At 65.2% G+C, this 111,529-nt stretch carries 112 protein-coding genes (2 of these 112 running past the window's edge); 54 read left to right on the top strand and 58 right to left on the bottom strand.

Annotation, left to right across the window (positions count from 1 at the left end):
• The 3 genes in view from DC366_RS01595 to DC366_RS01585 are tightly spaced (at most 1 nt apart) and all read right to left on the bottom strand, a layout consistent with a single transcriptional unit that may run on beyond the window.
• Positions 1–870, bottom strand: partial view of a xanthine dehydrogenase family protein molybdopterin-binding subunit gene (locus tag DC366_RS01595; RefSeq protein WP_108690425.1) — the start only. Its footprint begins 1,374 nt before the window's first position; the window shows 870 of its 2,244 coding nt (coding positions 1–870); it begins with the start codon at positions 868–870; its stop codon lies beyond the left edge, outside the window.
• 1 nt (position 871) lies between these two features.
• Positions 872–1,348 carry a (2Fe-2S)-binding protein gene (locus DC366_RS01590; RefSeq protein ID WP_108690424.1) on the bottom strand — a complete coding sequence of 159 codons (477 nt, stop codon included), beginning with the start codon at positions 1,346–1,348 and terminating at the stop codon, positions 872–874.
• On the bottom strand, positions 1,345–2,208 hold the full coding sequence (locus tag DC366_RS01585; RefSeq protein ID WP_108690423.1) for an FAD binding domain-containing protein: 864 nt from the start codon (positions 2,206–2,208) through the stop codon (positions 1,345–1,347). The genes DC366_RS01590 and DC366_RS01585 overlap by 4 nt, the downstream gene beginning before the upstream one ends.
• 256 nt (positions 2,209–2,464) lie before the next feature.
• Here DC366_RS01585 and DC366_RS01580 point away from each other — a divergent pair, with 256 nt between their 5' ends.
• The 3 genes from DC366_RS01580 to DC366_RS01570 are packed head-to-tail and all read left to right on the top strand — an operon-like array spanning position 2,465 to position 4,741.
• Positions 2,465–3,169, top strand: coding sequence for an ABC transporter permease (locus DC366_RS01580; RefSeq protein ID WP_108690422.1), 705 nt, complete (start codon positions 2,465–2,467; stop codon positions 3,167–3,169).
• Entirely contained in the window at positions 3,166–3,879 is a 714-nt protein-coding gene (locus DC366_RS01575) for an ATP-binding cassette domain-containing protein (protein ID WP_439331643.1), read from the top strand. Before DC366_RS01580 ends, DC366_RS01575 begins: the two co-directional genes overlap by 4 nt.
• Positions 3,880–3,916: 37 nt before the next feature.
• Positions 3,917–4,741: an ABC transporter substrate-binding protein gene (locus DC366_RS01570; protein ID WP_108690420.1), complete on the top strand. Its 825-nt coding sequence runs from the start codon at positions 3,917–3,919 to the stop codon at positions 4,739–4,741.
• A 60-nt stretch (positions 4,742–4,801) separates the two neighbouring features.
• Here the strand turns inward: DC366_RS01570 and DC366_RS01565 are convergent, their stop codons facing one another.
• The 5 genes from DC366_RS01565 to DC366_RS01545 form a co-directional block, all read right to left on the bottom strand.
• On the bottom strand, positions 4,802–5,734 hold the full coding sequence (locus DC366_RS01565; RefSeq protein WP_108690419.1) for a 3-hydroxyacyl-CoA dehydrogenase NAD-binding domain-containing protein: 933 nt from the start codon (positions 5,732–5,734) through the stop codon (positions 4,802–4,804).
• Positions 5,734–6,474, bottom strand: a complete 741-nt coding sequence (locus DC366_RS01560; protein WP_108690418.1) for an SDR family NAD(P)-dependent oxidoreductase — start codon at positions 6,472–6,474, stop codon at positions 5,734–5,736. The genes DC366_RS01565 and DC366_RS01560 overlap by 1 nt, the downstream gene beginning before the upstream one ends.
• The gene (locus DC366_RS01555) at positions 6,471–7,262 is read right to left on the bottom strand and encodes an SDR family NAD(P)-dependent oxidoreductase (protein WP_108690417.1); all 792 of its coding nucleotides are present in this window, start codon (positions 7,260–7,262) and stop codon (positions 6,471–6,473) included. Before DC366_RS01555 ends, DC366_RS01560 begins: the two co-directional genes overlap by 4 nt.
• Entirely contained in the window at positions 7,259–8,407 is a 1,149-nt protein-coding gene (locus DC366_RS01550) for an aromatic ring-hydroxylating oxygenase subunit alpha (protein WP_108690807.1), read from the bottom strand. The genes DC366_RS01555 and DC366_RS01550 overlap by 4 nt, the downstream gene beginning before the upstream one ends.
• Positions 8,408–8,553: 146 nt before the next feature.
• On the bottom strand, positions 8,554–9,192 hold the full coding sequence (locus DC366_RS01545; protein WP_108690416.1) for a sulfotransferase family protein: 639 nt from the start codon (positions 9,190–9,192) through the stop codon (positions 8,554–8,556).
• A gap of 181 nt (positions 9,193–9,373) precedes the next feature.
• Between DC366_RS01545 and recA the strand changes: the two genes are divergently transcribed.
• The 3 genes from recA to DC366_RS01530 all read left to right on the top strand — a co-directional run bounded on the left by recA (position 9,374) and on the right by DC366_RS01530 (position 13,544).
• Positions 9,374–10,450, top strand: coding sequence for a recombinase RecA (gene recA / locus DC366_RS01540; protein WP_108690415.1), 1,077 nt, complete (start codon positions 9,374–9,376; stop codon positions 10,448–10,450).
• Between the two features lie 139 nt (positions 10,451–10,589).
• Positions 10,590–13,253: an alanine--tRNA ligase gene (gene alaS / locus DC366_RS01535; protein WP_108690414.1), complete on the top strand. Its 2,664-nt coding sequence runs from the start codon at positions 10,590–10,592 to the stop codon at positions 13,251–13,253.
• 3 nt (positions 13,254–13,256) lie between these two features.
• On the top strand, positions 13,257–13,544 hold the full coding sequence (locus DC366_RS01530; protein WP_108690413.1) for a DUF1330 domain-containing protein: 288 nt from the start codon (positions 13,257–13,259) through the stop codon (positions 13,542–13,544).
• A 132-nt stretch (positions 13,545–13,676) separates the two neighbouring features.
• Here DC366_RS01530 and typA read toward each other — a convergent pair whose 3' ends face one another.
• From typA to DC366_RS01515, 3 genes are all read right to left on the bottom strand, one after another.
• Positions 13,677–15,494: a translational GTPase TypA gene (gene typA / locus DC366_RS01525; protein ID WP_108690412.1), complete on the bottom strand. Its 1,818-nt coding sequence runs from the start codon at positions 15,492–15,494 to the stop codon at positions 13,677–13,679.
• Positions 15,495–15,613: 119 nt separating this feature from the next.
• The gene (locus tag DC366_RS01520) at positions 15,614–16,492 is read right to left on the bottom strand and encodes a GNAT family N-acetyltransferase (protein ID WP_108690411.1); all 879 of its coding nucleotides are present in this window, start codon (positions 16,490–16,492) and stop codon (positions 15,614–15,616) included.
• A 59-nt stretch (positions 16,493–16,551) separates the two neighbouring features.
• Positions 16,552–17,067: a single-stranded DNA-binding protein gene (locus DC366_RS01515; RefSeq protein ID WP_108690410.1), complete on the bottom strand. Its 516-nt coding sequence runs from the start codon at positions 17,065–17,067 to the stop codon at positions 16,552–16,554.
• Positions 17,068–17,268: 201 nt separating this feature from the next.
• Here DC366_RS01515 and DC366_RS01510 point away from each other — a divergent pair, with 201 nt between their 5' ends.
• A complete protein-coding gene (locus tag DC366_RS01510; protein ID WP_108690409.1) occupies positions 17,269–17,862 on the top strand; it encodes a lytic transglycosylase domain-containing protein in 594 nt (197 codons plus the stop codon).
• 6 nt (positions 17,863–17,868) lie between these two features.
• Here DC366_RS01510 and DC366_RS01505 read toward each other — a convergent pair whose 3' ends face one another.
• Both DC366_RS01505 and miaA read right to left on the bottom strand, forming a co-directional pair.
• The gene (locus DC366_RS01505) at positions 17,869–18,678 is read right to left on the bottom strand and encodes an AraC family transcriptional regulator (RefSeq protein ID WP_243405001.1); all 810 of its coding nucleotides are present in this window, start codon (positions 18,676–18,678) and stop codon (positions 17,869–17,871) included.
• Between the two features lie 96 nt (positions 18,679–18,774).
• On the bottom strand, positions 18,775–19,659 hold the full coding sequence (gene miaA, locus DC366_RS01500) for a tRNA (adenosine(37)-N6)-dimethylallyltransferase MiaA (RefSeq protein WP_108690408.1): 885 nt from the start codon (positions 19,657–19,659) through the stop codon (positions 18,775–18,777).
• 151 nt (positions 19,660–19,810) lie between these two features.
• On the opposite strand from miaA, the gene pyrH reads away from it, so the two are divergent.
• From pyrH to lpxB, 13 genes are all read left to right on the top strand, one after another.
• Positions 19,811–20,542: a UMP kinase gene (gene pyrH, locus DC366_RS01495; protein ID WP_108690407.1), complete on the top strand. Its 732-nt coding sequence runs from the start codon at positions 19,811–19,813 to the stop codon at positions 20,540–20,542.
• Positions 20,543–20,592: 50 nt separating this feature from the next.
• Complete coding sequence (gene frr / locus DC366_RS01490) at positions 20,593–21,156, top strand: ribosome recycling factor (protein ID WP_108690406.1); 564 nt, start codon at positions 20,593–20,595, stop codon at positions 21,154–21,156.
• Positions 21,157–21,235: 79 nt separating this feature from the next.
• Positions 21,236–21,922 carry a polyprenyl diphosphate synthase gene (gene uppS / locus DC366_RS01485; protein WP_279305748.1) on the top strand — a complete coding sequence of 229 codons (687 nt, stop codon included), beginning with the start codon at positions 21,236–21,238 and terminating at the stop codon, positions 21,920–21,922.
• The gene (locus DC366_RS01480) at positions 21,919–22,701 is read left to right on the top strand and encodes a phosphatidate cytidylyltransferase (RefSeq protein ID WP_108690405.1); all 783 of its coding nucleotides are present in this window, start codon (positions 21,919–21,921) and stop codon (positions 22,699–22,701) included. Before uppS ends, DC366_RS01480 begins: the two co-directional genes overlap by 4 nt.
• On the top strand, positions 22,698–23,867 hold the full coding sequence (gene dxr / locus DC366_RS01475) for a 1-deoxy-D-xylulose-5-phosphate reductoisomerase (protein WP_108690404.1): 1,170 nt from the start codon (positions 22,698–22,700) through the stop codon (positions 23,865–23,867). Before DC366_RS01480 ends, dxr begins: the two co-directional genes overlap by 4 nt.
• Before the next feature lie 40 nt (positions 23,868–23,907).
• Positions 23,908–25,254 (top strand): RIP metalloprotease RseP, encoded by a 1,347-nt coding sequence (rseP, locus tag DC366_RS01470; protein WP_108690403.1) that lies wholly within the window; start codon positions 23,908–23,910, stop codon positions 25,252–25,254.
• 198 nt (positions 25,255–25,452) lie between these two features.
• Positions 25,453–25,578 carry a hypothetical protein gene (locus tag DC366_RS20435; RefSeq protein ID WP_279305747.1) on the top strand — a complete coding sequence of 42 codons (126 nt, stop codon included), beginning with the start codon at positions 25,453–25,455 and terminating at the stop codon, positions 25,576–25,578.
• 123 nt (positions 25,579–25,701) lie between these two features.
• A complete protein-coding gene (gene bamA / locus DC366_RS01465; RefSeq protein WP_243405000.1) occupies positions 25,702–28,041 on the top strand; it encodes an outer membrane protein assembly factor BamA in 2,340 nt (779 codons plus the stop codon).
• A gap of 8 nt (positions 28,042–28,049) precedes the next feature.
• A complete protein-coding gene (locus DC366_RS01460; RefSeq protein ID WP_165802823.1) occupies positions 28,050–28,700 on the top strand; it encodes an OmpH/Skp family outer membrane protein in 651 nt (216 codons plus the stop codon).
• 112 nt (positions 28,701–28,812) lie between these two features.
• Positions 28,813–29,286: a 3-hydroxyacyl-ACP dehydratase FabZ gene (fabZ, locus tag DC366_RS01455; protein ID WP_108690401.1), complete on the top strand. Its 474-nt coding sequence runs from the start codon at positions 28,813–28,815 to the stop codon at positions 29,284–29,286.
• Entirely contained in the window at positions 29,283–30,077 is a 795-nt protein-coding gene (gene lpxA, locus DC366_RS01450; RefSeq protein ID WP_108690400.1) for an acyl-ACP--UDP-N-acetylglucosamine O-acyltransferase, read from the top strand. The genes fabZ and lpxA overlap by 4 nt, the downstream gene beginning before the upstream one ends.
• Positions 30,078–30,080: 3 nt before the next feature.
• Positions 30,081–30,890, top strand: a complete 810-nt coding sequence (locus DC366_RS01445; protein WP_108690399.1) for an LpxI family protein — start codon at positions 30,081–30,083, stop codon at positions 30,888–30,890.
• Positions 30,887–32,041, top strand: coding sequence for a lipid-A-disaccharide synthase (gene lpxB / locus DC366_RS01440; protein WP_108690398.1), 1,155 nt, complete (start codon positions 30,887–30,889; stop codon positions 32,039–32,041). Before DC366_RS01445 ends, lpxB begins: the two co-directional genes overlap by 4 nt.
• Before the next feature lie 24 nt (positions 32,042–32,065).
• Here the strand turns inward: lpxB and mnmA are convergent, their stop codons facing one another.
• Positions 32,066–33,211, bottom strand: a complete 1,146-nt coding sequence (gene mnmA, locus DC366_RS01435; protein WP_108690397.1) for a tRNA 2-thiouridine(34) synthase MnmA — start codon at positions 33,209–33,211, stop codon at positions 32,066–32,068.
• Positions 33,212–33,480: 269 nt separating this feature from the next.
• On the opposite strand from mnmA, the gene sciP reads away from it, so the two are divergent.
• From sciP to DC366_RS20430, 5 genes are all read left to right on the top strand, one after another.
• The gene (gene sciP / locus DC366_RS01430; RefSeq protein WP_108690803.1) at positions 33,481–33,759 is read left to right on the top strand and encodes a CtrA inhibitor SciP; all 279 of its coding nucleotides are present in this window, start codon (positions 33,481–33,483) and stop codon (positions 33,757–33,759) included.
• A 93-nt stretch (positions 33,760–33,852) separates the two neighbouring features.
• Complete coding sequence (gene ctrA, locus DC366_RS01425; RefSeq protein WP_108690396.1) at positions 33,853–34,581, top strand: response regulator transcription factor CtrA; 729 nt, start codon at positions 33,853–33,855, stop codon at positions 34,579–34,581.
• 188 nt (positions 34,582–34,769) lie between these two features.
• Positions 34,770–37,019, top strand: a complete 2,250-nt coding sequence (gene ligA, locus DC366_RS01420) for an NAD-dependent DNA ligase LigA (RefSeq protein ID WP_108690802.1) — start codon at positions 34,770–34,772, stop codon at positions 37,017–37,019.
• A complete protein-coding gene (recG, locus tag DC366_RS01415) occupies positions 37,016–39,118 on the top strand; it encodes an ATP-dependent DNA helicase RecG (protein ID WP_108690395.1) in 2,103 nt (700 codons plus the stop codon). The genes ligA and recG overlap by 4 nt, the downstream gene beginning before the upstream one ends.
• Positions 39,119–39,217: 99 nt before the next feature.
• On the top strand, positions 39,218–39,352 hold the full coding sequence (locus DC366_RS20430) for a hypothetical protein (RefSeq protein WP_279305751.1): 135 nt from the start codon (positions 39,218–39,220) through the stop codon (positions 39,350–39,352).
• 207 nt (positions 39,353–39,559) lie between these two features.
• Here DC366_RS20430 and DC366_RS01410 read toward each other — a convergent pair whose 3' ends face one another.
• Positions 39,560–39,997: an iron-sulfur cluster assembly scaffold protein gene (locus tag DC366_RS01410; RefSeq protein WP_108690394.1), complete on the bottom strand. Its 438-nt coding sequence runs from the start codon at positions 39,995–39,997 to the stop codon at positions 39,560–39,562.
• Between the two features lie 66 nt (positions 39,998–40,063).
• On the opposite strand from DC366_RS01410, the gene hisI reads away from it, so the two are divergent.
• Positions 40,064–40,423: a phosphoribosyl-AMP cyclohydrolase gene (gene hisI, locus DC366_RS01405; protein ID WP_108690801.1), complete on the top strand. Its 360-nt coding sequence runs from the start codon at positions 40,064–40,066 to the stop codon at positions 40,421–40,423.
• Between the two features lie 12 nt (positions 40,424–40,435).
• Here the strand turns inward: hisI and gluQRS are convergent, their stop codons facing one another.
• From gluQRS to DC366_RS01390, 3 genes are all read right to left on the bottom strand, one after another.
• Positions 40,436–41,314, bottom strand: coding sequence for a tRNA glutamyl-Q(34) synthetase GluQRS (gene gluQRS, locus DC366_RS01400; protein WP_108690393.1), 879 nt, complete (start codon positions 41,312–41,314; stop codon positions 40,436–40,438).
• Between the two features lie 72 nt (positions 41,315–41,386).
• Positions 41,387–42,742: a methylenetetrahydrofolate--tRNA-(uracil(54)-C(5))-methyltransferase (FADH(2)-oxidizing) TrmFO gene (gene trmFO, locus DC366_RS01395; protein WP_108690392.1), complete on the bottom strand. Its 1,356-nt coding sequence runs from the start codon at positions 42,740–42,742 to the stop codon at positions 41,387–41,389.
• Between the two features lie 364 nt (positions 42,743–43,106).
• Positions 43,107–43,892, bottom strand: coding sequence for an enoyl-CoA hydratase (locus tag DC366_RS01390; RefSeq protein ID WP_108690391.1), 786 nt, complete (start codon positions 43,890–43,892; stop codon positions 43,107–43,109).
• A gap of 58 nt (positions 43,893–43,950) precedes the next feature.
• Between DC366_RS01390 and DC366_RS01385 the strand changes: the two genes are divergently transcribed.
• From DC366_RS01385 to DC366_RS01365, 5 genes are all read left to right on the top strand, one after another.
• Entirely contained in the window at positions 43,951–44,379 is a 429-nt protein-coding gene (locus DC366_RS01385) for a PaaI family thioesterase (protein WP_108690390.1), read from the top strand.
• A 192-nt stretch (positions 44,380–44,571) separates the two neighbouring features.
• The gene (gene rplM, locus DC366_RS01380) at positions 44,572–45,036 is read left to right on the top strand and encodes a 50S ribosomal protein L13 (RefSeq protein ID WP_108690389.1); all 465 of its coding nucleotides are present in this window, start codon (positions 44,572–44,574) and stop codon (positions 45,034–45,036) included.
• The gene (gene rpsI, locus DC366_RS01375; protein WP_108690388.1) at positions 45,036–45,518 is read left to right on the top strand and encodes a 30S ribosomal protein S9; all 483 of its coding nucleotides are present in this window, start codon (positions 45,036–45,038) and stop codon (positions 45,516–45,518) included. The genes rplM and rpsI overlap by 1 nt, the downstream gene beginning before the upstream one ends.
• A 101-nt stretch (positions 45,519–45,619) precedes the next feature.
• Positions 45,620–46,039 carry an acyltransferase family protein gene (locus DC366_RS01370; RefSeq protein WP_108690387.1) on the top strand — a complete coding sequence of 140 codons (420 nt, stop codon included), beginning with the start codon at positions 45,620–45,622 and terminating at the stop codon, positions 46,037–46,039.
• Positions 46,040–46,051: 12 nt separating this feature from the next.
• Positions 46,052–47,614, top strand: coding sequence for an acyltransferase family protein (locus tag DC366_RS01365; RefSeq protein WP_108690386.1), 1,563 nt, complete (start codon positions 46,052–46,054; stop codon positions 47,612–47,614).
• On the opposite strand, the gene DC366_RS01360 is transcribed toward DC366_RS01365, so the two are convergent.
• The 8 genes from DC366_RS01360 to DC366_RS01325 form a co-directional block, all read right to left on the bottom strand.
• Positions 47,615–48,229, bottom strand: coding sequence for a TetR/AcrR family transcriptional regulator (locus DC366_RS01360; RefSeq protein WP_108690385.1), 615 nt, complete (start codon positions 48,227–48,229; stop codon positions 47,615–47,617).
• Entirely contained in the window at positions 48,222–49,109 is an 888-nt protein-coding gene (gene ppk2, locus DC366_RS01355; RefSeq protein ID WP_108690800.1) for a polyphosphate kinase 2, read from the bottom strand. Before ppk2 ends, DC366_RS01360 begins: the two co-directional genes overlap by 8 nt.
• 60 nt (positions 49,110–49,169) lie before the next feature.
• Positions 49,170–50,114 carry an alpha/beta fold hydrolase gene (locus DC366_RS01350; protein WP_108690384.1) on the bottom strand — a complete coding sequence of 315 codons (945 nt, stop codon included), beginning with the start codon at positions 50,112–50,114 and terminating at the stop codon, positions 49,170–49,172.
• 4 nt (positions 50,115–50,118) lie between these two features.
• Positions 50,119–51,054, bottom strand: coding sequence for a homoserine O-acetyltransferase MetA (gene metA / locus DC366_RS01345; protein ID WP_108690799.1), 936 nt, complete (start codon positions 51,052–51,054; stop codon positions 50,119–50,121).
• Positions 51,055–51,084: 30 nt separating this feature from the next.
• On the bottom strand, positions 51,085–51,957 hold the full coding sequence (locus DC366_RS01340; protein WP_108690383.1) for an ATPase: 873 nt from the start codon (positions 51,955–51,957) through the stop codon (positions 51,085–51,087).
• 120 nt (positions 51,958–52,077) lie between these two features.
• Positions 52,078–53,214, bottom strand: a complete 1,137-nt coding sequence (locus DC366_RS01335) for an outer membrane protein transport protein (protein ID WP_108690382.1) — start codon at positions 53,212–53,214, stop codon at positions 52,078–52,080.
• 121 nt (positions 53,215–53,335) lie between these two features.
• Positions 53,336–54,898 carry a glutamine-hydrolyzing GMP synthase gene (gene guaA / locus DC366_RS01330; RefSeq protein WP_108690381.1) on the bottom strand — a complete coding sequence of 521 codons (1,563 nt, stop codon included), beginning with the start codon at positions 54,896–54,898 and terminating at the stop codon, positions 53,336–53,338.
• A gap of 42 nt (positions 54,899–54,940) precedes the next feature.
• A complete protein-coding gene (locus DC366_RS01325) occupies positions 54,941–56,122 on the bottom strand; it encodes a Hint domain-containing protein (protein WP_108690380.1) in 1,182 nt (393 codons plus the stop codon).
• A 205-nt stretch (positions 56,123–56,327) separates the two neighbouring features.
• Between DC366_RS01325 and DC366_RS01320 the strand changes: the two genes are divergently transcribed.
• Complete coding sequence (locus DC366_RS01320; RefSeq protein WP_108690379.1) at positions 56,328–57,872, top strand: trimethylamine methyltransferase family protein; 1,545 nt, start codon at positions 56,328–56,330, stop codon at positions 57,870–57,872.
• A 68-nt stretch (positions 57,873–57,940) separates the two neighbouring features.
• Here DC366_RS01320 and DC366_RS01315 read toward each other — a convergent pair whose 3' ends face one another.
• Entirely contained in the window at positions 57,941–58,231 is a 291-nt protein-coding gene (locus tag DC366_RS01315) for a DUF6477 family protein (protein ID WP_108690378.1), read from the bottom strand.
• 264 nt (positions 58,232–58,495) lie between these two features.
• On the opposite strand from DC366_RS01315, the gene DC366_RS01310 reads away from it, so the two are divergent.
• Complete coding sequence (locus DC366_RS01310) at positions 58,496–59,602, top strand: DUF6456 domain-containing protein (protein ID WP_108690377.1); 1,107 nt, start codon at positions 58,496–58,498, stop codon at positions 59,600–59,602.
• A gap of 11 nt (positions 59,603–59,613) precedes the next feature.
• Here the strand turns inward: DC366_RS01310 and DC366_RS01305 are convergent, their stop codons facing one another.
• Positions 59,614–60,339, bottom strand: coding sequence for a VIT1/CCC1 transporter family protein (locus DC366_RS01305; protein ID WP_108690376.1), 726 nt, complete (start codon positions 60,337–60,339; stop codon positions 59,614–59,616).
• A 354-nt stretch (positions 60,340–60,693) separates the two neighbouring features.
• Positions 60,694–61,245 carry a peroxiredoxin gene (locus tag DC366_RS01300; RefSeq protein WP_108690375.1) on the bottom strand — a complete coding sequence of 184 codons (552 nt, stop codon included), beginning with the start codon at positions 61,243–61,245 and terminating at the stop codon, positions 60,694–60,696.
• 334 nt (positions 61,246–61,579) lie between these two features.
• Between DC366_RS01300 and lipA the strand changes: the two genes are divergently transcribed.
• Positions 61,580–62,533 carry a lipoyl synthase gene (lipA, locus tag DC366_RS01295; RefSeq protein ID WP_108690374.1) on the top strand — a complete coding sequence of 318 codons (954 nt, stop codon included), beginning with the start codon at positions 61,580–61,582 and terminating at the stop codon, positions 62,531–62,533.
• Between the two features lie 4 nt (positions 62,534–62,537).
• On the opposite strand, the gene DC366_RS01290 is transcribed toward lipA, so the two are convergent.
• The gene (locus DC366_RS01290; protein ID WP_108690373.1) at positions 62,538–63,128 is read right to left on the bottom strand and encodes a TetR family transcriptional regulator C-terminal domain-containing protein; all 591 of its coding nucleotides are present in this window, start codon (positions 63,126–63,128) and stop codon (positions 62,538–62,540) included.
• A gap of 134 nt (positions 63,129–63,262) precedes the next feature.
• Between DC366_RS01290 and DC366_RS01285 the strand changes: the two genes are divergently transcribed.
• Positions 63,263–65,332, top strand: a complete 2,070-nt coding sequence (locus DC366_RS01285; protein WP_108690372.1) for an FAD-dependent oxidoreductase — start codon at positions 63,263–63,265, stop codon at positions 65,330–65,332.
• A gap of 11 nt (positions 65,333–65,343) precedes the next feature.
• Positions 65,344–66,531: an aromatic ring-hydroxylating oxygenase subunit alpha gene (locus DC366_RS01280; protein WP_108690371.1), complete on the top strand. Its 1,188-nt coding sequence runs from the start codon at positions 65,344–65,346 to the stop codon at positions 66,529–66,531.
• Here the strand turns inward: DC366_RS01280 and DC366_RS01275 are convergent.
• Complete coding sequence (locus DC366_RS01275; RefSeq protein WP_243404999.1) at positions 66,518–67,228, bottom strand: TetR family transcriptional regulator C-terminal domain-containing protein; 711 nt, start codon at positions 67,226–67,228, stop codon at positions 66,518–66,520. The genes DC366_RS01280 and DC366_RS01275 overlap by 14 nt on opposite strands.
• Positions 67,229–67,361: 133 nt before the next feature.
• Here DC366_RS01275 and DC366_RS01270 point away from each other — a divergent pair, with 133 nt between their 5' ends.
• Positions 67,362–68,738 carry an aminotransferase gene (locus DC366_RS01270; protein ID WP_108690370.1) on the top strand — a complete coding sequence of 459 codons (1,377 nt, stop codon included), beginning with the start codon at positions 67,362–67,364 and terminating at the stop codon, positions 68,736–68,738.
• Between the two features lie 43 nt (positions 68,739–68,781).
• Here DC366_RS01270 and DC366_RS01265 read toward each other — a convergent pair whose 3' ends face one another.
• Positions 68,782–69,102, bottom strand: a complete 321-nt coding sequence (locus DC366_RS01265) for a DMT family transporter (RefSeq protein ID WP_108690369.1) — start codon at positions 69,100–69,102, stop codon at positions 68,782–68,784.
• Positions 69,103–69,363: 261 nt separating this feature from the next.
• Between DC366_RS01265 and DC366_RS01260 the strand changes: the two genes are divergently transcribed.
• A complete protein-coding gene (locus DC366_RS01260) occupies positions 69,364–70,461 on the top strand; it encodes an extracellular solute-binding protein (RefSeq protein WP_108690368.1) in 1,098 nt (365 codons plus the stop codon).
• Between the two features lie 70 nt (positions 70,462–70,531).
• On the opposite strand, the gene DC366_RS01255 is transcribed toward DC366_RS01260, so the two are convergent.
• The 11 genes from DC366_RS01255 to DC366_RS01205 all read right to left on the bottom strand — a co-directional run bounded on the left by DC366_RS01255 (position 70,532) and on the right by DC366_RS01205 (position 81,018).
• On the bottom strand, positions 70,532–71,476 hold the full coding sequence (locus DC366_RS01255) for a DMT family transporter (protein ID WP_243404998.1): 945 nt from the start codon (positions 71,474–71,476) through the stop codon (positions 70,532–70,534).
• 206 nt (positions 71,477–71,682) lie between these two features.
• Positions 71,683–72,786, bottom strand: coding sequence for an ABC transporter ATP-binding protein (locus tag DC366_RS01250; RefSeq protein WP_108690367.1), 1,104 nt, complete (start codon positions 72,784–72,786; stop codon positions 71,683–71,685).
• Between the two features lie 2 nt (positions 72,787–72,788).
• Positions 72,789–73,622, bottom strand: a complete 834-nt coding sequence (locus tag DC366_RS01245) for an ABC transporter permease (protein WP_108690366.1) — start codon at positions 73,620–73,622, stop codon at positions 72,789–72,791.
• Positions 73,622–74,485 carry an ABC transporter permease gene (locus DC366_RS01240; RefSeq protein WP_341476679.1) on the bottom strand — a complete coding sequence of 288 codons (864 nt, stop codon included), beginning with the start codon at positions 74,483–74,485 and terminating at the stop codon, positions 73,622–73,624. The genes DC366_RS01245 and DC366_RS01240 overlap by 1 nt, the downstream gene beginning before the upstream one ends.
• 76 nt (positions 74,486–74,561) lie before the next feature.
• Positions 74,562–75,770: an aromatic ring-hydroxylating oxygenase subunit alpha gene (locus DC366_RS01235; RefSeq protein ID WP_108690365.1), complete on the bottom strand. Its 1,209-nt coding sequence runs from the start codon at positions 75,768–75,770 to the stop codon at positions 74,562–74,564.
• 174 nt (positions 75,771–75,944) lie between these two features.
• A complete protein-coding gene (locus tag DC366_RS01230; RefSeq protein ID WP_108690364.1) occupies positions 75,945–76,808 on the bottom strand; it encodes a ferredoxin--NADP reductase in 864 nt (287 codons plus the stop codon).
• A 56-nt stretch (positions 76,809–76,864) separates the two neighbouring features.
• Complete coding sequence (locus DC366_RS01225; RefSeq protein WP_108690363.1) at positions 76,865–77,284, bottom strand: DUF934 domain-containing protein; 420 nt, start codon at positions 77,282–77,284, stop codon at positions 76,865–76,867.
• On the bottom strand, positions 77,281–78,039 hold the full coding sequence (locus DC366_RS01220) for a phosphoadenylyl-sulfate reductase (protein ID WP_108690362.1): 759 nt from the start codon (positions 78,037–78,039) through the stop codon (positions 77,281–77,283). Before DC366_RS01220 ends, DC366_RS01225 begins: the two co-directional genes overlap by 4 nt.
• Positions 78,026–79,723: a nitrite/sulfite reductase gene (locus DC366_RS01215; RefSeq protein ID WP_108690361.1), complete on the bottom strand. Its 1,698-nt coding sequence runs from the start codon at positions 79,721–79,723 to the stop codon at positions 78,026–78,028. Before DC366_RS01215 ends, DC366_RS01220 begins: the two co-directional genes overlap by 14 nt.
• Positions 79,723–80,025: a DUF2849 domain-containing protein gene (locus DC366_RS01210; RefSeq protein WP_108690360.1), complete on the bottom strand. Its 303-nt coding sequence runs from the start codon at positions 80,023–80,025 to the stop codon at positions 79,723–79,725. Before DC366_RS01210 ends, DC366_RS01215 begins: the two co-directional genes overlap by 1 nt.
• 12 nt (positions 80,026–80,037) lie before the next feature.
• The gene (locus DC366_RS01205; RefSeq protein WP_108690359.1) at positions 80,038–81,018 is read right to left on the bottom strand and encodes a precorrin-2 dehydrogenase/sirohydrochlorin ferrochelatase family protein; all 981 of its coding nucleotides are present in this window, start codon (positions 81,016–81,018) and stop codon (positions 80,038–80,040) included.
• 142 nt (positions 81,019–81,160) lie between these two features.
• On the opposite strand from DC366_RS01205, the gene DC366_RS01200 reads away from it, so the two are divergent.
• Positions 81,161–81,622: an Lrp/AsnC family transcriptional regulator gene (locus DC366_RS01200; RefSeq protein WP_108690358.1), complete on the top strand. Its 462-nt coding sequence runs from the start codon at positions 81,161–81,163 to the stop codon at positions 81,620–81,622.
• On the opposite strand, the gene tpiA is transcribed toward DC366_RS01200, so the two are convergent.
• From tpiA to DC366_RS01160, 8 genes are all read right to left on the bottom strand, one after another.
• Complete coding sequence (gene tpiA, locus DC366_RS01195) at positions 81,617–82,378, bottom strand: triose-phosphate isomerase (RefSeq protein ID WP_108690357.1); 762 nt, start codon at positions 82,376–82,378, stop codon at positions 81,617–81,619. The two genes, DC366_RS01200 and tpiA, sit on opposite strands and share 6 nt — an antisense overlap.
• A gap of 97 nt (positions 82,379–82,475) precedes the next feature.
• Entirely contained in the window at positions 82,476–82,826 is a 351-nt protein-coding gene (locus DC366_RS01190; protein WP_108690356.1) for a HesB/IscA family protein, read from the bottom strand.
• Between the two features lie 30 nt (positions 82,827–82,856).
• A complete protein-coding gene (locus tag DC366_RS01185) occupies positions 82,857–83,576 on the bottom strand; it encodes a DUF3307 domain-containing protein (RefSeq protein ID WP_108690355.1) in 720 nt (239 codons plus the stop codon).
• 61 nt (positions 83,577–83,637) lie between these two features.
• Entirely contained in the window at positions 83,638–84,294 is a 657-nt protein-coding gene (locus DC366_RS01180; RefSeq protein WP_108690354.1) for a hypothetical protein, read from the bottom strand.
• A gap of 50 nt (positions 84,295–84,344) precedes the next feature.
• On the bottom strand, positions 84,345–84,707 hold the full coding sequence (locus DC366_RS01175; RefSeq protein ID WP_108690353.1) for an SUF system Fe-S cluster assembly protein: 363 nt from the start codon (positions 84,705–84,707) through the stop codon (positions 84,345–84,347).
• A gap of 95 nt (positions 84,708–84,802) precedes the next feature.
• Entirely contained in the window at positions 84,803–86,203 is a 1,401-nt protein-coding gene (gene rimK / locus DC366_RS01170) for a 30S ribosomal protein S6--L-glutamate ligase (protein WP_108690352.1), read from the bottom strand.
• A 126-nt stretch (positions 86,204–86,329) separates the two neighbouring features.
• Positions 86,330–86,626 carry an NfeD family protein gene (locus DC366_RS01165; RefSeq protein WP_108690351.1) on the bottom strand — a complete coding sequence of 99 codons (297 nt, stop codon included), beginning with the start codon at positions 86,624–86,626 and terminating at the stop codon, positions 86,330–86,332.
• Complete coding sequence (locus DC366_RS01160; RefSeq protein WP_108690795.1) at positions 86,623–87,513, bottom strand: SPFH domain-containing protein; 891 nt, start codon at positions 87,511–87,513, stop codon at positions 86,623–86,625. The genes DC366_RS01165 and DC366_RS01160 overlap by 4 nt, the downstream gene beginning before the upstream one ends.
• Before the next feature lie 103 nt (positions 87,514–87,616).
• On the opposite strand from DC366_RS01160, the gene tgt reads away from it, so the two are divergent.
• Both tgt and lon read left to right on the top strand, forming a co-directional pair.
• Entirely contained in the window at positions 87,617–88,747 is a 1,131-nt protein-coding gene (gene tgt, locus DC366_RS01155) for a tRNA guanosine(34) transglycosylase Tgt (protein ID WP_108690794.1), read from the top strand.
• 278 nt (positions 88,748–89,025) lie between these two features.
• Positions 89,026–91,437 carry an endopeptidase La gene (gene lon / locus DC366_RS01150; protein ID WP_108690350.1) on the top strand — a complete coding sequence of 804 codons (2,412 nt, stop codon included), beginning with the start codon at positions 89,026–89,028 and terminating at the stop codon, positions 91,435–91,437.
• 246 nt (positions 91,438–91,683) lie between these two features.
• On the opposite strand, the gene DC366_RS01145 is transcribed toward lon, so the two are convergent.
• Positions 91,684–91,884, bottom strand: a complete 201-nt coding sequence (locus DC366_RS01145; RefSeq protein ID WP_108690349.1) for a hypothetical protein — start codon at positions 91,882–91,884, stop codon at positions 91,684–91,686.
• A 151-nt stretch (positions 91,885–92,035) separates the two neighbouring features.
• Complete coding sequence (locus DC366_RS01140) at positions 92,036–93,016, bottom strand: phosphotransferase (protein ID WP_108690348.1); 981 nt, start codon at positions 93,014–93,016, stop codon at positions 92,036–92,038.
• A 135-nt stretch (positions 93,017–93,151) separates the two neighbouring features.
• Here DC366_RS01140 and DC366_RS01135 point away from each other — a divergent pair, with 135 nt between their 5' ends.
• Genes DC366_RS01135 through DC366_RS01120 form a run of 4 tightly spaced genes read left to right on the top strand, consistent with a single transcriptional unit; the run spans position 93,152 to position 97,386 of the window.
• Positions 93,152–93,394 (top strand): exodeoxyribonuclease VII small subunit, encoded by a 243-nt coding sequence (locus DC366_RS01135; RefSeq protein ID WP_108690347.1) that lies wholly within the window; start codon positions 93,152–93,154, stop codon positions 93,392–93,394.
• 6 nt (positions 93,395–93,400) lie between these two features.
• Positions 93,401–94,261, top strand: a complete 861-nt coding sequence (locus DC366_RS01130) for a polyprenyl synthetase family protein (RefSeq protein WP_439331642.1) — start codon at positions 93,401–93,403, stop codon at positions 94,259–94,261.
• 27 nt (positions 94,262–94,288) lie between these two features.
• Positions 94,289–96,241: a 1-deoxy-D-xylulose-5-phosphate synthase gene (dxs, locus tag DC366_RS01125; protein WP_108690346.1), complete on the top strand. Its 1,953-nt coding sequence runs from the start codon at positions 94,289–94,291 to the stop codon at positions 96,239–96,241.
• A gap of 53 nt (positions 96,242–96,294) precedes the next feature.
• On the top strand, positions 96,295–97,386 hold the full coding sequence (locus DC366_RS01120; RefSeq protein ID WP_108690345.1) for a PQQ-dependent sugar dehydrogenase: 1,092 nt from the start codon (positions 96,295–96,297) through the stop codon (positions 97,384–97,386).
• A 4-nt stretch (positions 97,387–97,390) separates the two neighbouring features.
• Here DC366_RS01120 and DC366_RS01115 read toward each other — a convergent pair whose 3' ends face one another.
• On the bottom strand, positions 97,391–98,392 hold the full coding sequence (locus tag DC366_RS01115) for a GlxA family transcriptional regulator (RefSeq protein WP_108690344.1): 1,002 nt from the start codon (positions 98,390–98,392) through the stop codon (positions 97,391–97,393).
• 185 nt (positions 98,393–98,577) lie between these two features.
• On the opposite strand from DC366_RS01115, the gene DC366_RS01110 reads away from it, so the two are divergent.
• Entirely contained in the window at positions 98,578–99,945 is a 1,368-nt protein-coding gene (locus DC366_RS01110; RefSeq protein ID WP_108690343.1) for a class II 3-deoxy-7-phosphoheptulonate synthase, read from the top strand.
• 81 nt (positions 99,946–100,026) lie between these two features.
• Here the strand turns inward: DC366_RS01110 and DC366_RS01105 are convergent, their stop codons facing one another.
• Positions 100,027–100,707: a PAS domain-containing protein gene (locus DC366_RS01105; RefSeq protein ID WP_108690342.1), complete on the bottom strand. Its 681-nt coding sequence runs from the start codon at positions 100,705–100,707 to the stop codon at positions 100,027–100,029.
• Between the two features lie 292 nt (positions 100,708–100,999).
• On the opposite strand from DC366_RS01105, the gene DC366_RS01100 reads away from it, so the two are divergent.
• From DC366_RS01100 to DC366_RS01090, 3 genes are read left to right on the top strand one after another with little or no spacing between them, the layout of a single operon-like run.
• Entirely contained in the window at positions 101,000–101,905 is a 906-nt protein-coding gene (locus DC366_RS01100; protein WP_243404997.1) for a YicC/YloC family endoribonuclease, read from the top strand.
• 3 nt (positions 101,906–101,908) lie between these two features.
• On the top strand, positions 101,909–102,550 hold the full coding sequence (gene gmk, locus DC366_RS01095; protein ID WP_108690341.1) for a guanylate kinase: 642 nt from the start codon (positions 101,909–101,911) through the stop codon (positions 102,548–102,550).
• Positions 102,547–103,077: a gamma carbonic anhydrase family protein gene (locus tag DC366_RS01090; RefSeq protein ID WP_108690340.1), complete on the top strand. Its 531-nt coding sequence runs from the start codon at positions 102,547–102,549 to the stop codon at positions 103,075–103,077. Before gmk ends, DC366_RS01090 begins: the two co-directional genes overlap by 4 nt.
• Positions 103,078–103,086: 9 nt before the next feature.
• On the opposite strand, the gene DC366_RS01085 is transcribed toward DC366_RS01090, so the two are convergent.
• The gene (locus DC366_RS01085) at positions 103,087–103,995 is read right to left on the bottom strand and encodes a LysR substrate-binding domain-containing protein (protein ID WP_108690339.1); all 909 of its coding nucleotides are present in this window, start codon (positions 103,993–103,995) and stop codon (positions 103,087–103,089) included.
• A gap of 107 nt (positions 103,996–104,102) precedes the next feature.
• On the opposite strand from DC366_RS01085, the gene DC366_RS01080 reads away from it, so the two are divergent.
• The 3 genes from DC366_RS01080 to DC366_RS01070 all read left to right on the top strand — a co-directional run bounded on the left by DC366_RS01080 (position 104,103) and on the right by DC366_RS01070 (position 106,974).
• Entirely contained in the window at positions 104,103–105,326 is a 1,224-nt protein-coding gene (locus tag DC366_RS01080) for an acyl-CoA dehydrogenase (RefSeq protein ID WP_108690338.1), read from the top strand.
• 156 nt (positions 105,327–105,482) lie between these two features.
• Positions 105,483–106,592 carry an NAD(P)/FAD-dependent oxidoreductase gene (locus DC366_RS01075; protein WP_108690337.1) on the top strand — a complete coding sequence of 370 codons (1,110 nt, stop codon included), beginning with the start codon at positions 105,483–105,485 and terminating at the stop codon, positions 106,590–106,592.
• 31 nt (positions 106,593–106,623) lie between these two features.
• Positions 106,624–106,974 carry a RidA family protein gene (locus DC366_RS01070; RefSeq protein ID WP_108690336.1) on the top strand — a complete coding sequence of 117 codons (351 nt, stop codon included), beginning with the start codon at positions 106,624–106,626 and terminating at the stop codon, positions 106,972–106,974.
• Between the two features lie 108 nt (positions 106,975–107,082).
• Here the strand turns inward: DC366_RS01070 and DC366_RS01065 are convergent, their stop codons facing one another.
• Together DC366_RS01065 and DC366_RS01060 are read right to left on the bottom strand one after the other, a co-directional pair.
• Positions 107,083–108,036 carry a dihydrodipicolinate synthase family protein gene (locus DC366_RS01065; protein ID WP_108690335.1) on the bottom strand — a complete coding sequence of 318 codons (954 nt, stop codon included), beginning with the start codon at positions 108,034–108,036 and terminating at the stop codon, positions 107,083–107,085.
• Positions 108,033–110,129: a xanthine dehydrogenase family protein molybdopterin-binding subunit gene (locus DC366_RS01060; protein WP_108690334.1), complete on the bottom strand. Its 2,097-nt coding sequence runs from the start codon at positions 110,127–110,129 to the stop codon at positions 108,033–108,035. Before DC366_RS01060 ends, DC366_RS01065 begins: the two co-directional genes overlap by 4 nt.
• Before the next feature lie 155 nt (positions 110,130–110,284).
• Here DC366_RS01060 and DC366_RS01055 point away from each other — a divergent pair, with 155 nt between their 5' ends.
• Both DC366_RS01055 and DC366_RS01050 read left to right on the top strand, forming a co-directional pair.
• Positions 110,285–111,073 carry an aspartate dehydrogenase gene (locus tag DC366_RS01055; protein ID WP_108690333.1) on the top strand — a complete coding sequence of 263 codons (789 nt, stop codon included), beginning with the start codon at positions 110,285–110,287 and terminating at the stop codon, positions 111,071–111,073.
• Positions 111,074–111,076: 3 nt separating this feature from the next.
• On the top strand, positions 111,077–111,529 hold the beginning of the coding sequence (locus DC366_RS01050; protein WP_108690332.1) for a LysR family transcriptional regulator. It continues 510 nt past the right edge of the window; 453 of the gene's 963 nt are visible here — the first part of the coding sequence; it begins with the start codon at positions 111,077–111,079; the stop codon falls past the right edge of the window.

The raw sequence follows: 111,529 nt of genomic DNA, 5'->3' as shown, positions 1-111,529 counted from the left end.
GCGAAAGACGTCGACGCGGCTCATCACGATCTTGACGGGACGGCCCGCCTTGCGGCTGAGCGCGAGCGCGACAGGCTCGATGAACACGGTGGTCTTGCCGCCGAATCCGCCGCCGATCTCGGACGGGGTGACGCGCAGCTGGCTGCCTTCCATGCCCATGATCCCGGCGCACAGATCGCGCACCAGATACTGGCCTTGCGTGGTGCACCAAAGATCCGCCTTGCCGTCATTGCCGTAGGAGGCAACGCAGGCATGCGGCTCGATATAGCCCTGATGGGTCGCGGCGGTGGTAAAGCTGCGTTCGATGACGGTGTCCGCCTTGGCAAAGCCGGCGTCCAGATCTCCATGTCCGAATTCGCAGTAATGCGTGACGTTCGGGCCGCTCCCCTCGGGCACGCTCTCATCGGCGCGGGCCTCCTGCACCACTGGCGCATCCGGCTTCATTGCCTCGTCCACGTCGGTGACATGGGGCAAGGGCGTGTAATCGACGCGGATCAGCTTGAGCGCCGCCCTGGCGGTGACCATGTCCTTGGCCGCAACCGCCGCCACCGCGTGCCCGTCATACAGCACCTTGCCGCGCGCAAGGCAGTTGTCCTGCACGTCGCGCAGCCCTTCATCCTCGGGCACGCCCCAATCGGCGGAGGTGACGACGGCCTTGACGCCGGGCAGGGCCAGCGCCTCGGACGTGTCGATATTGTCGATGCGCGCATGGGCGTGCGGGCTGCGCAGGATCAGCCCCACCTGGCAGCCGGGAACGTTGAAATCCGCGCCATAAAGCGCGCGTCCCGTCACCTTGTCGACGCCATCGGGGCGCGCGACACGCGTGCCGACGACCTTGAAATCCTGCTTGCTACTGGACTGGAAGTTCATGTCATGCGCCTCTCATGTCGGCGGCTGCGATCTGAACAGCCTTGATGATCTTGTCATAGCCGGTGCAGCGGCAAAGGTTCCCGGCCAGCCAATACCTGACCTCGGTATCGGTGGGGTCTGGATTGCGCTCCAGCAGGGTCTTGGCGGCCACCAGAATGCCGGGCGTGCAGATCCCGCATTGCAGCGCGGCATGGTCGATGAAGGCCTGCTGCAAGGGGTGCAGCCCCTCGCCGACGGCCATGCCCTCGACCGTCTTGATCTCGGCGCCCTCGGCCTCGGCGCCCAGCACGAGGCAGGAACAAACGAGCCGTCCGTCCATCTCGACGGTGCAGGCGCCGCAATCGCCGGTGCCGCAGCCTTCCTTGGCGCCGGTCATGCCCAGACGGCCCCGCAGCGCGTCAAGCAACGTTTCCTCGGGCGCGCAGACGAATTCGGTCTCGTCGCCATTAAGAACGGTGGATACATGTATGTTTTTCATTGATTTTCTCCCGCGCGGGTCATTGCGATGCGTGCGGCGCGCTTGGCGAGCACGCCGACGACGGTGGTGCGGAATTCGGCGGTGCCGCGTTTGTCATCGATGGGGCTGCTGGCGGCCTCGCAGGCGCGCACCAGCGCAGCGATGGCCGGATCCTCCAGCTTGGAGCCGATTATCGCATCCGCTGCATCCGGCACCAGAATCACCCGCGGGCCGACCGCGCCGATGGCGACGCGCGCGGATTTGATCGTACCGTCATCGGCCAGCTCGATATTGACGCCCGCCGAAGCGACCGCGATGTCCATTTCGGTGCGCGGGATGAAGCGCAGATAGGCGTCCGACGCGGCCTTGGGCCGCGCAGGCAGGAAGACGGAACTGACGAACTCGCCCTTGCCCAGCACCGTCTTGCCGGGGCCGGTCACGAAATCCTCGGCCGGGCAATCGCGCGGGCCGTCCGGCCCCTCGATCCGCACGACGGCGGCGGCGGCGATCATGGCGGGCACGGAATCGGCCGCGGGGCCGCCGTTGCAGAGGTTTCCGACCATGGTGCAGCGCCCCTGGATCTGGGTCGAGCCGATCAGCTCGCACGCCTCTACCACGCCGGGCCAGAGCGCCTTGGCGCCCTCGTGCTCGCCCAGGCGCTGGCCGGACACGGCGGCGCCGATGCGCAGCCCGCCGTCCTCGGACGTGATGTCGCGGATACCGTCCAGATGCTTGATGTCGACGATCGTTTCGGGCTCGATCATGCCGGATCGCATTTGCACCAGCAGATCGGTGCCACCACCGAGGATGCGCGCCGCGCCCTCGCTGCGCGCCAGGATATCGGACACCTCGGCGGCAGTTTGCGGTTTCATGTATTGCATTTGTCGCTCCATGGGCTTGCGTGCGGACGGCGTCCGGCGCGTGGCGACCGGACCCGCCGGGATGCGGGCTGTTCGGGGCGAGTAAACCTCAAACGGCGCCCGCCCGCAATCCGCCTGCGCAGGTTTGTGAACGCGGCGGCCACTATCGCGTCGGCCGCGCGGCGCATTTCACGGGTTGCAGCGGCGTGCCCCCGCGGGCACCTTGGCCGCGATCCGCATTGGACATGCCCTGCGCCGGAATGAGTGACTGATTGCGATGAACGATCTTTGGGAAGGGCTTTGGCAGGCGGCCCGGCTGGTGCTCAGCCTGGATGCGGATCTCTATGAGATTGCCGCGCGCAGCCTGCGCGTGACGCTGAGCGCGCTGGTCATCGCCTGTGCCATCGCGTTGCCGCTGGCGGCGTTTCTGGCGGTGCAGCGGTTCCGCTGGCGCCGCGCGACGATTGCCATCCTGAACGCGCTGATGGGGCTGCCGCCGGTGGTGGTGGGGCTGGTCGTCTACGTGATGCTGTCGCGCAGCGGCCCCTTGGGGGTGCTTGGCCTGCTCTTCACGCCGACGGCGATGGTTGTGGCGCAGGTCATCATCATCGTGCCGCTGATCGCCTCTATCGCGCATCAATCCCTGCGCGAGCTGTGGGCGGAATATCACGATCTGCTGATCTCGATGAACGCGGGGCGCATGCAGCGGATCGCGACGCTGCTCTGGGACGGGCGGCGCGCGCTTCTGACCGCCGCGCTGGCGGGATTCGGGCGCGGCGTGGGCGAGGTGGGAGCGATCATGATCGTCGGCGGCAACATCGACCATCTGACGCGGGTGATGACGACCGCCATCGCGCTGGAAACGGGCAAGGGCAACTTCGCGCTGGCGCTGGGGCTGGGATTCGTGCTGATCGCGCTTTCGGTCATGGTGAACCTTGCGATCCACTGGCTCAGCCGGACCGAGACGGGGGGCCGGTGGTGAGCGCGCTCTTGCCCATGCGCGCCACCGGCGCCTGCGTGCACCGGCGTGGCAAACGCCTGATCGGGCCGGTCGATTTGGTGCTGGAGGGCGCGGGCCTGACGGCGCTGATCGGGCCGAACGGCGCGGGCAAATCGACGCTGCTCAAGGCGATGCACGGGCTGGAACGGCTGAGCATGGGACGCATCAAATGGGCCTGCGGGGCAGCGCAGGCGCAAAGGGCGCAGGCGTTCGTGTTCCAGACGCCCGTGATGCTGCGCCGCTCGGTTCTGGACAATCTGGCCTATCCCTTACGCCTGCACGGCACTCCCCGCGAGGCCGCGCGCGCGGCGGGCGTCGAATGGTGCGAGCGGATCGGCCTTGCCGGCATGGAGGGGCGCCAGGCGACCGTCCTGTCGGGCGGCGAGAAGCAAAAGCTGGCGCTGGCCCGCGCGCTGATCTGCGCGCCCCAGCTGCTGTTTCTGGACGAGCCATCGGCGTCGCTGGACGGGCGCGCCACCCGCGAGATCGAGGCGCTTTTGAGGCTTGCAACCCAGGCTGGAACACGTATCGTCATGGCAACGCACGACATGGGGCAGGCCCGGCGTCTTGCGCGCGAGGTCGTGTTCCTGCGCAGCGGCAAGGTGCACGAACACGCCCCCGCCGCCGAATTTTTCGATGCCCCCTCGACGGACGCGGCTGCCGCGTTCCTGGCCGGGGACATCGTGGACTGAAATCCACAAGAGACTGTAATAAAAAGGAGCTATTGCAATGCGTATACTCAAACTTGCCCTCGCTTTCGCCCTTACCGGCGCGGCCGCGCAGGCCGAAGAGATGAAGATGGCCGTCACCACCAGCTTTCACAATTCGGGGCTGGCCGAGGTGCTGCTGCCGGAAATCAAGAAAGACACCAATATCGACGTGCAGCTTCTGGTCGTCGGCACCGGACAGGCGATCAAGCTGGGCGAGGCGGGCGACGTCGATGCGGTTCTGGTGCACTCCAAGGCCGCCGAAGAGAAATTCGTCGCCGAGGGTCACGCCGATCATCGCCGCGAGATCATGTATAATGATTTCGTCATCATCGGCCCCAAGGAAGACCCCGCCGGCATACGCGATGCAGGCAGCGCCGCCGAAGCGCTGAGCGCCATTGCCGAGGCCGAGGCGCCTTTCGTCAGCCGCGGCGATGACAGCGGCACCCATAAAAAGGAACTGAGCCTGTGGAGCGCCGCGGGCTTCGGCGTCGGCGCGCAGGGCGATTGGTACAACGCCGTTGGCGCCGGCATGGGCGCCGCGCTGAACACCGCCGCCGGGATCGACGCCTATATCATGTCCGATCGCGCCAGCTGGCTGAATTTCGGCAACAAGGCCAATCTGGAGCTGCTTTATGCGGGCGATCCGCTGCTGTTCAATCAATACGCCTATCTGCCGGTGAACCCCGCCAAGGGCGACCACATCAAGAGCGATCTGGCCGAGGAGCTGGAGGTCTGGCTCACCAGCGCGCGCGCCAAGGAGCTGATCGACGGCTACCGGATCGCGGGCGAGCAGCTGTTCACCTTCAACGCCGAGATGACGGATATGTCGAAGGCGGCTGAATAAACCACGGCTGACATTGGAAAAAATGCGCGGCGCGTCTGTCAGGGTGCGCCGCGTTTGCGTTCAGCCCTCGCGATGCGGGCGCAGAGCCTCTTGCATGGCGGTGATCATCGCGTCGCGGCGCGCCAGCATGTCCTCGTGGCTCATGCCGCCTGCGGCCTTGGCGGCGCCGTCGACCAGCATCGCGATGGTCTCGTCATCAAGGTAAGGGCGGCCCATGTCGTCCCACCAGCCATTGAACGTCTCCTTAAAATGATCGCAGAACGCCTGCAGCCCGCCCGGTCCCGCGCCCATGCTGAAACAGGCCGTCGGCCCCATCGCGGCCCATCGCAGGCCGGGACCGGCCCACATTGCCTTGTCGATGTCGCCGACGCTGGCGACGCCTTCCTTGGCCAGATGGATCGCCTCGCGCCAGACGGCGGCTTGCAAGCGGTTGGCGACGTGGCCCGGCACTTCCTTGTTCACGCGGATCGTGACCTTGCCGATGCTCTCGTAGAAGGCGGCGGCTGCGTCGGCGATGCCGGGGCCGGTGCGTTCGTTCCCCATCACCTCGACCAGCGGCACGAGGTGCGGCGGGTTGAACGGATGGCCCAGCACCAGCGGCGCGGGGTCGGTCCAGCCGCCCTGCATCTGGGTGAGGGTCAGGCCGGAGGCGGAGCTGGCGACGATGGCGCCTTGCGCCAGTGCCGGTTCGATCTCGGCAAAGACGGCGTGCTTGATGGGCAGGCGTTCCGGCACGTTCTCCTGCACGAAGCTCGCGCCATCCACGGCGCCGGCGGCGCTGGAGTAAAAGGTAAGGGCATCCGGCGTGCCGCGCTCCGTCAGGCCCAGCCGGGTCAGCGTGGGCCAGGCGGTTTCGACATAGGCGCGGGTCTGCGCCTCAGCCTCGGGCGAGGGGTCAAAAATGGCGACCGAGCGGCCGGAGGCCAGAAACAGCGCGGCCCAGCTGGCGCCGATGACGCCCGCGCCAAGGCAGGCGGTATGTGCATGATCCATCAGAACGATCCCGGATTGAGGGGGGAGGCGGCGGTCATCCCGCCATCCACAGTAAAACTTGCGCCGCTGACATAGGCCGCCTGATCGGAGGCCAGCCACGACACCATGTTCGCGATATCCTCGGGCGCGCCCATGCGCCCGACGGGGTGACGGGCCAGCGCGTCCCGCTTCGCGGCCTCGGGGTCATTTGCCAGCGCAAAGGCGTCATCGGCCATCTCTGTCAGGATCCAGCCGGGCGCGATGGCGTTGCAGCGCACCTTGGGACCGTGATCGACGGCGATGGAGCGGGTGAGGCCATGCACAAACGCCTTCGAGGCGTTGTAGAGCGCCATCGAGGGGTCCGCCGCTGTCGCCGAGATCGAGCCGATATTGACGATCGCGCCGCCGGTTTTCTCCATCCCCGGCAGCACGGCGCGGCACATGTTGAACACGCCCCGGCAGTTGGCGCCGATCACCAGATCCCAGTCGGCATCGCTGCTGTCCGCGGTCGTTTTCTCCACCTGCACGCCGGCGTTGTTGACCAAGAGCGAAACGCGCCCCAGCGCCTCTGCGGCGGCCAATATCTGCTGCGCCCCCGCTGTGTCGGCCACGCTGGCCTGCACCCAGTCCGCGCCTGCCGGGAAATCATCGCCGCGCGCGCTGCGCCCGCAGCCCAGCACGCGATAGCCATCGGCCAAGAGCCGCAGCGCGATCGCCCGGCCAATTCCGCGCCCGGCGCCGGTGACGATGGCGACGCTCACAGCTTCATCTGCTGCACTTGCGCGCTGAGGCCGCCGTCCAGCACCCAAAGCTGGCCGGAAGCATAGCGCGCCTCGTCGCTGGCCAGCCAGTTGACGAGGTTGGCGATGTCATCGGGCGTGCCGTAGCTGCGCATGGGATGCACATCGCGCACCGCCTGTTGCAGCGCGCCGATATCCTTGCCGCCGCCGCCCGAGCCCTCGCCGGTGAAGAAGCTTTGCAGCATCGGCGTGTCGATATAGCCGGGGCAGATCGCGTTGACGCGGATACCCTCGGGGCCGTGATCGCAGGCCATGGCGCGGGTCAGCGCATGCACCGCGCCCTTGGTTGCACAATAAGCGGCAAGGCCGGGGTCGGCGATGAACCCGTCATAGGAGCCGAAGTTGATCAGCGATGCGGTGGTGCCGTTCGTGGCCGCCTTGCGCATAAGCGGCAGGGCGTATTTCGAGGTCAGGAACGTGCCGGTGACGTTGACGGCAAAGCTGCGGTTCCATTCCTCCAGCGTAGTATCCTTGATGGTCTTTTCGATCTCGATCCCGGCGGCGTTCACCAGAATGTCGAGCTTGCCTGCCTCATCCAACACGCGATCCATCGCCGCGCGTACCTCGTCCTCGCGGCTCACATCCAGCCGGATGAAGTCGGCCTCGCCGCCGGGTAGATCGAGCGAGCCGCCCTCGCTGAGATCGGCGGCATAGACACGCGCGCCCTCGGCCAGAAACCGCGCACAGATGGCACGCCCGATACCGCCGCGCCCGCCGGTGACGAGGGCGGTCTTGCCCTGCAGCTTCATGCGGCTTCCTCGGCAGCCTTGGCATAGGCGTCCAGCACCAGACCGTGGAAGTGATGCACCGCATGTTCCGATTTGCCCGATCCGGTGGGGTCGTTCACGATGCGCCCTTGGGTAAAGGCAGGCGTCGCCATGCCGCGCTGCACGCTTTCGACCAGACCGATATCCTCGGGCTGCAGCACCTCGTCGATATAGCGCATCGCATCCACCTCCATCGGGTCGGGGTCGGGCGTTTCCAGATAGAAATCATAGGTCTCAAGCGTGCGGTCCGGCCCCATCGGAATCACGTTCAGCACGATCATGCTGGACCGGCCCGGATAGCGCATCAGGCAGGTCGTCGGCCACAGCCACCAGACGGCGTGCGTGCGGACGGTTGCGTTGCTGACGTCATAGGCGCTGTTGGGCGACGTGCCGGCCTCGGCCATATGGGACGAATAGATGCCGTAGGTCGTCACCTTGTAGGTGTCCATGTCCACCAGATCGCAGAAATCCTTGTGCGCCGTGGGGCAGTGGTAGCACTCAAGAAAGTTGTCGATGACGTTCTTCCAGTTGGATTTGATGTCATAGGTCATGCGGCGGCCGAAGGTCAGGTTCTCGATATCGGGCGCCCAGTGGCGAATCTCGGTCTCCAGGCTGCCGGTCTGCTCGGATAGCGATTTCGCGTCAGGGTCCAGATTGACATAGACGAAACCGCAGAACTCCTCGACCTGCACCTCATCCAGACAGATCTCGGAGGGGGTGAAATCCTCCAGGTGTTCGGTTTCCGGCGCGCGCACCAACTGGCCGTCCAGCTTGTAGACCCATGCGTGATAGGGGCACATGATGCGGCTGGTCACGCCCTCGCCGCTGAGCAACTCATGCGCGCGGTGCTTGCAGACGTTGTAGAACGCGCGCAACACGCCGTCCCGGTCGCGCACCACCACGACAGGCTGGCCCGCGACCTGCAGCGCGAAATAGCTGCCCGGCTCGCGCAGTTTCTCGACATGGCACACCCATTGCCAGTGTTTCGCCATGATCGCGCGCAGGTCGGCGTCGAACCATTTCGGCTCGGTATAGGCATCGCTGCGCAGCGACAGCGACCGGCTGCTGTCGGCGTCATAGCCGCGCCGGATGGCGTCGAAATCATCGGCGGAAGGAAAGTGGGTCATGGCGTCGCTCCGTTGGCTGGGGGCCGTGCTGCTGGCGCATATCGGCAGATAGTGACCCCGCAAGGCAAGGTAATATGCGCCCGTTCGCCGACAGACTAGCCCGATGCGCAACGGCGCGCCAGTCGCGCGCTGCGTGTGTTCGCCGATTATCGGGCCGGCGAGGCGACAGGCTCGGGCGTATAGGCACCATCCGCGCCGATGCTGTCATACAGGCGGAAATCAGGCGCGTATTTGCGCCGAAGCTGCTCTTCGGTCTGCGCGCTCAGCGGCAAGGGCGCGGCGCGCGAGGTGTTCAGGCGCTCGGTGGTGACGGCAAAACCCATGCGCGCCTCAAGATACCGCTCCAGCGCGGCGGGATCCTCGTAGCGGAACAGATGCGTGGCGGCGGTGCCGTTGCGCTGCGGCTCAAGGAACTTGGACTGCGAGCCGACATTGGCATGGCGCGGCTGCCTGCCCTGCAGATAATCCTGCACGAACGCGTCAAAGCTCATGCCCGCAGTGCTGCCCGGCTTGCCCTCCAGAAACGGGCGCTGGCGATAGCGAAACCAGCTGCCCAGCCAGGCGACCGGCTCGCGCATGACGGCGATCACATGCAGATCCTCGCCGATAAATTTTTCCAGCGCGGGGCGGAAAAACCGATTGTAGCGGAAAACCGGCGCGTGTTTCAGCTCGGGCGGATCGCTCACGATCATCGACGTATGCGGCGCCAGCGCCGCCTGCCATGCGGTCGTGCCGGTCTTGGGCACCGACAGGAACACCAGTTTATACTTGGAAAACACCAACATGCCGCACCTCGCCGCGCCAGAACCCCGCGTAACGCTTCTTTAACACATCTGGGTAAATGTGAAGATGTGAACAATTTTCTTGAAGTGTTCGCGTTTTGTCTCCATGTGTAGTGGGAACAAGTCGCGAACAAACGCAGCAATTGCCGCTTGGGGCAGTGTGTGGAATAAGGACGTGAATGAAATGGCAACGGCAGATCTTTTGAGCATGGACAACAAGAAAAGCGCAGACAAGCAGAAGGCCCTCGACAGCGCGCTTGCGCAGATCGAGCGTCAGTTCGGCAAGGGCTCGATCATGAAGCTGGGCGACAACCCGATTCAGGATATCGAGTCGACCTCGACCGGATCGCTTGGCCTTGATATCGCACTGGGAATCGGCGGCATCCCGAAGGGCCGGGTCGTGGAAATCTATGGCCCCGAGAGCTCGGGCAAGACCACGCTGACGCTGCATTGCGTCGCCGAAGAGCAGAAAAAGGGCGGCGTCTGCGCCTTTGTCGACGCCGAGCACGCGCTCGATCCGCAATATGCGCGCAAACTGGGCGTGGATCTGGACGAATTGCTGATCTCGCAGCCCGACACGGGCGAGCAGGCGCTGGAGATCGTGGACACGCTGGTGCGCTCGGGCGCGGTCAGCATGGTGGTGGTCGATTCGGTCGCGGCCCTGACCCCGAAATCCGAGCTTGAGGGCGACATGGGCGACAGCAGCGTCGGCGTGCATGCCCGCCTGATGAGCCAGGCGATGCGCAAGCTGACCGGCTCGATCAGCCGCACCAAGTGCACGGTGATCTTCATCAACCAGATCCGCATGAAGATCGGCGTCATGTTCGGCTCGCCCGAGACGACGACGGGGGGCAACGCGCTGAAATTCTACAGCTCCGTGCGGCTCGACATTCGCCGCATCGGCGCGCTGAAGGACCGCGAGGAGATCGTGGGCAACGCCACCCGCGTCAAGGTGGTCAAGAACAAGGTCGCGCCGCCCTTCAAGCAGGTGGAATTCGACATCATGTATGGCGAGGGCATCTCCAAGATGGGCGAGATCCTGGATCTGGGCGTCAAGGCCGGCGTGGTCGAGAAATCGGGCAGCTGGTTCAGCTATGGCGACGAGCGGATCGGTCAGGGCCGCGAAAACGCCAAGACCTTCCTGAAGGAAAACAGCAAGATGGCGCTGGAGATCGAGGACAAGATCCGCGCGGCGCACGGGCTGGAATTCGATATGCCAGCCTCCGATCAGGACGGCGATGACGATCTGATGGAAGCGTGAAGGCGCATCCTTAAGCAATGACAGGCCCGGCCGCAAATCGCGCGCCGGGCCTTTTTTCTTGCGGTGGACAGGCGCGGCGCGGGCGGATAATCAGGGGAACGCCGCAGACCCCTGAAAACTCCGCGAAAGAAGACCATTCATGCCGACGCTGAACGACATCCGCTCGACCTTTCTTGGCTATTTCGACCGCAACGATCACCGCGTCGTCGAAAGCTCGCCCCTGGTGCCGCGCAACGACCCGACGCTGATGTTCACCAATTCGGGCATGGTGCAGTTCAAGAACCTCTTTACCGGCGTGGAAAAGCGCGACTATGTGCGCGCCACCTCCAGCCAGAAATGCGTGCGCGCGGGCGGCAAGCACAACGATCTGGACAATGTGGGCTACACCGCGCGTCATCATACGTTCTTCGAGATGATGGGCAATTTCAGCTTTGGCGACTACTTCAAGGACGAGGCGATCCATTTCGCGTGGGAGTTGCTGACGCGCGATTTCGGGCTGGATAAATCCAAGCTGCTGGTCACCGTCTACCATACCGACGACGAGGCCGCGAATATCTGGAAAAAGGTCGCGGGCCTGCCCGATGACCGGATCATCCGCATCGCCACCGACGACAATTTCTGGTCGATGGGCGCCACCGGCCCCTGTGGCCCCTGTTCCGAGATCTTCTACGACCACGGCCCGGAAATCTGGGGCGGCCCGCCGGGCAGCGCCGAGGAGGATGGCGACCGCTTCATCGAGATCTGGAACCTCGTCTTCATGCAGAACGAGCGGTTCGAGGACGGCACGCAGCGCGATCTGGACATGCAGTCGATCGACACCGGCATGGGGCTGGAGCGGATCGGCGCGCTGTTGCAGGGCAAGCATGACAATTACGACACCGACGTGATGCGCGCCCTGATCGAGGCCAGCGCGCACGCGACCAACACCGATGCGGACGGGCCGGGCAACGTGCATCACCGGGTGATCGCGGACCATCTGCGTTCCACGTCTTTCCTGATGGCCGATGGCGTGATGCCCTCGAACGAGGGGCGCGGCTACGTGCTGCGCCGGATCATGCGGCGCGCGATGCGCCATGCGCATCTATTGGGCGCCAAGGATCCGGTGATGTACCGGCTGGTGCCGTCGCTGGTCGCGCAGATGGGTCAGGCGTTCCCCGAGCTGGGCCGCGCGCAGGGCATGATCGAGGAATCGCTGCGGCTGGAGGAGACGCGCTTCAAGCAGACGCTGGACCGCGGCCTTGGCCTGCTGGACGAGGCGCTGCAGGGGCTGGACGCGGACGCGGATCTGCCCGGCGAGACGGCGTTCAAGCTTTATGACACGTTCGGCTTTCCGCTGGACCTGACGCAGGACGCGCTGCGCGAGAAGGGGCGCGGCGTCGATACCGCCGGGTTCGATGCCGCCATGGCCGAGCAGAAGGCCAAGGCCCGCGCGGCATGGTCCGGCAGCGGCGAGGCGGCGGATGCCGATATCTGGTACGACATCGCCGAGGCCAGCGGCGTCACCGATTTTCTGGGTTATGACACCGAAACCGCCGAGGCGCAGATCGTGGCGCTGGTGCAGGAGGGCGGGATGGTAAGCCGCGCCGACAAGGGCGAGACGGTTCAGATCGTGCTGAACCAGACGCCGTTCTATGCCGAATCCGGCGGGCAGGTGGGCGATAGCGGGACGCTGACCTGCGAGGGCGGCACGGCGCGCATCACCGACACGCGCAGGGTGGCGGGCGTCTTCATCCATTTCGCCGAAGTGACCGAGGGCGCGCTGACCAAGGGCGCGTCGGCGCAGTTGCAGGTGGACCATGGCCGCCGCAGCGCGATCCGCGCCAACCATTCCGCCACACATCTGCTGCACGAGGCCCTGCGCGAGACGCTGGGCGATCACGTCGCGCAGCGCGGCAGCCTGAATGCCGATGACCGCCTGCGGTTCGATTTCAGCCACACCAAGGCGCTGACCGCCGACGAGCTGGCCCGCGTCGAGGCGGATGTGAACCGCTATATCCGCCAGAATGCCCCGGTCGAGACGCGCATCATGACCCCGGACGAGGCGCGCGAGCTGGGCGCGCAGGCGCTGTTCGGCGAGAAATACGGCGACGAGGTGCGCGTCGTGTCGATGGGCCGGCAGGACGGCTCGGGCAAGGGCGCGGACAAGCGCACCTATTCGATCGAGCTGTGCGGCGGCACCCATGTGGCGCAGACCGGCGATATCGGCCTTTTCGTGCTGCTGGGCGATGCCGCCTCCAGCGCCGGGGTGCGCCGGATCGAGGCGCTGACCGGCGAGGCCGCGCTGCGCCATCTGGGCGGCCATTCCAAGGCCCTGACCGAGCTTGCCGGCGCGCTCAAGGTGCGCCCCGATGATGCCCAAGCGCGCGTGCGGGCCCTCATGGACGAGCGCCGCGCGCTGGTGAACGAGGTGGCGCAACTGCGCCGCGAGCTGGCCATGGCCGGCGGCGCGGGGCAGGGCAGCGAGGCGCAGGTCGAGCAGATCGGCGGCACGCAGTTTCTGGCGCAGGTGCTGAGCGGCGTGTCAGGCAAGGACCTGCCGGGGCTCGTGGACGAGCACAAGGCCCGCCTCGGCAGCGGCGCCGTGTTGCTGATCGCGGACACGGGCGGCAAGGCCGCTGTCGCCGCCGGCGTGACCGACGACAAGACCGGCGAAATCTCGGCGGTGGATCTGGTGCGCGCGGCTGTCGCCGAACTGGGTGGCAAGGGCGGCGGTGGCCGCCCGGACATGGCGCAGGGCGGCGGCGCCGATGCGTCGAACTCCGATGCGGCGATCGAGGCCGCACGTAACCTATTGAAAGGATAGATCATGCCCGCACTCTGGATTGCGCACGTTACCGTCACGGACGAGGACGCCTATGGCAAATACGCCGCCTTGGCCGGCCCGGCCATTGCCAAGCACGGGGGCCATTTCATCGCGCGCGGCGGGCGTTTCGTGCAACTGGAAGGCCGCGAGAGGCCGCGCAACGTGGTGGCCCGCTTTGACAGCGTCGAGGCGGCCGAGGCCTGCTATCACTCGCCCGAATATCAGGAGGCGCTCGGCCATGCGCGCGGCGCATCGGAGCGCGAGCTTCTGATCGTCGAGACGACGGAGTAGCGCGCCCGGCGCAGGATCCTGCCGGTGTCAAAACCGGAAGCGGGTAGGGTTGCGAAACACAAAGGCCGCGGCACATGCCGCGGCCTTTGTTGATGTAATGAGTGAGGAACCGCTCTCAGGTCATTGAAAGCGTTATGATTTCGACGCCCGCTTGCGCTCGTGTGGATCCAGATGCCGCTTGCGCAGACGGATCGCGTTCGGCGTGACCTCGACCAGCTCATCGTCGTCGATATAGGCAATCGCCTGCTCAAGGCTCATCTCGATCGGGGTGGTCAGGCGCACGGCCTCGTCGGTGCCGGACGCGCGCACGTTGGTCAGCTTCTTGCCCTTGAGCGGGTTCACTTCCAGATCATTCTCGCGGCTATGCTCGCCGATGATCATGCCGGTATAGACCTTGGCCTGCGCGCCGATGAACATCTTGCCGCGATCCTCCAGGTTCCACAGCGCAAAAGCGACCGATTCGCCATTCTCCATCGAGATGAGAACGCCCGCGCGGCGGCCTTGGATCGGGCCCTTGTGCGGCGCCCAGCCATGAAAGACGCGGTTCAGAACGCCGGTGCCGCGCGTATCGGTCATGAACTCGCCGTGATAGCCGATCAGGCCACGCGACGGGACATGCGCGATGATGCGCGTCTTGCCCGCGCCGGCCGGTTTCATCTCGGTCAGCTCGCCCTTGCGGGGGCCGGTCAGTTTCTCGATCACGGCACCCGAATACTCGTCATCGACGTCGATCGTGACCTCTTCGATCGGCTCCAGCCGCTCGCCGTTCTCGCCCTCGCGCATGACGACCTGGGGACGCGATACGCTGAGCTCGAAACCTTCGCGGCGCATGTTCTCGATCAGGACGCCCATCTGCAATTCGCCGCGGCCCGCCACCTCGAACGCGTCGCCGCCGGGGGTGTCGGACACCTTGATGGCGATGTTCGATTCGGCCTCTTTCATCAGGCGGTCGCGGATCACGCGGCTTTGCACTTTTTTGCCGTCACGCCCCGCCAGAGGGCTGTCATTGATGCCGAAGGTGACGGTAATCGTCGGCGGATCAATGGGCTGCGCCTCCAGCGGCTCGTCCACGGCCAGTGCGCAGATGGTGTCGGCGACGGTCGCCTTGGACATGCCGGCAAGGCTGACGATATCGCCGGCCTGCGCCTCTTCGATGTCCTGCGAGGCCAGACCGCGGAACGCCTGAATGCGGGTCACGCGGAATTGTTCGATCTTCTGGCCGATACGCGACAGCGCCTGCACGGTCGCGCCGACCTTCAGCTTGCCTGATTCGACGCGGCCCGTCAGAAGACGGCCGACAAAGGGATCGGAGCCCAGCGTGGTGGCCAGCATGCGGAAATCCTCGCCCTGACGCTTGACCTGCTTGGGCGCGGGGACGTGATTGACGATCAGCTGATAGAGCGCGCTGAGATCCTTGCGCGGCCCGTCCAGCGTGTGATCGGCCCAGCCCGACCGGCCCGACGCATACATATGCGGGAAATCCAGCTGGTCGTCATCGGCGCCAAGGCTGGCGAAAAGATCGAAACATTCATCCAGCGCGCGGTCCGGCTCGGCATCGGTCTTGTCGACCTTGTTGAGCACGACGATGGGGCGCAGACCAAGGGCAAGTGCCTTGGATGTCACGAATTTCGTCTGCGGCATCGGGCCTTCGGCGGCGTCGACAAGCAGCACGACACCGTCCACCATCGACAGGATGCGCTCGACCTCGCCGCCGAAATCGGCGTGGCCGGGCGTGTCGACGATGTTGATGCGCTTGCCTTTCCATTCGACCGAGGTCGGCTTGGCAAAGATCGTGATGCCGCGCTCGCGCTCCAGATCGTTGCTGTCCATCGCGCGCTCGTCCACGGCCTGATTGGCGCGGAAGGCGCCCGATTGTTTCAGAAGTTCGTCCACCAGCGTCGTCTTGCCGTGGTCAACGTGAGCGATGATCGCGATGTTGCGAAGGTCCATTCGGGTCAATCCTTGGGGTTTTTCACGCGCCCTATAGGCTGCGCGCGCATATTACCAGAGGCAAAGCGGCGCGGCGGCCCGATTTGGGCGCCCAAAGCACAGGGCGCGAGCGCCGGCACTCAGAGGCAGAGAGTGGTCGCGCCCAGGGCTCGCGGCGCGGCGCCCGCGCCGAGTTTGAAGCGCGTGATGCCCGGCGTGCGCTGCGGATCGGCATGCCCCAGATCGAGCCGGTGATACCCCCGCGCCGCCAGTTCCTGACTGGCGCGCCACAGCAGCAGGCCATGCGCGCCGGTCGCGCGCCCCCGTTCGCCGCTCCAGCCAAGGTGATAGGTGGCCGTGGGTGTGTGCAGCAAAAAGAGCATGAAGGCGACAGGCGCGCCGCCATCTTTCGCGGTCAGCAGCAGGGTGTCTTGTGGCGCGATGTTCTGCCATCGCTCAAGAAATGCATGCGGAAGGGCCGCGTAGCCGCGCGCCCGGCGTTGCGCGCGCTCGCGTGCCAAAAGCACGGCGTCGCGTGGCAGCTCAAGCGGCGCTGCGGTGATTGAGAGCCCCGCCGTTTCGGCCCGCTTCAGCCGATTGCGCCATTTGCCATGCTGCGCGCTGCGGCGCAGCTGCTCGCCCTGCGTCAGGTCGAGCTCGGCCACGTTCCCGCCGCGCGCCACCGGCAGGCCGCGCCGCGCGCCGCCCGCATCACCGCCCATCGCCCAAAGCGCGCACCATGGCGCGGCGCGGGGCAGGGCGGCAAGGGCGCGTGATTGATCGGCGCGGGCGACACCATGCGCCCAGACTGGCCCGCGTGGCACCCAGGCCAGTCGCAGCGGGCCGATGCCGCGCACAAGGATGCGCGCGCGGGCTAGCCGGGCGCCATCGCTCCGGATATCCGCGACGGCGGAGTGGCAGCCAAAACTGCGCAAGACGGCCGCGTAGGTGCCGCTTTGTTGCAACGGCGTGCCGGGAAAGTTTGCAGATGCGTCCGGCGGGTCAAAATCGATCTCCATGCGCGCCAGTAGTCGGCGCACATGGATAAGATAGGGTTAACCGCCCAAGGCAAATCCGGTCAGAACGGGATTTCGTCATCGAAATCGCGCGAAGGCCCGCCGCCGCCCGAGGAGCCGCCCGACGGCCCGCCGCGATCGTCGGGGCCGCCATATCCGCCGCCGCCCTCGTAATCGCCGCCGCCGCCGGAATATCCGCCGCCACCACCACCGCCGCCACCTTCGCTGCGACCGTCCAGCATGGTCAGCGTGCCGCCATATCCCTGCAGCACGACCTCGGTGGAATAGCGGTCCTGACCGGATTGGTCCTGCCACTTGCGGGTCTGAAGCGACCCTTCGATATAGACCTTCGAGCCTTTGCGCAGATATTGCTCGGCGATGCGCACCAGACCTTCCTGAAAGATGGCGACGCTGTGCCATTCCGTTTTCTCGCGCCGCTCACCGGTGTTCTTGTCCTTCCAGGTGTCGGAGGTGGCGATGCGCAGGTTGCACACCTTGCCGCCGTTCTGGAATGTGCGGACCTCGGGATCGCGGCCCAGATTGCCGATGAGAATGACTTTGTTAACCGACCCGGCCATGCGCGTCCTCCTGAATGGGGCTTGGATTTGGTTACGTGTTACATCATCCCGATCAGGTTAATGCCAGCCTAAAAATGCCTCGATGGGGCGGCGGGTTGCGCGGGCGGCAGGCAAACGGACGGGCGCGCAGGTGCCGGAATACTGGAAATCCGCGATGGAATCGGATATCCCTGCACTATTCCAACGGGACCGGGTATTCACATGAAGCGATTTTTCGGGGCGGGCGTGCTCTTTGGGGCGGCCCTTGGGCTGGCGCCGGGCGCGCAGGCAGAAGTCATTTCGACAAAGAGCCGCAACCATCTTTTCCGGTCCCAGACCAGCGTTCTGGATAACCGCGCGGCCAGCCAGTACAAGGCGTCCGTGCGCCTGCAGCCCGACCGGGTGAACACGCCCACGAAATGGGGCAGCGGCCAGGCTTACGCGGGCGCCTATCGGGGCGAATTCCTGAAGATCGCGAAGGAAGCGGCGCGCAGGCATTCGGTGCCCGAGGATCTGTTCCTGCGCCTGATCCAGCAGGAAAGCGGATGGAAGCCGACGGCGCTGTCGCACAAGGGCGCGATCGGACTGGCGCAGTTGATGCCGGGCACGGCGGCTGTGCTGCGGGTGGATCCGCATGATCCCCAGCAGAATCTGGACGGCGGCGCGCGCTACCTGGCGATGCAGTACCGCGAATTCGGCTCGTGGCGCCTGGCGCTGGCGGCCTATAACGCGGGCCCCGCGGCGGTCAAGAAATACGGCGACGTGCCGCCCTACAAGGAAACCACCAATTACGTGCGCGTGATCTGGGGCAGCTGAGGCGCCTCAGCCGGCCTTGAGCATCCGCGCCTTGCGCCGCAATGCCGACGGGCTGGCGCCCGTATGCGCCTGAATGAACCTCGAGAAATAGGCGGCGCTGCCGAATCCCAACTGCGCCGCGACGTGGCGGATCGCATCATCGCCATCCTCCAGCATCTCGCGCGCGGCGTGCAGGACGCGCTGCGTCAGCAGATCGGCCGCGGTCAGACCGCAGCATGCCTTGCAACTGCGGCCCAGATGGGTGGGCGTCACGCCCAGATCGCGCGCATAGGCGGCCATGGGCTGACCGCTGGCATGGCCCTGCTCGACCAGCGACGCGTAGGCGACGACCAGCCGCTGCGCCGCCGTGGGCGGCGGTCCCGGCTCCTGGTTGATGAGCGCGCGGCGCAACCAGACGGTGACCTGAATGGCCAGCGCCTGCGCCGCCTCGTCGGCGAAGGGGCGGGCCTGCGCGGCCTCGCGCATCATGCCGTCCAGAAGCGCCGTCAACTCGCCCTGCGCCTGAACCTCGCGGATGCGCAGATGCTCGGGCTCGTCCGGCATCAGGGCAGGGCCGCCCGGCGGGATCAGGCAGACCTGACCATAGCATCCCGGCCCGATATCGAGCGAAAAGAGCGTCCCGGCCGGCACGGCAAGCGCATTATGCGCCCCCACACCGCGCCGCAGCCCGCCGACCGTCGCGCGCGCCTGGCCGCGCGTGATCCAGATCAGCGCATGCCGGGGCTGGCTGTGCGGCAGGGTCAGGCGCCAAGGCGCGCCATGCGTCCACTGCGCAAGCGTCATGATCTGCGGGATTATGGTGTCGGACAGGGTCAATCACGGAGGCTTTCGAGGATGCGGGCGGTACGTCCGGTGCAACTTAGCCCGGTTTGATGGGCGGATGAAGCCCGCAAAATGTCAGAAAAGTGACATTCAGGCGGGATCTGGCACAATCATGCGCTGCCATCCGCCCATGCGCGCGCGGAACCACGTGCGCTGGCGTTTCGCGAACTGCCGCGTGGCGATCGTCGCCGCCTCCTGCGCGCGGCTCAAGGGCATCTCGCCGCGCAGATGGGCGGCCAGCTCGGGCGCGCCGATTGCCTTGGCGCTGGGATGGCCGGCGGCCAGATGGTCCAGATTGGCGCGCACTTCCTCCAGCGCGCCGTGCCGCAGCATATGGTCCAGCCGCCCGGCGATGCGCGCGTTCAGCCAATCGCGGTCCGCATCCAGCAGCAGCGCATGGGCCGCTTTCAAAGGCAGCAGCGGCGGCGGCGTTGCGTCCTGCCATGCGGCCAGCCCGCGGCCCGTGGCGCGCTGCACCTCCCACGCGCGCTGCACGCGCATCGGGTTCTGCAGATCGATGCGTGCCCGCGTCGCCGGATCCAGCGCGTCGATCATGTTCGCAAGCGCGCCGCGCATCCGCAGCGCGTCCGCCTCGGCGCGCAATTCGGGTGGCGTCGGCGGGATCTCGGCCAGCCCCTCGGTCAGGGCGGTGAAATAAAGGCCGGTGCCGCCCACGATGATGGGCCGCGGCCCGCTGCGCAACAGGGGCGCCACATCGCGCAGCCAGTGACCGACGGAGTACTCCGCATCCTGCGCCACATGACCATAAAGCGCATGCGGCGCGCGCGCCTCATCGCTCGGGGACGGGCGCGCGGTGAGGATGCGCCAGCCTGCAAAGACCTGCATGGAATCGGCATTGATCACGCGCCCGCCCAGCCGCTCGGCGATGCGCAGCGCCAGCGCCGATTTGCCCGATGCGGTCGGCCCCGCGATCAAGACGGGCCGCTCCGGCGTGATGTTCAGATGCTCCAGCATGGCCGCGTTCTAGCGCGGCGCGGCGGCGGGGGCGAGGGGGCGCGCGGCGTTTTACTGCCTCCGGCGTGGGGCGGGGCGGTTTATGCGATTGAACTATGCGGCCATTTGCGACATTTTGCGCGCCAGACACCCCAAGCCAGGAAATCCTCCCATGCCCGACAGTGACACCCCCAGAACGACCTTTCAGCGCGTGATGCTGAAGATTTCGGGGGAGGCGCTGATGGGCGACACGGCATATGGCCTGCATCCCCCCACCGTCGAGCGCATCGCGCGCGAGGTGAAGGTGGTGCACGACATGGGGGTCGAGATCTGCATGGTCATCGGCGGCGGCAACATCTTTCGCGGGCTCTCAGGCTCGGCGCAGGGGATGGAGCGCACGACGGCCGATTACATGGGCATGCTGGCCACCGTGATGAACGCGCTGGCGATGCAAAGCGCGCTGGAGAAACTGGGCGTCTTCTGCCGCGTCATCTCGGCGATCCGCATGGACGAGGTGGCCGAGCCCTATATCCGCCGCCGCGCCGTGCGCCACCTTGAGAAGAAACGCGTGTGCATCTTTGCCGCGGGCACCGGAAACCCCTATTTCACCACCGACACCGCCGCGACGCTGCGCGCCAATGAAATGGCCTGCGAGGCGATCCTGAAAGGCACCAAGGTGGACGGCGTCTATGACAAGGATCCGATGACCAACCCCGATGCCGTGCGCTATGACCGCATCACCTATGATGACGTGCTGCAAAAGCACCTCAAGGTGATGGATGCCAGCGCCATCGCACTGGCGCGCGACAACAACCTGCCGATCATCGTGTTCAGCCTGGACGAGCCCGGCGGGTTTCGCGGGATCCTGGCCGGCGAAGGCACCTATACAACCGTCCATTCCTGACGCCCGCGTGGCGCCGGGCCGAGGGTGACAGACCGCAAAGGAACTAGAGTATGTCCGACAATATGGAAATCGACACCGCCGATCTTGAGCGGCGCATGGAAGGCGCGATCACGTCGCTGAGAACCGAATTCGCCTCGCTGCGCACGGGGCGGGCCAGCGCGTCGCTGCTGGAGCCGGTGATGGTGGACGCCTACGGCCAGATGACGCCGATCAACCAGGTCGGCACCGTCAACGTGCCCGAACCGCGGATGGTGACGATCAACGTCTGGGACAAGGGCCTGGTCAACAAGGTGGAGAAAGCCATTCGCAACAGCGGCTTGGGCATCAATCCTCAGATGAATGGCACGATCATCATGCTGCCCATCCCCGAGCTGAACGAGGAGCGGCGCCGCGATCTGACCAAGGTCGCCTCGCAATATGCCGAGCATGCCCGCGTCGCGATCCGCAACGTGCGCCGCGACGGCATGGACCAGATCAAGAAGGGCAAGAATGAAGGCATGTCCGAGGACGACCAGAAATTCTGGGAAACCGAGGTTCAGGATCTGACCAACCGCTTCATCACCCGCGTCGACGAGTCGCTGGAGACGAAGCAGGCCGAGATCATGCAGGTCTGACGGGGTGTTCGGGCGAAAGGGCAAAGACAGCGAAGAGGGCGCAGATGCTGCCCTTCCCGCACCGCAGGGCCCGCGCCATGTGGCCGTCATCATGGACGGCAATGGCCGCTGGGCGCAGGCGCGCGGGCGCCCGCGTCTCTTTGGCCACCATGCCGGCGCCAAACGCGTGCGCGAGATCGTCGATGCCTGTCCCGATCTTGGGGTCAAGTATCTGACGGTCTTTGCCTTTTCGACAGAGAACTGGAAACGCACCCAGACCGAGGTGGCCGGCCTGATGAGCCTTTTCCGCCGCTACATCGCCAAGGAGGCCCGCGCATTGCGGGACGAGGGCGTGCGCGTACGCTTCATCGGCGACCGGGTGCGCCTCGATGCCAAGCTGATCGCCCTCATGGACGAACTGGAGGGCATCACCGAAGGCAATGACCGCATTCACCTGACCATCGCACTGAACTATGGCAGCCGCGACGAGGTGAGCCGCGCGATCAAGCACCTGGCACAGGACGTCGCCTCGGGCAGTCTCAGCCCCGATGATGTGGATGAAGAAACGCTGACAAGATATTTGGATACAAAGGTTTTACCTGATCCTGACCTTGTGATCCGCACCTCGGGCGAGGCGCGGATTTCAAATTTCCTGCTGTGGCAATCGGCCTATGCGGAATACGAATTCGTCGATACCTTGTGGCCTGATTTCACGCGCGACATCTTTGCCGGAATCGTATCGGCATATTGCGGCCGCGATCGCCGCTATGGGGGAGCCAAGCCATGAGCCTGCCGCAGCGCTGGAGGGACCTGAACGCACGGATGATATCGGCCGCGGTGATGATCGTGGTCGGCATCGTGCTGCTCTGGGCGGGCGGGATGATCTTTGCCGCCGCGCTCTGGGTGATCGGCGGCGCGATGATATGGGAGCTGGCGCGCATGCTGGGCGGCCGGGTCTGGGCGCCGGGGATGGGCGCGGTCGCGGGCATCGCGCTGGCGGTGGCGTGGGCGCTTCCGCTCTGGCTGGCCTTGCCGGGGCTGGTCTGTGTCGCGGGCTTCGGCGCGTGGCAGTTGCCGACCCGGCGTGTCCTCTTCGGCGTGTATGGCGCAAGCATCCTTCTGGCGTGCCATACCGCCGGCCTGCTGCGCGTGGATGCGGGGCTGGCGTGGATCCTTTGGGTGATCTGCGTCGTCGTTGCCACTGATGTTGCAGGATATTTCGCAGGCCGCGCCCTTGGCGGGCCGAAATTCTGGCCCGCGATCAGCCCCAAGAAAACCTGGTCCGGCACCATCGCCGGATGGCTGGCCGCCGCGGTCATGGGGCTGGGGTTCGGGATTTATCTGGGGGTCGGCGCGCAGCTGATGCTGCTCTCCGTGCTGGTGTCGGTGACCGGGCAGGCGGGCGATATCGCGGAAAGCTGGATCAAGCGGCGCGCGGGGGTCAAGGACAGCTCGAACCTGATACCGGGCCATGGCGGCGTGCTGGACCGGTTCGATGCGATGCTGGGCGCGGTGCTTCTGGTCGGGGTGCTGTGGCTCTTCGGGATGCTGCCGGGGATCATATGAGGCGTGTCACCATTCTGGGCGCGACCGGGTCCATCGGGCAAAACACGCTGGACCTGATCCGCCGCGCGCCGGACGCATATCACGTGGTGGCCCTTACGGGGGGCCGCAACATCACGCAGCTGGCCGCCGATGCGCGCGAGATGCGCGCCGATCTGGCCGTCACCGCCCATGCGGAGCTGCTGGACGATCTGCGCGCGGCCCTGTCGGGCAGCGGGATTGCGGCGGCGGCGGGCGAGGCGGCGCTGATCGAGGCCGCGCAGCGCCCGGCCGACTGGATCATGTCGGCGATCGTCGGGGTGGCCGGGCTGGCGCCCGGAATGGCGGCGCTGGCGCAGGGCAGCACGCTGGCGCTGGCGAACAAGGAATCGCTGGTCACGGCCGGGCCGCTTCTGCTGGCCACCGCGGCGCGGCATGGCGCGCGCATCCTGCCGGTGGACAGCGAGCATTCCGCCATCTTCCAGGCGCTCATCGGCGAGGATCGCAGCGCGGTCGAGCGGGTCATCATCACCGCCTCGGGCGGCGCGTTCCGCGATCGACCGCTGGCCGATCTGGCGCATGTCAGCGTGCGCGAGGCGTCGACGCATCCCAATTGGGACATGGGCCAGCGCATCACTATCGACAGCGCGTCGATGTTCAACAAGGCGCTGGAAGTCATTGAGGCCAAGGAGTTCTTTGGCCTGCGGCCCGACCAGATCGAGGTGTTGGTCCATCCGCAAAGCACCGTTCACGCGCTGGTCGGGTTTTGCGACGGGGCGTTGATGGCGCATGTCGGCCCGCCTGACATGCGCCACGCCATCGGCTATGCGCTGAACTGGCCCGACAGATCGCATCTGCCGGTGGCGCGGCTGGATCTGGCCGCCATTGGCCGACTGGATTTCGCGGCGCCCGATCCTGCGCGCTATCCGGCGCTGGCGCTGGCGGGGCAGGTGATGCAGACGGGCGGACATGCCGGCGCCGTCTTCAACGCCGCCAAGGAGCGCGCGCTGGATCATTTCATCGCCGGGCGCATCGGTTTTTCGGACATGACGGCGCTGGTCGCGCGTGTTCTGAAGGGCGGTGTGCCTGATGCGGGGCCAGACATGGGCGCCCGCGACATCACGCTTGAAAGCGTGCGGCACTGGGACCACTTTACACGGCAACAGATGGATCGCCTGATCGCCGCCTGAGGGGCGACGGGGCGCCATGATCGGCAGAATAGGACATTTCTTGGATATTTTCGCGCTCATCCCGCAATTCGGCAGCGTCCTCGGGGTCATTGCCGCATTCGTCGTCGCACTATCGGTGATCGTCGCGGTCCACGAGTATGGCCACTACATCGTCGGGCGCTGGTGCGGCATCAAGGCCGAGGTTTTCTCGCTCGGGTTCGGTCCGGTGCTGTTTTCGCGCAAGGACCGGCACGGCACGCGCTGGCAACTGGCCGCGCTGCCGCTGGGCGGCTATGTCAAGTTTCTGGGCGATGCGGACCCCGCCAGCGGCAAGGACAGCGCCGCGATGGCCGCCACCCCGCCCGAACGCCTGCGCCACACGATGCACGGCGCGCCGCTCTGGGCACGCACGGCGACAGTCGCGGCGGGGCCGGTGTTCAACTTCATCCTGTCCATCGCGATCTTTGCGGGCGTGATGATGGTTCAGGGCAAGATGGCCGAGCCGCTGCAGGTCGGCGCGCTCAAGCCACTTCCGGCCGAGGGCGTGGCGCTGCAGCCGGGCGATACGGTGCTGGATATCGCGGGCACCCAGATGCCCGGCTATGACGAGCGCGGCGCCTTCGATGTCTTCACGACCGCGCTGCCGGACCAGCAGCTGATGGAATACCGCATTCTGCGCGGCGGGCAGGAAATGACCGTGCCGGGGCCGCATCCGCTCCCGCCGATCGTGACGCAGCTGGCGCCGCAATCGGCCGCGTATGGCGCCGGGATGGAGGCGGGCGATGTGATTACCGCCATCAATGGCATGCCCATTTCCTCTTTCACGCAACTGAAGGGCGCGGTGGAATCCTCAGGCGGGGCAACGTTGCGGCTGGATGTCTGGCGCGATGGCGGCCAGGAGCAGCTGAGTCTGACCCCGCGCCGCATGGACGAGCCGCAGGAAGGCGGCGGGTTCAGCACCCAGTGGCGCATCGGCATCGCCGGCGGCTGGGCGTTCGAGCCGGGCACGGAGCGGTTGGGCCCGCTGGCCGCCCTGACAGACGGCACGCGCCAGACCTATGCCGTGGCCGCCAGTTCGGTTTCGGGGCTCTATTACATGATCACCGGCGCGATCAGCAGCTGCAACATGTCCGGGCCCTTGGGCATCGCCCAGACCTCCGGCGCCATGGCCAGCCAGGGCGCCGAAAGCTTCATCTGGTTCATCGCCGTTCTGTCCACGGCCGTCGGCCTGCTGAACCTCTTTCCGATCCCGGTTCTGGATGGCGGGCACCTTGTGTTCTACGCCTACGAGGCGGTTTTCCGCAAACCGCCCAGCGACGCCGCGCTGAAGGTGTTGATGACCATCGGCCTGACGCTGATCCTCAGCCTGATGCTCTTTGCGCTCTTCAACGATATCTGGTGTCCGTGATTCGGAACCCACCGCGCTTTGCACCAGATGTTGCGGTATGGCCACGTGCCGAAAAAATCGACATGACCGGGGCCGGGGCCGAAATGCCCCGGTCCCGCCACATTTGGATCCCACATTGCGCCACAATCCAACGGCAGTTTGCGCCCCGGGCGCGCCCCGATGGTCGGGGAGGCGCGGGAATCGATGGAAACCGGAACAATGCAACATTTAACAGGCGGATATCGCGGAATGGTCCTGCTGATCGACGTCAACTGGGACCGCCTGCTTTTCCCCGGGGCGATCACGCTGGCGCTGTTTCTGGCCGCTTTCGTCGGATCGCTTTAAGCGCACGCGGCGCCGCGCCGATCCGCGCGGAGCCAGTGAAAATTCGCCTGATTGGCATTTTGACAAGACACCACAGACCCGTTACTGAACATGCATATTGGCTTGTCTGACTGGGTTGGAAACATGAATCATCCGATGTACCTGCGCGCGCTGCGCCTTTGCACTTCGCCGCACCAGTGGGCAAGGTCCGGGCTGATCGCCATCACGTTGATCTGCATCGCTTTTGTCGCCGCGCCGCGCGCGGCCGAGGCGCAGTCCTACCGCTTCGACAACGTCGCGATTTCGGGCAATCAGCGGATCGAGGCCGGAACGATCCTGACCTATGCGGGCATCGCGCGCGGCCAGACGGTGACGGCGGGCGAGCTGAACGATGCCTACCAGCGCATTCTGGGCAGCGGCCTGTTCGAGGAAGTGTCGATCAATCCGCGCGGAAATACGCTGGAAATCAGCGTGACGGAATATCCGACCATCTCCAAGATCGCCTTCGAGGGCAATTCCAAGATCAAGAACGAGGATCTGTCAGGTCTCATCGAAAGCGCGCCGCGGCAGGTGTTCAACCCCGCCAAGGCCGAGCGTGATGCGGCCGTCATCGTCGGCGCCTACAGCGAATCCGGCCGCAGCGCCGCGCGCGTCAATCCCAAGGTGATCCGCCGCAATGACAACCGCGTCGATCTGGTCTTCGAGATTTTCGAGGGCAAGAAGATCGAGGTACAGCGCGTCAGCTTTGTCGGAAACCGCGCCTTTTCGGATCGCCGCCTGCGCCGCGTTGTCGGCTCCAAGCAGGCGGGCCTGTTCCGGGCGCTGGTCAACCGCGACACGTTCGTCGAGGACCGCATCGAGTTCGACAAGCAGGTGCTGGCCGATTTCTACTCGGCGCGCGGCTATGTCGATTTCCGCGTCACCGGCGTCAATGCCGAGCTGGCCCGCGAGCGGGACACCTATTTCATCACCTTCAACATCCAGGAAGGTCAGCAGTTCAAGTTTGGCCGCATCACCACGGTCAGCGAGTTGAATAACGTTAACGCCGCGGAATATCAGGCCGCGCTGAATGTCCGCCCGGGCGAGATCTATTCGCCCGCCAAGGTCGAGAATTCGATCGCGCGGATGGAGCGTCTGGGCGTGCGCCAGGGCGTCGATTTCCTGCGCGTCGAGCCGCGCATCACCCGCAATGACCGCAACCTGACGCTGGATGTCGAATTCGCGCTGGTGCGCGGGCCGCGCATCTTTGTCGAGCGGATCGACATCGAGGGCAACACCACCACGCTGGACCGCGTGATCCGCCGCCAGTTCGACACCGTCGAGGGCGACCCGTTCAACCCGCGCGAAATCCGCGAGAGCGCCGAGCGTATCCGCGCGCTGGACTTCTTCGAGACCGCCGAGGTCGAAGCGCGCGAGGGATCGCGCCCCGACCAGGTGGTCGTCGACGTGGATGTCGAAGAGAAAAGCACCGGCTCGCTGTCCTTCGGCGCGTCCTACTCGACCAGTGCCGGCATCGGCTTTGCCATCGGGTTCTCCGAGCGCAACTTCCTCGGCCGGGGCCAGAAGCTATCGGCACAGATTGCCGCCAGCGCGGACCGTGCGAACTATAGCATCAGCTTTGTCGAACCTTCATTCCTCAGCCGTGACGTGGCGTTCGGGCTGGACTTCGCGCTGGTCGAGACGACCGATGATTTCGCGCTCTATGACACCACCATCGGTACGTTCCGGCCCAGCCTGACCTTCCCGGTCAGCGAAAACGGCCGCCTGCGCCTGCAATATATCGCGGGTTACAAGGACATGCGCAACTATACCGGCTCCAGCGGAATCCTGGCGCAAGAGGTGGCGCGCGGCGGCGATTTCGAGAGCGGTGCGGGATACAATTACACCTACGATACACGCCGCACGGGCCTGAACCCCAATGCCGGTGTGCTGCTGTCCTTCGGGCAGGATTTCTATGGGCTGGGCGGCGACCGGGAGTATATCCAGACCTCCGCGCGTGCCATCGCCCAGACCCGTGTCCTGAACGAGGAAGTGACGCTGCGTGCAACGCTGGAGGCCGGTGCGCTCAACTATCTGGGCAGCGATGACAGCCGCGCGGTTGACCGCTATTCCGGCCAGATCATCCGCGGATTCGAGCCGAACGGGATCGGCCCGACCGAAACCAACGGCGGCACCGTCGAGCAGCTGGGCGGCAACTATTTCGCCGCACTCAAGCTGGACGCCGAATTCCCGCTGGGCCTGCCCGAGGAATACGGGATCACCGGCGGCGCGTTTCTGGACATCGGCAGCATCTGGGATGTCGACACTGCGGGCGCCACCGGCACGCTGGCCTCGACCGGGTTCAAGCCGCGCGCGGCGGCCGGTGTCTCGGTCATCTGGCAGTCACCCTTCGGCCCGTTGCGGTTCAACTTCTCGCAGGATCTCGAAAAGCAGCCGGGTGACAAGACGCAATCCTTTGACGTGTCCATCGCCTCGACCTTCTGATGCGGCGGATGTCGGCGAAACGGATATGGGCCAGCGCATTGATCGGTGCGCTGGCCGTTTCCTTCATTGGACCTGCAGGCGCGCGCGCGCAGGCGCAGGATATCGGCACGATCCAGAGCGAGATCCTGACACTGGACCCGGATCGTCTTTTTGCCGGCACGCAGGTGGGCAAGCGCCTGACCCGGCAATACGAGGCCGAGCGCGACCGCCTGATCGCCAACAACCGCGAGTTGGAAGCAGACCTGCGGGCCGAGGAACAGGCGCTCACCGACGCGCGCAAGACCATGACGCCCAAGGAGTTCCGGGAAAAGGCCGACGCGTTCGACAACAAGGTCCGCTCGATCCGGCAGGAAAACGAGCGCGCGGCCCGCGATCTGGAACGCGGCCGCGAGATTGCGCCACTGACGCTGATGCGCATGGCCGAGCCGATCCTGGTGGAACTGATGCGCGACACCAATGGAAAGATCATCCTGGACAACCGGCAGGTCCTGCTGCGCTCTGATACGGTCGATATCACCGACCTTGCCATCGAGCGGGTCGATGCGGCCATCGGCGACGGCTCGGGCGAGGAGGACGCGCCGACTGCTCCGGCGGAGCAGCAGGATGCACCCGGTGCCGGGGACGCGCCGGATGACGCGCCAGCGGACCCCGCAGACTGACGCGGCCGCCTTGCTCCGCGTCTGGCAAGTTGCTAAGGATTTTGGCGAATTGGCAGAGGCCCTCCGGCAACTGCCTGCACATGGCGCCGGACCGGCGCGTGAAAGGACATAGATGACCCAGCCGCTGCAGACTGCCGATATCCACATGATCCAGCGGCTGATCCCGCATCGCTACCCGTTCCTTCTGATCGACCGGGTGCGCGATATCGACGGCTATCAATCCGCGGTCGGCATCAAGAACGTCACCATGAACGAGCCGCATTTCCAGGGCCATTTCCCGGGCAAGCCCATCATGCCCGGCGTCACCATCGTCGAGGCGATGGCCCAGACGGCCGCGGTCATGGTCGGCACGGCGCTGCAGATGCAGGACCAGAACATGCTGGTCTATTTCATGGCGATCGAAAAGGCCAAGTTCCGGCGCATGGTTGTGCCCGGCGACGTGCTGGAGATGCATCTGACCACCGTGCGCGGCAAGCCGGGCGGCAAGGTCTGGAAATTCGCGGGCATCGCCAGCGTCGGCGGCGAGATGGCGTGCGAGGCGGAATTCACCGCGATGATGGATCTGGGCGGGACCAAGGCCGAATGAGCGCGCCCGGTATTCACCCCAGCGCCATCGTCGAAGACGGCGCCCAGATCGGCGCTGGCTGCGTGATCGGCCCGTTCTGTCATGTCGGCCCCGATGTGCGGCTGGGCGAGGGCGTCACGCTGAAAAGCCACGTGGTGGTCACGGGCGATACCATCATCGGGCAGGGCAGCACGATTTTCTCCTTCGCCTGCATCGGAGAAATTCCGCAGGATCTGAAATTTCAGGGCGAAAAGACGCGGCTTGAAATTGGCGCGCGGGCGCGCATCCGCGAGCATGTGACGATCAACACCGGCACCGCGGGCGGCGGCGGGCTGACGCGGGTCGGCGACGATTGCCTGCTGATGGCGGGCTGTCATGTGGCGCATGACGTGCAGGTCGGCAACCGCGTCATCGTGGTGAACAACGCCGCGCTGGCGGGGCATTGCGTGGTCGAGGATGAGGTGATCATCGGCGGCCTGTCCGGGGTGCATCAATTCGTGCGGATCGGGCAGGGCGCCATCATCGGCGCGGTGACGATGGTGACGAATGACGTCATCCCCTATGGTCTGGTGCAGGCGCCGCGCGGCGTTCTGGACGGACTGAACCTGGTCGGGCTCAAGCGGCGCGGCGTGGGCCGGGCCGATATCACGGCGCTGCGCGCGGCGTTCCAGATGCTGGCGCAGGGCGAGGGCACCTTTCAGGAGCGCGCGCGCCGGATGGGCGGCGAGACGGACAGCGCATATGTCGCGCGCATCGTGGAATTCGTCACCGGCGCCAGCGACCGGTCGTTCCTGACGCCGGGACAGGGGTAGCGCATGACGGGACGTCTGGCGATCCTGGCCTGCGGCGGCGCGTTGCCGGTCATGCTGGCGCGCGCGCACCCCGATGCGCTGCATTTCACGCTGCGCGGCGTTCCCAGCGAATTGGCCGCGACCGCGCAGGATTTCCCGCTGGAGCGGATTGGCGCGCTGTTCGCCGCGATGAAAGAGGCGGGCGTGAGCCGCATGGTGTTCGCCGGCACGCTGGTGCGCCCGGCGCTGAATCCGGCCGAATTCGACGCCGAGATGATGCGGCTGGCACCCGGCCTTATGGCCGCGATTCCGCAAGGCGACGACGCATTGCTGCGGTTCGTCATCTCGATGTTCGAAGAGCAGGGTTTCGAGGTGCTCGGCGCGCATGAGTTGCTGCCCGGTCTCACCGCCGAGGCGGGGTTGGCGGCCGGTCCCGCGCCGTCCGAAGCCGAGCTGGCCGATGCGGCGCGGGGGGTGCATATCCTCCGGGAAATTTCCCCGCTCGATATCGGGCAGGGCTGCGTCGTGGCGGGCGGGCAGTGCCTCGGGATCGAGACGGTGCAGGGCACCGATGCGCTGCTGAGCTATGTGGCGGCAGCACCAGCTGCATTGCGGCGCGGCCAGCGCGGCGTCTACGTCAAGGCGCCGAAGCTGGGTCAGGATCTGCGCATCGACATGCCCACGGTGGGGCCCAGGACCGTGGCCGCCGTGGCCGATGCCGGGCTCGCCGGTCTGATCGTGGCCGAGGGCAAGGTTGTGCTGATGCAGCGCGAGGAGGCTCTGGCGCTGGCCGCAGAATGCGGAGTTTTTCTGCTATCTCAGGTGTTTGAATGAAGGTCTTCATCCTCGCCGGCGAGGCGTCCGGGGATCGTCTGGGCGCCGCGTTGATGGATGGCCTCAAGCGATTGGCGCAGGTCGAATTTCATGGGATCGGCGGCCCGCTCATGCAGGCGGAGGGGCTGCAGAGCCTTTTTCCCATGGACGAGCTCAGCGTCATGGGCATCACCGAGGTGCTGCCGAAATACCGCCATCTCAAGCGCCGCATCCGCCAGACTGCCGAGGCGGTTCTGGCCGAGAGGCCCGATGTTCTGATCACCATCGACAGCCCTGATTTTTCGCTCCGCGTGGCCGCGTTGGTCAAGGCGGCCGGCGATATCCGCACCGTGCATTACGTGGCGCCGTCGGTCTGGGCGTGGCGCGCGGGCCGTGCTGCCAGGATGGCGAAGGTCATCGACCATGTGCTGGCCCTGCTGCCGTTCGAGCCGCCCTATATGCAGGCGGCGGGGATGGAATGCGATTTCGTCGGCCATCCCGTCGTGGCCGAGCCGCAGGCCAGCGACGCCCAAATCGCGGAGTTTCGCGCCCGCCATGACTTGGGCGATGCGCCGATCCTTCTGGTGCTTCCCGGCTCCCGCAAGGGGGAGGTCGCGCGGCTGGGCCCGATTTTCGGCGCCGCGCTGGGGCCGGTCCTGGCGCGTCATCCGGATCTGCGGCTGGTCGTGCCGACGACCGCGCATGTCGCGCCGCTGTTGCGCGAGGTGGTCAAGGGTTGGCCTGCGCCGCCGGTGATCATTGATCCATCGGACATGAAGAGTGACGCTTACAAGATTGAAAAGATGTGTGCATTTGGCGTGGCCACCGGTGCGCTGGCCGCGTCCGGCACCGTGTCGCTCGAATTGGCGGCCAGCGAAACGCCGATGGTCATCACCTATGATGTCAGCTGGATCAGTCGGCAGATCATTGCCGCACTGCTGAAGATCGACACCCTCACGCTGGTCAATCTGGTAAGCGAAACGCGCGCCGTTCCCGAGTGCAACGGCAAGGAGTGCACGCCGCCCCAGATTGCCGCCGCCCTGCTGAAAATGCTGGACGCACCCGGCGCGCAGCATGAAGCGATGGAGCTGACAATGCAGCGCCTCGGCAAGGGCGGCGATGCGCCGGGGCTGCGCGCGGCGCGGGCGGTTCTGAAGGGGCTCGGCCGCTAAAGGCGAAACCGCCTTAGGCGCGGATCAGTCGCCGCGCCAGATCCAGCCGCCGCCCAGGATGCGGCTGCCACCCGTTTCGTAGAAAACGCAGGCCTGGCCGGGCGCGACGCCTTCCTCGGGCGCGTGCAACTCGACTTCGGCGGTGATGGGCGACAGGGGCCGGATCACCGCCTCGCGCGGGGCGCGGGTGGAGCGGACCTTGACCGACACGTGCCGCTCGGCCACTGCGTCAAAGGCATCGTCGCCCAGCCAGTTGATCTCGCGCACGGGCACGATGGCGGTGCTGAGCATCGCCTTGGGGCCAACGATCACCTGCCGCGCCTCCACGTCCAGCTTGACGACATAAAGCGGCGTCTCCAGCCCGCCGATCCCAAGGCCGCGCCGCTGGCCGACCGTATAATGCAGCACGCCCTCATGCTGGCCCAGAACGCGGCCCTCGTGATCGACGATATCGCCCGGCTCGGCCGCACCGGGGCGCAGCTTTTCGATGACCGAGGCATAATTGCCGTTGGGCACAAAGCAGATGTCCTGACTGTCGGGCTTGTCCGCCACGCTCAGCCCGTATTTCGCGGCCAGCGCGCGCGTCGCATCCTTGGACGGCAGATGGCCCAGCGGGAAACGCAGATAGTCCAGCTGCTCCGCCGTGGTGGAGAACAGGAAATAGGACTGATCGCGATTTGCATCCGCGGCCGAGTGCAATTCGGGCCCGCGCGCGCCCACCTTGCGCTGGATGTAGTGGCCCGTCGCCATGCAATCGGCATCCAGATCGCGGGCGGTGCCCAGCAGATCCTTGAATTTCACCCGCTCGTTGCAGCGGATGCAGGGCACGGGCGTCGCGCCGGCAAGGTAGCTGTCTGCGAATTCGTCGATCACCGCCTCCTTGAAGACGTTCTCATAGTCCAGCACGTAATGGGGGAATCCCATCTCTTCGGCCACGCGGCGCGCGTCGTGGATATCCAGCCCGGCGCAGCACGCGCCCTTTTTCGCCAGCGCCGCGCCGTGATCGTATAGCTGAAGGGTGACGCCGACCACGTCATAGCCTTCCTCGGCCAGTTGCGCGGCCACGACCGAGCTGTCGACCCCGCCCGACATGGCGACGACAACGCGCGTCTCCGCCTCCGGCTTGGCAAAGCCGAGCGAGTTGATCGGGTGAGCGGTATCGCGGGCCATGAGCATGCATCCCTTCGGCTGGTGTCTGCGTGCGATATAAGAGCCCGCAGCGCAGAACGCAAAACGGTTTGCCTCATTTGGCGAAAAAGCCGCGCACCGGAGGCCTTCGGCGGCACGACGGGCGGGCGCAATATGTCGCGACCCTGCCGAATCCCGGTGCGATGGCGACCGCTTTTAGGCAAATGCGCGGTATTTCGTGGGGTGTGATTTCAGGGGCCGTTAAGGGCGCCCGCGTCATTCTGGGCTTCGGTATCACGAGGATCAGGACGATGTATTTGAAGAAAATTGGCGGCGTGCGCGCCGTGACGCTGCCTGACGGGCAAATAATGACGCAGGCCGATTTGCCGCCCGCCGACACCATGCGCTGGGTGGCATCGCGCAAGCTGGCGGTGGTGCGCGGGGTGCTCTACGGCCTTGTAACACAGGCCGAAGCCTGCGCGCGCTATCAGCTGAGTGATGAAGAGTTTGCCGAGTGGGTGCGCGCGGTTTCCCTGCATGGCGAGGACGCATTGAAGGCGACGGCCGTGAAAATGTATAGACAACCTTAAGTTGAATTCTCTAAATGTTCACCTACGGTAACTTGTGGTTAACCAATATTGGCCAAAGTCGATCCGAACAGGTTTTCTAGCGGAGAAAAGTGAATGCGCGTCCTTTTGGTGGAAGATGATCCAACCACGTCGAGAAGCATCGAACTGATGCTGACCCATGCCAATCTCAACGTCTACACGACGGAACTGGGCGAGGAGGGGATCGATCTGGCGAAGCTTTATGACTATGACCTGATCCTTCTGGATCTGGGTCTGCCGGACATGAATGGCCATGACGTGCTGCGCCAGTTGCGGCTTGCGCGTATCGACACGCCCATCCTGATCCTGTCGGGCGCTGACGATACCGAAAGCAAGATCAAGGGTTTCGGCTTTGGTGCGGATGATTACCTGACGAAGCCCTTCCATCGCGAGGAACTGGTCGCGCGAATTCACGCGATCATCCGCCGCTCGAAGGGGCATTCGCAATCGGTGATCCGCACGGGGCTGATCAACGTCAACCTTGATGCCAAGACGGTGGATGTCGGCGGCAAGACGGTGCATCTGACCGGCAAGGAATACCAGATGCTGGAACTGCTGAGCCTGCGCAAGGGAACGACGCTGACGAAAGAGATGTTCCTTAACCATCTTTATGGCGGCATGGACGAGCCCGAGTTGAAGATCATCGATGTGTTTATCTGCAAACTGCGCAAGAAGCTGAGCGAGGCGACGGGCGGTGCGAGCTATATCGAGACGGTCTGGGGGCGCGGATATGTGCTGCGCGATCCCGAGCCGGTCGAGAATGACGAGATGGAGCAGCAGCGCAAGCTGGCGATCGGCGCCTGATCCCCTGCGAAAACCTGATGAGGGCCAAGGCCGCGCCGCACCAGCGGGCGCGGCCTTGGCTTGTCGCGCAGGGCGGTGCGGCTGCGGTGCGGTATCCAATCGCGGGCTCTGGACGTCAGCCGGGCCGCGCCCTATCACAGATACCGGGGCGGGCCGCGAGCCTGGCCATGGCAGCCAAGGGGGCATGGATGCACGACGCGCGCGACATCGAAACGCTGACCGAGGATGAGGCGCGCGACGAGCTGGCGCAACTGGCCGAGACGCTGCTGCGCGCCAATCGCGAATACCATGGCGAGGACGCGCCGCAGATCAGCGACGCCGAGTATGACCGCCTGAAAGCCCGCAACGCTGCCATCGAGGCGCGGTTTGCCCATCTCAAACGCGCCGACAGCCCCAGCGACGTTGTGGGCGCCGCCCCGTCAGAGGGGTTCGGAAAGGTGGCGCATGCGCAGCGCATGATGTCGCTCGGCAACGCGTTCGAGGCCGCCGAGGTGTCCGAGTTCGATGCGCGCGTGCGCAAGTATCTGGGCCTCGCGGAGGACGCCGCGCTGACCTACACGGCCGAGCCGAAGATCGACGGGCTCAGCCTCAGCCTGCGCTACGAGCAGGGCCGGCTGGTGCAGGCCGCCACGCGCGGCGACGGCACCGTCGGCGAGAACGTGACGGCAAATGCCCGCACCGTCGGCGACATTCCCGGCACGCTGAAGGGCGCGCCCGATATCCTCGAAGTGCGCGGCGAGATCTACATGAGCCACGCCGATTTCGCGGCGCTCAACGTCCGACAGGCCGACGCGGGCGCCAAGACCTTCGCCAACCCCCGCAATGCCGCCGCAGGATCCTTGCGCCAGCTTGACGCCGAGATCACCCGCGCGCGCCCGCTGCGCTTTTTCGCCTATGCCTGGGGCGAGCTCAGCGCGCCGCTCGCGGGCACGCAGATGGAGGCGATCGAGCGGCTGGAGGCGCTGGGATTTGCCACCAACCCGCTGACCGCCCTTTGCGACGGACCGCAAGCCATGATGGAACATTATGCCCTGATCGAACAGCAGCGCGCTAGTCTGGGCTATGACATCGACGGGGTCGTCTACAAGGTCAACGATCTGGATCTGCAGCGCCGCCTTGGCTATCGCAGCACCACGCCCCGCTGGGCCATCGCGCACAAGTTTCCCGCCGAGCTGGCCTGGACGCGGCTGGAGGCGATCGACATCAACGTCGGCCGCACCGGCGCGCTCAGCCCCGTCGCCCGCCTTGCGCCGGTGACCGTGGGCGGCGTCGTGGTCAGCAACGCGACCTTGCACAATGAGGATTATATCGCCGGGCGCGGCGGCGACGGCGCCCCGATCCGCGGCGGCACGGACATCCGCATCGGCGATTGGGTGCAGGTGTATCGCGCGGGCGATGTGATCCCCAAGGTCTCGGATGTGGATCTGTCCCGGCGCCCCGAGGATGCAGCGCCGTTCGCGTTTCCGGGCACATGCCCCGAATGCGGCTCGGACGCGATCCGCGAGGAAGGGGACGCGGTGCGCCGCTGCACGGGAGGTCTGATATGCCCGGCGCAAGCGGTGGAAAAGCTGAAGCATTTCGTCAGTCGCGGCGCGTTCGACATCGAGGGGCTGGGCGCGCGCCAGATCGAGATGTTCTATCATGACGATCATCTGCCCATCCACACGCCCGCCGATATCTTTACGCTGGAGGCGCGCGACCGCACGAACGTGACGAAGCTGGCCAACCGCGACGGCTGGGGCGAGACCAGCGCGCGCAACCTTTTCGCCGCCATTGACGAGCGGCGCCGCGTGCCGCTGCCGCGCCTGATTTTCGCGCTTGGCATCCGGCATGTCGGCGAGGTGGCGGCCGCCGATCTGGCGCGGCATTTCGGCAGTTGGCAGGCGCTGGTGGCGGCGGTCGATGCGGCGGCCCCGGCGGCGGAATGCCATCTGAAGGCCGACGCGGCCGAGGCCGAGGAGCGCCAGCGCGCCGCCGCCGAAGGCCGCCGCGCGCGGATCAAACCGGCGCGCGATGCGGTCTGGGAGGGGGTGGACGCGCGCGCCCAGGCCGCCTGGGCCGACATCACCGGCATCGACGGGATCGGCGCCACCGTCGCGGTCGCGCTGGTGACCGGTTTCGGCCAGACCGCCGAGCGCGCGTCGATCGAACGTCTGGTGCGCGAATTGACGGTCGAGGATTTCGTCTCTGCCGCCACCAGTGCCAGCCCCGTGGCGGGCAAGACGGTGGTGTTCACCGGAACGCTGGAAAAGATGACCCGCGCCGAGGCCAAGGCGCGCGCCGAGGCGCTTGGCGCCAAGGTGTCGGGCAGCGTGTCGGCCAAGACCGACATCCTTGTCGCGGGCCCCGGCGCCGGGTCGAAGGCAACGAAGGCCGCGGATCTGGGCATCCGGACGATGGATGAGGACGCCTGGCTTGCCTTGATCGGCGGCACGTGAGCGGGCCTGCCAAAGGTCGGCCCGAGGCGCTGTTTCCGCTTTTCGCGGATATCGAAACGCTGCCCGGCGTCGGTCCGAAATCGGCCAAGCTGCTGGCGATGCTGCGGATCGAGAAGCCTGTCGATCTGATCTTTACCCTGCCGCAATCGGGCATTGACCGGCGCAAGCGGGCCAGCGTTCAGGGAGCGGATCTGCCCGGCGTCGTGACGGTCGAAGTGACGGTGAGCCAGCACCGGCCGCCCGCCCGGCGCGGCGGCGCCTATCGCGTGACGGCCGAGGATGCGCAGACCACGTTCCAGATCGTGTTCTTCCGCGCGCATGACGAGTATCTGCACAAGGCGCTGCCGATCGGCGCGCGCCGCGTCGTGTCCGGCAAGGTGGAGCTTTTCGACGGCGTCGCGCAGATGGTGCATCCCGACCACATGCTGCCCCCGGCGGAGGCGGGCGACATTCCCGATTTCGAGCCGGTCTATCCGCTGACCGCCGGCCTGACCCAGGGCGCGATCCGCAAGGCCGCTGCCGCGGCGCTGACGCGGTTGCCCGATCTGGCCGAGTGGATCGATCCTGGCCAGAAACGGCAAGAGGGATGGCCCGATTGGGCCGAGGCGGTGCGCCGCGCTCATGCGCCCGAGTCCATGGCGGATCTGGGCGCGACCCATCCCGCACGCGCGCGTCTGGCCTATGACGAGCTGATGGCGCACCAGATCACGCTGGCCCTCGCACGCTCGCAGATGAAGCGGTCAAAGGGGCGCGCGAGCGCGGGCACCGGGCGTTTGCAGGCGCGCGTCCTGGCCGCGCTGCCCTATCGCGCAACCGCGGCGCAGACCCGCGCGATTGCCGAGATTGCCGCCGACATGGCGGGCGGCACGCGCATGAACCGCCTGCTTCAGGGCGATGTCGGCGCCGGCAAGACGCTGGTTGCGCTGAACGCGCTGCTGATCGCGGTCGAGGCCGGAGGGCAGGGCGTGATGATGGCGCCGACCGAGATTTTGGCGCGCCAGCATCTGGAAGGGCTGCGGCCGCTGGCCGAGGCGGCGGGCGTCGTGCTGGAGATCCTGACCGGCCGCGACAAGGGCGCCGAGCGGCGCGCCAAGCTGGAAGCGCTGAAGGCGGGCGATATCCAGATCCTGGTCGGCACGCATGCCGTGTTCCAAAAGGATGTCGAATTCAACGACCTGCGCCTTGCCGTTGTGGACGAACAGCACCGCTTCGGCGTGCGTCAGCGGCTGGAGCTGGGCCGCAAGGGGTCCGCTGTCGATGTGCTGGTGATGACCGCAACGCCCATCCCGCGCAGCCTGAGCCTTGCTCAATATGGCGACATGGACATCAGCGTGCTGGACGAAAAGCCACCGGGGCGCAAACCCATCGCGACGGCGCTGGTCAACATGGCGCGCATGGACGAGGTCGTCGAAAAGCTGCGCCGCGCCATCGCCGAGGGGCGGCAGGCCTACTGGGTCTGCCCGCTGGTCGATGAAAGCGAAGTGAGCGATCTGAGCAGCGCCGAAGAACGCTTTCGCCGCCTGCGCGCCGCGCTTGGCGAGGGGCGCGTCGGGCTGGTGCATGGCCAGATGCCGCCCGAGGACAAGGACGCGGCGATGGCGGCCTTTCAGCGGGGCGAGACCTCGGTTCTGGTGGCGACCACGGTGATCGAGGTGGGGGTGGATGTGCCCAATGCCTCGATCATGGTGATCGAGCGCGCCGAAAGCTTTGGTCTGGCGCAACTACACCAGTTGCGCGGGCGGGTCGGGCGTGGCAGTGCGGCATCGACCTGTCTTCTGATGTATCAGGCGCCATTGAGCGAAGGGGGCGAGCGGCGTCTGTCCACCATGCGTGATACCGAGGACGGATTTCGCATCGCTGAGGTGGATCTGGAGATGCGCGGCGCGGGCGATGTGATCGGGACCGCGCAATCGGGGCTGCCGCGGTTTCGTATCGCCGATCTGGAGGGGCAGACAGCGCTGATGGCGGTGGCGCAAAGCGACGCGCGCAAGCTGCTCTCGGACGATCCGGACCTGACGGGGCCGCGCGGGCAGGCGGCGCGCGTGCTGCTGTGGCTGATGGAGCGGGATCAGGCCATTCGTTTGATTTCAGTGGGTTAGGCTGAAATTCCTGATTTGTTCCTAAATGTTCGTTAAAAGTTCTTTACAAAGGGTTTCTAAAATGAGAACAAAGTAGCAACAAAGCGTTAAGAGGAGGCCATGATGATACACCAGATCAAGACAGCCGCAGCCCGGTCGCATGACACGCTTCTGGGGGATGCCGTCGGGGCCGCCGCGCTGATGGTGATGCTGGTGGGGTGCCTCTATCTTCCCGGATTGACCCAAGGTTTCTGATTTTCCGTTTCTGCCTGCGACATCCCGTGCCTGATCGCGCTGCATCGACTGTCCCAAACTCACGATGCCCGGCGTTAGACTTTGCCTGTCACAAACCGCTCCAGGGCCACCAGCCTTGGTTTGCGCGATCAGGATCCCTCACGGGAACACGCATCCTTCCGCCGCCATCCACTCCGGATGCGCGGCGGTTTTTTTGGCCATGTCAGGTCAGCAGGCCGTCTCCAGCGCCTCGACAGCAGCATCGAGCGACAGCATGATCGACGCGTGGCGATTCTTGTAATCGCGGGCCGGGCGCAGAACCTCGAGATCCTCGAAGGGGGCGGGCGGGGTCGGGCCGTCCTCGGTCAGCATCGATTTCAGCGCATCGCGCGCGGCGCGCACCTCGCTTGCCGTGCGGCCGACGATATGCGCGCCAACCACGCTCGCGGCGGCCTGGCCCAGAGCGCAGGCCTTCACATCTTGGCCAAAATCGGTGATCTTGCCGCCCTCGCAGGTCAGATCCACCGTGACGGTGGACCCGCAAAGCGGCGCGCGGCGGCGCACCGTCGCGCCCGGCGCCTCCAGACGGTGATGGCGCGGAATATCGGCGGCCAGCGCCAGAATTCGGGCAGAATAGAGTTTGATCATGTCGGCATTGGCGGTCATGGCTGGTCCTCGGATGGCTTGGCTCTTAGATAAGGCGCCAGCCGCCAGATGCAAAAGGAAAACCCGATGGAGTTTGACCCCCAAAACCTGACCTACAACGCGCAAGGTCTGATCCCCGCGATCGCGCAGGACGCGGGCACCGGCGAGGTGCTGATGATGGCCTGGATGAATAGCGAAGCGGTCGCGCAGACACTGGCTACGGGGCGCGTCACCTATTGGTCGCGCTCGCGCAGCGCGTTCTGGATCAAGGGCGAGACTTCGGGAAATACCCAGCAATTGCAGGAGTTCCGCGTTGATTGCGACCGCGACTGCCTGCTTCTCAAGGTGATACAGACCGGACCGGCCTGCCATACCGGGCGGCGCAGCTGTTTTTATACATTGGTGCAGGACGGCGCGGAGCGGATCGTGATGGCGCCCGATCCTTAGGTCCGGCGCGTCTCAGGCAAGGTCCAGCATCCGCCGAATATCCTGCGGCGTGGCGCCATTTTCACGGTAAAGCGCGATCGCGCGCGCATCGTCGCGCTTGGCCAGCCGCTTGCCCGCATCGTCGCGGATCAACCGGTGGTGGTGATACTCGGGGGTCGGCAGCCGCAGAAGGCGCTGAAGGATCACGTGAATCGCCGTTGCATCGAACAGATCCGCGCCGCGGGTGACGCAAGTGATGCCCTGCTGCGCGTCGTCAAGGACGACGGAAAGGTGATAGGACGTCCCCATCGCCGGACGCGCCAGCACGATATCGCCGATCTCGGTCAGGATCCGGTTCGATGAGGTCTGGACCAGCCCGGTGTGCTGCGGCGTGCCGCTTCCGGTCTCGACGAAAGCGGGAGATGCCTCGTCCACGGCGGTCATCGCGGCGCGCATGTCGAGACGCAGCGCGCTGTCCGGCGGCGGCGCGGCGTTTTCCGGCTGCCAGCCCTGCGGCGGCCTGCAGGTTCCCGGATAGATGACACCGTCCGGGCCGGTCATCGGCGCGCCTTCCTGCGGGGCCGATGCCGAGGCGGCGATGTCGCGGCGCGTGCAACTGCACGGGTAGAGCAACCCGCGCTGCCAAAGATCGTCAATCGCACGGCGATAGACCGGCATCCGCTCGGACTGGCGCATCACGGGGCGCGGCCAGTCGAGGCCAAGCCAGATGAGATCATTGAATATCTGCGCCTCCCATTGCGGGCGGCTGCGCGATTGGTCGATATCCTCGATGCGCAGCAGGAAGGTGCCGCCGCCCTTCGCGGCCAGATCATGCGCGAGGATGGCCGAATACGCATGGCCAAGGTGCAGCGGGCCGGTCGGGGATGGTGCAAATCGGGTCGTTATCAACATTTAATAACAAAGTCTTGTGGATGAATATTAAACCACTGCATGAGCAACCAGACTTGCCGCTGGACAGTCACTTCACTGCGCGCCGACGGTTTGCGGCGCCAGCCAATCCTGCCAGGCGGATTTGGCGCGATCCGTATAGGCCTTGTAGCGGTCCATCCGCCCGCGACGCCCGCCTTTGAGCCCTTCGACGGGGCGGAACAGGCCGAAGTTGATGTTCATCGGCTGAAATGTCTTGGCCTCGGCGCCGCCGGTGATGTGATGGATCAGCGCGCCCATGGCGCTGTCCTGCGGCGGGCTGGGCAGGGGGCTGCCAAGGATCTCGGCGGCGGCGAGGCGTCCGGCCAGAAGGCCCATCGCGGCGGATTCGACATAGCCCTCCACGCCGGTAATCTGCCCGGCAAAGCGGATATGCGGGTGCGCGCGCCAGCGCATCTGGCCGTCCAGCAGGGTGGGCGAGTTCAGAAAGGTATTGCGATGGATGCCGCCCAGCCGCGCAAAGCGGGCATTCTCAAGCCCCGGTATCATGCGCAGCACGTCAGCCTGCGCGCCGTATTTCATTTTAGTCTGGAATCCCACGATGTTATAGAGCGTTCCTAACGCATTGTCCCGGCGCAGCTGAACCACCGCCCACGGCTTGACCTCGGGCTGGTGGAGATTGGTCAGGCCGACCGGCTTCATCGGGCCGTGGCGCAATGTCTCGCGGCCGCGCTCGGCCATCACTTCGATCGGCAGGCAGCCGTCGAAATACTGCGCCGTCTCGCCCTCGTGAAACTCGGTCTTGTCGGCGGCAAGAAGCGCGTCGATGAAGGCGTCATAGGTAGCGCGGTCCATCGGGCAGTTGAGATATGCGGTGCGCTCTTCCTCGGTCTCGCCCTTGTCATAGCGCGACTGCATCCAGGCCTTGGACATGTCGATGCTGTCATGATGCACGATGGGCGCGATCGCGTCGAAAAAGGCCAGCGCGTCGGTGCCCGTGCGCGCCGCGATGGCCTGCCCGAGCGCCGCGGAGGTCAGCGGCCCGGTGGCGATGATCCACTGTCCGCCCGCCGTAATTTCGGTGATTTCCTCGCCCGATATCGTGATGTTGGGATGCGCGCGAAGCGTCGCCGTGACGCTGGCTGCAAAAGGATCGCGGTCAACGGCCAATGCGCCGCCGGCGGGCAGGCGGTGTTCGTCCGCCGCCTGCATGATCAGCCCGCCTGCCGCGCGCATTTCCCAATGCAGCAGGCCGACGGCGTTCTGTTCGTCATCATCGGAGCGGAACGAGTTGGAGCACACCATTTCCGCCAGATCGCCCGTGCGATGCGCGAATGTGCCGGTCTTGGGCCGCATTTCGTGGATCACGACCTGCACGCCCATGCGGGCGGCCTGCCACGCGGCCTCCGCCCCGGCCATGCCACCGCCAACGATGTTCAATATCTGTGTCATGCTGCGGCAGATAGTGCATCGGCGCCGCGTTGGGAAGGGCCGGTGCAACGGCCAGCGGCTTGATGGGATTTATGGAAAAGCAAGTTCGGGTCACCGCGCCAGCCAAGTCTGCGACCAGAGAGAGGCTGGCCTTGGAGGGACATGACGGTGGCGGCGGTGACCCAAAATCTGAATTCAGGTTAGCCCTGAAAAACGCAGGCGGAAAGCGAAACCTGCAAGATTGAGGCGGAAAAACGGCAAATGTGCAGAAATTGGGGCAGGATATTGCAGACAATCCGGGGCATCTGCGAAAACTGGCGCGCATTTCGCGACAATCAACCGGGCGCGCGCAACCTGAGCGGGTGCGGCGCGCCGAATCGATGGGTTACTGCGTCCATTCCGGCTTTCGCTTGTCCAGAAATGCCGCAATTCCCTCGGCGGTGTTTTCCATCATCATATTCCGGGTCATCACGTCGCCGGTATGCAGATACGCCTGTTCCAGCGGCATCTCGAGCTGCTCGTAAAACGCCCGCTTGCCGATCCGCACCGCGCCCGCCAGCTTTTCGGCCACGGTCTGTGCGAGGGCCATCGTCTCGGCCTCCAGCGCCTCGGCGGGCACGGCGCGGTTGATCAGCCCCAGCTCGCAGGCGCGCGCCGTGTCGATGAACGCGCCGGTGGTCAGCATCTCGAACGCCTGTTTGCGCGGGACATTCCGGCTGAGCGCGACCATGGGGGTGGAGCAGAACAGCCCGATATTCACGCCATTGACACCAAAGCGCGTCCCCTCGGCCGCCACGGCCATGTCGCATGACGCAACCAGTTGGCAGCCCGCGGCGGTGGCGATGCCATGCGCCTGCGCGATGACGGGTTGGGGCAGGGCCCTTATGGCCATCATGACCGCGCCGCAACGATTGAAAAGATCGCGAAAATAGGCCTGCCCGCCATCTTCGGCGGCGCGCCCGGCGGTCATTTCCTTCAGGTCATGGCCCGCGCAGAACACCTTGCCCGCGCCGGCCAGTATGACGGCGCGGATGCCCTGATCCTCGGACAGCGCGGCCAGATGGTCCGCGAGCGCCGTCAGCATGTCGTCGCTGAGCGCGTTGAGCCGCTCGGGGCTGTTGAGGGTCAGGCGGGCCACGGCCCCCGTGTCCTGGCGCTCGATCATCGGCATCTTGTCACTCCCTTGTTTGTCGGATCATCTGTAACCCTCGCAGTTTGAGGAGGAAAGCATGGTGTTGAAGATGTCCGTCGCCGATCTTGAGGCTTTCATGCGGGACGAATTTCCGCAAGTCGCGCAGGATTTCACCGTCGAGGCGGCGGCGCCCATGCGCCTGACCCTGCGGCTGAACGTCGGCGAGCGGCACCTGCGCCCCGGCGGCACGGTATCGGGTCCGGCCATTTTCGCGCTGGCCGATGTAGGGGTCTATCTAGCCGTGCTCAGCATGATCGGGCCGCAAGCCCTGGCCGTGACGACGAATTGCAGCCTCGATTTCATGCGAAAACCGGTGGCGGGCGCCGACCTTTTGGCCGATGTGCGGCTGCTGAAGCTGGGGCGCGTTCTGGCCGTGGGCGATGTGCTGATCCGGTCGGATGGCGCCGAGGCGCCCGCGGCGCGCGCCAGCATGACCTATTCCATTCCGCCCGCGCGGCAGGGATAATGCGCCGGATTTGGGCCGCCGCGCCGCTACTGCCATGGGGTATTATGATACCTATTTTGTAACGAATTGGAATCGCATCATAAATTCGAGATCACGCGCATTGACGCGGCGCGCGCAGCCTATATAACCCGCCCATCACCACCGGGATGGCAGACACGTCATCCCAATGCGGCAAAATAGGGTTCTCCTGACATGAAGACATTCTCTGCGACACCGGCAGATATCGACAAGAAATGGATCATGATCGACGCCGATGGCGTCGTTCTTGGCCGTCTTGCGTCGATCATCGCCATGCGCCTGCGCGGCAAGCACAAGGCCAGCTTTACGCCCCATATGGATATGGGCGACAACGTCATCGTCATCAACGCCGACAAGGTCCAGCTGACCGGCAAGAAGCGTGACAAGCCGAATTACTGGCACACGGGCCATCCGGGCGGCATCAAGTCGCGCACCACGGGCGAGATCCTCGAGGGCAAGTATCCCGAGCGCGTCGTCATGCAGGCGGTCAAGCGCATGCTGCCGGGCAACACGCTGGCCCGCACGCAGATGACCAACCTGCGCGTCTATGCAGGCGCCGAGCATCCCCACGAGGCCCAGAGCCCCGAGGTGCTGGACGTCAAGAACATGAACTCCAAGAATACGCGGGTGGCATACTGATGGCTGACGAAATCAACTCCCTCGAAGATCTGCAGGCGGTCGCATCGGGCACCCCCCAGGTCGAAGCCGCCCCGCGCGAGCCGGTCCGCGACGAGCTGGGCCGTTCCTATGCCACGGGCAAGCGCAAGGACGCGGTCGCCCGCGTCTGGATCAAGCCCGGATCAGGCAAGGTCACGGTCAACGGCAAGGAAATGAAGGTCTATTTCGCGCGTCCGGTTCTGCAGATGATCCTGCGCCAGCCCTTCTCGATTTCGGGCACCGAAGACCAGTTTGACGTGATGGCAACGGTCGTCGGCGGAGGCCTGTCGGGCCAGGCCGGCGCGGTCAAGCACGGCATCTCGAAGGCGCTGCAGCTCTATGATCCGTCCTTGCGCGGCGCGCTGAAGGCGGCAGGTTTCCTGACCCGCGACAGCCGCGTTGTCGAGCGCAAGAAATACGGCCGCGCCAAGGCACGCAAGAGCTTCCAGTTCTCCAAGCGCTAATTGGCTGGATGAACCGGACATCAAGGGCGCGGCGGGACACCGCGGCGCCCTTTTCCGTCTGTCATGGACGGTGAGCCAGTCCCCCACATTCGAGAATTCCCATGCGATATCGCCCCGAAATAGACGGATTGCGTGCCGTTGCCGTCGTTCCGGTCATTCTGTTTCACGCAGGTTTTTCGGCTTTTTCCGGCGGTTACGTAGGTGTGGATGTTTTTTTCGTGATCAGCGGCTATCTGATAACGACGATCCTCATATCAGACCGCGAGGCCGGCACCTATTCGCTGCTTGGCTTTTACGAGCGGCGTGCGCGGCGCATCCTGCCCGCGCTTTTTTTCGTCATGGTCTGCACCATCCCCTTTGCGTGGCGCTGGATCTCGCCCGAACAGTTCGAGGATTACGCCCGCAGCCAGGCCTTTGCCGCGCTGTTCATATCGAACGTGCATTTTCTGGAAAACTCCGGCTATTACGACATCGCTTCAGGCTTTCGTCCGCTTCTGCATACCTGGAGCCTTGCAGTGTAAGAGCAGTATTACATGCTGTTCCCGCTCGTCCTTTTGCCGCTGGGCGTGTTTGTGCGGCGGCGGTTCCTTGCCGTCTTCCTGATTCTCGCCGCACTGTCGCTGGCACTGGCCGAATGGGGCTCGCGCAACTATCCGTCCGAGAATTTTTATTTCACATTCTCACGTCTTTGGGAAATCCTGTCAGGCTCGATCTGCGCCGCGATCCTTTTTCGCCGCGCGCAGATGAGCAACGATGCGCTGGCCTTTGTCGGCCTTGCGATGATCGTGGCGAGCATCGTGCTCTACACCTCTGAAGTGCCGTTTCCGTCGCTCTATACGCTCTTGCCCGTCGTCGGATCGATGCTGATCACCCTTTTCGCCGACTCGAAGACATGGACGGTCCGGCTGCTGAGTGTGCGCCCGATGGTGGTGATGGGGATACTCAGTTACAGCGCCTATCTTTGGCATCAGCCGCTTTTTGCCTTTGCGCGCATCCGCAGCCTGAGTGAGCCGTCCCTGTGGCTGATGTCGGCGCTTGCCGTGGCGACCCTGATGCTGGCCTGGCTGACCGTTCGCTATGTCGAGGCGCCGTTTCGCCGGCGAACGTTGCTACCCCGGCGCCGCGGCATGTTGACTGCAAGCGCGGCGAGCATCGCGGCGATCGCCGGATTCGGCTTTGTCGGGGATGAAAATGGCGGCTTTCCCTCCCGCGTGAAAGAGGCCATGCCGGGCTATCTGACCGCCCTCTATGAGGGTCTTACTGATTACGAGGTCGATGCCAGTTGCAAAGATGGCGAAGCGAATGGGGTTGATCGCCCCCTTTGCACCGTTTTTCCGGCAAAAGGAGAAACGCACAAGCTTGCGGTGATGGGCGACAGCCATGCTTGGAGCTTGTCACCCGCTTTTGCCACATTGCCCGAGGCACGCGGGGTGACGGTCCTGCTTGGTGCCACCGGTGCGTGTCCGCCGCTGCTGGGGGTCTACCGCGTAAAGGGGGACGCGCCGGCCATTGAATGCCACGACTTTGCTCAGGCAGCGGCGCGCGAAGTGGTCAAACAGGGCGTTGAAACAGTTGTTCTTGGCGGTCGCTGGAGCCTCTATGTATCGGGGGAGTTCGGCAGTGACCGGGTGTCACACGGCCTCAGCCCGACCCCGGGGCCGCGCTTTATGAGTACGGCTGAACGTCAGGCAGGCCTGGCGCAGGCGTTGAAGGACACGATCGCATTCTATCGCGATGCGGGCATTCGCGTGATTCTGGTCGAAGAGGTGCCTCTGCAGTGGGTTCGCGCTGATGAAACCGTGGCGCGCGCGATTCTTTTGCGTCTGGACGACGAGACAAGCCGCCAGATGTTCCGCGACAGCTATGTCAGCCGCACGCAAAGCGACGCGCTTCAGCAACCGGCGCGCCGCGTGCTGAACGAGGTTGCCGAGGAGACCGGCGTCGAGGTGATCCGGCTCTTGGATTATTTCGTGGAGGGGGACCAGTATGTCTGGCTTCGTGATGAAGATGTGCTTTACACCGACAGCAATCATTTGTCGGTGAACGGCGCGCTCGCCATGACGCCCTTTGTTGAGTCGGTTCTCGTCCCGCGCTGATCACTCAACAGGCAGCAGCCCCAGCCCTCGCAGATAAATCCCGATCCCGCTCTCCAGCAGATCCTCGGGTGCGAACGGGCTGGCACTGCCGGGCGCGCCGCGCGCGAAAAGCTCGACCACGCCGTGGCTCATCGCCCAGATATGGGCCGAAAACATCGCGGCGGGGGGCCGGTTTTCGGGCGGGATATGCTCGGACAATTGCTTGGCCGCCTGCTCCAGCACGGCGCGCGCGGCAAGGGCGGCGGCGGCCAGTTCGGGCGTGCGGTTGACCGAAATGCCGCTTTCGAACATGGCGATGTAATGGCCCGGATGCTTGCGCGCAAAGGCCAGATAGGCGCGCCCCGTCGCCTCGAACGCGGCCAGCGCCGAGGGCTGGCCGGAGCGATAGGCAAATTCCATCAGCGCGCCGAACATCTCGTAGCCCTGAAGGGCGGCTTCGGCGATCAGATCGTCGCGCCCCGCAAAGTGGCGATAGACGGCGGCAGGGGTGACGCCCGCCTGCTTGGCGGCCTCCGACAGTGTGAAGCCGGCCGGACCCTTGGCCTCGATCAGGTCCAGCGCTGCCTCGACCAGCGCCTGGCGCAGGTTGCCGTGATGATAGCCGCGCTTAGACATCTGCGCCCTCGGCCGGGGACCAGATTTCCGGCCCGGCGCTGATATGCGGATCTATTGCGCCGACAGCCTCCACATCCTTATTCTCGTAAGGCACCGCGCTCAGAACCCGCCGGATTGCGGCGATGCGCGCGCGGCGTTTGTCATCGGCGCGGATGATGGTCCAGGGCGCGTGCTCGCTGTGGGTGCGCTCCAGCGTGCTGGTGATCGCGGCGGAATATTCATCCCATTTCTTGAGGCCCTCCACATCGATCCAGCTCAGCTTCCACTGCTTGAGCGGATCGCGCTCGCGGCCCAGGATGCGGCGCAACTGCTCGGCGCGCCCGACGTTCAGCCAGATCTTGATCAGGGTGATCCCGTCCTGCACCAGCATCGTCTCGAAGGCGGGAGCCTGATCGAAGAACAAATCGCGCTCGGAGGGGGTGCAAAATCCGAAGACCGTCTCGACCACGCCGCGGTTATACCAGCTGCGATCATAGCAGACGATTTCCCCGGCGGCGGGCAGGTGATCGATGTAGCGCTGGAAATACCATTGCGTCCGCTCGATGTCGGATGGTTTGGGCAGCGCGACGACACGCGCGCCGCGAGGATTAAGATGCTCCTGCAAACGCTTGATCGTGCCGCCTTTTCCGGCGGCATCCCTGCCTTCGAATACCACGGCGATCCGCGCGCCCGAGGCTTTGGCCCAGGATTGCATCTTGACCAGTTCGATCTGCATCGCCGTCAGTTGCGCCTGATAGGACTTGCGGCCCAGCCGCTTGGCATAGGGGTAATCCTCGCCGAGGATGTGGTCCTTTCCGGCCGCGCGGATCGCCTCGCGGATCGCGGCGGGGGCGCCGTGCTGGAAAAAGGCGCTGATCGCGCCGTCAAAGGGAAGGGTCATCTGCCGCACCTCGCTTGCGCCTGCCGTGGCCAGTATGGGCCGGGCGCGCGGCGGGTGCAATCAACCGCCACGCTGTACCGCGCGGGTGGCTGCGCGGTCGATCGCGTCGATGACGGCCTGTTGTGCGACCTGATGGGTCATATGGCCAATACCGGGCAGGCGCGTCAGCACGGCGCCTTCGATCTGATGCACCAGCTTTTCGGAATGGATCTGCAGGCCGACAGTGGTGTCGGCGATGCCGTGAACGATCTCGGTCGGCACGGTTATATCTCCGTAGAGCGGAATCAGATCCTTGATTTCGCTCAAAAGATTTGCGCGCTGATCGGCGTTGGCGCGCAGCGATACGCGGCGCAGTGTCAACGGCGCGCCCAGATATTCCGCATATCCCTTTGGCGCTTTTTGGGGTGCGAACACGGCCTCGACAGCGTTCTCGACAACCGATTTCGGCACGAAAGCGGTGATGAGCGGCACGATCAACGCCTGTCCCCAGCGCGACGAGGTGACATCATAGAAGGTGCCCAGCCCCGTATCCCAAGTGTTCGACGGGGCAGAGGCCAAAACCAGCGCCGCCAGATCCTCGGGATAATGCGCGGCCCAGGCCAGCGCGACAGCGCCGCCATAGCTTTGGCCCATGACGATCGGGCGCTCGGCGCCGAGCTGCCGCGCGGTATCGCGCAAAAGCGCGGCTTGCTGCGTCAGCGTCGCGCCGGTGGCGTTCAGCCTGTCCGTATAGCCAAGGCCGGGCCGGTCGATCACGATCACGCGGTAGCGTTCGGCAAGGCGCGGGGCGAGTGAAAAGGTCATGTCGCGCGTGTTGCCGCTGGCCCCGTGGATCAGCACCAGATCGGGGCCGGTGCCCATGACAACCGCATGAACCTGCCGGCCGCCCACATCCAGAAGCCGGCCCTCGGGCGGGAAATCACGCGTGGCCTGCGTCTCTCGCATCGATGCGGAAATCTGGACGACCGCGACAAGGATTGCGAGGAAAAATGCGAGATATATCATGTATCTAAGCAGATTTTTCGGTCCCGATGGCGGTCATGTCATAGGGCGTCGTCTGATAAATCTGCGAGATCCAGTTGCCATAGAGCAGATGCGCATGGCTGCGCCAGCGGTTGCGCGGCATGAGCGCGGGATCGTCGCCCGGATAGTAGTTGCAGGGCACGTTGATGGGGATGCCCGCGGCGATATCGCGATCATATTCCTGCTTCAGCGTGTCGCTGTCATACTCGAAATGGTTGAACACATAGAGCGCGCGATGGCCCTGATCCTCGACCAGGCAGGGGCCCACCTCGGCGCTGTGCAGCAATGTCTCCAGCCCCGGCGCCGCGTCGATTTCCGCCTTGCGCATCTCGGTCCAGCGGCTGACCGGAACGACCATATCATCGGAGAACCCGCGCAGGTAGGGGGAGGCAGTGTTCATGTTGTCGTGGCGAAAACAGCCGAAGGCCTTGGCGTTCAGCATATGTTTCTGCACACCGTGAAAATGGTTGATCATCGCCATCCCGCCCCAGCAGACGCCGAAGGTGGAATGGACATGGGTCTGCGTCCAGTCGAAGACGCGCTGCAGCTCGTCCCAATAGGTCACCTGCGTGAACTCCAGATGCTCGATCGGCGCGCCCGTGATGATGAGGCCGTCAAATTTCTCTTGCGACGCATAGACTTCGGCAAAGGAGCGATAGAATGTTTCCATGTGGTCGATCGCGGTATTCCGGGCCTGATGCTCGGTCATGCGAATGAGGCTCAGCTCGATCTGCAGCGGCGTCGCGCCGATCAGGCGGGCGAACTGGTTCTCGGTCTGGATCTTCTTCGGCATCAGGTTCAGCAGCCCGATCCGGAGCGGGCGGATATCCTGCCGCGAGGCCTGATCCTCGTCCATGACCATGACGCCTTCGCGCGTGAGCACGTCATAGGCGGGCAGGTCGGAGGGGATCTTGATGGGCATTGCGGTCAGCTCCAAGCGTTGGGAAGGCTGTTAGGTGGGGTGCTGCGTGCGCGGTTCAATGGCGCCCGCGATCACGTTCGTGAAACTGTCCGCATCGGTGATCCGCTCCACATCGTCGGGGCCAAGGGTGATGCCCCAGGGCGCCATCGCGCGGTAGCGCGGCTTGCGGTGGGCCAATGCGCGCGCATAGGTCCAGCGGATGAAGCTGTCAGGATCAACATCGCTCTCCAGACAATTGTTTTCGCGAAGATATTCGTCCCACGCCGCGGTCAGGAAGTCGGGCTGATAGGCCATCGGTTTCGGCGCCCGGTCAAATCGGCGGATCAACTCGGCGGTATGTGCCTCGCTGCCGTCCAGCCCGATCAGAAGGCAGCGGCGCGAAAGCTCGGTCAGCAGCGGATCGTTCGGGTCGGTGCCATCCACCCATTCGCAGATGGACCCGCCGGTGTCGCAGATGAAATTGGGATAGCCATAAAGCTGCATCGCGCGGTCGATGAAATAGCCGGTATCCTGCAGCGCCGAGATTTCCGCGCGGCGGAACTGGTCTTGCCTGCGGCGATATTCCTCGATCGGCAGGCCGCCCTTGTCCGTGGCGCCCGGCTTGCCAAGATAGGTCGAGACGGGGGCGAGATTGTCGAAGGTGATGTTCGAGCCGATATAGATCGAATCCGACAAGAGCAGATCGCGCAGGAACGGCACCTGCATCGCGTGCGCCTTGGCGTTGTCGGCAATCAGCTCGCCCATGTAGCGCGTGCCGATGCGGTAATCGATCGAGTAATGAAACCAGCCGCCCGAACTGCGCAGCATGTTCGACAGATGCGTCTTGCCCAGGCCCGACATGCCGTAGAAAAGCACGTGTTTCGCGGGCGCCCCGCGCCACTCCTCGGCAGTTGTGTAGATCATGATTGCGCCCTTTTCGCCCGGCGATGCCCGTCTGCCTGACTGATAAAGCGCGGGCCGCGCAAAGAAAAGGCCCCGCGCGGATCTGGGTCGCGCGGGGCCTCGCCCGATTCGAGCCGCAGGTCAGAAACTGATGCCGATCTGCATGCCGACGCCAATCGCGTCATTGCCGGTGAACGCGGCGCGCGCGACGTCGGGGCTGCCTGGGCCGGGGGTTTCGGGCTGCGCGTCGCCGATCCAGATATAGCGGATCCCGCCCGCAATGCTGACCGCGTCGGTCACCTGATACTTGGCGCGCAAGGCCAGCGATTGCCGTCCCTTGGTGGGGGCAAGCGGCGAGACGAGATCGTTGTTTTCCTCGTCTTCATACATGTAGGCGATGCTGGCCGACAGCTTGTCCGTCAGGCGCCGCCCGAGGCCGACTTCATAACTCCATGCGTCGTCAAGCTCGGTCAGGTTCCGCCCGGCGATGGGCGGGACAAGCGTGAAGACGCTGTGTTCGGACCACCGGATGCTGCCGAAAGCGAGGGTGTTTTCCGCGATGCCCGACTGCACCTGCAGCTTGACGCTCTGGGGCAGGGTGGAATTGGTCGTGCCGCCGATAAGCGGGACGCCGGGGGGAACGCCCGGAATGCCTGCCGGAAACGTCTCGACCGAGGGCATTTCAAGGTCGATCTCGGAATGATACGTCAGCGCCGCGCGAAATGCGATCTCGGGGATCTCATAGACCGCGCCCAGCACGTAACCGACGGCCTGATCGCTGCGGAACCTGACGTTGTAGCCGTTGAGCGGGCCATAGGCGAGACCGGACAGCGTCACCTCGCCATCCGCGCGGACAACGCGCGGGCCGCCGTAAAGGCCGATGCCATTGCCGACATCGTAGCGCATGAGCATGGTCAGGCCGGTGGTGTCGGCCTGCGCCATCGTGCCGCCCAGCAAGGTCGACGCCGGATCGCCGCCGTAGAGTACGTCGACACCGTAAGGCTGATCCTGGATGATCGCGAAGGATGCGCGATCGGTCAGCTGAAACTTGATCCCGCTACCGATCAGCGTGAAATCATCCGCGACATTCGCAACCGTGTTCCCCAGGTAATCGCGCCCCGAAATCGTCGGCGAGACGCTGCCGAAAGACAGCTCGGCATGGTTTCCCTCCTCGAAGATGATGTCGATCGGCGTTTTCGTGCGGTCGAGATTGCCGGCATGTGCCGTGCCGCCCACGAGAGCGAGCGTTGATGCAGCCGCGAACATGTACCGTTTCATGAGTCAACTCCTCCCAAAGTTGCGGGAAGAGTAGCATGAGGCGCCGAATTCAGGATAGAATTTTAATCACGGTCCGCTCAACTTGCGCAGGGAGGACACAGCGCCGCTGCGCGGGTGGGGGTCACTCCCATTCGATCGTGCCCGGCGGTTTGCTGGTGATGTCATAGGTGACGCGGTTGATGCCGCGCACCTCGTTGATGATGCGCGTCGCCGTCTCGCCCAGGAAATCATGGGTGAAGGGGTAATAATCGGCGGTCATGCCGTCCACGCTGGTGACGGCGCGCAGCGCGCAGGCGAAGTCATAGGTGCGTCCGTCACCCATCACGCCGACGGTGCGCACGGGCAGGATGGCAACGAAGGCCTGCCAGATCTCGTCATAAAGGCCATGCTTGCGGATCTGGTCGATATAGACTGCATCGGCCTTGCGCAGGATCTCCAGCTTTTCGCGGGTGATCTCGCCGGGGCAGCGGATGGCAAGGCCGGGACCGGGGAAGGGGTGGCGCCCGATGAAACTGGCCGGCAGACCCAGTTCCATGCCCAGGGCGCGAACCTCGTCCTTGAAAAGCTCGCGCAACGGCTCGATCAGCTTCAGGCCCATCTTTTCCGGCAGGCCGCCGACATTGTGGTGCGATTTGATCGTGACCGACGGGCCGCCCGAAAAACTGACCGATTCGATGACATCGGGATAAAGCGTGCCCTGGGCCAGGAATTCTGCGCCCTCGATCTGGTTGGCGTATTTCTGGAACACGTCAATGAAGAGGCGCCCGATGATCTTGCGCTTGGTTTCGGGATCGGACTGGCCGTCAAGCTCGCCCAGGAACAGATCCGCCTCGTCGGCGTGGATCAGCGGGATGTTGTAATGGTCGCGGAACATCGTGACCACCTCGTCGGCCTCGCCCTGCCGCAAAAGGCCGTGATCGACGAAAACGCAGGTCAGCTGATCGCCGATCGCCTCGTGGATAAGAACGGCCGCAACGCTGGAATCGACGCCGCCCGACAGTCCGCAAATCACCTGTTTGTCGCCCACCTGCTCGCGAATCTGGCGCACCGCCTCTTCGCGGTAGGCGGCCATGGTCCAGTCGCCGGTAAAGCCCGCGTCCTGGATGAAATTCTGAAAGAACGTCTTGCCGTTCGGGGTGTGATGCACCTCGGGGTGGAACTGCACCGCGTAGAACCGGCGCTCCAGATCCGCGGTCACGGCGAAGGGCGCGCCGGGGGAGGTGCCGTAGATCTCGAAGCCGGGCGCGATGGCGGCGACGTGATCGCCGTGGCTCATCCAGACCTGCTCGCGCTCTTCGAGGAACCAACCCTTGAGCAGGTCGATGCGCGTTTGCGACGGCGTGACATAGGCGCGGCCGAATTCGGCGGTGCCGTCCCCGCGCTCCACCTTGCCGCCGAGCATCTGCATCATCACCTGCTGGCCATAGCAGATGCCAAGCACGGGAACGCCCATCTCGAACACGCGCTCGGGCGGCCGGGGCGAGCCTTCGTCCATCACGCTGGCCGGGCCCCCGGACAGGATGATTGCGCGCGGCGCCATCTGCTCCAGGAAGGTCTCGGTGACCTTCTGAAAGGGGTGGATCTCGCAATAGACATCCAATTCGCGCAGGCGGCGCGCGATAAGCTGCGTTACCTGGCTGCCGAAGTCGATGATCAGAAGGCGTTCGTGATGTGTCTCGGTCATGCGGCCTGATTAGGCAGGTCGGGGGGCGGTTGCAAGTTCCACTTATGGCAAAACCGGCGCCTCGCCCTTTTTGCGCGCGGCAAGCCCCGGCAGGCGCGCGCGGGCCTCGCGCCCCGTCAGGATCGGCCGGGCGGTCGGCGGGCTGGCTGCGTCGCCGGGCTGGTCCCATTGCGGCAACAGGCTCTCCGCTGCGGCGCCATTGGCAAAGACGATCTCGTGCCGCTCCAGCAGCAGGTGGTGATAATCGACGCGTCGGCACCCGTTCAGCACCCGGATGCTTCCACCGCCATACCGCCCCAGATGGATGGCGCGGATCAGCACGTTGTCGGGCATCAACAGCAGCGCATGCTGGCGCGAGACGATCAGGGGCCCGTCGTTTCCCAGCCTGCCGGGCGCGATGCGCACGGGGCGCAGCCCGGGCCGCGCCGCAAGGTCGGCGGCGCGAAAGCGGTGGGAGGTGACGCTTTGAACCGGCTGCGGTCCGTGATCCGCGGTCAGGATCAGATCACCCGGCTGCAGCGATTCGACCGGCCGCTCGCCGCCGGGCACCCTGATCATCGTGCCGGCTGTGAAACAGGGGACCGGCGTGCTGGTGGCCATGGCCTGATCGTGGATCTGGACGCGGGAAATCGTGCCATCGAAATGCGCCGTCATCGAATCGGAATTGCCGTTTTTTTCCCACGCGCGCGATGCGCCGATGATCAACGGCTCTTCATTGCCGGCCAGATGAAGATGCGTGTTGGTGCTGCTCGCCACCTCAACGCCGTTGACGACAAGCTTGGTGCCCTCGGGCCCCCAGGAGTAACCGATGCTGCTGGGCTGGCCCGTCGCGACGGCGCCGCCCCACATGTAATGGCTGCCATCGCTGTCCTGATGGCGCACGCCGACCTGACCGTCGGAGCGGATATAGATCGCAAGGTGGCCGCCGCCGGGCCCATAGCCGTAGGCATCGACCGAAAACAGTGTCTGCGCGCCATCGCTGCCATAAGGAGAATTCCCGGCCGAGGTGGTATGCTGCACGAATTCGATGATGACGGTCCCCTGGGCCAGGTCCAGCGCCGGATCCGGCTGCACCACGGCGAAGTCGTTGACGCCATCGAACCGCGCGTTTCCGGCGCCGTCCAGATCGCCGCCGCCCTTGAATTGCGCATCCGGCAAGGTGCCCGCGCTGTCACCCGCAGTGGTTCCGGTGCCGTCGAACTCGTAATCTGCCACGCGGGCCATAGCCTCCCCCTTTTTTTGATAACCGGGCAGGGCCAGCCTAGCGGCGAAGGGTAAATGCCACGTAAGCGGCGCTGCGAAGGGCGGCGGATGTCGCTATAGCGGCGCGAGGAGACGGATACACGCTGCACAATGGGGCAGGGCTGCGATAGAACGGCAAGGAATCAAGCCCCCTCCGGGGGCGATCATTGTAAATACAGGGTGCATCATGGCAGAAGTAGAGGGGCGCAGACGCGCACGGGGCGGCGGCGGCGCGGCCCGCCGGGCAGAGCGCACCGCCATCAGCGTCGAGACCGCGAAATACATCGAGCGTAACATTCCCGTCTACAACATGCTGAGCGAAGAGGCGCTGGAGATCATCGAGGCCAACGCCGAGACGGTCCTGGCAGAGATCGGCGTCAACGTGGTGGACAATCCCAAGGCGCTGGAGCGCTGGCGCGACGCGGGCGCCGAGATCGACGGCGAGCGTGTGCGCATCCCCCGCGGCCTTGCCCGCAAGCTCTGCGCCACCGCGCCCAGCCGCTACACCCAGCACGCTCGCAACCCCGAGCGCAATATCGAGATCGGCGGCAATACCTTGGTCACCGCGCCGGTTTACGGCCCCCCCTTCGTGCGCGACATGGAAGGCGGGCGACGCTATGCCACGATGGACGATTTCCGCAAATTCGTGAAGCTGGGCTATATGTCCAAATGGCTGCACATGTCGGGCGGCACGGTCTGCGAGCCGACGGATGTGCCGGTCAACAAGCGCCACCTCGATATGCTGCATGCGCATATGACGCTGTCGGACAAACCCTTCATGGGATCGGTCACGGACCCCAGCCGCGCGCAGGACAGCGTGGATATGTGCGGGATCCTCTTCGGCGAGCAATTCGTGCAGGACAACACGGTGATGACGTCGCTGATCAACGTCAACTCGCCGCTGACATTCGACGATGTGATGATGGGCGCGCTGGAGGTTTATGCGGCCAACAATCAGGCCTGCATCATCTCGCCCTTCATCGTCGGGGGGGCGATGGCGCCGGTGTCGGTGATCGGCACGCTGACGCAAGTGCTGGCCGAAGTGCTGGCCGGCGTTGCCTACAGCCAGCTGATCCGCCCCGGCGCGCCGGTGATCTTTGGCGCGTTCGTCACATCCATCGACATGAACTCGGGCGCGCCCACCTTCGGCACGCCCGAGGCGAGCCATATCCTTTATGGTGCGGGTCAGTTGGCGCGACGTCTTAATCTGCCATACCGGTCGGGTGGGGCGCTCTGCGGGTCCAAGCTGCCTGATGCGCAGGCGGCCTACGAATCGGCGCATACGCTGAACGCGGTGCTGATGGGCGGCGTCAATTTCATGCTGCACAGCTGCGGCTGGCTCGAGGGCGGTCTGGTGGCCGGGTTCGAGAAATTCGTGATGGATGCCGACCAGCTGGGCGTGTTGCACAACATGGCGCGCGGCGTCAGCCATGATGAGAACGGGCAGGCGATGGATGCCATTCGCGAGGTTGGGCCGGGCGGGCATTATCTTGGCTGCGCCCATACGCAGGCCAATTTCAAGGACGCGTTCTGGCGCACCGAACTGCTGGACTACAAACCCTTCGAGACATGGGACGAGGAGGGCGCGCGCGATACCATGACGCTGGCAAACCTGCGCATGCACCGGATGCTGGACACCTATCAGCGCCCGTCGCTGGATCAGGGCATCACCGATGCGCTGGATGACTATATCGCGAAAAAGAAGGCGTCGATGCCCGACGCCTTCATGTAGGCCAACGGCCTATCCGGCCTGAGCTCAACGCGCCCTGACCCTGAAACGATCAGTCAGGGCGGGGCGCGTCAGGCGGCGGTGATGCCGCGCAGGATCCGCGTCTCGCCCATCATGGCGATCAGGATCTCGACATGGCGCGCCGCAGAATAGCGTGTGCGATCGCTCTGACGCTGCTGGTTCAACTCGTCCTCCATCTCGACCAGGCGCGCCAGTGCGGCGGCGCTGCGCGGCAGCGCGCCATATCCGAAATGCTGGCGCAGATGTGCCTCGCGCCGATACTCGGCGGCGCCGATCCGTGCCGCGCGGATCAACAGGCTGGGGCGGCGCAGGCCGTCGAGGGCAGTGAGAATGTCTTTCATCGCGGGTCTCCAAATCTGAATTGCGGCCTTTTCATGGCACAACTGTGGCGGGTGTTGCGCAATGCCCGGACTCAGCGCGCGGACCTGTTTCTCTTTGTTTACACATTGGAAACCATTGTTGATGGCACGTTTACAATTAACGAGCCGGTAACTTTTTCTCGCATAGGTTGTGCCGAAGGACGGGGACAAGTCTGAAAATAACCAGCGGCGACGGGGCAACGACCCCGAACCAATCGGCGCGTCCAAGGCAAAAGAAGGGTAAATATGTTGGATCGGGGAACACACACCGGCGGTGCGCGCAGCGTGCCGTCCTGGGTGCCGCAAGGGGCGCAGCTCTACCTTGCCCATACCGAGCACGGATCGTCGATCCGCGCGCTGGCACGGGCAAGCGGCTGTCATGCCTCGACGGTGCTGCGCCGGATCCGCGCATATGAGGCCCGCCGGGACGATCCCATGGTGGACGAGGCGCTGCGCCGCCTGGGACGCCACGCCCGCGCGCGAGACAAGGCCGGCTCTCTGGATCAGGAGACTGCCATGACACTTGATACCCAAAAAACCGACGTCGCCGAGGTGACGGAAACCCAGTTGCGCATCGAAGGGCTTCGCATCCTGCGGCGCCTGTGCGAGGCGGGGGCGCTGCTGGCCGTCGCGGCGCAGATGGACAAGGCCGTGGTGGTGCGCGATGGCGATCAGGGGGATCCGACGCGCACCGCCGTGGTGGACCGCGCCGTGGCCGAGGCGATGGCGCTGAAAGGCTGGATCGCCTGCGATGCGCCGGGCCGCATCGCGCGCTATCATATCACCAAGGCGGGCCGCGCCACGCTGGGCGCGATGCTGGCCGAGGCCGAGAATCGCGCCTCCGGGTTCGGCGAGGCGCATGCGCCCTTTTCGGCGGCGGACGCCGATGAGGACGGCGCCCGCCAGCCGCGGCGCGCGCGCTACAGCGTGGCGGAAAGCCCGCTGATCGCACTGGCGCGGCGCCGGGGGCGCGACGGGACCAAGTTCATCCCCGATGATCTGGTCCGCGCGGGCGAGCGTCTGCGCGAGGATTTCGAGCTGAGCCAGATGGGCCCGCGCGTCACCCAGGACTGGGGCCGCTTTTTGACCACACCCGGCGGGGGCGGCGCCGGCGGCGGGCACGCACGCGGCTTTGAGGCCGCGCGCCGCCGGGTCGAGGGGGCGCTGCATGATCTGGGCCCGGGTCTGGGGGATATCGTGCTGCGCTGCTGTTGCCATCTGGAGGGGCTGGAGCGCGCGGAAAAGCGCATGGGCTGGTCCGCGCGGTCGGGCAAGATCGTCCTGCGCATCGCGCTGCAGCGGCTCAAGCGGCACTATGACAGCCTGGGCGAGGCCGGCGGCATGATCGGCTGACGCGCTGCCTTTCAGCCGCCGACGATGGCGCCCACGGCATAGGCAACGATGGCGCAGACGGTGCCCACCAGCACCGTCTCGCCGACGGTGCGCAGCATCCGCTCGGCGGTGGCGCTCCAGCGCAGCAATCCCAGCGCGACCAGCGCCGCGAAGGTGCTGCCGACCGACAGCCAGAAGGTGCGCGGCGTCGGATCCTGCAAGAAATAGGGGATCAGCGGCACCGCCCCGAACACGATGAAGGAGCTGAACGTCATCAGCCCCGACAGGGCCGGGCTGTCCTCGTCCGGATCAAGCATGCCGAATTCGTAGGTCATCATCATGTCGGCCATGATTTCTGGATGGCGCGACAGGATATCGGCCAGCGTGTCGGCCTCTCCGGCGGGAACGCCGCGCTGGCGCAGGATCTCGAAAATCTCGGTGCGCTCCTGCTCGGGATCCTCGATGATCTCGATCATCTCGCTGGCGCGGCGGCTGCGGTAGAGGTCATGCTGCGAGCGCAGCGACAGGAATTCCCCCAGCCCCATGCTGACCGCGTCGGCAAAGAGGTTCGCCAGACCAAAGACCAGCACCGCCAGCCCGCCGATCTGCGCCACGCCGTCCGCCTGCGCACCGGCAAAGCCCGCAACGATGGCGAATGTCGTGACGATTCCGTCATTGCCGCCATAGACGATCTGCTTGAGATATTCTTGCAGCTGGGTGAGGGCGTGGGCCTCGCGGCGATGCGATTGCCAATCCATGTCTGTGCCTGTTTTTGCCTTGGCCGCCTGCGGGCGGGGTGGGTCGGGCGCACGTGTCCCTTTGAAGCGATGAGCGGGCCGCAAAGCCCGCCTATCCAGTCCGGCGTTACCGCACGATCATGCCAGATCAAGGCGGTCGGCGTCCATGATATTGGTCCCTGCGGCGATCGACGATCACATGCGTGGGCTCGGTCAGCTCCTGGCGGTCCCGCGGTTCAAGCAGACACCCGGACGCAAGGAAACGCAATCGCGCGCTCGGGGCGTCCGCTGAGGGATTTCGCAAACCGGGCGCCGTAATGAAAAAGGCCCGCCAGTGCAGCGGGCCTTGACGATGTCGCCGAACGGGCGCGCCGGTTATTCGGCGGCGCTGCGGGCGGCCTCGCCGCGCAGCCAGCTGAGCACGTTTTCAGGGCTGGATTCGCCATAGGGATCTTCGGGATGGTTGTCACAGCGGCCGGGCTCTTCGAACCATGCCTCGATCACGCCGTCATTGATGATCGCGGCATACCGCCAGCTGCGCTTGCCGAAACCGAGGTTATCCTTGGCCACCAGCATGCCGAGCTTGTCGGTGAACTCGCCCGATCCGTCGGGGATGACCTTGACCTTGGCCAGGTTCTGCCCTTCGGCCCATTTGTTCATCACGAAGCTGTCATTGACGGACATGCAATAGATGTCGTCGACGCCCAGCTCGGCAAAGGCGTCCGCGTTTTTCTCGAATCCCGGCAGCTGGTAGGTTGAGCATGTCGGCGTGAATGCGCCGGGCAGCGAGAAGAGAATCACGCGCTTGCCGGCAAAGTAATCGCCCGTGGTCCGATCTTCCCAGCGGAAGGGATTGTCGCCGCCGATGCTCTCATCGCGGACGCGGGTGCGGAAGGTGACTTCGGGAAGGCGGAGGCCGGTTTTCATGTTTGACCCTCTTTAGTTGGATGTCATTCTTGATGGTTCGGCCCTGACTTAGAATGACTCCAGACTGATCGCAACCGCTTCAATGCTGCTTTGCGGCATCTTGCCACGATATGTCGCGGCTCGGGCGCGCGTCGGCGATCTGCGGCATCAAGCGGGCGGTGGCGGGCAGGGCGATCGCAAACGCCCGGCCGGACCGCGCAAAGGGGAGGGTGCGGGGGCACTCGTCAAAAAACCGCAGCGCGCCTTGGGGTGCGGCACTGCGTTACTGGCAACTTCCCCCGCAAGCCCTTATACCTGTAGGCAAGTTACCAAAACATTCGCGGGGACAAAATTCGTGCGTGATCTGAAAATTCCGGCGCAGCGCCATCCCGAAAAGGCGCGGCGTCCCGACAATGCCCAGCCGAAGAAACCCAGCTGGATCCGCGTCAAGGCACCCGGCGGCGAAGGCTATGCCGAGACCGCGCGCATCATGCGCGACAACAACCTGACCACGGTCTGCGAAGAGGCCGGCTGTCCCAATGTGGGCGAATGCTGGAGCCAGGGCCACGCCACCATGATGATCATGGGCGAGGTCTGCACGCGCGCCTGCACCTTCTGCAACATCGCCACCGGCAAGCCGCCCGAGGATCTGGACGCGTTTGAGCCGGGCCGCGTGGCCGAGGCCGTCAAGAAGCTGGGCCTCAATCACGTGGTCATCACGTCGGTGGACCGCGACGATGTCGAGGATGGCGGCGCCGAGCATTTCGCGCAGACCATCCGCGCCATCCGCCACCGCAGCCCCGGCACCACGATCGAGATCCTGACGCCCGATTTCCTGCATTGCGATCCGAAGGTTCTGGAGGTGGTCGTCGCCGCCAAGCCGGACGTGTTCAACCACAATTTGGAAACCGTGCCGGGCCTTTATCCGTCGGTGCGCCCCGGCGCGCGCTATTTCCACAGCCTGCGCCTGCTGCAGCGCGTCAAGGAGATGGACCCCGAGATCTTTACCAAATCCGGCATCATGGTCGGCCTCGGGGAGGAGCGCGCGGCGGTGCATCAGGTGATGGATGATATGCGCGCCGCCGATATCGATTTCCTGACCATCGGCCAATACCTTCAGCCGACGCCCAAGCATCACGTGCTGGACCGGTTCGTCACGCCCGAAGAATTCGCCGCCTTTGAAAAGGCCGCCTTCGGCAAGGGGTTCCTGATGGTCTCGGCCACGCCGCTCACGCGCTCGTCCTATCACGCGGGCGACGATTTCGCGCGCCTGCGGGCCGCGCGGCTCGAACGGCTCGCGACGGCCTGACGCTTTAGAACGCGCCGGGATAGAGCGCGCGCAGAAAGCGGAAGATCACCCGCTCGGCGGCGGCGACGTCATAGCCCTCTGGATGGAGCATGAAATCGGTCCAGGTCCCTTCCAGAAGGGCGATGGTGCCGCGCATCGCATCCTGCGCGCTCTGGCGGCTGCCGTTCGGCTCCAGCGCGGCGAAGGCGTCGGTCAGCACCATCTCCAGCCGTCCGCCGCGGGTATCGCTATGGGCGGCGATGGCGGGGCTGGTGCGCGCGGCGCCGCGCAGCTCGTACCAGATGCCCACGGTGCGGCGGCTCATCACCTCGGCCGAGAGATCGCCTGTCACGATGGCGCGGATGCGCTCCGCCGGGCTGTCTCCTGCGGCATTCAGGTGACGGTCCAGCGCGGCGTAATACTGCGCCCCCGCATGGCGCGCGGCCTCGGCGATCAGCGCATCCTTGCCATTGAAATGCAGGTGGATCATCCCGCGCGAAAGCCCCGCGCGGGCGATGATCTCGCTCACTGACGCGCCCGCGAACCCGGCCTCGGCGATCGCATCGAGCGCCGCGTCGATAAGGCGCTGGCGGTTGCCCGATCGCCGCGGTTTCACTGCGCTCTCAACGGTCAATCGCACCTCCCCAATAAGCGTTTTTCCGCCCCGCAGTTGACAGCAGACCCCCTGCCAAGTCAATTATGGACAATCGTCCATTCCACGCCGCCACCACCTGAGAGGGAGCCGACCTGATGACTGACAGCAAATATGCGCGCTTGTTCGAGCCGGTCAGGATCGGCCCCGTGACCGCGCCGAACCGCTTTTATCAGGTGCCGCACTGCACCGGCATGGGCCATCTGCGCCCCCGCGCCGACGCCGCCACGCGCGCCATCAAGGCCGAGGGCGGCTGGGGCGTGGTGTGCAATCAGGAAACGGAAATTCACCCGACCTCCGATCTGACCCCGTTCCCCGAAGGCCGCCTGTGGGACGCCGCCGACATTCCCGCGCTGCGCGTGATGACCGACGCGGTTCACGCGCATGGCGCGCTGGCCGGGGTCGAACTGGTGCATAACGGCGCGCATGCGGCCAATCTGGGCAGCCGCGCGCCGGTTCTGGCGCCGTCCGACACCGTCATAGACGCGCTTTACCCCAAGCAGGCACGCCGGATGGACAAGGCCGATATTCGCGATCTGCGCGCGTGGCACCGGGCCGCCGCGCGGCGCGCGCGCGAGGCGGGGTTCGACATCATCTATGTCTATGCGGGCCACGAGATGACGCTGACGCAGCATTTCATGCTGCCGAAGTTCAATGACCGCACCGACGAATACGGCGGCGGCCTCGCCAATCGCGTCCGGCTGACCCGCGAGCTGCTGGAGGAGACGCGCGAGGAGGTGGGCGACACCTGCGCCGTCGCCTTTCGCTTTGCCGTCGATCAGATGCTGGGCGCGGGCGGCATGCAGGCGCAGGAAGAAGGGCGCGAAGTGGTCGAAATGCTGGCCGACCTGCCCGATCTTTGGGACGTGAACGTCTCGGACTGGGCCAATGACAGCATCACCACACGGTTCGAGCCGCAGGACGGCTATCAGGCCGAGTATATGTCCTGGGTCCGGCAGGCGACGGGCAAGCCGGTGGTCGGGGTGGGGCGTCTGGCGCAGCCCGACATGATGCTGTCGATGATCGACAAGGGCGTGATGGACCTGATCGGCGCCGCGCGGCCCTCGATCGCCGATCCGTTCCTGCCCGCCAAGATCCGCGACGGGCGCATCGACGAGATCCGCGAATGCATCGGCTGCAATATCTGCGTGGCCAGTGACAATCATTCGGTTCCGCTCCGCTGCACGCAGAACCCGACGATGGGCGAGGAATGGCGCCGCGGCTGGCATCCCGAACGGATCGCGGCCAAGGGCAGGGCCGAGGAGGCGCTGGTCGTCGGCGCGGGGCCTGCGGGTCTGGAATGCGCGATGCAACTGGCGCGGCGCGGCTATGACGTGACGCTGGCCGATGCGGGCCGCGATCCGGGCGGGCGCGTCCTGCGCGAGGCCGGCCTTGCCGGGCTCGCCGCCTGGCGCCGCGTGGCCGATAACCGGCTGCACGATCTGCGCCAGCGCGCCAATGTCCGCCTGTATGCGCAAAGCCGCCTTGACGCGGCGCAGGTGGCCGAGCTGGGCATACCGCATGTTTTTGTCGCGACCGGCGCGAAATGGCGGCGCGACGGCGTCGGGCGCAGCGCGCGCAAGCCGGTGCAGGCGGATGCGGCGATGACGGTGCTGACGCCGGACGACATCATGGACGGCGCGGTGCCGCCCGCCGGTCCGGTGCTGATCTATGACGACGACCTCGGCTATATGGGCGGCGTTCTGGCCGACCATCTGGCACGCGCGGGGCGCGAGGTGACGCTGATCACGCCCGCGCCCATTGTCTCCCCCTGGACCGAAATGACGCTGGAGCAGGATCGCGTTCAGCGCGGCCTGATTGCGCAAGGCGTGCAGATCCGAACGGGCAGGGTGCTCAGCCGCATCGTTGCGGAGGGCTGCACCACCCATGGCGCCTATGGCGAGCCCGAATGCGATCACCCCTGCGGCTCGGTGCTGATGGTCACGTCGCGGCGCCGCGAGACGGGCTTGCACGACGATCTTCGCGCGCATCAAACACGCGAAGAGATAGGGCTGGAGACGCTCGAGTTGATCGGCGACGCCGCGCAGCCGGGCCTGATCGCCGATGCGGTCCATTCCGGCCACAGCGCCGCCCGCGCCTTCGAGGCCGATCCCGAATCCGTCGAGGCCGCATTTTTCCGCCGCGAAATCATCGCGTTGACTGACTGAGGAGGCATGACATGACAGCCATCGACATCGCCGCGCTGAAGGCGTCAAGGCGACCGGGTCATGCCCTGCCGCGCCCGTTCTATACCGAGCCCGCGATATACGAGCATGACATTCGCGACTATTGGAACCGCAGCTGGATCTGGGTCGGGCACGAAAGCCAGGTCCCGGAGCCGGGGGATTATTTCACCTTCGACTACGGCCCCGAATCGCTGATCATCGCGCGGGACCGCGACGGCGGTCTGGGCGCGTTCCAGAACGTCTGCCGTCATCGCGGATCGCGCGTCTGTCTGGAGAAATCGGGCAACGCCCGCGTCTTTTCCTGTCCGTATCACGCCTGGACCTACGAACTGACGGGCCACCTGCGGCGCGCCCGCGAAATGCCGGAGGGCTTTGATCCGGCCGAGCACGGGCTGCTGGCCGCGCATCTGCGCAGTGTCGAGGGGCTGATATTCGTCTGCACCGCCAAGACGCCGCCGGATATCGACAGCGGGCTGGCGCAGATCCGGCCCCTGATCGCGCCGTTTGACCTTGGGGCGACGAAAATCGCCCACAGCGCAACATATGACGTGCCCGCCAACTGGAAACTGGCGGTCGAGAATTACATGGAATGCTATCACTGCGGCCCCGCGCATCTGGAATTCGCGCGCTCGCACAGCATCAAGGATCCGGCCCACATGACCGCCGGTCTGGTTCAGGCGCTACAGGCACGCTCGCGCGCGGCCGGCCTGCCGGAGGGCGAGGTGCTGCGCAATGACGCGGGTGCGGCCACGATGTTTTGCAAGCGTTATCCGCTGTTTGAGGGCTATAGTTCAGGCAGCAAGACAGGCGCGCCGCTGGCACCGCTTTTGGGCAGACTGGCCGCTTTTGACGGCGGCGCGACCGATCTGCAGATCGGTATTCTGAACAATTTCCTGATTTATGCCGATCACATGGTCGGCTATCGCTTCATCCCCACCGCGCTGCAAACCACGCGGATCGAAGTGGTCTGGTTCGTGCGCGATGACGCGGTGGCGGGCGAGGATTACGATCTGGCTGATCTGACATGGCTTTGGCACGTCACATCTCTGGATGACGAACGCATCATCCGGCACAATCAGGAGGGCGTGAATTCGCACCATTTCGTCCCCGGCCCGTTGTCGGACATGGAGTGGGGGATTTCGGCCTTCTACGACGATTACCTGTCGGTCAGCGCTCCCTGAGGCGCCGCGCCCGGCCGGCATCCGCCGCCAGATTTTGCTCGATCCTGCCCGCGACCTGCGGAACCAGGCGCCCGGCCATCAGCAGCGTCTCGCGCAGGGCGCTTTGCGCATCGTAGTTGCCCGGAAAGACATGCAGGCGCTGCCAGAACCCGTCAGAGAACGTGTCGATCCATTGCGCCGTGCGGGCAATCTCGGCGCCCGGCGCATCGCCCATCAGCTTGCCGCAGACGGCGCGCATGGCCTGTTCGCGGGCGGCGTCGAATTGTGATGATATCTCCGCGTATTGCGAGGTGAACTTCATCTCGCCCCAGAAAGCATACCAGATGGAGAGCGCTTCGGGATTGCAGATATCCTCGTCGAAATCGGCCCGGATAAGCGCGATCAGCTGCTCGGCCGGATCGTCGCCCGCAGCCTTCAGCGCGCGTTCCCAGTTCTCCTGATAGCGCGCGTAATGATCGCGCAGCGCCTCGATCAGCAGACCGGCCTTGGATTTGAAATAGAACACCGCGACACCCTGCGACAGCCCCGCCTCGGCCGCGACGGTGGCCAGCGTGGTCCGGCCCAGACCGTTCTGGGCGATCGAACGCCATGTGGCATCCAGCAACTGCTGGCGCCGCTTGTCGGCGTTTTCCTTGCGTTCCTTGCGCTGTCGCGGCACCGCGCCGGGGGTCGTCTCGGGTGTGGTCATGTCATTCATTCGCTTTTCAGCCTTTGTTCCATATCCGCCGCCGCATGTCAGCATCGGAAAATAAATTTGATTGAGCGCTCAAAAAAACTTTACCTGCCCCAATCTCGTGATAGTTTACCTGCAAGCATCAACAGGAGCCGACATGGACAGCGCATTGGATACCCAAACGAACCAGCCGGACACCGCGGACCTGCATGATTGGGACCGCACGCATCAACTGCACCCTTGGGCCGCGATGGATGACTGGCGCGGCTACGACCACATGATGGTGGACAGCGCCAAGGGCATCTATCTGTGGGATGCATCCGGCAAGCGGTTCATCGACGGGCCGGGGGGGATGTGGTGCGTCCAGATCGGCTATGGCCGGCAGGAGATGGCCGATGCCATCGCGGCGCAGGTGATGACGCTGCCCTATACCTCGCCCTGGACTACGGTGACCGAGCCTTCGGCAATTCTGGCCAAGAAGATCGCGGACATGGCGCCGGGCGATCTGAACAACGTCTTTTTCACCACCGGCGGCTCGACCGCCGTGGATACGGCCATCCGCACCGTGCATTTCATGAACAACCGGCTGGGCCGTCCGGACAAGAAGATCGTGATCGCACGCGAGAAGGGCTATCACGGCTCGACCTATCTGGCCTCGTCCGTGACCGGCAAGGAGCGCGACAAGTCCCGCTTTGACGTGGAAAGCCGCCTCGTGCGGTTCCTGCCGGACGTGAACCCCTATCGCCGCCGCGACGGGCAGAGCGTGCAGGACTGGTGCGACGAGAAGGTCGCCGATCTGGAGAACATGATCGCCGAGGTCGGCGCCGAGAATATCGGTGCCTTCATCGCCGAGCCGATCCTGTGCTCGGGCGGTGTGATCGTCCCGCCCGAGGGGTATCACAAGCGCACCCATGAGATCTGCCGCGCGCATGACATCCTTTATATCTCGGACGAGGTGGTCACGGGATTCGGCCGCCTGGGCCATTGGTTTGCTTCGCAGGAGGTGTTCGGCATCACGCCCGATATCATCACCTGCGCTAAGGGTCTGACCTCGGGCTATCTGCCGCTGGGTGCCTGCATCATCTCGGACGCGGTGATGGAGCGGATGACGGACCCCGATGACAGCGTGCTTTTTGCCAACGGCTATACCTATTCGGCGCACCCCGTATGCTGCATCGCGGCGCTGAAAAACATCGAGATCATCGAGAATGAGGGCCTTCTGGAGCATGTGCGCGAAGTGGCGCCGCATTTCCAGGCGCGTCTGCAGGCGCTGCGCAAGTTCGACATCGTCGGCGACGTGCGCGGCATGGGCCTTTTGGGATGTATCGAGGGCAGCGCAAGGACGCTCGCCGGCGAGCGGCGTCTGGGTGCGATGCTGGACGAGGCATGCGAAGAGATGGGCCTGCTGGTGCGGCCGTTGATCAACATGGCTGTCTTCTCGCCGCCGCTGATCATCACGCGGGCCGAAATCGACGAGATGTTCGATATCCTCGAACGCGCGCTGGAGCAGGTTCAGGCCCAGCTTTCCGCCTGAGGGGCAGGGGCGCGCCTGCGGGCGTGCCCGGCCCCTGACGTTTTCATGCGTCGCTGGACAGGGTCATCAGAACGATGCCGCACACGATCAGCGCCGCCGCAATCCCGCGCATCGGGTTGACCTGCTCGCCCAGGAACACGACACCGACGGCAAAGGCCCCGACAGCGCCGATGCCGGTCCAGATCGTATAGGCGGTGCCCAGCGGCAGCGCACGCATCGCCAGCGACAGAAGGCCGAAACTGGCCAGCACGAAGAAAATCGTGCCGATGCTGGGCCAGAGCCGCGTGAAGCCCACCGATTGCTTCATCAAAAGCGCCCAGATGACTTCGAGAAACCCGGCGACGAACAGAAACAGCCATGCCATGCGCAGTCCTTTCATGCTGTTCGCCGGGCCGTCCCGGACTTGAACCCCCGGCGGGCCGGGACCAGGACGTTGCCTGCTGGCGATCAGAGCTAGAACATGGGGGCAGGTGGCGCAAGGGTGCAGCGCGCGGGTGAAAGGGAGGGCGCAAAATATGATTGAGCGCTCAGATAAAACTTTGTGCCGTGTCGCTTTCCTGTTAGCGTTTCACCCAAGGTTGCGGGCAGAATTGCCACAGGCGGCCATCACAATCGGGAGAGACATATGTTTGTTTTCAGAAAATCCAGTGGGACCGGCGCGGCGGGCGCCCTTCGGCGGGCGGCGGTTTTGCCTGTGGCGGCGCTCATGGCCAGCAGCGCCGCCTTTGCCGCGGACAGCGAATTGACGGTGTTCGACTGGGCCGGCTACGAGGATCCCGGATTTTTTGCGGCCTATGTCGAAGAGCACGGCGATGTGCCGACCTTCGCGTTCTTCGGCGACGAGGAAGAGGCGTTTCAGAAGCTGCGCGCCGGATTTCAGGCCGATGTGTCGCATCCCTGCTCGCAATCTGTGACCAAGTGGATGGAAGCCGGCCTGCTGGAGCCGATCGACACGTCGCGTATCGATCTTTGGGATGATCTGAACCCCGCCTTTCGCGATATCGAGGCTTACTACAAGGACGGCAAACCCTATTTCGTGCCTCTGGAATGGGGCAACAGCGCGACCGTCTACAACACCGAATTGCTGAGCGAGGAGGACGTGCAATCGCTTCAAGCCTTCGCGGACCCGGCCCATCAGGGCCGTATTTCCATCGGCGACAATGTCGATGACGCCTATGCGCTGGCCTTCCTTGCCACCGGCGTCAAGGACTGGACCACCGCGACCGAGGAGGATTTCAAGAAGGCATCCGATTTCCTGCGCAAGGTGCATCAGAACGTGCGCGCCTACTGGACCGACGGCTCGTCGCTGGCACAACTCATGCAAAGCGGTGAGGTCTATCTGGCCTGGGCCTGGAACGAGACATATTCGACCATGAGCGCCGAGGGGCATCCCATCGCCATGAAGCGCGACACCGACGAGGGTTCGTCGTCCTGGGTCTGCGGGTATTCCAAGCTGGCCGATGGTCCCGGCTCGGACGACAAGTTCTACGATTTCATCAATGCCTGGCTGGCGCCCGAATCGGCCGAATACATCGTGAGCGAGTGGGGCTATGGTCATGCCAACATGGCTGCGATGGAAAAGCTGCCGGAGGATCTGCTGAAATCGGTCGGCCTGAACTCCAGCGAGGAACTGCGCGAGAACACGCTCTGGCAATCGCCGATCCCGATCGAGCTGCGCGAGAAGATCATCGCCGAGTTCGAGATGATCAAGGCGGGGTTCTAAGCCGCGCTTTCGATATGTCTGCAGGCGGACGGGCCGGATCAGCCCCGCCCGCCTGCCGCCCGGCGCCGGGTCATCGCCTTGCGCCATGCACCCGGCTGCGCCGCGCCGCCAGCAGGGCCGCAATCAGTCGGCCGTCCGTGACGGCGAATCCCGCCGCGATGATCGCAAATCCTGCAAACGCCTCCGGTCCCATCGTCTCGTCCAGTATCAGCACGCCCAGCGTGATTGCGAAGGGCGGGATCAGCAGCGTGACCAGCATCAGGTTGGCCGCGCCCGCCCGCGCGAGGATGGCGAAGTAGAGCACATAGGCCAGCGCCGTCGACAGGGCCGCAATGCCGATCAGCGCGCCCCAGACCGGCGCCGAGAGGGCGATTTGCGGCGGGCCGTCCACGACCCACACCGCCGGTATCATCAGAACCGCGCTGCCCGTCACCATGCCGAGGGCGTTCATCAGCGGCGGCTGGCCGCCGAGCCGGGTCTTGGCCCAGACGCTGGCAAAGGCATAGGACAGCGCCGCACAGAGCACGGCAAGCTGCGCAAGATTGGCCGGATCAAGCTGCGCCAGCGCGCCGGGCCCCATGATGACCGCGACCCCGGCCAGCCCCAGCGCGGCACCACCGATCTTGCGGGGCGTCAGCGGCTCGTCGCGCAGCAGCAGCCCCGCGACGACGGCGCCGAACATCGCGGTCGTGCCGTTCAGGATCGACGCCAGCCCGCTGGAAATCTGGGTCTGGCCCCAGAAAATCAGCGTAAACGGGATGGCGTTGTTCAGCGCGCCCATCACCAGATAGGCGCCCCAGATGCGCAAGCCGGTCGGCACCGGAATGCGCCGGGCGCGCACGATCAGCGCGAGGATCGGCACCGCCCAGACCACCCGGTGCAGCGTGATCGTCATCGGCGGCACTTCGGTCAGCGCGATTTCCGCAAAGAAGAACGACCCGCCCCAGACAGCGGCCAGCGCCAGCAGCATCAGGCCGGCTTTCGAATCCATGGTCGGCGTTACGGTGCGGCTCATCGCGGGATCTCCGGATCGGTGGTGTCCGGATCGGGATACCCTTGCGGCACGCGCAGGCGCGACCCGTTTCATGCGCATTGCATGTGACATCGGCCTCACGGGCGCCGCTCAGGGATCGGTTCCGCGCGGCCGAAAGCGTTTCGCCTTCAACCTGAGCCATCGGATAAAGGCGAAACGGGCGCCACGCTTATATGTCGCGAAACGCTTTACTCCAGCAGCACGATGGAGTCCGCGCCCCAGCCCACCGTCACCTCGCTGCCGTCGCGCGCGATTGAGCGTCCGGCCGTGTTGCGCATCGAGATCGTGACAGGATCGGCCGCACCGGGCAGGGCGACCGAATAATAGGTCATGTCGCCGTAATAATCGGTCGAGATGACCGTGCCGGTGGCGGTGCGCGCGAAACTGCCGGTCCCGTCCGAGACGATGGTGAACATCTCGGGGCGCACGCCGACCACGTTGATCTGGCCCGCCTGCAGACCGGCAGGGGCGTCGCGCCGCGCGATCTCGACCTCGCCAAGGGCGGGGACCCGGATGGTGAAATGCGTGTCCGTCGCGCCCGTCGCCTCGGCCTCCAGAAAGTTCATGACGCCGATAAAAGACGCGATCTTGCGCGAGACGGGACGGCGGTACAGCTCTTCGGGGCTGGCCAGCTGCGCGATCTGCCCGTCGAAGATGACCGCGATACGGTCGGACATGATCAGCGCCTCTTCCTGATCGTGGGTGACGAGGATGAAGGTGATGCCCAGCGATTTTTGCAGGCTACGCAGCTCCTGCTGCATCTGGTCGCGCAGCTTCTTGTCCAGCGCCGACAACGGCTCGTCCAGCAGGATGACCTTGGGGCGCATCACCAGCGCGCGGGCCAGCGCCACGCGCTGCCGCTGCCCGCCCGAAAGCTCGTGCGCGGCGCGCTGGCCGTAACCGGCCAGATCCACCATCGACAGCGCCTTTTCCACCTCGGCGGTCATGTCGGCCTTGCTGATCTTCTTGCGCACGAGGCCATAGCCGACATTCTCGGCGACGTTCAGATGCGGAAAGATCGCATAGCTTTGAAACACCATGTTGGTGGGGCGCTTGTTGGCGGGAATGTCCTTCATCGACTGCCCGGCGATCGCGATCGTGCCGCTGGTCGTCTGCTCGAACCCGGCGATCAGGCGCAGCAAGGTTGTCTTGCCGCAGCCCGACGGCCCCAGCAGCGAGAAAAACTCGCCCTCGCGGATGTCCGCATTGATCCCTTTCAGCGCCTTGACGCTGCCAAAGCTTTTGACGACGTCGCGGATTTCGATGATCGGTTGGTGGTTGGCGTCGTCCATGGTCAGACAAGTCCCCTTGTTGAACTGCTCTCAAGCCCTTGCCGCCGTGCCGCCCGCCTGCGGAACCACTCCGCCACGATCAGCAGGCACACCGACAGCGCCAGAAGGATGGTGCCCAGTGCCATGACCGACGGAAGCTTGGTCGGAAAGCGCAGCTGGCTCCAGATATAGACGGGCAGCGTGACATCGGTGCCGGTCAGGAAGAAGGCGATGATGAATTCATCCAGCGATATGGTGAAGGTGATCAGAAGGCTGGAGACGACGCCGGGCATGATCAGCGGCAGCGTCACGCGCCGGAACGTGCCCCAGCGCGATTCGCCAAGGTCAAAGGATGCCTCCTCCAGACTGTCATCAAGCCCGGCAAAGGCCGAGCTGAGGATCGCGATGGAAAAGGGCGTGCAGATCAGCACATGCCCGGCGATGACCGTCCAAAGCGACAAGGACAGGCCCAGCTGCACCAGCATGACCAGCAGCGCCACGGCGACGATGATCTCGGGCAGGACCAGCGGCAGCATGATGAAGCCGACGATCCCGCGCTTGAGCGGAAAGCGATAGCTTTGGGCCGCGCGGGCGGCGCAGGCGCCCAGAAGCGTGCTGATGACGGCGGTGGAGATTGCGACGATGGCGCTGTTGCGCACCGCGCCGTGCAATGCCTCGATTGTCCAGAGCAGGCCGAACCACTTGGTGGTGAACCCGGCCAGCGGGAAGGCCACGATCGTGGCATCGTTGAAGGCGAAAAGCGGCAGCAGGATCACCGGCGCGTAGAGGAATATCATGTAGGCGACGGCATAGACCGCCAGCCACCGTGCCGAGAGAAACCTGCCGATCGCGCGCATCACTTCACCTTTCCGCCGAATTTCTTGCCCGCAAGGAAGATCCCAAGGCTGATGGCCGCGACCACCAGCATCGAGGACACCGCGAGCGCGGCACCCAAGGGCGCATTATTGGCCTTGCCGAACTGGATCTGGATCATGTTGGCCACCATCAGCCCGTCGGTGCCGCCGACCAGCTTGGGCGTGATGTAATCGCCCACCGTCGGGATCAGCACGATCAGCGTCGAAGCGATGACGCCCGGCATCGCCAGCGGCAAGGTGATGCGCCAGAACCGCCGGAACGGCCCGTCGCCCAGATCCTCCGCCGCCTCCAGCAGCGCGCGGTCGATCTTCTCCAGCGCCACGAAGATTGGCAGGATCGCGAAGGGCGCCCACGCATGGGCGAGCGTCAGCACCACCGCGTTGGCGTTGTAGAGGATGAAGGTCAGCGGCGCCTTGATGATGCCCAGCTCCATCAGTGACGAGTTGAGCACGCCGTTATAGCCAAGGATCACCTTCCACAGGAACACGCGCAGCAGATAGCTGGTCCAGAACGGCACGGTAATCAGGAACAGCCACAGCGCCTTGCGCGATTTGACGTGGAAGGACAGGTAATAAGCGATGGGAAAGGCCAGGATCACCGTCGCCGCCGTCACCACCAGCGAGATGCGCAAGGAGCGCCACATCAACACCTGGAAAATGGGTTGCGTCCACGTCTCGCGGTAATTGGCGAGGGTGAATGTCTTGTCCAGATCCAGATAGTTCTGCGACCAGAAGCTGAACATCACCACCATCGCAAGGGGCGCGGCCAGCATCACAAGCGCATAGATCAGGGTGGGGCTGATCAGGGTCAGCCCGCGGCGGCTTTCTTGGCTCAGGCTCGGCACGATGGCGGTGTCTCCCGGTGGGTTTGCGAGCGTTGCACGGCCCGTCTGTCCAGACAATGGCGTTGTTGAGGCCCGCTCAGCGCGGCGCCGGATCGGCCGTTTCGCGCTGCGCGCTGTTGGCCGCGGCCAGGGTGCCCTTGGGCGGCTCGTCGCCCGTCAATATGGGGAAATGTCGGCGCAATTCATCGTGATAGCTTTTGACGCCATATTCCAGATCCGACAGGATGATCCCGTCAAAGCCGCTGGAGAACGCGGCCTCCCACGTCCATTCGATCAACTGCTCGTCTTCCTTGCTGGTGATGCGGTCGATGCGCATGCTCAGATACCGCGCGGCGCGCATCTGGCGGTCCTCGCCCCGGTGCCGGTAGGTCGTGCCGCGCTGGATCGTCTTGCCGTTCTCGACGGGAAACTCGTGGTAGAAAATGACCGAGTCGGGGTAAAAGCCGAAAACGAGGTTGGGAAACATCCCGACGTAAAGCCACGCGGCGCGGTGCTCGTCGTCCAGCCGCTCGGGCGCCTTCAGGATGTTGCGATACTGCTCGACGCTCCACAGGCGATGCTTGCCGTTCCGAAACTGTCCGAGCGAGCGGGACGTGCCATTCGTGAACGGCTCGTCATGATAGCCGGTGCCGAACAGATCGTGCAGGCCGGGATGGGCCATCGCCACGTGATACCCCTCGTTGTCGACATCGCGCACACATTTCCAGTTCGCCTCGATCTCGGCCGCCCAGAAACTGTCTTCGGCGGGCACGAGGTTTTCCAGATCGTATTGCGCCAGTTCCGCATCGAACCGCTGCATGATCCTGGCGACGGAGGGCTGCGGGCCGGGCTTGAACCGGACAAAGACGAAGCCCTGCCAGATTTCCATCTCGATCGGCTTCAGCCCCATCTCGACCGGGTCCAGATCGGGCAGAGACTGCGGCTGCGCCGCGCCGCGCAACGTGCCATCGAGGTTATAGGCCCAGCCGTGAAAGGGGCAGATGATCGCCGAGCGGCAGTTGCCCGCGTTTTCGGCCACCACACGCGATCCGCGATGCCGGCACAGGTTGTGAAAGGCGCGCACCTTCATATCCTTGCCGCGCACGATCAGCGCCCGTTCGCCCACCAGATCGGAGGCCATGAAATCACCGGGATTTGCCACATCGCTGACGTGACACACCACTTGCCAATGCCGCCGGAAAAGCTGTTCCTTCTCTTCCTCCAGCATCTCGGGATTGAAAAAACTCCATGCCGGCAGGCCCTTGCGGTTCCAGTGGTTCGGCACTTGGGTGTTCTGACTGTCCATGCTCGTCCATCTCCTGCTTGCGATGGTTGAACTATATTGAATTTATATGAGCACTCAAACAAAAAAATGGGTTGTAGTGCTAACCAACTGAACTCAAATCCTAAAACGCAATGGGCGCCCGGCAGTCCGGGCGCCCATCAGTTTTGCCAGAATCGGCAGTGCATCAATGCCGCGTCAGTCCAGAAACGCCTTTTCAACCACGTATTCGCGCGGGGCCGAGTTTGCGCCCTCGCGCAGGCCATATTCCTCGAACAGCGCCTTCAGCTCCAGGTTGAAGGCAAGGTTGCCGCAGATCATCGCCCGATCATTTTCCGGCGACAGGGGCGGCACGCCAAGCTCGTTGAACACCTCGCCCGAGCGCATCAGATCGGTGATGCGCCCCATCTTGGGGCTCTCTTCGCGGGTGGTGGTCGGATAATAGCGCAGCTTGTCCGAAAATCCCTCGCCGATCAGCTCTTCGAGCATTTCGTCGTTGCGGATGGCCGCGATCAGCTCGGCGCCATATTGCAGCTCGCCCACGGTGCGGCAGGTATGGGTGACGATGATTTCCTCATAGTCCTCGTAGGTCTGCGGATCGCGCAGGAGCGAGGCAAAAGGCGCAAAGCCGGTGCCGGTGGCAAAAAGCCAGAGCCGTTTGCCCGGCAAAAGAGCGTCATGCACCAGCGTGCCGACGGGCTTGGGGCGCAGGATGATCTGGTCGCCCGGCTGGATATGCTGCAGCTTCGACGTCAGCGGACCGTCGGGCACCTTGATCGAATAGAATTCCAGTTCGTCATCCCAGGAGGGCGAGGCGATGGAATAGGCGCGCAGCAGCGGCTTTTGCTTGCCGGTCGCCGGATCTGGATCGCTCATCAGCCCGATCATCACGAATTCGCCCGAGCGAAAGCGCAAGGACACGGGCCGCGTCACGCGGAACGAAAACAGCCGGTCGGTCCAATGCGTCACCTGCGTCACGGTCTGCGCGTCGGGCAAGGCGGGTTTGGCACGCTCGGCGGCGGGGGCGGTCGGTGTATCGGTCACTTTGGTCATCTCGTTCATATGGCACATTCGCCGGGCAATTTACACCGGCGCCCCTTCATAGTCTTTGCGTTAGGTCAGATGGAAGCCGCCTCGCCGCGCAGGCGCGTCTGGTAGTCATGCGCGCGCCAATCGGCGCGGAACAGCCATTGGTCCTGCGTCTGCCGCTCGGCCAGATCCGGCGAAATCTCGACCTCGTCAAAGCCGCAGCGGCGGGCCATGGCGTATTGATCGGCCAGCACATGACCGCGCGCCCGCAGCCGCCCCTTGTAGCCCATCAGCCGCAGCTGCCGTGCGATGGAAAATCCGCGCCCGTCGGCAGAGCTGGGAAAATCGACGCGGATCATGGAGATCTGCGGCAGGCGGCCCGACAACTCGGCCGGGTCCGTGCTGCTGGGCAGGTCGATGCCGACATCGCCGCGCGCATCCTCAAGCGCCACGATGGGCAGCGTCCAGTCATCGGGCCCAAAGCCCGTATCGGTCACGATCACGTTCATGCATCTGCTCCTTGTTTTACGGGTTTGCCATCCACGAAATGGATGCCACATTCAGTCTTTTCCCTGCCTTTCCAACGTCCTGCGCGCTCATCTTCACCCGGCTTCACGGGCGAGGTGCAGGGCATGCAACCGATGGAGGGGTATCCTTGCGCCACCAGCGGATGGCGCGGCAGGCGGTTTTCCTCGATATAGGTGCGCGCGTCGCCCGGCTGCCAATGGGCCAGCGGATTGACCTTGAGCCGCCTCGTGCCGTCCTCGACCTCGAAGAATTCCAGCGCCGCGCGGCTGCCGCCCTGATAGCGCTTGCGCCCGGTGATCCAGCCATCGAACCCCGACAACGCGCCTTGCAACGGCAGCGTCTTGCGCAGCGCGCAGCAGGCGTCGGGATCGCTTTGATGCAGCATCGCCGCGGGATCCTCCGCGCGCGTGGCGGCGGGATCGGGGCGGATCAGACGCATGTCGCGCAGGCCCAGACGCTCGGCCAGCTCCTGCTGGTAGACCAGCGTTTCAGTAAACAGCATCCCCGTTTCCAGAAAGATCACCGGCGTGTCGCGCCGCGCCAGTGCGACCATATGCAGCAGCACAACCGACTCGGCCCCGAAGCTGGAGACAAGCGCAAGCCGCCCCACATCCGGATCATGCAGCGCACGCGCCAGCACGGCGATGGCCGAATGATGCCGGTAGGCCGCGTTCAGCGCCGCCGCCTTTTCATGCAGGTCCAGCGAGCCCGGTGACGTGCGGTCAGGCGGCGACATGCGGCTCGGCCTTCCTCTTGGCGGCCCGGGCCGCCTCGGCCTCGCCGTAAAGGGCGGATTTGAACGGCTCCATCCCGACGCGGCGATAGGCGGCCAGAAACGTCTCGGACGGGTCCGTGCGCAGATCCAGATAGGCCAGCATGATCGTCTCGATCGCGGGCACGATGTCTTCGGCGGCAAAGCCGGGGCCGGTGCGGTCGCCTAACTGCGCATCGGGGCCGCCATCGCCGCCGATGGTGATCTGATAGCTTTCCACCCCCGCCCGGTCGAGGCCGAGGATGCCGATATGACCCACATGATGATGCCCGCAAGCGTTGATGCAGCCCGAGATCTTGATCTTCATCTCGCCGATCTCATGCTCCAGCTTGAGCGCGTCGAACCGCAGCGCGATTTCCTGCGCGATGGGGATCGAACGGGCGGTGGCCAGCGCGCAGTAATCCATGCCGGGGCAGGCGATGATGTCGCTGATGAGGCCGATATTCGCAGTCGCCAGCCCCACCTCGCGCAGCGCCGCATGGACCGCCTGCAGGTCGGATTTATGCACATGCGGCAGGATCACGTTCTGCTCGTGGCTGATGCGCAGCTCGTCATGGCCGTAGCGCTCGGCCAGATCCGCCATCACGCGCATCTGCTCGGCCGTGGCATCGCCGGGCGTTTCGCCATGCGCCTTGAGGCTGATCGACACGATGGCATAGCCGGGAGCGCGATGCGCGCTCAGATTGGTATCGGCCCAGGCGCGAAAGACCGGATCGGCGGCGCGGGCGGCCTCATAGCCATCGACGGGCGCGTCGCGGAAGACAGGCGGTGCGAAATCGGCGCGGATGGCGCCCAGCATCTGCTGGTCGATGCCGGTGAACAGCGGACGGATCAGCGCATATCGCGCCTCGACGCGGGCACGAATATCTTCGATTCCATGCTCATGCACGGTGATCTTGATGCGGGACTTGAACTTGTTGTCGCGCCGCCCGATGCTGTTCCAGACGCTGACGACGGCCTCCAGATAGGGCAACAGATCCTCTTCGGGCAGGAAGTCATGCAGCACCTTGCCGATCATCGGCGTGCGGCCCAACCCGCCGCCGACCAGCACCTGATAGCCGATCTGCCCGGCGCGCCGCACGATGCGCAGGCCGATATCATGCGCCAGCGTCACGGCCCGGTCCATCGGGCTGCCGGTGACGGCCACCTTGAACTTGCGCGGCAGCGCCTGAAATTCCGGGTGGTCGGTCGACCATTGGCGGATCAGCTCGGCAATGGGGCGCGGATCGGCGACCTCGTCCGCGGCGGCGCCGGCGAAATGATCCGCCGTGACGTTGCGGATGGTGTTGCCGCTGGTCTGGATCGCGTGCATCTGCACCTCGCCCAGAGCGTCAAGGATATCCGGCACCTCCGCCAGCTTGGGCCAGTTATACTGGATGTTCTGGCGCGTCGTGAAATGGCCGTAACCCTTGTCCCACCGCTCGGCGATCATGGCCAGCTGGCGCATCTGCGCGCTGCCGAGCGTGCCATAGGGGATCGCCACGCGCAGCATGTAAGCATGCAGTTGCAGATATAGCCCGTTCATCAGGCGCAGCGGCTTGAACTCATCTTCGGTCAGCGCGCCTTCCACCCGCCGGGCGACCTGCGCGCGGAACTGGCGGTTGCGCTCGGCCACGAAGGCCGCGTCAAACTCGGTATAGGTATACATCAGCGCGTCTCCGCCTGCTTGCCGTGGAAGTAGTTGGAGGGGCCGGTCCGGCGGAACGCCTCGCGGAAATGGGTGGGCTGCGGGCCGGCATCCGTTGCGATCACGTCGGCCAGATAGGCACCCACGACATCGCTCGCGCGGGACTGCGCCAGCAACAGGCGCAGCTCGGCATCCGCCTCGTCGGTGAGGATCGCGGCCTCGCTCAGGGTCCGGGTCCAGCCGTCATCTTCGGTCAGATAGACGACGTCGCCCTCCAGCAGGGCGTTGGCGGTTATGACTTTGGGCGTGAATTCACGGGGCATCAGGCTGTCTCCTCAGGCGGGAACAAGATTGGCATGGGCATGGGCGGGGGCGCCCGGAATGAGCTGTAGGGGCAGTCCGGCCTGGCGACAGGCGGCCAGCATCTGCGCATCGGGCGCGGCCTGCATCAGACAGATCACATGCAGGCCCTTCGCCGCCGCCGAAATCAGCGGCGCCGCCGCGCCGGGCAGCGGGCCAAAGCGCGCCTCGCGGCGGGCAAGATCGAGGATCTGCGCCGGCACCGCCGCATCATGCAGCACCAGATCGGCCTCGTGCAGCACGCGGCGCGTCCTGCGCGGCAAAAGCGCCGCCTCGTCGCTGGTCAGTACGGCGAAGGTGACGTGACCCGCGCCCGGCCGCGCGGCAAGATGTTTGGACAGATCCCGGCTCAGCAGCGCATCCAGATCGGCCGATGCGTCCTGCTCCAGCGCGGCGGGACCGCTGCGCAGGAAGAACCCGCTCCAGAACGCGCGCCGCGCACGCCCCATCGGCAGCGCTTCGGCCCTGGCGCGGAAGGCGCGCGCGGCGCGGGCCAGCGCGCCCAGCGATGCGGGTAGCATCGCTTCGATATCGGCCTTGATCTTGCGCGCCAGAACCGGCGCGGCGCCCTCGGTGCCGATCGCGACGGTGACCGGATCGCGGTCCACAATGGCGGGGGTGATGAACTGGCTATCTGCCAGATTATCAACGATATTCGTCATCGCGCCGTCGGCGCGCGCCAGTGCGACCGTGCGCGCATCCTCGGCCGGATCCTCATCGGCCGCATAAAACAGCACAGCGCACAGCGCATCCCCGGGCGCCATCGCCCGCCGCCGAAGCGCCAGGCGCCCCTCGGCAGACCAGGCCACGATTTCCGGAGCCGGGCGGGGCGCAAAGACGGTCAGATGCGCCTGCGTCTTCATCAGCAGCCGCAGCTTGGCCAGCGCGGCGTCGCCGCCGCCGGACAGCACCACACGCCGGCCCTCAAGGGCGACAAAGATGGGGAAGTGTTTCACGCGACCTGTCCATTCCGTTTGACTTGACCCCATTTATAGAAAATATTCCCACACAAATGCCATGGGGCCGCGCGAATAAGGACATCTGTTCCAATCTGCGCGCGACTGTACGGCAAAATTCCACGGAATGAGGGAAACAGGAATGGCTGTTCGTCTGGATGAGCTGGATCGGAAGATCCTCGGGGAATTGCAGGCCGATGGCGGCCAGTCGCTGGACGATATCGCCAAGTCCGTGGGCAGCTCGAAAACCCCGGTCTGGAACCGGATTCGCAAGATGCGCGAGGCGGGCGTCATCCGTCATCAGACCTATCTGCTGGATGCGGAAAAGCTGGGCTTCGAGGCGTGCTTTTTCGTGCTGATCCGCACGTCCGAGCATGACGCGGCCTGGCAAAAGGCGTTCCTGCGCGCGCTGCAGGGGCGACCGGAGGTGCAGGAGGCGCATCGCCTTGCCGGCGATATCGATTATATTCTGAAAGTGCGCGTCGAAAATGCCCGCGCCTATGACACGTTTTACCAGGCGTTGATCAGCGAGGTGAAGGTGCACAACGTCACGGCGCTGCTGTCGATGGAAGAGATTAAATCCACCACGGTCCTGCCGCTATGACGCGTGAGCTTCGGCCTCCAGTGCCTTGATGATGGGCGAAAAATCATCCGCCTTCAGGCTGGCGCCGCCCACCAGCGCCCCGTCTACATTGGACACGGCGAAAATCTCGGCCGCATTGCCCGCCTTGACCGAGCCGCCGTAGAGCAGCCGGACGGATCGTCCGATCCCGGCGCCAAAGCGCTTTTCCAGGCGGGTGCGGATGAAGTCATGCACATCGCCGATCTGGTCAGGCGTGGGCGTCAGGCCCGTGCCGATGGCCCAGCACGGCTCGTAGGCGACGACCGTGTTCTCGCCCGTGGCACTGTCGGGGATGGAGGAGGACAACTGCCCGCCGATGATGTCGAGCGTGTTCTGCGCCTCGCGCTTGCTCAGGCTTTCACCGACGCAGATGATGGCCAGCAACCCAGCGTCATGCGCCGCGCGGGCCTTGGCGCGGACGATGTCGCTGGTCTCCGCATGATCGGCGCGGCGCTCGGAATGGCCGAGGATGACCGCGCTTGCACCCGCATCCTTCAACATCTCGGCCGAGATGTCGCCCGTATGCGCGCCCGATGCGGCCATATGGCAATCCTGCCCGCCGATACGCATATCATGCCCGTCGCAAAGCTGCGCCGCCGCCGTGATCAAAGTGAAGGGAGGGCAGATCAGCAGATCGACATCCGCACCATCATGCGCGGTGCACAGCGCCTCCAGTTCAGCCAGATCGGCGCGAGTGCCGTTCATCTTCCAATTGCCAGCTGCAAGTTTGCGTCGCATGTCATCTCCGGGCCGGTTGCTGCACAGTTTCCGGCCGAGCCGTGTGATGCAAGTGTCTGTGGTTATCAGGCTAAATCAAAATCTTGCGGGGCGACCTTCATGTATCGGCGAACTTGATGGATTCGCCGCAACCGCAGGCTTCGGTCACGTTGGGGTTGTTGAAGCGGAAACCCGATTCAAGCAAGCTGACCTCATAGTCGATCTGCGTTCCGAAAAGGAACATCTGCGCCATCGGGGCGATCATCACGCGGGCGCCGTTTTCCTCCACGACCTCGTCATGGGGATCGACCTCATCGACGTAATCCATCGTGTATTCCATCCCCGCGCAGCCACCTTTCTTGACGCCGATGCGCAGGCCCTGGTGGCCGTCCTTGGCCATCAGCTTGGAGATTTGCGCCGCCGCACGGTCCGTGATCGTGACGGCCTGTTTGCCTGGGATGCCGAACATGAAAGAAATCCTTTGCCTTTGACGTTCAATCTAGGGCGCCCAGCCCGCAATCTCAAGCGGGGGCAGCAGCATCAGGAGCGCGCGCGTCGCCTCGGCGGTCAGAATGGCCCAGCCGAACGAGGCCAGCGTGCCGATGATGACATATTCCGCCGTGCGTTGATCGCGTGTCGCCGTGCCGAAACGCAGGATGGATTTCGCCGCGATCAGGAAGCCGACGCCCAAAGGCTGGTTCAGCAGGATCAGCGTCAGGATCAGCCCGCGCTCCAAAATGCCGATTTGCCGGCCGCCATCGCGCAAGCCATTGTTGCGAATACGGGTTCCATGCGGGCGCATCAGCAGTGCAACGGCGTATTGCCCGGCGGTCAGCGCGATGATGATGCCGCTGGCAATCGCCATGAGGGGCAAAAGCGCGGGCAGATCGGCCCATGGCCCGGTCTGCCACAGCCGGGGCGCAATCGCCGCCACGGCGCCGATCGTGACCAGATGCGCGGCCTGATCGGCCAGAAAGCCGCGAATATGGTGGAACCCGCCCCGAATCTTGACGATATCGATCAACACATGCGCCGCCGCCAATGCTAGCAGCCAAGGGCTGTCCCAGTGTCCCGTCGCCAGTTGCGCACAGAGCAGAACCAGCGCGGCATGCACCAACATGACAGGCGCGCGCCGTTTCTGGGCGTTGATCCAGGCCGTTTGCAGCACAAAATCGGCAAGCACATGCGCAAAGAGAAGAGCGGTGAATGTCTCTATCATGGGCGCGGGCGCCGTGCGGGGCTTGCATTTGCGAAATGCAAGTCATTATGCTTGCGGCGCATCATCTGGCCTCCTCGATCGCCTCGATGGCATCCATGATCGCGGGATAGCCCGCGCTGCCCAGCGCCTGATCCACGGCCTGCCGCGAAATCCCGATCCTTTCGGCGGCCACGCGCCGCGGTCCGGCGCCGGGCGGCAGCATGTGGCACAGCGAGCGGGCCTGCGATTGCGTCCAGCCTTGGGACACATGATCGGCCAGGCGAAAGGCCCCGTGCAGCGCGCCGCCGCCCGCATGGGCCATGAGCGTATCTCCTGAAAGCGTTTCGAGCAGACGACCAGAGGACATGAAGGCAGCTCCATGGGCGCTGTTGAGATCCGCGAATGGCGCGTTGCCCGGCGTTTCGGGGCTTGCCGATGTCGGCAACTCACCCGCGCCCGTCGCGGCCGCGAGGCGCGTGGAATAGTCGGGGCTCATGCGGCGCAAACGCGCCTTGATATAGAGCGCGAGACGAAGCGCGAGGGCAGGGCGGTTGACCGCGATCTGCCATCCATCGCCGCCCCGGCGTGCAAATCCGGTGAGGATTTCTGAACCGCCGGTGTTGCCCCAAAGGGTGCATTCCTGCGAGATGTCCTGCAAATCCTGAATGACGGCATCCAGCGCCTCGGCCGTCATGGCAGAGGAGTCGACGATGTCACCGGAAAGGACTGCCCATTGCATGCGCAAGCTTAACCACTTGCAATTCGAAAAAGCAAGCCTCTTGCCTTGCCTTACATGAAGCCCAGTTCCAGCCGCGCCTCATCGGACATCATGTCCATGCCCCAGGGCGGCTCCCAGACCAGGCTGACATCGACCTGCTTGATCCCGTCCAGCGGCTCGATCGCATCGGCAACCCATCCGGGCATCTCGCCCGCGACGGGACAGCCGGGGGCGGTCAGGGTCATCGTCACCTTGACCGCGTTTTCATCATCGATATCTATGGTATAGATCAGGCCCAGATCATAGATGTTCACCGGGATTTCCGGGTCGAACACGCTGCGGCACGCCTCGACGATATCCTCGTATTTGGGATGATCGGTGGACGATGGCGCGATAAGCGGGATGCCCTCGAAAGGTTGGGGATTTTCGGTCATATGCTATCCTGCGGCTTTGCCTGAGCGAATGTATAGGGAATATGGGGGCGCAGGTAAAGCCGCGCAACCATGCGACCATTTCGCACCCCCCGGCGTCAGTTTGCCTTGCGCTTGCGGATCGGGGCAGGGCGCACGCGGGCCTCGATCGTGTCGTAAAGCTTGCCCACGATATTCTTGCCGGTGGATCCTTCGATCCCCTCGAAGCCGGGCGAGGAGTTGACCTCCAGCACCTTCGGCCCTTTTTCGGCGCGCAATAGATCCACACCGGCCATGTTCAGGTTGAAGGCCCGCGCGGCGCGCAGGGCGGTATCACGCTCTTCCTTGGTGATGCGCACGGATTTCGCGCTGCCGCCCCGGTGCAGGTTCGACCGGAAATCCCCCTCGGCGCCCGTGCGCTTCATCGAGGCGACCACCTTGCCGCCGATCACGAGGCAGCGGATATCCTCGCCCGCGGCTTCCTTGACGAAATCCTGGACGAGGAAATTGGCCTTGAGCCCGCGAAAGGCGTCGATGACGCTTTCGGCGGCCTTTTTCGTCTCGGCCAGAACCACGCCCTTGCCTTGGGTCGATTCCAGCAGCTTGACGATCAGCGGCGCGGTGCCGACCAGCGCGATGATGTTGCCGGTGTCGCGCGGGCTGGCGGCAAAGGCGGTGTTGGGCATGCCGATCTTGGCGCGCGCCATGATCTGATGCGCGTGCAGCTTGTCCCGGCTGGCGACGATGCCGGCGCTGCCATTGACGCAATAGGTGCCGATCGTCTCGAACTGGCGCAGGATCGCCGCGCCGTAGGGGGTGATCGACGCGCCGATGCGCGGGATCACGGCGTCAAAGCGCGGCAGGCGCTTGCCGTCGTAATGCACTTCGGGCGCCATCGCGTTGATCGCCATATAGCAGCGCGTGGTGTTGACGACCTCGACGGTATGGCCGCGTTTTTCGCCCTCCTCCACCAGGCGGCGGGTGCTGTAATTGTCCTCGCGGCTGAGAACGGCGATGCGCAGGGCGCGGTCGGGCGCCTCGCTGCGCATCTTGGAGGTGGAGTAGACGTCATAGCTCAGCTCGGGCTGCAGGAAGCGGTCGGTCGCGACGATCGAGATGTGATCCTTCAGCGCCTGCCGGCCCAGCAGCATCCGGCTGGCCATGCCGTGCCGATTGGTCAGCGTGATCTCGATCGGCCAGCGGTCGCCGTTCACCGACATCAGGGTTTCGATCACGAAACGCGATTCGCTCTCGCCGTTTGAGGATGTCACGTCGCGCCGGTCGATGATCGTCGCCGAGCAGGGGATGACTAGATCGTCGCGGCCCGGAATGGGGTGCAGCGTGAAGCGCACCTTGGGGCGCGACGCAGGCCCGAAGGTTTCGATGTCGAAGGCATGCAACGCCGAGGTGCGCGCGCCGGTATCCACCTTTGCCTTGATCGCCGGCACGCCCAGCTTGGGCAGGCCGATCCATTCCTCCCATCCGAATTGCAGGGAATCGAGCGGCTCGGACGGGGACATTGGCGGACCTTTCGTGGAGAGTTTCAATGGCGGAATGGTGGGATGTAGCGCGTTTGCGCCAAACGTAAAGCGGAAAGGGGCGCGCGCGCCGTTTGCGTCCGCCTGAATCCCGCCGTCCCGCGCCGCTCAGCCTTTGTTCACATCACCCTTGACGCGGCGGACCTGGCCGTTTCTCAGGCGAAACATCCGGCGCAGCGCCGCCCACGCGCCCAGCGACAGGGCGGCGAAAAGCACCAGAAGCAAGGGCAGCCCCAGAGCCAGCGGCGCGAAGATCAACAAGAACCCCACAGCCGCCGCGCCGAGCGCGAAGCCGAGGAACAGGAAGCCGGGCAAGACGATCTCGATGATCGCAAACAGCAACGCGGCAACCAGCCATGCCCACCACAGCGCCCAGAGCGGCACGGTTTCGACCACCTCGATCATGGCTTGCCCTTCAGCATCGAGAACGCGTTGCCGAAAGCCTCCAGCGCAGCGGCCGGCACGAGGATGGTCGAGGACGACGGGCTGGCGCCCAGCGCATTGAGCGCCTCCACCTGCTTCAGCGCCACCTGGTATTGCGCGGCCGCCAGCCCGTTATCGGCGATGGCCTGCGCCACGACGGAGGTTGCATAAGCCTCGGCATCCGAGGAGATGCGCCGCGCCTTGGCCGATTGCTCGGCGGCATAGAGCTCGGCATCCGCGTTCAACTCGACCGCGCGCTTGCGGCCCTCGGCCTCGGTCACGTGGGCGCGGCGGGCGCGCTCGGCGTTGAGCTGCTGAAGCATCGCATCGCGCGTGGCCTGGTCCAGATTGACGTCGAGGATCTCGGCGCGGGTCACTTCGATCCCCCAGTTGTCGACCGCATCCTCGACCGAATCCTTGATCGTCGCGATCAGCTGCGCGCGGTTCGACTGCACCTCGTCGAGGTCCATCTTGCCCATCTCGGCGCGGACGATCCCGGCGACGGTGGTGGCGATGGCGCCGTCGATATCGCGGATCCGGTAGACCGTCTTTTCGGGCTGGACGATGCGGTAGAAAACCGAGCTGTCGACCTGCACCAGCACGTTGTCCCGCGTGATCGCGTCCTGGCTGGCGGTGGGCAATTGCCGCTCAAGTATCGAGATCTTGTGCGCGATCCTGTCCAGGAACGGCACGATCATGTTGATGCCGGGGCCCAGAACCGAGTGGAGCCGACCGAACCGCTCGACCACGTGCTGCTCGGATTGCGGGACGATCTTCACCGCCTTGAAGATGGTCAGGATGATCAGCAGCGCAAGCAGCAGATAAAGCAGATTGGATGACAGCAGATCCATGATGGCGTCTTCGGACATGAATGGCATTCCTGAAATGGCACCGGCCCGCGGCGCGTTGGCTTTTGCAACTTAATACGATGCGGTTTAAGAAACCGCAAAAATGCATGAGGGCAAGCCAAAGATGACAGCGCGGTTCGAATTCAAACTGGCGGCGACGGACGGGCGCGCGCGCACCGGCGCCATCAGCACGCCGCGCGGGCAGATCCGCACGCCGGCCTTCATGCCCGTCGGCACCGCCGCCACCGTCAAGGCGATGCTGCCCGAAAGCGTGGCCGCGACGGGCGCCGACATCCTTCTGGGCAACACGTATCACCTGATGCTGCGCCCCACGGCCGAGCGGATCGCGGCGCTGGGGGGGCTGCACAAGTTCATGAACTGGCCGGGTCCGATCCTGACGGATTCGGGCGGTTTTCAGGTGATGAGCCTTGCCGATCTGCGCAAGCTGACCGAGGAGGGCGTGGCCTTTCGCAGTCATATCGACGGCTCCAGACACATGCTGACGCCCGAGCGATCGATCGAGATCCAGGCGCTTCTGGGCAGCGATATCGTGATGTGCTTTGACGAATGCCCGGCGTTGCCCGCGACGGACAAGGCTGTGGCCGAGAGCATGGAACTGTCGATGCGCTGGGCGCGCCGCTCGAAAGAGGCGTTCGGCGAGCGGCCCGGCCACGCGCTGTTCGGCATCCAGCAAGGCGGCGTCACGCGTGAGCTTCGCGGCGCAAGTGCCGATAAACTGGTCGAAATCGGATTTGACGGCTACGCCATCGGCGGGCTGGCCGTGGGCGAGGGGCAGGAGGCGATGTTCGGCGTTCTGGACTATGCGCCCGACATGCTGCCCGAAGGCAAGCCGCGCTACCTGATGGGCGTGGGCAAGCCCGACGACATCGTCGGCGCGGTCGCGCGCGGCGTGGACATGATGGACTGCGTGCTGCCCAGCCGCTCGGGCCGCACCGGGCAGGCGTGGACGCGGCGCGGGCAGGTCAACATCAAGAACGCACGCCACGCCGATGACCCGCGTCCTTTGGACGAGGACTGCACATGCCCCGCCTGCCGGAGTTATTCGCGCGCCTATCTGCATCACGTGTTCCGCGCGCAGGAGATGATATCTGGCATGCTGCTGACATGGCACAACCTGCATTATTATCAGCAGCTTATGGCCGAAATGCGCGCCGCCATCGCGCGGGGCGACTTCGGGGCGTGGCAGGCGCAGTTCCATGCGCAGAGGGCAGAGGGCGATATCGAGCCGCTGTGATGCATCGGCAGAAAGAATGAGTATTTTTGCCAAGACGAAGCCAAGGCGTCACAATCGGGCGGCGGGGAGCGCGCATTTTTAGATGAATTGCGCAGGGATCGTCCTTGCACCGGCGCTGCCGCGGCGTCATTCTAAGCGGCGCGAGGTTGAAAGCGGTGCCTGCCTGCCCCAAATTAACCTGTGAAAACGGAGAGGGCATGGTCGCCGCCGGGCGGGGCCGGACCCTCTTGCCAATAAAGGGCCGGGACCAATCCCGGACCGCTGCATAAGGAAAGAGCATGCAAGAGCCCCTGAATTCTTCCTATCCGGTGCTGCCGCTGCGCGATATCGTGGTGTTCCCGCACATGATAGTCCCGCTTTTCGTGGGCCGGGAAAAATCCGTGCGCGCGCTGGAGGAGGTGATGGCCGACGACAAGCAGATCCTGCTGTCCAGCCAGATCGACCCCAGCGTTGATGACCCTGACGCCGAAGGCATCTACAAGGCCGGTGTTCTGGCCAACGTGCTGCAACTGCTGAAGCTGCCCGATGGCACCGTCAAGGTGCTGGTCGAAGGCGTGGCGCGGGTGCGCATCGCCGAATACCTTGATAACGAGGCGTTTTTCGAGGCGCGCGCCGAATACCTGACCGAAATGCCGGGCGACGCGACCACGATCGAGGCGCTTTTGCGCAGCGTCGGCGCCGAGTTCGAGCGTTATGCCAAGGTCAAGAAGAACATCCCCGAAGAGGCGCTGACGGCCGTTTCCGACAGCGAAGAGCCCGCGCGCCTTGCCGATCTCGTGGCCGGGCATCTGGGCATCGACGTTGAGCAAAAGCAGGAATTGCTCGAGACGCTTTCGGTCAGCGAGCGGCTGGAGAAGGTCTATGGCCTGATGCAGGGCGAGATGAGCGTTCTGCAGGTCGAGAAAAAGATCAAGACCCGCGTCAAGAGCCAGATGGAGCGCACCCAGCGCGAATATTACCTGAATGAGCAGATGAAGGCCATTCAGAAGGAATTGGGCGATGGCGAGGACGGCGAGGGCGAAGTCGCCGAGCTGGAGGCGCGCATCGCCGCCACCAAGCTGAGCAATGAGGCCAAGGAGAAGGCCGAGGCCGAGCTGAAGAAGCTGAAGAACATGAGCCCGATGAGCGCCGAGGCGACCGTCGTGCGGAACTATCTGGACTGGATGCTGTCGATCCCGTGGGGCGTCAAATCCCGCGTGAAAAAAGATCTGGCGCGCGCCGAGCAGATATTGGACGACGACCATTACGGGCTGGAGAAGGTCAAGGAGCGGATCGTCGAATATCTGGCGGTTCAGCAACGCTCGAAGAAGCTGAAGGGGCCGATCATGTGCCTCGTCGGCCCTCCGGGTGTGGGCAAGACGTCGCTGGGTAAGTCTGTCGCGCGTGCGACGGGGCGCGAGTTCATCCGCATCTCGCTTGGCGGTGTGCGCGACGAATCCGAGATCCGCGGCCACCGCCGGACCTATATCGGCTCGATGCCCGGCAAGATCATCCAGGCGCTGAAGAAGGCCAAGACGACGAACCCGCTGATCCTGCTCGACGAGATCGACAAGATGGGCCAGGATTTCCGCGGCGATCCTGCTTCGGCGATGCTGGAGGTTCTGGACCCTGAGCAGAACAGCACGTTTGTCGATCACTATCTGGAGGTCGAATATGACCTCTCGAACGTGATGTTCCTGACCACGTCGAACAGCTACAACATGCCGGGCCCGCTTCTGGACCGGATGGAGATCATTCCGCTGGCCGGCTATACCGAGGACGAAAAGCGCGAGATCGCAAAGCAGCACTTGCTGTCCAAGCAGATCAAGAACCACGGTCTGAAGAAGGACGAGTTCGAGCTGACGGATGCCGCGCTGACCGACATCATCCGCTACTACACGCGGGAGGCCGGTGTGCGGAACCTCGAGCGCGAGATCGCCAAGGTCGCGCGCAAGGCGGTGACGAAGATCATCAAGAAGGAGGCGACGCAGATCACCGTGACGCCCGACAATCTGGGTGATTTCCTGGGTGTGCGAAAGCACAAGTTCGGTCTGGCGGAGGATGCCGATCAGGTTGGTGTCGTCACAGGGCTGGCCTATACGTCCGTGGGCGGCGAGCTTCTGAATATCGAGGCGCTTCGCCTGCCGGGCAAGGGCCGGATGAAGACCACCGGCAAGCTGGGTGACGTGATGAAGGAAAGCATCGATGCGGCCAACTCCTATGTCCGCTCGGTCGCGCCTGCCATCGGGATCAAGCCTCCGCGGCTGGAGAAGTGGGATATCCACGTCCACGTCCCCGAAGGCGCGACGCCCAAGGACGGGCCGAGTGCCGGCCTTGCGATGGTGACGTCCATCGTGTCGGTGCTGACAGGGATCCCGGTGCGCAAGGACATCGCCATGACCGGCGAGGTGACACTGCGCGGTAATGCGCTGCCCATCGGTGGCCTGAAGGAAAAGCTGCTGGCGGCGCTGCGCGGCGGGATCAAGACTGTGCTCATCCCGGCCGAGAATGAGAAGGATCTGGTCGAGATACCAGACAACGTCAAGGAAGGGCTCAAGATCATTCCCGTGACCCATGTGCGCGAGGTGCTGAGCCTGGCCCTGACCCGCGCGCCGGAGCCGGTCGAGTGGGACGAAGCCGCCGAGGAAGCCGCCGCTGCCGAAGCAGCGCTGAAAGCCGGGCCGGACGGCACCGGGGCCACAGCGCACTAGGCGGATGCGCGCAACGCGAGATCGAGCGTTGCGCGCCTTCGTGGCTTGCTCGGACTCCGGGGGATGATGGCTAAATCCCTATCTGGCCTCTGCATCCGGATCACGGAGTGGGCGACGAAATTGAAGATACGGAAAAGGGGCGCCGGTCATCGGCGCCCCTTTTCACATCCATGACCGCACAGATGGCACCTGCGCGGCCCGCATGGGCTCGCGTTTATCCCCGGTCGCACCGCATGATGCGCCGCGTCAGTAGGCCGTGACGAGCGCCGTCACAAAGATCAGAGCGGTCAATGTCACCGCCACCATCTCGGCCTGGTTGGCCGACGAGCTGGCTGTCTCGGCTTCGATAACCGCAGGTTCCATGACCGGCGCCTGAACATTGCCCGCATGAAGCGGTGCGGCGGTCAGCGTGATGGCGGCGGTGGCCGCCAATGCGAATTTTTTCATGAGATGGTTCCCCAAAATATGACATGCCGCTTCGGCGCCACGCTCCGGCACAGCCCCGATGGGGAGAGTGCTCAGGCCCGCGTACCGAGGCGATGCCAAGCATCCCAGCATATTGACCCTGCGTCAAGACAGGTATGGGCTGCGCGGCGCATCATCCGAATAACGGCGTCTCCGGCTGTGTGCGCTTCAGATCGGCAAGCAGCGCGCGGTACATCCTTTCCGCCCGGATGATGCGCGATGGCGGCAGCTGGACCGTCTCGACGCGGATCAGCGCCTCGACCGCCAGAAAGAACGGCAGCGTCGCGCCGCGCTCCTGCGCGCTGAGGTCCAGCGCGGCCGAAAACGCGCCAAGACAGGCGGCGTCGACGCCGAGGCATGTCGCGCCCGACAGGTTCAGGCGCCTGCGGCCCATATACATGGCAAAGCGGGCGGCGTCCTTGAGCACCGGCAGGCGCTGCGATCCGCCCAGATCGATGCCGGTCAGGCGCGCGCCGTCCGCGATCAGGTTGTTGGGATGAAAATCGCCGTGGCAGATCGCGGTCCGCCACGGCGCGGCCGCGACGGCGGGCGCAAGGCGCCGCATCTGGGCCAGAATGTCCTCCTCCAGCGCGCGCAGCTGCGCGAAGGGTTGGCAGGTGGATGCAGCCTCGGCGCGCGCAACCCATGCATCGGGGCGCGGCGCGCGCCAATCCTCGGACATGGCCGTGCTGCGGCGCAGCCACGTCGCCGCCGGGCGCAGCCACGCGCGGCGCGCAGGCGGCGCGGTCTGGTAGAGCAGCTCCAGCAGGGGGGTGCCGGTGACGCGCTCCAGCACGATGATGCCGTCCGCGATGCTGGCCGCGACCGGCTGGGGCGTGCGCAGATCGCCCGTCGCCATGTGGGGCCAAAGGCGCTGCAACTCATCCCATTCGCGGCGCGCGGCGTCATGCTCCGCCGTCAGGTGCATCCGGAAGACCACCCGCCGTCCGTCCAGCGTGCCGTGAAAAATCGCCCTTTTGCCCGGCACATGCCGGATCAGGTCGCCCGGTTCGGCCCCGGCCAGTTCGGGCACGCGGCGGCGCGCGGCGTCCAGCCGTGCGGTGATCTGCATCATCGCGTCAAGGTCGGGAATGGGGGGCAGCCGGGGCGTCATCGGCGCAGTCAATCGCAGCGCTGCGAGGCGGTCAACCGAAATGCCGCTCGCGGCGATTGAACACCTGTGGGCGCGCGGTTATGCTGCGCGCCGAATGCCTGACGGGCCGCCTCACTGACAAAGGACCAGCCGCATATGAGCGAGACAAACGTAGCCGAGATGACGTTCGAAGAGGCCATGAAGGAGCTGGAGCAGGTCGTCGGCAGGCTGGAGCGCGGCGATGTCGCGCTGGACGAATCCATCACGCTTTACGAGCGGGGCGCGGCGCTGAAAAAACGCTGCGAAGCCAAGTTGAAAGAGGCCGAGGAAAAGGTCGCCGCCATAACGCTGGACGGCCAGGGCCAGCCTGTCGGCACCACGCCCGTCGAAGGTCTGTAGCGCGCCGTGCAGACCCGGCTGGATGAGGCGGCGCGCATCGTCGCGGCGCATCTGTCGCAGGTGCTTGCGCCCTTTGGCGGTGATGTGGGCGATGCGATGCGCCACGCGCTGCAGGGCGGCAAGCGGCTGCGCGCCTTTCTGGTGCTGGAGGGCGCGCGCCTGCACGGGGTAGAGGCAGGCGCCGCGATCTGGCCTGCCTGCGGGATCGAGGCGATGCATGCCTACAGCCTTGTTCACGATGATCTGCCTTGCATGGATGACGACGCCGAGCGGCGCGGCCAGCCGACGGTGCATGTCAAATGGGACGAAATGACCGCGGTTCTGACCGGTGACGCGTTGCAGGCGCTGGCCTTCGAGCTGGTCACGCATGCCAGCACCGGCAGCGCCGCCATCCGCGCCGAGCTGGCGCTGAGCCTTGCGCGCGCCGCGGGCGGGCAGGGGATGGTGATGGGGCAGGCGCTGGACATGGCCGCCGAGCGGGCGCGCGCGCCCCTGTCGCTGGAGCAGATCACCGCGCTGCAGGCCGGCAAGACCGGCGCGCTTTTCGAATGGAGCGCGGCGGCCGGGGCGCGTATGGCAGGCGCCGATCCCGCGCCGCTGATCCGCTATGCGGCGGCGATGGGGCAGGCGTTCCAGATCCATGACGACGTGATCGACGTGACCGGAGACGCCGCCGCCGCCGGCAAGGCCGTGGGCAAGGATGCGGCGGCCGGCAAGGCGACCTTCGTGTCGCTTCTGGGGCTGGAGGGCGCGCGCGCCCGCGCGGCCGAACTGGTTGACGCCGCGTGCGACGCGCTATCTGTTTACGGCGCGGCCGCAGCGACCTTGCAGCAGACCGCGCGCTTCGCTATCTCGCGTCACAGCTGACCTGACGCCCCGAGGAGGGGCAGTGCCATGACCACCGAGCCCACGCCAGAAACCCCATCGGCGCCGAACACGCCGCTTCTGGACCGTATCGCCAGCCCCGCCGACATGAAGCGGCTCAGCGACCGCGAGCTGTCGCAGCTGGCCGATGAGTTGCGGCTGGAAACCGTGCGCACGGTGTCGCAGACCGGCGGGCATCTGGGCGCGGGGCTTGGCGTGGTGGAGTTGACCGTGGCGCTGCATGCGATCTTCGATGCGCCCCGCGACAAGATCATCTGGGATGTCAGCCATCAAAGCTATCCCCACAAGATCCTGACCGGGCGCCGGGACCGCATGAAAACCCTGCGCCAGAAGGACGGGATCAGCGGATTCACCAAGCGCTCGGAATCGCCCTACGATCCGTTCGGCGCCGCCCATTCCAGCACTTCGATCAGCGCCGCGCTCGGCTTTGCCGTGGCGCGCGATCTGGGGGGCGCCTGCGATACCGGCCATGGCGATGCGGTGGCGATCATCGGCGACGGCGCGATGAGTGCCGGCATGGCCTTCGAGGCGATGAACAACGCCGGCGCGCTTGGCAAGCGGATGTTCGTGATCCTGAACGATAACGAGATGTCCATCGCGCCCCCGGTCGGCGCGCTGTCGTCCTACCTGTCGCGGCTATACGCCGAGCAGCCCTTTCAGGAACTGAAAGCCGCCGCCAAGGGGGCCATATCGCTGTTGCCGCCGCCGCTGCAGGCAGGCGCGCGCCGTGCGCGGGACATGCTCAAGGGGCTGGCCGTCGGCGGCACGCTGTTCGAAGAGCTTGGGTTTTCCTATCTGGGCCCGATCGACGGGCACGACATGGAGCAGCTTTTGCCGATCCTGCGCACCGTGCATCAGCGCGCGACCGGTCCGATGCTGATCCATGTGCTGACCAAGAAGGGCAAGGGCTATGCCCCCGCCGAGGGCGCCGATGACGGCGGGCACGCGACGGCCAAATTCGATATCGTCACCGGCAAGCAGAGCAAGCCGCCCAGCAACGCGCCCAGCTATACCTCGGTTTTCGGGCGGGCGCTGGTGGATCTTGCGGCAAGGGATGACCGCATCGTCGCGGTCACGGCGGCGATGCCGGACGGCACCGGCCTTGGCCTCATGGCCGAGCGGTATCCCTCGCGCTGCTTTGACGTGGGCATTGCCGAGCAGCACGCCGTCACCTTTGCCGCGGGCATGGCGGCCGGGGGCCTGCGCCCGTTCTGCGCGCTCTATTCGACATTCCTGCAGCGCGGCTACGATCAGGTCGTGCATGACGTCGCGATCCAGCGGCTGCCGGTGCGCTTCGCCATCGACCGGGCCGGGCTGGTCGGCGCCGATGGCGCGACCCATGCAGGCAGCTATGACATCGCGTTTCTGGCCAATCTGCCGGGATTTGTCGTCATGGCCGCCGCCGACGAGGCCGAGCTGGTGCATATGGTGGCCACCGCCGCCGCGCATGACGATGGCCCGATCGCGTTCCGCTATCCGCGCGGCGACGGCGAAGGCGTGACGATGCCCGAGCGCGGCGAGATCCTGCCGATCGGCAAGGGCCGCATGATCGCCGAGGGCAGCCGCGCGGCGATCCTCAGCTTCGGCACGCGTCTGGGCGAAGTGCGCCGCGCCGCCGAGGCGCTGGCGGCGCGCGGCATCACGCCCACCATCGCCGACGCCCGCTTTGCCAAACCGCTGGACCGCGAGATGATCCTGAAGCTGGCCGAGGATCACGAGGCGCTGATTACCATCGAGGAGGGCGCCGTCGGCGGGTTCGGCAGCCATGTGGCACAGCTGCTGGCCGATGAGGGCGTGTTTGACCACGGGTTGAAATTCCGCTCCATGGTGCTGCCCGATATCTTCATCGATCAGGCCAGCCCTGCGGATATGTACGCGGTCGCCGGCATGGGCGCGCAGCAGATCGAGGCGAAGGTGCTGGAGGTGCTGGGCATCGCCCGGATGGTGGGCAAGCGGGCCTGACCGCGCCGTGCGCTCTGCTGTATTTCGCCCGGCGTTTGGGGTATGATCGCGGGATGATCCTGCTTCGCCTCCTTCTCGCCTCGCTGTGGCTGGCGCTTCCGGCTAGCGCCCAGACGCTGGAGGGGCCGGACGCCCCGGCGTCTGTCACGCAGATGGCGTCCGGCCTGACCGGCCCCTGGGCGTTTGGGTTTCTGCCGGGTGGCGACGTCTTGATCACCGAAAAACGCGGCCGATTGTGGCGTCTGAAGGATGGGCAGACATCCGAGCTGGGCGGCGTCGGGCCTGTTGCGCAGATCGGGCAGGGCGGTCTTCTGGACATTCTGGTGCCACGCGATTTTGCCCGCACGCGGCAGCTTTATTTCACGCAGGCGCTGGAGCAGCCCGGCGGCGCGGGCACCGCGCTGGCCACGGCGATCCTGCCCGAGGGCGCGGACGCGCTCGGCGATTGGCGCGTGCTCTACCAGATCACGCCGGGCAGCCGCGGGGGGCAGCATTTCGGCTCGCGGCTTGTCGAGGGGGCGGATGGCCTGCTTTACATGACTGTCGGCGAGCGGGGCGATCGCCCCTCGGCGCAGGATCTGGCGCGCGAGAATGGCAGCGTGCTGCGCCTGACCCGCGCGGGAGATCCCGCGCCCGGCAATCCGTTTGCAGGGCAGCCCGGCGCGAAAGCGGCGATATGGTCCTTCGGGCACCGAAATCCGCAAGGCGCCGCGCTCGACACCGAGGGCGCGCTTTGGGTCACCGAACACGGTGCAAAGGGCGGCGACGAGGTGAACCGCATCGCCAAGGGCGCCAATTACGGCTGGCCTGTCATATCCTACGGGCGGCATTATTCCGGCGCGCGGATCGGCGAGGGCACGCAAAAGCCGGGGATGCAGCAGCCCGAGTTCTATTGGGATCCCAGCATCGCGCCCTCGGGGCTGATGATCTATTCCGGCGCGCTATGGCCCGAATGGGAGGGCGATTTCTTTACCGGGTCGCTGAAATTCGGCTTCATCTCGCGCCTGTCGGGCGATCCGCTGCGCGAGGTCCAGCGCCTTCAGGGCGCCGAAACCGCGCGGCTGCGTGACATCCGCGAAGGCCCGGACGGCGCGATCTGGTTTCTCAGCGAGGGGCAGGGCGCGCTTTACCGCATGGCGCCCTGATGGCTCAGACCGACAGGCGCGAGGTATGCGAGCCGCGTTCGCGGTAGGGTGTCGTGCTGTAATGCGCGCGGTAGCATTTGGAGAAATGCGACGGCGACGAGAACCCGCAGGCAAGCGCGACGTTGATCACCGACATATCGGTTTGCATCAACAGGTTGCGCGCCTTTTGCAGCCGCAGTTCCATGTAGTAGCGCTTGGGCGAGCGGCTGAGATAGCGGCGGAACAGCCGCTCCAGCTGCCGGGTGGACATGCCGGCATCCCGCGCAAGGACCGCCGGGCTGATCGGCTCTTCGATATTGGATTCCATCATCTGGATGACCTGGCTCAGCTTGGGATGGCGCACGCCGATGCGGGTGGGAACGGACAGGCGCTGCGTGTCCTGATCGGTGCGGATCGACGAATAGATCAACTGGTCGGCCACGGCATTGGCCAGCTTTTCATCATGGTCCTGCGCGATGATGCTGAGCATCAGGTCAATCGACGAGGTGCCCCCCGCCGTCGTCATGCGGTTGCCGTCGATGGTAAAGACCGATTTCGTCAGATCGACTTCGGGAAACTCCTCGGCAAAGCTGTCGTGGTTTTCCCAGTGGATCGTCGCGCGCTTGCCGTCCAGAAGCCCCGAACGCGCCAGAACATAGGAGGCGGTGCACAGCCCGCCCATCTTCAGCCCGCGTCGGGCCTCGCGGCGCAGCCAGTTCATCACCCGCTTGGTCGCCGCCTGCTGAATGTCGATGCCGCCGCAGACCAGAACGGTATCGTCGCGGGTCAGCTCGCCCAGGGGGCCGTCCAACTGAAAGCGCGACCCGGCCGAGCACATGATGACATCCTCGCTGTCGCCGACGATGGTCCAGTCGTAAAGCTGCCGCTCGGCCATGCGGTTGGCGATGCGCAGACACTCGATTGCCGCCGCGAAGCTCAGCAAGGTGAAGTTTTCCAACAGCACGAACACGAAACGGCGAGGGGCGGTTTGCGTGCCGGTCTGGGGTCTGCGAGCATCGCTTGGCATGGTCACGGATCCTCTGCTGCCGCTCCGTCATCATCCGTGAGACACGAAAAAGAAGGCTTTGACAAGGGATTGGACCGGTGATCGCACAGGGAATTGACCGGTTCCGCGCAATATTCGTGTGGCAACCCGGCGGCGGCTTTAGTATAGACCCGGTGCAGAATTGCCCAAAGTGCGGAGTGCAGACAATGGCAGAATGGACAAAATCCGACTGGCGCGCCAAGCCGCGCATCCAGATGCCCGATTACACCGACGCCGAAGCGCTTGAATCGGTCGAGGCGCGGCTGTCGCAATTCCCGCCGCTGGTTTTTGCCGGCGAGGCGCGGCGCCTGAAGGCGCAGCTGGGCGCGGCATCGCGCGGCGAAGCGTTCCTGCTGCAGGGCGGCGATTGCGCCGAAGCGTTCGAGCAGTTCAGCGCCGATGCGATCCGCGACACGTTCAAGGTGATGCTGCAGATGGCGATGGTGCTGACCTTCGCGGCCAAGGTGCCGGTGGTCAAGGTGGGCCGCATGGCCGGCCAGTTCGCCAAGCCGCGCAGCGCCCCGACCGAGGTGGTGGACGGCGTCGAGCTGCCCAGCTATCGCGGCGACATCATCAACGAGCTGCCCTTCTCCGAAGACGCGCGCATGCCCGATCCGGCCAAGATGTTGCAGGCCTACACCCAGTCGGCGGCGACGCTGAACCTTCTGCGCGCCTTCTCCAAGGGCGGCTATGCGGACATGAACAAGGTCCACAGCTGGACCCTGGGCTTTACCGAGGGCGAGAAGGCGGCGCGCTATCGCGAGATGGCAACGCGCATCAGCGATGCGCTGGATTTCATGCGCGCGGCGGGCATCAACAACGGCAGCACCGAGGCGCTGCAGACGGTCGATTTCTACACCAGCCACGAGTCGCTGCTGCTGGAATACGAAGAGGCGCTGACGCGGCTCGATTCCACTTCCGGCAACTGGCTGGCCGGGTCGGGCCACATGATCTGGATCGGCGACCGGACGCGCCAGCCGGATGGCGCGCATGTGAATTTCGCCAGCGGCGTGCTGAACCCTATCGGCCTGAAATGCGGCCCCTCGATGACCGAGGACGATCTCAAGGTCCTGCTGGCCAAGCTGAATCCGGCAAACGAGGCCGGGCGACTGACCCTGATCGCGCGGTTCGGCGCGGGCAAGGTGCAGGAGCATCTGACGCGGCTGATCCGCACGGTTCAGGCCGAGGGCGCGAATGTGCTGTGGGTGTGCGATCCGATGCATGGCAACACCATCAAATCCGCCTCCGGCTACAAGACGCGGCCCTTCGATGCGGTGCTGCGCGAGGTGCGTGAGTTCTTTGCCGTGCACAAGGCCGAAGGCACTATCCCCGGCGGCGTCCATTTCGAGATGACCGGACAGGACGTGACCGAATGCATCGGCGGCGTTCAGGCCGTGACGGACGAAAACCTGAGCGATCGCTATCATACGGCCTGCGATCCGCGCCTGAATGCGTCGCAATCGCTGGAGCTGGCCTTTCTGGTGGCAGAAGAGCTGTCGGCCCTCCGGCAGGAACGCCACGCCGAAGCGGTTTAAAGGGCGCGATAGATATTGAGAAAAAGGGGCCGTGTGACGGATTTATCGCGCGGCCCTTTTGCGTCCGGAACCGCGAGCGTCTCAGCTTTTGACGAGGCGCAGATAGGGCCGCTCGCCCTTGCGCGGTGCCGCGCTGCGCTCCAGCGGCGCCTGCGGCTCGGCAAAGCCGGGCACGGCTTGCGGGCGTGCGGGCGGCGCCTCACCCGCGCCTTGCGGCACATGCGCCGCGCCCTCAAGGGGCGTGATGCGGCCTTGGGTGATGTCAAAACGGCGCGGCCCGCGTCCCGGCGTGCCGGTGGTCACGATACATCCCAGCGCGCGCGAGATGTCGCCCAGATCGCTGCGCAGCGGCAGGATCAGCATCTCGCCCGTCAACTCGGGCGCGCCGATCCCGCCGGGTGACAGCAGCTGCAGGCGCACCATCGCCGGTTCGTCAAAAAGGCGCACCAGATGCAGCGAAAGCGCGTCGCGATGTGCGGGCACAAGGAACGCGCTCAGCGGCATCCCGCGCACCTCCATTCCCATCAGGTCCGTCAGATGGCTTCCGGCGATGCGCATGCGCGCAAGGCCCGGCGCGATCCGTTCGGCGATGAAGGCATTGGTCAACAGCGCCTCGATCCCGCGCGGATCGATGTCCGAGCGGCGCGGCACGTCACCGCCGCGGCGCATGCGCTGCCAATAGGCGATGAAATCGCTGAGCGCAGCCGCGTGTTTGGGCGAGGTGCCGCCTGCGCCGCCACTGTTCTTGTCACGCGTCGTCATGTCCTTGCGGTCTCCCCGGTCATCATACTGCCTTGCGCCGCGCGCCCGACCACCCCGCGCCAACACACGTTGCGCATAGGTGGTTCCGTGCCCCGCCTCTAAATCGATGCGGACGGGAATCGGCAGCACATGCCACACAGTTGCCAAGGTATGACATGAATACCGGCCCATTTGTCTAAAATCCGCCGCAAATGGTTAACCTTCGCCGAGCGGATCGCGCCGGGCGCTTGCCACTGCGCCAGCCAGCGCATAGGACGGTCGCCGACATCGGCGCAGGCGGGCAGGGGGCGACATGGCGATATCGCAAAGCGTGACTTCGATGACCGGCTTTGCCGCCGCGCGCGGCGCCCAGGGCCCGTGGTCCTGGACGTGGGAGCTGCGCAGCGTCAACGGCAAGGGTCTGGATCTGCGCCTGCGCGTGCCCGACTGGATTTCGGGGCTGGAGGCGGCGCTGCGCGCACGGCTCGCCAAGGCGCTTGCGCGGGGCAATGTCACGCTGAACCTGCGGCTTCAGGCCGAGGATGCGGGCGGGCATCTGCGCATCAATCCGGCCCATCTGGACGATGTTCTGAACGCCATCGCCGAGGTCGAGGCGCGGGCGATGGCGCGGGGCCTGTCGCTTGCCCCGGCGCGCCCCGGCGACGTTCTGTCCGTGCGCGGCGTGCTGGAGACGGCGGGCGGCGACGAGGACACGGGCGCGCTCAAGGAGGCCCTCTGCGCCGATTTCGAGGAGGTGCTGGCCGATTTCGTCGCCATGCGCCGCAGCGAGGGCGCGGCGCTTCACGCGCTGCTGGACGGGCATCTGTCCGACATCGCCCGCCTGACCGACGCCGCCGCCACCGCCGCAGAGGGCCGCCGCGCGGACGCGGCGCAGGCGCTGCAAGACAGCCTCGCGCGCGTGATGGACGGCGCGGCAGGCGCGGACCCCGCCCGCGTCGCGCAGGAGCTGGCGATGATCGCCGTCAAGGCCGAAGTGACCGAGGAAATCGGCCGCCTGCGCGCGCATGTGGATGCCGCGCGCGATCTTCTGGCCAGCGGCGCGCCCGTGGGCCGCAAGCTCGATTTCCTCACCCAGGAATTCAACCGCGAGGCGAATACCTTGTGCGCCAAGGCGCAGTCATCTGCGCTGACCGCCATCGGGCTGGAGCTGAAGGTCGCTGTCGACCAGATGCGCGAACAAGTCCAGAATGTGGAGTAAGACATGACAGACCGGCGCGGCCTTTTGATCATTCTCTCCTCGCCGTCGGGCGCGGGAAAATCCACCCTGTCCCGGCGCCTGCGCGACTGGGACGAAAACGTGCTGTTTTCCGTCTCGGCCACCACCCGCGCGGCGCGCGAGGGCGAGATCGACGGCAAGGATTACTATTTTCTGCCCACCGACGATTTCAAGCGGCAGGTGAATGACGGCCAGATGCTGGAGCACGCCTTTGTTTTCGGAAACCTCTATGGCTCGCCCAAGGGGCCGGTCGAGGCGGCGATCAACCAGGGGCGCGATGTGCTGTTCGACATCGACTGGCAGGGCGCGCAGCAGATCCAGAACTCGGATCTGGGCAAGCATACCCTGTCGATCTTCCTGCTGCCGCCGTCGATCGGCGAGCTGCGTCGCCGTCTGGAATCGCGCGGGCAGGACAGCGCCGAGGTGATCGCAAAACGCATGCAGAAAAGCTGGGACGAGATCAGCCATTGGGCCGAATATGATTACGTTCTGACCAATGACGATCTGGACACGACCGATGCCAAGCTGAAACAGATCATCGCCGCCGCCCGCCTGCGCCGCATCCAGCAGCCCGCCCTGACCGAGCATGTGCGCAATCTGCAAATGGAATTCGAGGATTTGAAATGACGCTCTATACCTTCGAGGGCCACGCGCCCGAAACGCCCGCCGATGGCGATTTCTGGGTCGCTCCCGACGCGCATGTGATCGGCCGCGTGGTGTTGGAGGCGGGCGCGTCCGTCTGGTTCGGCGCCACGCTGCGCGGCGACAACGAGATCATCCATGTCGGCGCCGGGACGAATGTGCAGGAAAACTGCGTCATGCATACCGATATGGGCCATCCGCTGACCATCGGCGCGGGCTGCACGATCGGCCACAAGGCGATGCTGCATGGCTGCATGATCGGGGACAATTCGCTGATCGGGATGGGCGCCACCGTGCTGAACGGCGCGCGGATCGGCGCCAATTGCCTGATTGGGGCAGGAGCGCTTGTGACCGAAGGCAAGCAGATCCCGGACGGATCGCTTGTCATGGGCGCGCCCGGCAAGGTGGTGCGCAGCCTTGACGCCGCCGCCATCGAGGGGCTGCGCCAAAGCGCGCTTGGGTATCAGGACAAGATGCGCCGCTTCAAGAGTGGTCTGCAAGCGATTGATTGAAAGATAAATTCAGCGAGGCAGAAGGTCATCCTCGCCGATCTGCGTGGCCAGCCACTCGCGGAACTTGATCAGCGCCGCATCGCCTGATTTGGCATCCGGCCAGATCAGGTGATAGGCGCCGGGGCTGGGCGTCGGCCCGCCCCATGCAACGACAAGCCGCCCGGCAGCCAGATCCGCCTCGGACAGGTATTCGGGCAAGAGCGCCACGCCCAACCCGTGCAGCGCCGCCTGCGTGATGGTGGCGAACTGGTCATAGGTCGTGCCGGTCACGCGCCCCGCCTGCACCCCTTGGGCGGCAAACCATGCGCGCCACGCGCCGGGCCGCGTCTCGATATGCATCAGCGGCATGTCCAGCAGGCTGGCGGCACTGGTGGGCGGTTTTGTTTCGATCAGATCCGGCGCGCAGACAGCCAGAACCGCCTCGCCGCGCAGTCGCATGGACCGCGTTCCGGGCCAATCTGCCTCGCCAAAATGTATAGCCGCGTCAAAGGGTTCCATCGCGAAGCTGAACGGCTTGATCCGGGTTGACAGGTTCAGCGTCACCTCCGGGTGGCTGCGCGCGAAATCAGGCAGGCGCGGCACCAGCCAGCGCATGCCGAAGGTCGGCAGGATCGCGAGGTTCAACGCGCCGCCCGATGGATTGGCCGTCAGCTTCAGCGAGGCTTGCGCGATCTGGTTCAGCGCCGCGCGCACCTCGGCGGCATATTGGACGGCATCCTGCGTCAGAACGATGCGCCGGCCGTCCCGCACGATCAGCGTCACGCCCAGCTGTTCCTCCAGCGCCTGTATCTGACGGCTGACGGCGCTTTGCGTCAGCGCCAGCGCCTCGGCGGCGGCGGTCGCGCTGCACAGACGGTCCAGCGCCTCCAGCGCGCGCAAGGACGCGATCGAGGGCAGAAATCTGCGGGGCAGGGCCATCTATTCCGTTTCCTCATGAATTCGCGCAAAACACTTGGTGTTCTTCTGCGCCGAATGGCCCTATATATCAAGCAGACCGCATGATAAACTCATGGAAAGGGAATTCAATGAGCCTCGACGCACCCGCAATCAAAGCCAAAGACGCCCCCGATCTGTCCAGCTTCGACTGGAAGGATCCGTTCCGCCTGGATGACCAACTGCAGGAAGAGGAGCGGATGATCGCCGAAAGCGCGCGCACCTTCGCGCAGGAAAAGCTGCAGCCGCGCGTCATCAAGGACTATGCCGAAGAGGCCGTCTCGCCCGAATTGTTCCCCGAGATGGGCGAAATGGGCCTTCTGGGCACCACCATCCCCGAGGAATACGGCGGCATCGGCAGCGGCTATGTCAGCTATGGCCTGGTCGCGCGCGAGATCGAGCGCGTGGATTCGGGCTATCGCTCGATGATGAGTGTGCAATCCTCGCTGGTGATGTATCCGATCTATGCCTACGGCACCGAGGAGCAGCGGCAGAAATACCTGCCCAAGCTGGCCACCGGCGAGCTGATCGGCTGTTTTGGCCTGACCGAGCCCGATGCGGGCAGCGATCCGGCCGGGATGAAGACCCGCGCCGAGAAGATCGACGGCGGCTATCGCCTGACCGGCTCCAAGATGTGGATCTCCAACAGCCCGATCGCCGATGTTTTCGTGGTCTGGGCCAAGTCCGACGCGCATGACGGCAAGATCAAGGGTTTCGTGCTGGACAAGGGCATGAAGGGCCTCAGCGCGCCCAAGATCGCGGGCAAGCAGAGCCTGCGTGCCTCCGTCACCGGCGAGATCGTGATGAAGGGCGTCGAGGTGGGCGAGGACGCGCTGCTGCCCAACGTCGAAGGGCTGAAGGGGCCGTTCGGCTGCCTTAACCGTGCGCGCTATGGCATCGCATGGGGCGTGATGGGCGCCGCCGAGTTCTGCTGGCACCAGTCGCTGCAATATGGCCTCGACCGTCACCAGTTCCGCAAGCCGATCGCGCAGACGCAGCTGTTCCAGCTCAAGCTGGCCAACATGCAGACCGAGATCACGCTGGGCCTGCAGGCCGCGCTGCGTGTGGGCCGTCTGATGGACGACGCCAATGCCGCGCCCGAGATGATCAGCATGATCAAGCGCAACAACTGCGGCAAGGCGCTGGATATCGCCCGCATGGCGCGCGACATGCATGGCGGAAACGGAATTTCCGAGGAATATCAAGTCATTCGTCATATGGTGAACCTTGAGACGGTCAACACCTACGAGGGCACGCATGATGTTCACGCGCTGATCCTCGGCCGTGCGCAGACCGGTCTTCAGGCGTTTTTCTGAAACAGGATAGTGCGGTGAATAGGGCGCGGGCAGGGGCCAACCATGCCCGCGCCATTTCTGCGTGAGAATCAGGCCGCGCCTCTTGGATTCCGTGCCCTTTTGGGGCAAGCCTGACCGCGACCGGCGCCGCGCCGACAGACCGCAAGGATGCGATCCATGAGCCAGCAAACTGCAGACATCATCGTGATCGGAGGCGGCATCGCCGGTATCTCGGCGGCCGCCGAGATGGCAAAGAGCGCAAAGGTGCTGGTGCTGGAGGCCGAGGCGCAGCCCGGCTATCACTCCACCGGCCGCTCGGCCGCGATCTATATCCGCAATTACGGCAACGCCGTGCTGCGCGCGATCAACGCGCTGTCCGAGCCGACGCTGGCACAGCCGGGCGGGATCAGCGATCACAGCCTGCTGTCGCCGCGCGGCGAGCTTCTGATCGCGTCCGAGGATGAGATGCCCAGCCTCGAAGCCTATGCCGCCGGCGCCACCGGACTGGAGCGCATGACCGGCGCCGAAGCGGCCAAGATGGTGCCCATCCTGCGTCCCGAACCGATTGCCGCCGCCATCTACGAGAGCAGCGCCCAGAGCATCGATGTCGACCGGATGCTGCAGGACTACGTGAAGCTGCTGAAGGCGCGCGGCGGCACGATCATCGCAAAGGCGCGTGCCCAGAAGATTGCCCGGCAAGGCGGCGCCTGGCAGATCGAGGCAAGCGGCACACTCTACACGGCGCCCATTGTGGTTAACGCGGCCGGTGCCTGGGCCGACGCGGTGGCCGCGCTGGCTGGCGTCGCCGCGATGGGCCTGCAACCGATGCGGCGCTCCGCGGCCTTGCTGAACCTCGGGCCCGAGCATGACGTCGAAAGCTGGCCGCTGTTCGGCACCACCGCCGAGACATGGTATGCCAAGCCGGATGCAGGTAAACTGATGGTGTCGCCAGCGGATGAAGATCCCGTCGATCCGCATGATGCCTGGCCCGATGACATGGTGCTGGCCGAGGGGTTGCACCGTTACGAACAGGCCGTAACCGTTCCCGTGACCCGCGTCGAGCACAGCTGGGCGGGCCTGCGCACCTTCGCGCCGGACCGCACACCCGTGGTCGGCTTTGCGCCGGATGCAGACGGTTTCTTCTGGCTTGCCGGGCAGGGCGGTTACGGCGTTCAGACCGCGCCCGCATTGTCACAGACCGCCGCCGCGCTGATCGAGGGGCGCGCGCCCAAATTGGCGCAACCAGCGCTGGACGCCTTGACGCCCGGCCGTTTCTTTTCCAACTAACTCAAAACCTTGACAGAAGGACTTCATCCGAATGAGCAACATCACCCGCAGCCATACCGGCCCGCGCATGAGCCAGATCGTCACCCATAACGACACCATTTACCTTGCCGGCCAGGTCGGCACCGCCGGCGAGAGCGTGACAGAGCAGACGAAAACCTGCCTTGCCAATATCGACAAGCTTCTGGCCGAGGCCGGGTCCGACAAGACACGCATCCTGCAGACGATCATCTGGATGGCGGACATGAAGGATTTCGCGGAAATGAACGCGGTCTGGGATGCGTGGGTGCCCGAGGGCCACACCCCGGCGCGCGCCGCGGGCGAGGCCAAGCTGGCCACGCATGAATACCTTGTGGAATTCATCGTCACGGCTGCAAAAGCCTGAAGAATTCAAGGCCCCGGCGCGGTGCCGGGGCCTTTTCACATGTGAGCCCATGTTTCGCATAATCAGTATTATGTAATTATTTTACTTGCAGCGGAACGTGCCTCGGGCTCAGAGTTTCAGGCCACATGCCTCGAAAGCCTCCCGCGTGGCGGTCTTTTCCTCGTTGGTCAATTCCAGCATCGGAAAGCGGACGGATCCGCCGGTCTGGCCCAAAAGCTCCTGCCAGTACTTGCCATGCGCCTGCGGCTTGTCCGCAGGCTTCGTGCTGCGGATCGCCTCGCGCACGGGATCCAGGCTGCGCGAGACGCGGCGCGCCTCCTCGAATTTACCGTCGAAGGCCAGCCGCGTGTATTCGTCCATCCGTCGATCGGATGCCGTCTGCAGCTGGTATGGCGGCGACGAGCACAGATAGAGGCGCCAGTTCAGCTCTTCGATATTGTCCAGCCACTCCACCTCGGACGCCGTCGAGACGTGAATCTTGTCCCCGACCATATGCGTCAGCCGCACATACATCTCGCGCGGCACGGAATATTTGATCGCCACGATATTGGGCAGATCGGAAATGCGCGCGCAAAGTTCCGGCGACATCAGGTAGCCGCTGTCAGGATGGCTCCACATCGCGATGCCGATATCAACTGCGTCGCATATCGCCTTGTAATAGTTGAAGACTATCTCATCGGGGTCGCTGACGAAATGCAGCACCGGCGCGTGGACCACGATGTAATCGGCACCGCAATCCTGCGCGTGACGTGCCAGTTCCAGCACGGTGTCGAAATTCTGGTCCGACACGGACATGATCGTGCCCGCGCGTCCGCCGCATTCGTCAACCGCGATCTCGAAATTGCGCTTGCGTTCGGGCACCGACATCGAGAAGAATTCGCCTTGCTTGCCGGCGATGAAAAGCCCCTTGATATCAAGGTCATCTATCCAATGCCTGATGTTCCGCCTCAAGCCCGCCTCGTCCAGCGCGCCATCCGGCAGAAACGGGTTCAGCGCGGCGGCCCAGATGCCGCGCATATGCGCGCGTGCATGCTCCTTGGCCTCGTTTTTCGCATATTTCATGGGGTCGGTCCTTTCTTGCGTGCATCAGTCATCGCCTGCCACAGCCGCGCGGGGCTCAGCGGCATCTGCAGATCTTCCACCCCGAGCGGCGCCAGCGCGTCGAGCGCGGCGTTCAGGATCGCGGCGGGCGCGCCGATCGTTCCCGCCTCGCCCACCCCCTTGGCGCCAAGCGCGTTCATGGGCGACGGTGTTTGCAACCCGGCCAGTTGCAGCGGCGGCATGTCATCGGCGCGCGGGACGGCGTAATCCATCAGCGAGGCTGTCAGCAACTGGCCGTCCGCATCATAGCGGACCGCCTCCATCATCGCCTCGCCCAGCCCTTGCGCGAACCCGCCGACGATCTGATCGGCGACCGCCTGCGCGTCGATCACGGTGCCCGCATCGTCAACGCAGATTGCCGCCTCGATACGGGGCGTGCCGGTATCGGCGTTGATGCTGATCTGAACCAGATACGCGCCCGCGCCCCAGGCCTGCCCGCCGGTCTCATACCGGATTTCCTCGCTGAGGGGCAGCTTCGCACCGGCGTCGCGCGCCTCCCGCAGCGCCTGGCAGGCCACCTTGACCGCGCTGCCGCCGATCGGCGTGCTGCGCGAGGCGACCGCGCCGATCCCTTCGGAGCATGTCGCGGTATCGCCGAATCTCACGTCGATCTCCTGCGGCGGCACCTGCAGAATCTGCGCCGCGATGGCGGCATAACTGCGCGCGCGAGCCTGTCCTTGGGCGGACGAGCCGCTTGCAACCTCGACGCGCCCGCTGGCGCGCCACGTCACGCGCGCCGATTCCCAGCCCTCGCCCGACGGCTCCAGAAAAAGCGCGAGACCAAGGCCAACCAGCTCTCCGGCCGCGCGTCTGCGGGCAATCTCGCGGGCCCGCGCGTCATGGTTCGACACCCGGCGCAGCAGGTCGAGCAAGCCGGCATAATCGCCGCTGTCCAGCGTCTGTCCCGTGGCGGTTTGGCGTGGAAACGCGCCCTTGGCGGGCAGGTTGCGCAGCCGGATCTCGAACGGATCAAGACCCGTCGCACGGGCCGCCTTGTCGACCAGCCGCTCCATCAGCGCGGCCGCTTCGGGGCGCCCTGCCCCGCGGTAAATGCCTGTCGGAGCAAGGTTTTCGGCCATTGCAGCCGTCTCGATGTCGACCGCATCAATCCCGTATGGCCCCGGCAGAACGCGCGCGGCATTCCACGCAGGGATCAGCGCGCTGCCCGGCAGCCAATGACCCACGGGCGCCGTCACCTGCGCCGTCAGCGCGGTAAAGTCCCCGTCGCCGTCCAGCGCCAGCGTGCCTTGCGTGTGCAGCCCCCGGCCATGGGTCGCGGACAGAAATTCCTCGCTGCGCGTGGCACTCCAGCGCACCGGCACGCCCAGCATCTGCGCGGCCCAGACGCAATACACCTCTTCGGGGTAAAGCGATGCCTTCATGCCGAAGGCGCCGCCCACATCGGGCGCGATCACGCGCAGGCGCGCGGCATCCATCCCCAGGATCTGCGCCAGGTGGGTTCGCGTGCGGTGCGGCGTCTGCGTGGCGTGCCAGATCGTCATGGTTCCGTCCGGCTCGGGGCGCACGGCAATACCGCGCGGCTCCAGCGGCAGGGGCGCAAGGCGCGCATGCTGCAGATGCGCCTTGACCACATGCGCGGCGGCCCGGGTCTGCGCGGCCGCATCGCCCGCGTGCCAGCCCCGCCCGGCAATCCGGCGCGGCGCCTCGGGCGCGGCGGCGTCTATGTCGAGCAGGATCGCCTCGGCGCCGTCCTGTGCCTGCGCGCGGCTTGGCGCGAGGACGGCGGCGACGGGTTGCCCGACCGCGTGGACCTGCCCTTGCGCAAGGATCGGGAACGCTGTCTCTACCTCCAGCGGCAACACCTCGTTCACCGGCAGCGCGCCCAGATGCGCGACATCGGCGCCGGTATGAACCGCGCGCACGCCCGGCATATCGAGCGCTGCGGCGATCTCCAGATCCGAAATCCGCCCCGCCGCCACATCCGAGCGCCGAAAGACCGCCCGCAGCGCACCGGGCAGCGCGATATCATCGCAATACTGCCCGCCGCCGCGCAGCAGGTGATGACTGTGATGGGGGCGAAAACCTGTGCTCATCGGGCGCTTTGACTGTCTTTGATGCGGCGCCCCCATGATGCTACAGCGCGCGCTGCGTCGCAAATACCGTCCCGGCCCGCCGCTATCACGAAAACCGATAGCCAGCCGCATTGTTACAGCGTAAATTGACAGTCGCATTGGCTTCGGAGGTTTGCATGAGCGGGATCGGGATCATCGGACAGGGCGCCATCGCGCGCTATGTGGCGCAGGCGCTGGCAGAGGGCGGCACGCCGGTGGCCGCGGTGCTGGCGCGCCCGGGGCGCGAGGACGCGGCCCGCGCGGCGCTGGATGCGGAGCCTGTGGTGACGGCGGCGGCACTGGCCGAATGCGTGCGGCTGGTCGTGGATTGTGCGGGTCACGCGGGGCTGGCCGAGCATGGCGCTGCCCTGCTCGGGGCGGGCTGCGATGTCGTGACGCTGTCACTGGGCGCGCTGGCCGACCCGGCGCTGCTGGCGCGGCTGCGCGATGCGGCGGATGCGGGCGGCGGCGCGCTGCGGCTTGCCTCCGGCGCGATCGGCGCACTCGATGCGCTGGCCGCGGCCTCTGTCGGCGGGCTGGATCATGTGCGCTATACCGGAACGAAACCGCCCCTTGGCTGGGCCGGATCGCCCGCCGAGGAGGTGTTGGACCTTGCGGAAATAACGGCCCCCGAGGCGCATTTCACCGGCAGCGCCCGCGATGCCGCCATCGCCTATCCCAAGAACGCCAATGTCGCGGCGGCAGTGGCGCTGGCCGGGCTCGGCTTTGATAAGACCGAAGTGCAGCTGATCGCCGATCCGGCCGCCACGCAGAATATCCACCGGATCGAGGCGCGCGGCGCCTTTGGCCAGTTCGATTTCTCCATTTCGGGCAATGCGCTGCCGGACAATCCTCGCTCCTCGGCCCTTGCGGCGATGAGCGCGGTGCGCGCGGTGCAAGATGGCGCCCATTGGATGCGGTTCTAGGCGGTGGAGGGGCACGCGCAGATCACCAGCCGCGTCATCAACCGGCTGAAGCTGAAGCAACTGCGCCTGCTGATCGCCGTTGGCCGGCACCGCAGCATCCTGCACGCTGCGCGCGAGATGAACCTGTCACAGCCCGCCGCCACCAAGATGATCAAGGATCTGGAGATCGATTTTGACGTGCTGCTGTTCGAGCGCACCAATCGCGGCGTCATTCCCACGGCGGCGGGCGATGCGCTGATCCGCGGCGGGCAGTTGATCTTTTCGCAGCTGGGCACGACCGCGCAGGAGCTGGAGGATATCGCCGGCGGCAATGCGGGCCGGATCGTGGTGGGCACGCTTCTGGCGGCGTCGGCGCGGCTCTTGCCGCTGGCCATCGCGCAGGTGCTGGCGCAGCGCCCGAACCTGGCGATCCGCGTCATTGAGGGCACGAACGAGGTGCTGATGCCCCGCCTGCGT

It is taken from the genome of Pelagivirga sediminicola (genome assembly GCF_003072125.1).
GTDB lineage: Bacteria > Pseudomonadota > Alphaproteobacteria > Rhodobacterales > Rhodobacteraceae > Roseovarius > Roseovarius sediminicola.
Note: the sequence above shows the minus strand (reverse complement) of the source record. Positions and strands in the feature narration are given on the sequence as shown.

Excerpts from the sequence above, each read along its gene's own strand:
- DC366_RS01590 (WP_108690424.1), bottom strand. The coding sequence starts at position 1,348 with ATGAAAAACATACATGTATCCACCGTTCTTAATGGCGACGAGACCGAA.
- DC366_RS01585 (WP_108690423.1), bottom strand. The coding sequence starts at position 2,208 with ATGCAATACATGAAACCGCAAACTGCCGCCGAGGTGTCCGATATCCTG.
- DC366_RS01580 (WP_108690422.1), top strand. The coding sequence starts at position 2,465 with ATGAACGATCTTTGGGAAGGGCTTTGGCAGGCGGCCCGGCTGGTGCTC.
- DC366_RS01570 (WP_108690420.1), top strand. The coding sequence starts at position 3,917 with ATGCGTATACTCAAACTTGCCCTCGCTTTCGCCCTTACCGGCGCGGCC.
- DC366_RS01565 (WP_108690419.1), bottom strand. The coding sequence starts at position 5,734 with ATGGATCATGCACATACCGCCTGCCTTGGCGCGGGCGTCATCGGCGCC.
- DC366_RS01555 (WP_108690417.1), bottom strand. The coding sequence starts at position 7,262 with ATGAAGCTGCAGGGCAAGACCGCCCTCGTCACCGGCGGGCGCGGCGGT.
- DC366_RS01550 (WP_108690807.1), bottom strand. The coding sequence starts at position 8,407 with ATGACCCACTTTCCTTCCGCCGATGATTTCGACGCCATCCGGCGCGGC.
- DC366_RS01545 (WP_108690416.1), bottom strand. The coding sequence starts at position 9,192 with ATGTTGGTGTTTTCCAAGTATAAACTGGTGTTCCTGTCGGTGCCCAAG.
- recA (WP_108690415.1), top strand. The coding sequence starts at position 9,374 with ATGGCAACGGCAGATCTTTTGAGCATGGACAACAAGAAAAGCGCAGAC.
- alaS (WP_108690414.1), top strand. The coding sequence starts at position 10,590 with ATGCCGACGCTGAACGACATCCGCTCGACCTTTCTTGGCTATTTCGAC.
- DC366_RS01530 (WP_108690413.1), top strand. The coding sequence starts at position 13,257 with ATGCCCGCACTCTGGATTGCGCACGTTACCGTCACGGACGAGGACGCC.
- typA (WP_108690412.1), bottom strand. The coding sequence starts at position 15,494 with ATGGACCTTCGCAACATCGCGATCATCGCTCACGTTGACCACGGCAAG.
- DC366_RS01520 (WP_108690411.1), bottom strand. The coding sequence starts at position 16,492 with ATGGAGATCGATTTTGACCCGCCGGACGCATCTGCAAACTTTCCCGGC.
- DC366_RS01515 (WP_108690410.1), bottom strand. The coding sequence starts at position 17,067 with ATGGCCGGGTCGGTTAACAAAGTCATTCTCATCGGCAATCTGGGCCGC.
- DC366_RS01510 (WP_108690409.1), top strand. The coding sequence starts at position 17,269 with ATGAAGCGATTTTTCGGGGCGGGCGTGCTCTTTGGGGCGGCCCTTGGG.
- miaA (WP_108690408.1), bottom strand. The coding sequence starts at position 19,659 with ATGCTGGAGCATCTGAACATCACGCCGGAGCGGCCCGTCTTGATCGCG.
- pyrH (WP_108690407.1), top strand. The coding sequence starts at position 19,811 with ATGCCCGACAGTGACACCCCCAGAACGACCTTTCAGCGCGTGATGCTG.
- frr (WP_108690406.1), top strand. The coding sequence starts at position 20,593 with ATGTCCGACAATATGGAAATCGACACCGCCGATCTTGAGCGGCGCATG.
- DC366_RS01480 (WP_108690405.1), top strand. The coding sequence starts at position 21,919 with ATGAGCCTGCCGCAGCGCTGGAGGGACCTGAACGCACGGATGATATCG.
- dxr (WP_108690404.1), top strand. The coding sequence starts at position 22,698 with ATGAGGCGTGTCACCATTCTGGGCGCGACCGGGTCCATCGGGCAAAAC.
- DC366_RS20435 (WP_279305747.1), top strand. The coding sequence starts at position 25,453 with ATGCAACATTTAACAGGCGGATATCGCGGAATGGTCCTGCTGATCGAC.
- bamA (WP_243405000.1), top strand. The coding sequence starts at position 25,702 with ATGAATCATCCGATGTACCTGCGCGCGCTGCGCCTTTGCACTTCGCCG.
- DC366_RS01460 (WP_165802823.1), top strand. The coding sequence starts at position 28,050 with ATGTCGGCGAAACGGATATGGGCCAGCGCATTGATCGGTGCGCTGGCC.
- fabZ (WP_108690401.1), top strand. The coding sequence starts at position 28,813 with ATGACCCAGCCGCTGCAGACTGCCGATATCCACATGATCCAGCGGCTG.
- lpxA (WP_108690400.1), top strand. The coding sequence starts at position 29,283 with ATGAGCGCGCCCGGTATTCACCCCAGCGCCATCGTCGAAGACGGCGCC.
- DC366_RS01445 (WP_108690399.1), top strand. The coding sequence starts at position 30,081 with ATGACGGGACGTCTGGCGATCCTGGCCTGCGGCGGCGCGTTGCCGGTC.
- lpxB (WP_108690398.1), top strand. The coding sequence starts at position 30,887 with ATGAAGGTCTTCATCCTCGCCGGCGAGGCGTCCGGGGATCGTCTGGGC.
- mnmA (WP_108690397.1), bottom strand. The coding sequence starts at position 33,211 with ATGGCCCGCGATACCGCTCACCCGATCAACTCGCTCGGCTTTGCCAAG.
- sciP (WP_108690803.1), top strand. The coding sequence starts at position 33,481 with ATGTATTTGAAGAAAATTGGCGGCGTGCGCGCCGTGACGCTGCCTGAC.
- ctrA (WP_108690396.1), top strand. The coding sequence starts at position 33,853 with ATGCGCGTCCTTTTGGTGGAAGATGATCCAACCACGTCGAGAAGCATC.
- ligA (WP_108690802.1), top strand. The coding sequence starts at position 34,770 with ATGCACGACGCGCGCGACATCGAAACGCTGACCGAGGATGAGGCGCGC.
- DC366_RS20430 (WP_279305751.1), top strand. The coding sequence starts at position 39,218 with ATGATGATACACCAGATCAAGACAGCCGCAGCCCGGTCGCATGACACG.
- DC366_RS01410 (WP_108690394.1), bottom strand. The coding sequence starts at position 39,997 with ATGACCGCCAATGCCGACATGATCAAACTCTATTCTGCCCGAATTCTG.
- hisI (WP_108690801.1), top strand. The coding sequence starts at position 40,064 with ATGGAGTTTGACCCCCAAAACCTGACCTACAACGCGCAAGGTCTGATC.
- gluQRS (WP_108690393.1), bottom strand. The coding sequence starts at position 41,314 with ATGTTGATAACGACCCGATTTGCACCATCCCCGACCGGCCCGCTGCAC.
- trmFO (WP_108690392.1), bottom strand. The coding sequence starts at position 42,742 with ATGACACAGATATTGAACATCGTTGGCGGTGGCATGGCCGGGGCGGAG.
- DC366_RS01390 (WP_108690391.1), bottom strand. The coding sequence starts at position 43,892 with ATGCCGATGATCGAGCGCCAGGACACGGGGGCCGTGGCCCGCCTGACC.
- DC366_RS01385 (WP_108690390.1), top strand. The coding sequence starts at position 43,951 with ATGGTGTTGAAGATGTCCGTCGCCGATCTTGAGGCTTTCATGCGGGAC.
- rplM (WP_108690389.1), top strand. The coding sequence starts at position 44,572 with ATGAAGACATTCTCTGCGACACCGGCAGATATCGACAAGAAATGGATC.
- rpsI (WP_108690388.1), top strand. The coding sequence starts at position 45,036 with ATGGCTGACGAAATCAACTCCCTCGAAGATCTGCAGGCGGTCGCATCG.
- DC366_RS01370 (WP_108690387.1), top strand. The coding sequence starts at position 45,620 with ATGCGATATCGCCCCGAAATAGACGGATTGCGTGCCGTTGCCGTCGTT.
- DC366_RS01365 (WP_108690386.1), top strand. The coding sequence starts at position 46,052 with ATGCTGTTCCCGCTCGTCCTTTTGCCGCTGGGCGTGTTTGTGCGGCGG.
- DC366_RS01360 (WP_108690385.1), bottom strand. The coding sequence starts at position 48,229 with ATGTCTAAGCGCGGCTATCATCACGGCAACCTGCGCCAGGCGCTGGTC.
- ppk2 (WP_108690800.1), bottom strand. The coding sequence starts at position 49,109 with ATGACCCTTCCCTTTGACGGCGCGATCAGCGCCTTTTTCCAGCACGGC.
- DC366_RS01350 (WP_108690384.1), bottom strand. The coding sequence starts at position 50,114 with ATGATATATCTCGCATTTTTCCTCGCAATCCTTGTCGCGGTCGTCCAG.
- metA (WP_108690799.1), bottom strand. The coding sequence starts at position 51,054 with ATGCCCATCAAGATCCCCTCCGACCTGCCCGCCTATGACGTGCTCACG.
- DC366_RS01340 (WP_108690383.1), bottom strand. The coding sequence starts at position 51,957 with ATGATCTACACAACTGCCGAGGAGTGGCGCGGGGCGCCCGCGAAACAC.
- DC366_RS01335 (WP_108690382.1), bottom strand. The coding sequence starts at position 53,214 with ATGAAACGGTACATGTTCGCGGCTGCATCAACGCTCGCTCTCGTGGGC.
- guaA (WP_108690381.1), bottom strand. The coding sequence starts at position 54,898 with ATGACCGAGACACATCACGAACGCCTTCTGATCATCGACTTCGGCAGC.
- DC366_RS01325 (WP_108690380.1), bottom strand. The coding sequence starts at position 56,122 with ATGGCCCGCGTGGCAGATTACGAGTTCGACGGCACCGGAACCACTGCG.
- DC366_RS01320 (WP_108690379.1), top strand. The coding sequence starts at position 56,328 with ATGGCAGAAGTAGAGGGGCGCAGACGCGCACGGGGCGGCGGCGGCGCG.
- DC366_RS01315 (WP_108690378.1), bottom strand. The coding sequence starts at position 58,231 with ATGAAAGACATTCTCACTGCCCTCGACGGCCTGCGCCGCCCCAGCCTG.
- DC366_RS01310 (WP_108690377.1), top strand. The coding sequence starts at position 58,496 with ATGTTGGATCGGGGAACACACACCGGCGGTGCGCGCAGCGTGCCGTCC.
- DC366_RS01305 (WP_108690376.1), bottom strand. The coding sequence starts at position 60,339 with ATGGATTGGCAATCGCATCGCCGCGAGGCCCACGCCCTCACCCAGCTG.
- DC366_RS01300 (WP_108690375.1), bottom strand. The coding sequence starts at position 61,245 with ATGAAAACCGGCCTCCGCCTTCCCGAAGTCACCTTCCGCACCCGCGTC.
- DC366_RS01285 (WP_108690372.1), top strand. The coding sequence starts at position 63,263 with ATGACTGACAGCAAATATGCGCGCTTGTTCGAGCCGGTCAGGATCGGC.
- DC366_RS01280 (WP_108690371.1), top strand. The coding sequence starts at position 65,344 with ATGACAGCCATCGACATCGCCGCGCTGAAGGCGTCAAGGCGACCGGGT.
- DC366_RS01275 (WP_243404999.1), bottom strand. The coding sequence starts at position 67,228 with ATGAATGACATGACCACACCCGAGACGACCCCCGGCGCGGTGCCGCGA.
- DC366_RS01270 (WP_108690370.1), top strand. The coding sequence starts at position 67,362 with ATGGACAGCGCATTGGATACCCAAACGAACCAGCCGGACACCGCGGAC.
- DC366_RS01265 (WP_108690369.1), bottom strand. The coding sequence starts at position 69,102 with ATGGCATGGCTGTTTCTGTTCGTCGCCGGGTTTCTCGAAGTCATCTGG.
- DC366_RS01260 (WP_108690368.1), top strand. The coding sequence starts at position 69,364 with ATGTTTGTTTTCAGAAAATCCAGTGGGACCGGCGCGGCGGGCGCCCTT.
- DC366_RS01255 (WP_243404998.1), bottom strand. The coding sequence starts at position 71,476 with ATGAGCCGCACCGTAACGCCGACCATGGATTCGAAAGCCGGCCTGATG.
- DC366_RS01250 (WP_108690367.1), bottom strand. The coding sequence starts at position 72,786 with ATGGACGACGCCAACCACCAACCGATCATCGAAATCCGCGACGTCGTC.
- DC366_RS01245 (WP_108690366.1), bottom strand. The coding sequence starts at position 73,622 with ATGCGCGCGATCGGCAGGTTTCTCTCGGCACGGTGGCTGGCGGTCTAT.
- DC366_RS01235 (WP_108690365.1), bottom strand. The coding sequence starts at position 75,770 with ATGGACAGTCAGAACACCCAAGTGCCGAACCACTGGAACCGCAAGGGC.
- DC366_RS01230 (WP_108690364.1), bottom strand. The coding sequence starts at position 76,808 with ATGAACGAGATGACCAAAGTGACCGATACACCGACCGCCCCCGCCGCC.
- DC366_RS01225 (WP_108690363.1), bottom strand. The coding sequence starts at position 77,284 with ATGAACGTGATCGTGACCGATACGGGCTTTGGGCCCGATGACTGGACG.
- DC366_RS01220 (WP_108690362.1), bottom strand. The coding sequence starts at position 78,039 with ATGTCGCCGCCTGACCGCACGTCACCGGGCTCGCTGGACCTGCATGAA.
- DC366_RS01215 (WP_108690361.1), bottom strand. The coding sequence starts at position 79,723 with ATGTATACCTATACCGAGTTTGACGCGGCCTTCGTGGCCGAGCGCAAC.
- DC366_RS01210 (WP_108690360.1), bottom strand. The coding sequence starts at position 80,025 with ATGCCCCGTGAATTCACGCCCAAAGTCATAACCGCCAACGCCCTGCTG.
- DC366_RS01200 (WP_108690358.1), top strand. The coding sequence starts at position 81,161 with ATGGCTGTTCGTCTGGATGAGCTGGATCGGAAGATCCTCGGGGAATTG.
- tpiA (WP_108690357.1), bottom strand. The coding sequence starts at position 82,378 with ATGCGACGCAAACTTGCAGCTGGCAATTGGAAGATGAACGGCACTCGC.
- DC366_RS01190 (WP_108690356.1), bottom strand. The coding sequence starts at position 82,826 with ATGTTCGGCATCCCAGGCAAACAGGCCGTCACGATCACGGACCGTGCG.
- DC366_RS01185 (WP_108690355.1), bottom strand. The coding sequence starts at position 83,576 with ATGATAGAGACATTCACCGCTCTTCTCTTTGCGCATGTGCTTGCCGAT.
- DC366_RS01180 (WP_108690354.1), bottom strand. The coding sequence starts at position 84,294 with ATGCAATGGGCAGTCCTTTCCGGTGACATCGTCGACTCCTCTGCCATG.
- DC366_RS01175 (WP_108690353.1), bottom strand. The coding sequence starts at position 84,707 with ATGACCGAAAATCCCCAACCTTTCGAGGGCATCCCGCTTATCGCGCCA.
- rimK (WP_108690352.1), bottom strand. The coding sequence starts at position 86,203 with ATGTCCCCGTCCGAGCCGCTCGATTCCCTGCAATTCGGATGGGAGGAA.
- DC366_RS01165 (WP_108690351.1), bottom strand. The coding sequence starts at position 86,626 with ATGATCGAGGTGGTCGAAACCGTGCCGCTCTGGGCGCTGTGGTGGGCA.
- DC366_RS01160 (WP_108690795.1), bottom strand. The coding sequence starts at position 87,513 with ATGTCCGAAGACGCCATCATGGATCTGCTGTCATCCAATCTGCTTTAT.
- tgt (WP_108690794.1), top strand. The coding sequence starts at position 87,617 with ATGACAGCGCGGTTCGAATTCAAACTGGCGGCGACGGACGGGCGCGCG.
- lon (WP_108690350.1), top strand. The coding sequence starts at position 89,026 with ATGCAAGAGCCCCTGAATTCTTCCTATCCGGTGCTGCCGCTGCGCGAT.
- DC366_RS01145 (WP_108690349.1), bottom strand. The coding sequence starts at position 91,884 with ATGAAAAAATTCGCATTGGCGGCCACCGCCGCCATCACGCTGACCGCC.
- DC366_RS01140 (WP_108690348.1), bottom strand. The coding sequence starts at position 93,016 with ATGACGCCCCGGCTGCCCCCCATTCCCGACCTTGACGCGATGATGCAG.
- DC366_RS01135 (WP_108690347.1), top strand. The coding sequence starts at position 93,152 with ATGAGCGAGACAAACGTAGCCGAGATGACGTTCGAAGAGGCCATGAAG.
- dxs (WP_108690346.1), top strand. The coding sequence starts at position 94,289 with ATGACCACCGAGCCCACGCCAGAAACCCCATCGGCGCCGAACACGCCG.
- DC366_RS01120 (WP_108690345.1), top strand. The coding sequence starts at position 96,295 with ATGATCCTGCTTCGCCTCCTTCTCGCCTCGCTGTGGCTGGCGCTTCCG.
- DC366_RS01115 (WP_108690344.1), bottom strand. The coding sequence starts at position 98,392 with ATGCCAAGCGATGCTCGCAGACCCCAGACCGGCACGCAAACCGCCCCT.
- DC366_RS01110 (WP_108690343.1), top strand. The coding sequence starts at position 98,578 with ATGGCAGAATGGACAAAATCCGACTGGCGCGCCAAGCCGCGCATCCAG.
- DC366_RS01105 (WP_108690342.1), bottom strand. The coding sequence starts at position 100,707 with ATGACGACGCGTGACAAGAACAGTGGCGGCGCAGGCGGCACCTCGCCC.
- DC366_RS01100 (WP_243404997.1), top strand. The coding sequence starts at position 101,000 with ATGGCGATATCGCAAAGCGTGACTTCGATGACCGGCTTTGCCGCCGCG.
- gmk (WP_108690341.1), top strand. The coding sequence starts at position 101,909 with ATGACAGACCGGCGCGGCCTTTTGATCATTCTCTCCTCGCCGTCGGGC.
- DC366_RS01090 (WP_108690340.1), top strand. The coding sequence starts at position 102,547 with ATGACGCTCTATACCTTCGAGGGCCACGCGCCCGAAACGCCCGCCGAT.
- DC366_RS01085 (WP_108690339.1), bottom strand. The coding sequence starts at position 103,995 with ATGGCCCTGCCCCGCAGATTTCTGCCCTCGATCGCGTCCTTGCGCGCG.
- DC366_RS01080 (WP_108690338.1), top strand. The coding sequence starts at position 104,103 with ATGAGCCTCGACGCACCCGCAATCAAAGCCAAAGACGCCCCCGATCTG.
- DC366_RS01075 (WP_108690337.1), top strand. The coding sequence starts at position 105,483 with ATGAGCCAGCAAACTGCAGACATCATCGTGATCGGAGGCGGCATCGCC.
- DC366_RS01070 (WP_108690336.1), top strand. The coding sequence starts at position 106,624 with ATGAGCAACATCACCCGCAGCCATACCGGCCCGCGCATGAGCCAGATC.
- DC366_RS01065 (WP_108690335.1), bottom strand. The coding sequence starts at position 108,036 with ATGAAATATGCGAAAAACGAGGCCAAGGAGCATGCACGCGCGCATATG.
- DC366_RS01060 (WP_108690334.1), bottom strand. The coding sequence starts at position 110,129 with ATGAGCACAGGTTTTCGCCCCCATCACAGTCATCACCTGCTGCGCGGC.
- DC366_RS01055 (WP_108690333.1), top strand. The coding sequence starts at position 110,285 with ATGAGCGGGATCGGGATCATCGGACAGGGCGCCATCGCGCGCTATGTG.